Origin of the sequence: Massilia sp. W12 (genome assembly GCF_037300705.1) — a bacterium.
GTDB lineage: Bacteria > Pseudomonadota > Gammaproteobacteria > Burkholderiales > Burkholderiaceae_D > JACPVY01.
Genome location: NZ_CP147776.1, coordinates 4262328 through 4377670 on the forward strand (window position 1 = coordinate 4262328; position 115343 = coordinate 4377670).

The window sequence follows — 115343 nt, forward strand, 5'->3', positions numbered from 1 at the left end:
TGCATGGCATGCTTTTTTGGCAGGTGAATAATGGCGTTTTCTGATTCGCTGCGGCGTTTGTCCGCCAGCGTCCTGGGTTTGCTCAGCAACCGGCTGGAATTGGCCGCGCTGGAGCTGGAAGAAGAATGGCAGCAGTTTTTAGCGGTCTTGTTGGCCGCCCTGGCCGCCCTGTTCTTCCTTGGCATGGCCTGCACCCTGCTGGTGGTGCTGGTGCTGGTGTTGAGCTGGGAAAACCACCGGGTGTTAGCGATTTGCGTGATGGCCGGCTTGTTTGGCGCGCTGGGTTTGCGCATTGCGCTGGTGGCGCTGGCGAATTACCGCAGCCGCCCGCGTCTGTTTTCCGCCACCATGGGCGAATTGCAAAAAGATTTGCAAGGTTTGCGCGGCCAGCCTGAGACAGCACAGGAGAAGCAGCATGGCGGATGATTACCAACAAAGACAGCAGCGCCGCGCCGCGCTGCTTGAACAAAGCACGCAAAGGCGCGCCGAATTGCTGCAAGAGTGGGGCGCATGGCGCGGCAATCTGCAACGCATCGACGCCAGCTTCAGCCTGCTCAAATCGCTCAGCCGGCAACCCATGGTGATGCTGGGCCTCAGCGCGCTGATCGTCTGGCTCAAACCGCAGCGCGCCCTGCATCAAGTCAAAGCCGGTCTTTCCCTGTTTGAAAGCGCAAATAAAGTACTGCCGCTGTTGCTGCCTTTGCTGCAAAGTTTGCTGGCGGGTTTGCGCAAACGTTAAGTCAAGCCTATGCAACCCTGCTTACCAGAACAAATCGAATCCGAACGTTTGCTCATCCGTGTCGCCCGCCCTGGCGATGGACAGATTTTCAACCAGGCGATTCACGCTTCCGCCGCCAAACTGGCGCCCTGGCTGGGCTGGGTCACGCCGCTGCCGACGCTGGAACAATCGGAACAAAACTGCCGGCGCGCCTATGCCCGTTTTTTGTTGCAGGAAGATTTGATGGTGTTTTTCCTGTTAAAAGAAAATGGCCGCCTGATTGGCGGCAGCGGCTTGCACAAAGCGGATTGGAAGCTGGGGATTTTTGAAATGGGTTACTGGGGCCATGCCGAATTCGGCGGCGCCGGTTTGATGAGCGAAGGGGTGCGCGCCTTGAGCGATCATGCCTTGCAGGCAATGGGCGCAAACCGGGTCTTTCTGACCACAGATGAAAAGAATGAAGCCAGTTGGCGCCTGGCCGAGCGCGCCGGTTTCACTCTGGAAGGCGTCTTGCGCCTTGACCGGCTGGATATTCAAGGCCGCTTGCGCAATACCCGGGTGTATGCGCGCGTGAGCCAGCGTCTGGGACAGACGCCGGAGTAAGCCCGCTTACCCCGGTTTTCTGTCCGCAACAGGACTCAAGCCGCGCGCCACAGCTCCGGCTGTACGCGCTGCATCAGATCCTGAATGCCATCCAGCCATTCGGTGAAGATCGCAAAGGTCTGTTCAACCGCATGACAGCACTGGGCAAATTGTTCCTGACTCAAGTTCAGATCACGGAAGGCGGCGTCGGCTTCGCAGGCGCACGCAATCGTCTGTTGAATTTGCGCCGTGTCCTGATTCACCAGATGGCCGGTTTCCAAGGCCAGATGATAATCGCCAAAATAACGCATCGCGCCCGGCTGCTGCGGATACGCTTCCTGCGCCAGGGCCGCTGTTGCGCCAAACATCACCAAACCGGTCGCCTCACCCGCTTCGATGATGGCGAAACGCACCACAGCATCCTGTCCCAGCACATGAACCAGGCGGGCATAGCTGTGCAACAGTTTGCGGTTATGGCGGTTGGCGGCGTCGCCCCACAGGAAAGACAGGGTGCGGGTCGAGATTGAAGGCAAGGCGCGCCTGGCGGCTTGCAAGCTGGCCATGGTGTCCGCGCTTTCTTCGCGCTGATCCGCGCCCGGCAGGGCGGGAATCTGGCTGGCGTAGAGATCCAGCAAAGCGTCGCCACCCAGTTTTTCCCATTCTTCGATAAAGAGACGGAAATGGCTGGCGTCTTCGATTGCGTGTTGATTAATCGCCATTTCCAGCGCGCTTTGCGGTGCGGCATAGGGCGCGACAAAATCATTGAAATCACGGAAACCCAGGATGAAATGGCTGATCGCGGGAGCAAAACAACGCAGTTTTTGCAAAGCGCTTTGCGCCCCCTGGCCGGCTTGCAAATGCTGCCAAAGCGGGTGACGCTGGTAACTGTCTGTGCATGCCTCGATGCGGGCAAACACTTGTTGCATGCTGATGCTGTCGTATAAAGCCATGGGGGATCTCCTGCGTTGCACATAAGAAAGAATGGCTGCGCAGAATATCACAATGAAATCAAAAAGCAATGATTATTTGTCTTATGGAAACTGTATTGTATTTAAAATCAGTACAGAAGCACTTTAATCGCCCCTGAACAATGTCAGCAGAACAGTTCAGTCGAACGCCGGCTTGCTGCTTCGCTCAAGCGGGCCTGCGTTTGTGGCTGCTGCAAATGGGGATGGGCAGGCTTACAAGCCTGGCGGCAGTTTGCGGCTGGCGTCTTTGAGCTGTTCGCGCGCGGCTTTGTATGCCGGGAAATAGGTCCCGACCACGGCCCAGAAACGCGGGCTGTGGTTCATTTCCTGGCGGTGCGCCAGCTCATGCACCAAGACATAATCCACCAACGCCGGATCAAAATGAATCAGGCGCCAGTTCAAGGCGATCACGCCTTGCGCGCTGCAGGAACCCCATTGGGTGCGCGCAGCATTCAAGCGCATGCCGGCATAGCCGATTTGCATTTGCTGCGCCCAGTGCGCCAGGCGCTTTTCCAAATAGTCGCCAGCCTGTGCTTGCAGCCAGGTGTGCACGCGCCGTTTGAGTTTTTCCGGGCTGGCCTCGCCGGGCAGTTGCAAGCGTAAAACATCGCCTTCCAGATGCGCCGGCTGGGCCGCGCCGCGCGCCGCTTGCAAGCGCAATGTCCGTCCCAAATATGGAAAACTGACGCCATCAGCCCAGACAAATTCCTGTTGCGGGGTATGCGCGGCGCGTTGCGCCAGTTTATCGACAATCCAATCCTGTTTGCTGCGCAAGGCCGCTTCCACTGTCGGCAGCGGCATGCCATTCGGCGCGGTCACAGTCAGTCCGTCTGCGCCGATGGTGAAGCCCACTGTTTTACGCCCGGAAAATTTCAGCTGATAAGCAACCGTCTGTCCCAGCAGGCTGATGCTGTGCGCGGCAGGCGTGTTTGCGGGGGGCGGCGTGAGCTGCAAATGGCGCAGAATCCAGGCGCTTTTTTGCTGTAAAAAAGCATCCAAATCGGCTTGCGGATACATCAAGGGGACAGTCACGCGCAGCAGCCCGGCGCGGATGCGCAGGCTGATGCCTTGCACCAGAGCGTGCTTGAGTTGATAGGGAATCGCATGGCCGCCGAGTTCAATTTGCATGAGACGCGAATTATCCTCCAGCTCGCTTTGCAAGCGGCGCTTGGTATAGGGACGCGAACGCGGCGCGCTGTCGGCGGGCGCGGGCGGCGCAGCGGCAGGCTTGGCGGCGGACGCAGCCGCCTCCAGTTCGCGCAATTTGGCCAGAATACGCGGCCCCTGCTCCTGCAACATGGCCTCGATTTCGGCCACGCCGGCCCCAAGCGGGGCCACCACTTCCAAATTGCGCCCTTGCAAGTTGAGCGCATAGTTCAAGCGCAGGCGACGCTTGACCTGATACTCCAGCACCGTCCCTTGCAAATTAATCTGCGGCAAAGCGGCGCTCCTTATGCCTGACGCGCCTGATTTTGCGACAACGCCTTCTCATGTGCATAGACGTGTGGCGAAATCACGCGCATTTCGGCTTCGATCCAGCCCTCCACTTCTTTCATCAGCTGGTCAGCCGTTTTTCCTTGCGAAGCAATCGGTTTGCCAATCGAAACCGTGATCTTGCCGGGATATTTGAGGAAGGAATTTTTCGGCCAGCATTCGCCCGAATTGACGGCGATGGGCAACACTTCGACCCCGTTTTCAATTGCAAAACGGGTGCCGCCGGTTTTGTATTTGCCGGCTTTGCCGACCGGAATGCGGGTGCCTTCCGGGAACATAATCACCCATTGACCGCTGTTTAAACGCTCTTTGCCGATTTCCACCACCATCTTGAAGGCGTCCGCCCCCTTGCTGCGGTTAATCGGAATCATGCGCAGCAGACCTAAGCCCCAGCCGAAAAACGGCACTAAAATCAATTCGCGTTTGAACACAAACACCAGCGGACGGCGCAAGGCCATCAGATAAAAAATGGTTTCCCAGGCCGATTGGTGCTTGGAGAGCACGATGATGGGACGATCCGGCTGATTTTCCTCGCCACGGATTTCATATTCAATGCCGCAGACATATTTGGCGGTGGCGATCACCGCCACATTCCAGCGCGAAGTAACCCAGTAGCGGATTTTGTAGGGAAAAGGCGCGGCCAGCATACACACAAAGCACCAGAAAAAGGCGCCTAAGGCCATCACCAGAAACAGGATCAGGGAACGCACAAACAAACTGACTTTTTTCAACTCAAACTCCCTGTGGACAGCTTCAGGCTTGCGGCTGGGACAACAGATGTTCCACCACGTCAGCCAGATGATTAAACTGTTGCGTGCCGGGCGGCAGGCCGCCGATATCGCGTGTTTTACGCCCTTTGCCGGTCAGCACCAGATAGGGCGCGCAACCGACGGCAAAGCCGGCTTGCAAGTCGCGCAGCGAATCGCCCACCGTGGGCACGCCGCGCAAACTGATGTTGTAGCGTTTGGCGATGGCGTGAAACAGGCCGGGCTTGGGCTTGCGGCAATCGCAATTGTCTTCCGCCTGATGCGGGCAAAAGAACACGGCGTCAATCGAGGCCCCGACCAGTTGCGCCGCTTCATGCATTTTGTGATTGATGGCGTTCAATGTGCCCATGTCGAACAAACCGCGCGCCACACCGGATTGATTGGTCGCCACCACCACCCGGTATTGCGCCTGGTTCAAGCGCGCAATCGCTTCCAGCGAACCGGGCAGCGGTTTCCATTCATCCGGCGATTTGATAAAGGCGTCTGAATCTTGATTGATCACGCCATCGCGGTCGAGAATGATGAGTTTCATCCACTGCCCTTTCGCTAGTCAGGTGTTACGCTGAGAGGCGGGAAATATCCGCCACCAGGTTCATGAGCTGATGCAATTGCTGCAACAGCGCGAGGCGATTATTGCGCAGCTGCAGGTTTTCGTCCATCACCATCACATCGTTGAAAAAGGCGTCCACGCCTTCGCGCAAAGCCGCCAGTTGCAGCAGCGCGGCGCGGAAGTCGCCCTTGGCGGCAGCCTCCATCACCTGCGGCTGGCAGGCGCGCAGCGCTTCAAATAACTGCTGCTCTGCCGCCAGGCCGAGCAGACCGGCGTCCACCGCGCCGGCCGGGGCCGCCGTCTTTTTCAGAATATTGCTGATGCGCTTGTTAGCGGCGGCCAGGCTGGCGGCTTGCGGCAGCGCGGCGAAGGCTTGCACCGCTTCCAGGCGTTGGGTAATGGTGTCGAGTTGGTCCGGCTCCGGCGCTACCACGGCTTCGACTTCGTTTTGCGCGAAGCCGCGTTCTTTGAGCTGACCGCGCAGGCGTTCATACAAAAAGGTTTTGACTTCGGCGCGCGCGTCTTTGTATTGGGCGCAAGCGTCGAAACCGGCATGCGCCGCGTCCAGCAGGAAGGAGAGCGGCAGGGCCAATTGTTTTTCCACCAGCATGCGCAAAATCCCCAGCGCATGGCGGCGCAGCGCAAACGGGTCTTTGTCGCCGGTCGGCTGCAGGCCGATGCCCCAGATGCCGACCAAGGTTTCCAGCTTGTCGGCCAGCGCCACCGCTGTGCCGGTGTGGCTGGCCGGCAGCGCGTCGCCGGCAAAGCGCGGTTGATAGTGTTCGGCGGCGGCGGCGGCCACTTCTTCATGCTCGCCGTCGTGGCGCGCGTAATAACGCCCCATAATGCCTTGCAGTTCCGGGAATTCGCCCACCATATCGGTCAGCAAATCGGCCTTGGCCAGCTCAGCGCCGCGCGCCGCCAGCTTGACATCCCAGCCCATGCGGGCGGCGATTTTTTCCGCCAGCGCCACCACGCGCGCAGTGCGCGCGCCCTGGCTGCCGAGTTTATTGTGATACACCACCTGCTCCAAACCGGCGATGCGGGCGGCCAGCGGCTTTTTCTTGTCCTGCTCAAAGAAGAATTTGGCGTCCGACAGACGCGGCCGCACCACGCGCTCATTGCCGTCGATGATGGAATGCGGGTTGGCGGTTTGCAGATTCGAGACAATCAAAAAGCGCGAGCGCAATTTGCCATTGCGGTCGGTTAAGGCGAAGTATTTTTGATTGGTTTGCATGGTCAGAATCAGGCATTCCTGCGGCACCGCCAGGAATTCTTCTTCAAACTTGCAGGCGTACACCACCGGCCATTCGACCAGGGCGGCGACTTCCTCCAGCAGCGCTTCCGGCATCAAGACCAGATCTTCGCCGGCTTGCGCGAACAGGGCTTCGCGAATTGCTTCTTTGCGCTCGGCAAAGGAGGCGATCACCTTGCCCTCTTCCTGCAAGCGGCTGGCGTATTCGTTTGCATGCTGAATTTGCAGCATGCCAGAAGAGAGGAAGCGATGGCCGCCGGTCTCACGCCCGGCTTGCAAACCCAGCGCTTGCAGCGGCAGCACGGCATCATCCAGCAGGGCCAGCAGGCGATGCGCCGGGCGCACGAATTGCACTGATTCGCCATTCGGCAATTGATACGTCATCAGCTTGGGGATGGGCAGCTTGCCCAGGGTTTCATCGAGCGCGGCTTGCAAGCCTTGCGCCAAGGCGATGCCGGCGGCGGTGTAGGTGGTGAAAAAACTTTCGGCTTTGCCATCCGGGGCGCGTTCGAGCTGTTCCACGCTTAAATCAGGAAAACCCATCGCCGCCAGTTTTTTCTTCAAGGGCGCCGTCGGCTGGCCATTGGCGTCCAGCGCCACGCTGACCGGCAGCACTTTTTCGCGGATTTGCTTATCCGGCGAGTTGGCCAGCACGCCAGCGATGCGCACCGCCAGGCGGCGCGGGGTGGCAAAGCTTTCCACTTGCGCATCCGCCTGCAGCAGATCGCGGGCGGCCAGGCCTTGTTGTATGCCTTGCGCAAAGGCGGCGCCGAGTTTGGCCAGCGCTTTCGGCGGCAGTTCTTCAGTAAACAGTTCGACTAACAGTGTGTGGTTCATTTTCTGCAATCCATGAAAGCGCCGCTTATGCCGGCTGTTGCTGTGCCTGCGCCAAAATCGGGAAGCCCAGCCGTTCGCGCGAATCGTAATAGGCTTGCGCCACCATGCGCGACAGGGTGCGCACGCGGCCGATGTAGGCGGCGCGCTCGGTGACGGAAATCGCGCCGCGCGCGTCGAGCAGATTGAAGCTGTGCGAGGCTTTCATGATCATTTCATACGCCGGCAGGGTCAATTCCAGGCCCATCAGCCGCTTGGCTTCGGCTTCGTAGTGGCTGAAATGCGCAAACAGCGCGTCCACATTTGCGTGTTCAAAGTTGTAGGTGGATTGTTCGACTTCGTTTTGATGGAACACATCGCGGTACAACAGGCGTTTTTGCACGCCGTTTTCTTCCCACTGCGTCCACACCAGGTCGTACACGTTTTCCACGCCTTGCAGATACATCGCCAGCCGTTCCAGGCCGTAGGTGATTTCCCCCAGCACCGGCTTGCAATCCAGCCCGCCGACTTGCTGGAAGTAGGTGAATTGGGTCACTTCCATGCCGTTTAACCAGACTTCCCAGCCCAGGCCCCAGGCGCCCAGCGTCGGGCTTTCCCAGTCGTCTTCCACAAAGCGCACATCGTTTTCCTGCAGATTCAGGCCGAGTGCGGCAAGCGAGCCGAGATACAGTTCGAGGATGTTTTGCGGGGCCGGTTTCATCACCACCTGATATTGGTAGTAGTGTTGCAGGCGGTTCGGGTTTTCGCCGTAGCGCCCGTCTTTCGGACGGCGCGACGGTTGCACATAGGCGGCGCGCCAGGGTTCCGGGCCGACTGCGCGCAGGAAGGTGGCGGTATGGAAGGTGCCGGCCCCGACTTCCATATCATATGGTTGCAACAGGGCGCAGCCATGGCTGTCCCAATACTCTTGCAATTTCAAAATCAGTTGTTGGAATGTGAGCATTGTTTTGTTCCATGCAGACGACAGTCCTGCCTTGGGCTGGTTTTCTTGCTCGAAATACAAGAAACACTGCGCTTTTGCTGGTTGGAAAGTCCAGTGCCGGCGGGCTTTGCGGGAAGGATGACGCCATCAAAAATTTTTCAGAATCGTGGATTTTAGCTTTTTTTAACAGGATTGGCGAAACCTGTTCGCTGATCATGGCGGCGCGCGGCCCCCGGCCCGCCTAAGCCGGCATTTTTGTGCCAGAATGGGGCGATGCGCCATTGCGGCGCCTTGCACTGCCTGCTGCACCTTGCGTTTTTGACCACAGGAACCCGGGTATGGATGCTTCGCTGTCGCAACATGCTGTCCGCAAACGGCTCTGGCTGCTGGCTGGCGCCGCCGGCCTTATGCTTTTGCTCGGCGCCTTGGCGCTGAGCGGCGCCGGCTGGCTAAGCATGGTCGGGATGCTGGCGACAGCCTTGTTTATTTGGCGCCAGCTGCACTTACTGGCGACGCAGTTGCAACAAACCCTGGCGCAACACGCCAGCAGCATGACGCAGCAGGAAGCTCACTTCAATCAGCGGCTGCAACAACAAGAAGCGGCCTGGCAGGAAGCTTTGCGCCAGCGCGAAAACGCATTACAGACCAGCGAGCAGCATTTACAGTCCTGCCGCCTTGATCCCTCCTCCCAAGCCGCCCGCCATGCCCCTTGCGGCTTGTTCGTGCTGCAACTTGATGCGCCGCAGCAGGCCAGTTTGCTGTGGCACAACCCTGGTTTCGCCAGCCTGTTCGATCTGCATTCCGAAGATCAACCCTTCAACGCATGGCTGCAAGGATTGCAGGCTGACAGCCGGAATGCGCTGTGGCGCATCATACAAAGCGACGCGGAAACCATTGAATGCCATTTGCAAATGCAAGAGGGACAAACTGCACGCTGGCGCTGCCTGCATGCGCGCGCGCTGCGACGTAATGGCCAGACTTTGTGGCATGGGGTCTGCCTGGATTCCAGCGCCACCCGGCAACGCCAGCAGGCGCTGGAAGAAGCCAACCAGGCCAAGAGCGCATGGCTGGCGCAGATGACGCATGAAATCCGCACGCCGATGAATATTATTCTGGGCATGAGTTATCTGGCGCTGGAGTCAGATCTGACGCCCGGACAGCGCGATTATCTGGAGAATATCCGCCTCTCGGCTGAGCATTTACTGTCCCTGATCAACGATATTCTGGATATGTCGAAAATCGAAGCCGGCCAGCTGACGGTGGAAGAAGCCGATTTCGATTTGCGCGAGACGCTGGACAAACTCAGCCGGCTGATGCTGAGCAAGGCCGAGGACAAGGGCTTGCGCTTTGAAATGGTGATGGGTGAGCAAATCCCGAGTTCTTTGCGCGGCGACGCCTTGCGCTTATCGCAGATTTTGATCAACTTCATCGCCAACGCCATCAAGTTCACGCATCATGGCTCAGTCAGTCTGCATATTCATTGCGAAGAGCAGCAGGCGGATTGTGTGCAGATCGGCTTTGCCGTGATCGACACCGGGATTGGCATGAGTCAGCAGCAAATGGCGCGCCTGTTTCAACGCTATCAGCAAGCGGAAGCCTCGACCAGCCGCAAATTCGGCGGCACCGGTTTGGGGCTGGCGATCAGCAAGGAATTGGTGGAATTAATGGGGGGCAAAGTCGGCGTGCACAGCGAGCAGGGCAAAGGCAGCCGATTCTGGTTTTCTGTGCGCTTTGCGCGCAATCTGGACGTCAGCCGGCGCGAACAGGATGCGCAGGCGGCGAAAGAGGCCGCCGAGCGCGCCAAGGAGGCCATGCGCGGCCATCGCATTTTATTGGTGGAAGATCAGCCTTTGAACCAGAAAGTGGCGCAGGCGATGCTGAAAAACGCCGGAGCTGAGGTGGTCATCGCAGAAAACGGCCAGGTCGCCCTTGATATCCTCAAACAGCAGCGCTTTGATTGTGTGTTGATGGATATGCAAATGCCGGTGATGGATGGGGTCACGGCGACACGCGCCATCCGCGCCAATGCCGCAATGGAAGATCAGTTGGTGATCGCCATGACCGCCAGCGCCTCGATGCACAACCAGGCTTTGTGCATGGCGGCCGGGATGAATGATTTCATCACCAAACCGATCAAGCCGGCCATGCTGTACGCGGCGCTGGCGAAATGGCTGCAACCACTGAGCGAGACTGAACCGCAAGGCGAGCCGCTCAATGCTGACAGCTTTAATCTGTCACGCTTGAGTCAATTGGTGGGCAATGATCCCGGCGTCTTGCGCCGCTTTGCGCAAATGTTTGCCGACACCCTGTCGCAGACCATGTTTGAGATGGAAGCCGCATGCGCGGATGGCAATTGGCAATTGCTGCAAACCCTGGCGCAGTCTTTGCGCAGTGAAGCGCTGTCAATGGATGCGCAGGAATTCGCGCAACTGTGTATGCAATTGGAACAGCAATGCGGCCAGCAGGCGCACCCCGAAATTGCGCAAATCCTGCGCAAAATGCAGCCGATGGCGGCCAATATTGACCGCCAAATCGCCAGTCTGCCGGAATAATCAGTCTTGCAAGCGCTGCGGCAGTTGCAGCACGGCCTCCGCATTTGACGGCGAAAAACACAAATCGGCCGCCTCGCGCCAGGGCAGCCAGCGATAGTCGCGATGCTCACGCGGGCTTAAACGCGGCGCCAGCGCTTGCGGCAACAGCAGGCCGAACACGCGCTCCGTATTGTGTGTCACGCCTTCCGGGTAGCGATGGCGCCAGACCGGGTAGATTTCATACACATTCTCCAAGGCCCAATCGTGCAAATTCTGCTGCGGCAGGTTTAACACCGCGTCAGCCTGCGCGGCGCCGACGCAAAACCCGGTTTCCTCGGCCACTTCGCGTTGCGCTGTGAGGCGCCAATCTTCGTCCCAGCTGTCTTTGGAACCTGTCACCGATTGCCAAAAGCCGGGACGGTCGGCGCGTTCGATCAAGAGCACTTGCAGATCTGCGGTGTAGATCACCACCAGCACCGATTGTGGAATTTTATTGCCCATGTGATTGCATTCCTGAAGTTGAGCGCGCCGCCAGCTGCGCCAGCGCGCCCAGGCAGTTTTGCATGCTGGATGGCGCGCTGGCCATGCGTGCGGCGATTTGCCGGCAGTGCGCCGGCGGCTGCGCCAGCAAAGCCAACAGACGTTTCGCGCTCAAGCGCCGCATCGGCAGGCTCCAGCCCACGCCCAGCGCTTGCAAGCGCGCGCCATTATCAAATTGATCGTAAGCGCAGGGAATCGCAATCTGCGGCACGCCAGCCGCCATGCCTTCGGCGCAAGTGCCGATGCCGCCATGGTGCAGCAGCCAGCTGACATGCGGCAACAACTGAGAAAGCGGGACAAAATCCTGCCAAAACACGCTTGGCGGCAAGGGCGGCAAATGGGCCTGACTGGCGGTGAGAAAAATGGCGCGCTGTTGATTGCGGCGCAAAACCTCAAGCGCGATGTCAAAATAGCGGCGGCCATGCCGATATGCGCTGCCCGGCGTAAATAAGAGCGGGGCAGCGCCCTGCTGCAAAAACGCCTGCAAGGCCGGCGGCAAAGCCGCTTGCGCATCCGGATTGTGCAGGGGAAAACCGGCATGCATGAAATGCGCCGGCCAGTCCGGCTTGGCCGGGCCGAACCAGTCGGGAAACATGCCCAAGGCCAGCTCCACCCCATCGGCAAAATGGCCGATTAAATCGGACAGCAGCGGCAAACCGAGCGCCGCTCTGGCTTGATTCAGATCCGCCAGCATCTGCGGAAAATGCACTTTCCGCTCACCGGCGCGCCATAACATGCGGCGCAGCCAGAACGGGAACCAGGCCGGAACCCGGTGTTCCCCCAACAGCAGCGGATCGTGCAGCGTGCGTAAATTACTGGGCGCTAAAAACAGTGCGGCGGCGCGCACCCCGGTTTGCCGCTCGCGCCATAAATTCATGGCCGGAACCAGAAATGGATGGCAAACCAGCAGCGTGTCCCGGTTTGCGGCCAATTGTTGCAACAGGGCCGGCAAGCGCTGCATCCAGGGCCAGCTGTATCGCCACAGACAATAAAAACCTTCGTGCACATCCCAGACTTGCGGCGCATCCAGCGCGGCTTGATAGTCCGCGTCCGGCATCAGGGCATGAAACGGCACGCCAAGCTGCGCCGCATGGGGCGCCATATTCGGGGTGGCGATGCACTGCACCTCATGCCCGGCCTGACGCAAGGCTTGCGCCAACGCCAGATAGGGGAAAATATCTCCCGCCGTGCCGTAACTGATCAATATATATTGCATGCCTTGCTTTCCATTTAATGACTGACCACCACGCATAAGCTGGCGGCGACGGCATGCAAGCGCTGTTGTCCGCTCAGGGTGGCCAGATCGTGCCGTTCTTGCAGCTGCAAATCAGCGCTGTGCACGCGGTCGCCAAACAGCATCAGGCACAGCGACGCGTCATGCTGGCGGCTGATCCAGCTCAAACCATGCAGTTGCGGGCAGGCGGCGTGAATCGCTTGCGCCCAGTGCTGCGTGTGCGCGTAGTGCGGCGGGCCGGGTTCGAGCAAAGCGCCACGGGTCAAGCCCAGGCGCAGCAACATGCTGCCGCTCAAGTCAGCCAGACGCAATTCGCGCCGGTTGTGCAGCAGGGCGTAGCTGTAACGCGCAGCGCGCCTGGCCGACAGTACGCGGCAGGCGCTCAAATTGCTATCCAGCGCGCGCAGCAGGGTTTCGCAATAGCTGCCGATTTCGGTTTGCGCCGCATAATACACCGGCACACTGCGGCCATGCGCATCGGTAAAAGGGTGGAAACGGCCCTGCCCCAGGCCGGGATTGAAGCTGGCCGGATCAAAACAGCTTTCGTGAATATGGTGCAAGGCGCTGCCGGGCGGCAAAATGCGCGGCGCACGCTGCACCCCGGCAGCTTCGATCAGGGCGGCGTCCGCTTGCGGCCAGATGCCGGCGCTCATGCGGCGAACGCCGCCATTTCCTCACGCGCGGCTTGCAACACCGCTGCGCGCTGTCCCTGCAGCCAGAAAGTGAGCGGCGCGGCCTGTTGCAGCCAGGCATGCGGCGTGATCAGCCACAAAGCCAGCTGCCAGCCGGCTTCATAATCACGTTCGAGGAGCCGAATCAATTCCGCCATTTCCGGCCAGACGCGTCCGGCTTGGGCGTCGAATTGGCAGGCTGGATACCAGTCCTGTCCATGCAGACGCAGGGCCAGCACGCGTTTGCTGTCTTTGAGTTGATTGGCCAGGGCGGCGCGGTTTTTGGCGCGCGAGCCTAGCAGGTCGGCCACTTGATGACTGCTTAACATGCCCTGACATTGTTCAACAAAACGCTGCCGCAGGGCGGCGTTTTGCTGCACTTGCCATTGCTGGGCGCTGTTGTGCAAAAGTTGACTTAAATCGGGGGTGGATTGCTGAATCGCCGCTTCCCACAGGCCGGCCCCGGCCTGTTCGCGCAACACGCCGAGGGCGGCGCGCAATTCCTGCACCAGATGGGCGCTGACGCGCTGTAATTGGCGCGCTTCGAGGGCTTGCCCGGCATACCGGTTTTGTATGCGGGCGGGCGGGGCCGCTTGTCCGTCTGCGAGAACCGCATCTGGCGGCGGCATGCTGTAACGACGCGCCAGCGAGCGCCGGAATTTATTGGAAACTTGAACCCTCATGACGCCCCCGAATGATTTATGTGATGCGATACAAATCACATTCATCATAGCATATTCAAGCAGGCGCCTGCGCCGGCAAGCCGGCTTCCCAATATGGCTGCGGGCCGAAATGTCCTTGCAAATAATGGATGAACGCCTCTGTCTTACCCGGCGCCAGTTTGCGCCCCGGATACACGGCCCAAATGAAGGAATCGCCGCTGATGCGCCAATCCGGCAAAATTTCCTGCAGCTGACCGCTGCGCAGCAAGGGTGCGGCGTCCCACAGCGCCTTGATCTGCACGCCCATGCCATCCAATGCGGCAGCGGACAGGATTTCATAGTTATCGCTGTTTAAGCGCCCGCTCACGCGCACCGCCTGTTCCGGGCCATCCTGCCAGCGCGGGGCAAAGCGCCAATCGCGCTGGGCATTCAAAATCAGGCATTCATGTTTGGCCAGATCCGCCGGCGTCTGCGGCGCGCCATGCGCGGCCAGATAAGCCGGACTTGCGCACAGTACGCGCCGGTTGGGCGCCAGTTGCCGCGCCACCAGATTGGAGTCGCGCAAGGCGCCAAGCCGGATCGCCACATCAATCCCCTCGGCGATCATATCCACCACGGCATCGGACAAACGCAAATCGAGGCTGATGGCGGGGTAAGCGCGCAAAAATCCCGGCAACAACGGCCCCAGATGCTGGCGGCCAAAAGAAGCGGAAACCGCGACCCGCAGCAAGCCTTGCGGCTGGCTGCCTTGAATCGCCATTTCCGCCGCATCCGCCGCCTCCAGCAAGGCCTGGGCCGCCGGTAAAAACTGCTCGCCCTCCTGGCTCAACATGATTTTGCGTGTGCTGCGCAGCAACAGGCGGGCATGCAATTGCTTTTCCAGCTGCGCCATGCGGGCGCTGGAGGCGGCGGGCGACAAGCCGAATTCGCGCCCGGCGGCAGACAGGTTGCGGGTGGCGGCGACCCGCACAAAAAGCGCCACATCGATCAAATCCAAGGCCATTATTCTGATTTCCAAAAAAATCTTTTAGCGATTATCCCAATTATCAAACAAATCCGCCTCACTTACACTGGCTTCATTCGATGCCTTGCAGCAACAAATTCCCGGCAAAGCATCTTTATTTCCGCTTTACGCCACTTTTTATGACTGGAGAAAATATGAAAGCCATCGCCATCCGTGAACATCTGCCGCTCGATCATGCCAACGCGCTGTTGGATATTGAGATGCCAAAGCCGCAAGCGACAGGCCGTGATTTGCTGGTGAAAATTGAAGCGATTGCAGTCAATCCGGTGGACGCCAAGGTGCGCGCCTCTGACGCCTTCCCCGGCCCGACTCCGGATGCGGATGGCCGTATGTTGCGCGTGCTGGGCTGGGACGCCGCCGGCGTGGTGGAAGCGGTCGGGCCGCAAGTGACGCAGTTCAAGCCGGGCGACCGTGTGTATTACGCCGGCGCACTGCAGCGCCAGGGCGCGTACAGCGAATATCAATTAGTGGATGAGCGCATCACCGGCCATATGCCGGCCTCGCTCGATTTCAGCCAGGCCGCCGCGCTGCCGCTGACCACCATCACCGCCTGGGAAGCGCTGTTTGAGCGTCTGCGCATTGCGCAAGACGGCGCGGCGCGCGGCAAACGGATCTTGATTATCGCCGGGGCCGGCGGCGTTGGCTCGATCGCAATTCAATTGGCGCGCCAAGTGGCGGGGCTGGAAGTGATCGCGACTGCCTCGCGTGAAGATTCCGCCGCCTGGTGCCGCAGCCTGGGCGCAAACCATGTGATCGACCACAGCGGGAATATGCCGGCGCAGTTGCAAGCGCTGGGGCTGCCGCAAGTTGATTATGTGCTGTGCGCCTCAGAACTGGAGCCGCATTTTGATGCGCTGGCGGAAATCATCGCGCCGCAAGGCTTGATCTGCGCCATTGTGGAAACCGCGCAAGCGCTGCCGATGGTCAAGCTGATGGCGAAAAGCGCCGGCCTGGTGTGGGAAATGATGTTCACCCGCTCGCTGTTCTCCACCAGCGATATGCAGCAGCAGCATGTTTTGCTGGAGCGCGCCGCCCAACTGATTGATCAGGGCGTGTTACGCAGCACCATGGGAGAAAATTATGGCCGCATCAACGCCGCCAATCTGCGCCGCGCACATGCCGCAATTGAGGGCAAACACACCCGTGGCAAGATCGTCTTGAGCGGTTTCTGATTGCAAGCCGCCGCCCGCCCGGGCGGCGGCTACCTGTCAAGCCTGACAGCTTAAAATCCGCTTGCAATCGCGGCGTAAATATCGAATAATGCAAATACGAATTGTTCTCATTTACGGAATGAACATCATGACCACCAATACTCCCGCCTTCAAGCCGCAAGCCGCCAAACCGGCTGTCACCCTGCCGCGCATCAAGAGCAGCGACCTGTTTCAAACCAACCGCGAGATCGAAATCGATCACGAGGGGCGCATCTACCGCATGCGCTTGACGAATCTGAACAAACTCATTCTGACCGCCTGAGCCGGACGCTCAGCCACCGACGCCAGCCGCCCGCCAGCCTGTCTATCAGCAAAGGGAGAACATCATGGCCGATATCACGCTGCAAGAATCCACGGCTGGCGCCGATACCCAAAGCGCGATTTTAATCAGCGCGACGCTGCACTTGATGTCGCATTACAGCGCGCAAGGCGGTTGCCTGAAGTTGGCCGCCGTGATTGAGCGGCATTTGAAGGCGTTGGCGCAGGCGCGGGATTTGACTCCTGTGCTGCGCGCCACCTGTGAACAGTTGGCGGAACAGTGGGCGCAAGTGGTGGAGCACACCATGCCGCGCCAACCCCGCCGCAGTTTGTTTGGCCGCCTGCTGGCGCCGGCTGTTTGAAAGAGGAAAGAAAATGATTGTCTGTGTTTGCAATAATGTGTCGGATCGCGAAATCACCCGCGCGGTGCAAATGGGCATGCAAAGCATGGCCGATTTGCGCCGCAATCTGGGGGTGGGCGACTGCTGCGGCAAATGCGGTTCCTGCGCCAAGCGCATCATGCGCGATGCGGCGGCGGCCTGTCCGCAGCAGCGCGGCATGAGCCTGGCCGCCGCCTGACTGCAAAAACCGGAGCCAAACCGGCAGCGCGGGCCTGGTTTCAGCGCCCGCCGGATTGCGCGCTGCGATTCTCTCAACCCCGCAGGCTGCGCGCCGGGTTACAATCGCGTTCAGCGTCATGCACAAAATGCGATAGAGAATGAAGCAACATACAAAATCCGCCCTGCCTTTTCATCTGCAAGACAAGCTGGATCAAATCCAAGCGCCGTCTGAACCCTCGCGCCTGCGCCGCTGGCTGGCGACGCTGGGTGTGATTGTGCTGTTGCACGCCGCGCTGTATGTGGTGTTGCGCATCACTATTTTTGACAAGCCGGTGGAGCGCCTGGTGTACGCCAAAGTGATTCCGCCCAAGCCGGCTTCCGCCAGCGCATCCGCTTCCGCCGCAGCTTCCGCATCCGCTGCCGCCAGCGCGAACGCCACGCCGCACCCGATGGAGCCGCCGCGTTAACAGTCAGCTTGACCGCACGCCGCCCTGCCTGCAAAATCATGTCAAAGCATGAACTCTGTAAGTCACCAGGACGGTCCCCATGAATTTCCAGAATGCCGAATCGCAACGCCCCGCCCTGCATCTCGTGACAGAAAAAGATGTCGAGCAAATGCAGCAGCGCAAACCTTCGCGCCGCGCACAGTTTTTACGCTGGCTGCGCGCCACCCATCTCTATCTCGGTCTGTGGGGGGCGGTACTCGGCCTGCTGTTCGGTTTCACCGGGATTTTGCTGAATCATCGCAGCGTGATGAAAATTCCGGTCGAGCGCCATGTGCAAAGCACGGCGCAGTTGCCGCTGCCCAATCCCATGTTCCAGGATCCGCAGCAAATGGCGGAGTGGTTGCAAAAACAGGTCAAGCTGGAATCCGTCAGCCCGCCCTCGGCGCGCCGCCAGGAAGCGCGCAAAGTATCGTGGGGCGAGCTGGAGGTGATGCAGCCGGAACGCTGGAATGTGTCGCTGCACACCCCCGGCAGCAGTATTTCCGCTGAATACATCGTTGGCAACCGCTTCATCAAAGTCGAGCGCTTCGACGCCACCCTGCTCGGCATGCTGACCCGCCTGCACACCGGCACCGGCGTCAACACTTTCTGGATTCTGCTGGCCGACAGCATCGCCGGCAGCCTGATATTGCTTTCTCTTTCGGGATTGTTGCTGTGGACGCAATTGCATACTGTGCGCACGCTGGGGGTGCTGACCGCCAGCGGCGCCTTATGCGGTCTGCTCGGATTTGTTTGGTTGACGTAAAACTGCGCAAGACCGGATTCGTCCTATAATGTCAAAACCGGCAAGCGCTGGACACACCAGCCCACCCACCTACAGGAGCTTCAGATGAAAGGCGACAAAAGCGTAATCAAATTGCTCAATGCGCAACTCACCAATGAGTTGACGGCAATCAACCAGTATTTTTTGCATGCCCGCATGTACAAAAACTGGGGCTTTGACAAGCTCGGCAAGAAGGAATATGACGAGTCCATCGGCGAAATGAAACACGCCGACCGCTTGATCGAACGCATTCTGATGCTCGAAGGCCTGCCGAATATCCAGGCTTTGCATAAAGTCATGATCGGCGAAAACACCGAAGAAATGCTGAACTGCGACTTGAAGTTGGAGCTGGGCGCGCAAAAAACGGTGAAAGAAGGCATCGTCGCCTGCGAACAGGCGGGCGATTATGTCTCGCGTGAAATCCTGCAGGATATTCTGGAAGACACCGAGGAACATATCGACTGGCTGGAAACCCAGCTGGAGTTGATTCAGAAAGTTGGCTTGCAAAATTATCTGCAAAGCCAGATGAGCGCAGCTTCCTGAGGCTGCCAACACGCAAAAACGGCCCCGAAATGGGGCCGTTTTGCTTATGCTGCCAGGCTTACGCCGGCGGCAAAACCGGAATAGTGTCTTTGAAAGACTGACGCTCCGACAGTTTATCGAACAGGCGCGCCAGATTCGGATACGGCGTGCGCCAATCGATTTGCTGAAAGCGGAAATTCAACCATCCCAGCGCACAGCCCACGGCGACATCGGCCAGGGTGTAGTGATTGCCGGCGCAAAACGGGGTTTCGCCCAGCATCTCCGACATGGTTTTCAAACCGGCTTCAATCTTGCCCATCTGGCGCTGCAGCCATTCTTCGTTTTGCTGTTCCACCGGACGTCTGGTGCGCTCCAGAAAAATCAGCACGCCGGCATCCAGCACGCCATCGGCCAGCGCTTCCCAGCATTTGATTTCAGCGCGTTCGCGCCCGCTGGACGGCAACAGCTTGCACACCGGGGTCAGAGTGTCGAGATATTCGACGATCACGCGCGAGTCATACAAGGCGAAGCCGTCTTCCATGATCAGGCATGGTATTTTGCCCAGCGGGTTGACAGCCTGGGTCTTGCTGTCAGCCGCCCAGACATTGTCCAATTCCATCTGGTAATCGAGCTTTTTCTCTGCCATGACGACGCGCACTTTGCGCACATAGGGGCTGGTGAGGGAAGCTATCAGTTTCATATATACATACCATATTGAGTGAATCTACAGTATAGCATTGCCGCCGCGCACAACTGTGGCGCGACAGCCGCACTGCCCGGCAAGTCGGCTTGCACTTCAAGCAAGTCGGGGGGGATGATAAAATGCGTGGTTGATCTCCACCCATTGAGTATGCCGACCATGTCCGATCTGACTTCTCTCTCGCCCTTGACCGCTCTCTCGCCCATGGACGGGCGCTACGCCGCCAAGACTGATGCCCTGCGCCCGCTGTTATCTGAAGCCGGTTTTATGCACCACCGCGTCAAAGTGGAAATTGCCTGGTTGCAAGCGCTGTCGCAAGCCGGCCTGGCGGAAATCCGCCCATTTTCCGCCGCAGCCAATGCGCGCCTGGAACAATTGGCGGCGAATTTCAATGCCGATGACGCCGCCCGCATCAAGGCCATCGAAGCCGTCACCAATCACGATGTGAAAGCGGTGGAATACTGGCTCAAGGAACGGGTGCAGGATTTGCCGGAACTGGCCGCTGCCGCCGAATTCATCCATTTCGCCTGCACCTCGGAAGACATCAATAACACCAGCCACGGCATGATGCTCAAAGCCGCACGCGATCAGGTGATGTTGCCGACGCTGCAAAAAGTCATCGACAAGCTGCGCGCCATGGCGCATCAACATGCGGCCCAACCCATGCTTTCGCGCACGCACGGCCAAACCGCCAGCCCGACCACGCTTGGCAAAGAAATGGCCAACGTTGTGGCGCGCCTGCAACGCGCGGCTGAGCGCATTGCTTCGGTGCAAATTCTGGGCAAGATGAATGGCGCAGTCGGCAATTACAATGCGCATCTGTCAGCCTATCCGGAAGTGGATTGGGAAAGTTTTTCGCGCAATGTGGTGGAACAAAGACTGGGCCTCGTTTTCAATCCCTACACCATCCAGATCGAGCCGCATGACTATATGGCGGAATTGTTTGACGCGGTGGCGCGCAGCAATACGATTTTGCTCGATCTCAACCGCGACATCTGGACTTATATTTCGCTGGGTTATTTCAAGCAAATCACCAAAGCCGGTGAAATCGGTTCTTCCACCATGCCGCACAAAGTCAATCCGATCGACTTTGAAAACTCGGAAGGCAATCTGGGTCTGGCCAATGCCGTGCTGAAACACATGGCGGAAAAACTGCCGGTCTCGCGCATGCAGCGCGATTTGACCGATTCCACGGTGCTGCGCAATATCGGCGTGGCCTTCGGCTACACCCTGCTGGCGCTGGAAGCCTGTCTGCGCGGCTTGAACAAGCTGGAAGTCAATCCGCAACGCTTGAATGATGATCTGGATCATTGCTGGGAAGTGCTGGCCGAACCGGTGCAAACCGTGATGCGCCGCTATGGCATCGCCAACCCGTATGAGCAGTTGAAAGAACTCACGCGCGGCAAGGGCATTTCACAACAGGCTTTGCAAGAATTTGTGCAAGGCTTGGCGATTCCGGATACGGCCAAGGCGCAATTGCTGGCCTTGACGCCGGCGGGCTATATTGGCCGCGCGCGTGAATTGGCGGAGAAGATTTGATTTTTTGGGACGGGCTGATTTTCAACTTCTGAAGGCGGCGCCTGCGTTCAGGCCGCTTGCAGCATGTTGGCGCTTTATCCGTGACAGGGCCGCGCTTCCACCCGGAGCGTGGCCCTGTGCTATATTTGCGGCTTATTTTGGCGAATACACAATAAAGGAGACCGCCATGACCCGCTACACCATGCCTGCCATCCTGCTGCATTGGTTGATGGCGCTGTTGATCATCGCCACTTTTCTCCTCGGTCTGCAAATGACCGGCATGCCCGGCATTTCTCCCACCAAACTCAAATATTTCAACTGGCACAAATGGATGGGCGTCGGCGTGCTGCTGCTGGCGACGCTGCGCTTGCTCTGGCGTTTGGGACATGCGGCGCCCGCCTACCCGGCCAGCATGCCAGCCTGGCAACAACGCGCGGCGCACAGTCTGCATCACCTGCTCTATCTCTTGTTTTTTGCTGTGCCGCTGGCCGGCTATTTTTACTCACTCGCGGCCGGCTATCCTATCGTCTGGTTTGGCGTGATTCCGCTGCCGGTGCTGATGGAACCCGATCCGGATCTCAAAGGTCTATTCCTGGAAGCGCATAAAGTGCTGGCATGGCTGATGATGCTGGTGGTGGTCGCACATATCGGCGCCGCCATTAAACACCGCATCGTAGATAAAGACGGCATCTTTGAGCGCATGCTGCCGTTTGGCAAAGACACCCACTGAAAAAGGAAGACATGATGCGCATTTTCGCATGCACCCTGTTGGCTGGCGGCCTGCTGGCCTTGCCTGCAGCCCAGGCCGCCGTACTCAAAACCGATAACGCAAAAAGCACGATTGCGGCCACGTTCAAACAAATGGGCGTGCCGGTTGACGCTAAATTCAAGCTGTTTTCCGCTGTGATTGATTTCGATCCGGCCAAGCCGGACACGGCCAAGGCCAGAGTCGATTTGGATGTCGCATCGATTGATCTGGGCGCAGCGGAATACAATGCCGAAGTCGGCAAACCGGAGTGGTTTAACAAGGCAAAATTCCCCAAAGCCACTTTCGTTTCCAGCACCATCAAGGCCAACAGCCCGACCCAATTGCAAGTCAGCGGCAAGCTCAGCATCAAGGGCAAAACCATGGATGTCAGCTTTCCCTTAAGCCTGAAAAAAGAAGGCAATGCGCACGTCTTTGATGGCAGCTTGCCGATCAAGCGCTTAGCCTTCAATATCGGCGAAGGTGAATGGAAGGACACCGGTATGGTCGCCGATGAAGTCATCATCAAGTTTCACATCACAGCCGCACCCTGAACCTGTGCGGCGCACTCCCCCTGGCGCGTCATGCTGGCGCGCCGTTTTCTTCATACAAGGACAGACCACAATGAAACTGCGTACCCTGATTTCCGCTGCCCTCCTGTGCGCCAGCGGCGCCGCCATGGCGCAAACCTACAATATTGAGCCGAACCACACCTTCCCCAGCTTTGAAGCTGACCACATGGGGATTTCTTTCTGGCGCGGCAAGTTCACCAAAACGTCCGGCAAGATCGTGCTGGATCGCGCCGCCAAAACCGGCACTGCGGATATCACCATCGATATCAACTCCATCGACTTCGGCCACGCCAAAATGAATGAACACGCCAAATCGGCGGATATGTTCAATACGGCGAAATTCCCGAACGCCACCTTCAAAGGCAAGAGCATGAAATTTGAGGGCGATAATGTGGTGGCGGTGGAAGGCGAATTCACCATGATGGGCGTGACCAAGCCGCTGACCCTGAATGTGAGCAAATTCAAGTGCATCGAACACCCGATGCTGAAGAAGGAAGTGTGCGGCGCGGATGCGCATGCGGAATTCAAGCGCACCGACTTTGGCCTGAACTATGCGACGCCGCGCTTTGCGCCGGAAGTCAAGTTGCAAATTCAGGTGGAAGCGATCAAGGCTAACTAAGCCCCTTGCGCCAACCGGCGCGCCGCCTGCCGTGCGGACGCCGGTTTTTTTATGCCAACGGCACGCTGCGCAGCCATTGCATCAGCGGCAGACCTTTGGCGAAACGCGCCGCCAGAAATTCCACCAACTGCGCGCCATTCACGATCTCAGCGGGGACCGGGCCTTGCTTCCAGATCATAAAATCCTTCAGCCGCAAATAGTCCGGGTGCGGGCTGTCAGCAGCAAAGCCTTTGGGCAGGCGCTGCAATTCATGTTCACGCTGTAAATCGCCGAATTCAGCACGCTGGGCGCGGTTTTTCAGCATCTTGCCGAAGTTTTCCGCATCCGCCACGATGGCTTGCCGCACTTTTTGCACGCGCGGCGGCGGCGGCATGTATTCGCCGCAGGCGAACAGCAATTGCCCATCCTGATCAATATGGAAGTAATACACCGGGCCGCCGCCCTCGCTCGGCTTTTTACGGTCGCTGGCTGAGAGCGCGGCGGAAAACGTGGTTTTATAGGGGCTTTTATCGGCTGAAAAGCGAACGTCGCGATTGATGCGGAAAATCGCTTTTTTCGGATCGCAGGCTGCCAGCGCGGGATCGAAGCGGCTGACCTGCGCCACCAGATCAGTCACCACTTGCAGAAATTCAGCACGCAAAATGTCATAGCGCGGCTTATTCATCACAAACCAGGCGCGGTTATTGTTTTGCGCCAGCTGCGCCAGAAAATCCATCAAATCGCGTACATGCATCGCCGCCTCCCCTGCCGCTTTTCAATCCTCTTCGCGCCGCAAATTCGGACGTTTGCCGATTTGCACTTCCAGCTCCAAACGCTGGCTGCGGCGCAACACACTGATTTTGGCCGGTTTGCCCGGCGTCAGTTGCGCAATCAGATTCAGCATTTCAGTAGTGTCCGACACCGGCTTGCCCTGCACCGCCAATAAGATATCGCCGGGACGCACGCCCGCTTTGTCTGCCGGGCCGTTTTTCAGCACGCCGGCGATAATCGCGCCGTTTTTCTGCGCCAGACCAAAGCTTTCCGCCAATTCCGGCGTAATATCCTGCGGCTCAACGCCGATCCAGCCGCGCACCACATGGCCATGCCGCAAAATCGATTCCATCACCATCTTCACGGTGCTCACCGGAATCGCAAAACCGATCCCCAGCGAACCGCCGCTGCGCGAATAAATCGCCGAATTGATGCCGAGCAAATTACCCTGCGCATCAATCAAGGCGCCGCCCGAATTACCGGGATTGATCGCCGCATCGGTCTGAATGAAGTTTTCAAAAGCGTTAATGCCCAGATGGTTGCGGCCAGTGGCGGAAATAATGCCCATGGTGACAGTCTGACCAACGCCGAAGGGATTGCCGATGGCCAGCACCACATCGCCCACCTTGGAGTGTTCCGGGTGGCCGAAGGTGATCGCCGGCAAATTATTCAAATTGACCTTGATCACTGCCAGATCAGTTTCAGGATCGGTGCCAACAATCGTGGCGCTGGCTTTGCGGCCATCGGCCAGCGCGACTTCGATTTCATCCGCCGCTTCCACCACATGGTTATTCGTCAGAATATAACCTTGCGCGCCGACAATCACGCCGGAACCCAGGCTGGCTTGCTTATCCTCCTCGCCGCGTTCGCCGAAAAAACGGCGGAACAACGGATCGCGCAAGAGCGGATTGGCGGCTTGCGGCGCTTCCTTGCTGGTGAAAATATTCACCACTGCAGGCATCGCCCGGCGCGCCGCTTCGGCATAGGTGGCATGCGCTGGCGCCGCACCGGGAACCGCTTCCTGCACAGCAAACGTATGCGCGCCAACTTTGCCGCCGCGCCCCAGCCAGCCGGGCTGCAGCGTGAATACGATAAACCACAGCGCCAGACCGACTGTCACCGTTTGTGCGAATAAAAGCCAGAGTCTTTGCATAATCTGTCGTCAATAATGAATCACGCCCGCATTACGGCTGCTTGCGCGCCTGCAAACTGTCGCGGATTTCTCGCAAAAGTTTGATGTCTTCCGCTTCTGGCGGCGGCGCTGCCGGGGCCGGGGCCGGCGGCGGCGTTTCCATGCTGCGGCGCAAGCGGTTCAAGCTGCGCACCATCATGAAAATCACGAAAGCGAGAATCAGGAAATTCAGCGAGACAGTGAGAAAATTGCCCCAGGCCAGCACTGCGCCGGCCTTTTTTGCCTCCAGCAAAGTCATATTGGCCGCCTGGCCATTGAGCGGCAGATAGTAGTTGGAAAAATCCAGTCCGCCGGTCAGCTTGCCGATCAGCGGCATCACCATATCCTGCACCAGAGAATCGACGATCTTGCCAAACGCGCCGCCGATGATCACACCGACCGCCAGATCGACCACATTGCCCTTGACCGCGAATTCGCGGAATTCTTGCATCATTCCCATGCGTCCCGATTCCTTTCCATTCAGTCATGCGCATGCGCGCGACGCCATCATACGCCAGTTTTATGCAAAATCAGCCAATCCGCGCGGTTCCAGCGCTAGAATAGAAAAATTCGTGTGCGATGGCTGCGCGGGCGCGCATTGTGGCACGGAAATGCAGCACAAGAGCGGATAAAGCGAAGCATTACTCACGTTTTTCTTTAAAACACGCCATGCCTCCGCTATAATTTAAGGTTGCTGGAAGTCAGGTTGACACTTGATGGCCCCGAAAAAGCGCCATGCGCATGCCGCAACAATCCGTTGCGCCGGCATGCAGGCGCATAAAAAAGACAGTCCGGCCTCCCGGCATGATGCTCTTTCGTGGCTTTTCTCTACGCACAGATTTCGCTTTTTGACTGATTGGGGTTGTTATGAGTAACGAAAAAGAGGTCGATTCCGGCCGTCGCGGCCTGCTCGTCGCCACGTGCGCCGCAGGCGGCGTGGCCGGTCTGGCCACTGCAGGAGCCTTTGTAGGCACTTTTCAACCGTCAGAGCGCGCCAAAGCCGCCGGCGCTCCTGTGGAAGCCGACATCGGCGATCTGGCCCCCGGCCAGATGAAAATCGTCGAATGGCGCGGCAAACCGGTCTGGATTTTGCGCCGCACGCCGGAAATGATGGCCAGCCTGTCCAAAACAGACGGCGAAGTGGCCGACCCGAAGTCGGAAAAAATCTACACGCTGGAAATGCCGGAATACTGCAAAAACCAGCACCGTTCCCGCCCCGAGCATAAAGAACTCCTGGTGACTGTGGGCATTTGCTCACACCTGGGCTGTTCGCCGACTGAAAAATTCCAAACCGGCGCGCAACCCTCTTTGCCCGACAATTGGCAAGGCGGCTTCCTCTGCCCCTGCCACGGCTCGACTTTCGACCTTGCAGGCCGCGTGTACAAAAACAAGCCGGCGCCGACCAATCTCGACGTGCCGCGCCACATGTTCCTGTCCGATACCAAGATTCTGATCGGCAAAGATGAAAAAGGTGAGGCTTAATCATGGCTTTCGTTGAAAAGAAACTGCCGGCCAATGCGCCCATGAGCGAAAAAGCGCTGGCCTGGGTCGATTCCCGCTTCCCGCTGACCAAGCTGTGGAATGATCAATGGGGTAAATACTATGCCCCGAAAAACTTCAACATGTGGTACATCTTCGGCTCGCTGGCGATGCTGGTGCTGGTGCTGCAGATCGTTACCGGCATCTTCCTGACCATGCACTACAAGCCGGATGCAAATCTGGCGTTCGCCTCGGTCGAATACATCATGCGTGAAGTGCCGAATGGCTGGATTGTGCGCTACATGCACTCGACCGGCGCTTCAGCCTTCTTCATCATCGTCTATCTGCACATGCTGCGCGGCCTGCTGTACGGCTCGTATCGCAAACCGCGCGAACTCATTTGGCTGTTCGGCTTTGCGATTTTCCTGTGTCTGATGGCGGAAGCTTTCTTCGGCTACCTGCTGCCATGGGGTCAGATGTCTTACTGGGGTGCGCAGGTGATTGTGAATCTGTTCGGCGCCATCCCCTTCATCGGCCCGGATCTGTCACTGTGGATTCGCGGCGATTATGTGGTGTCTGACGCTACGCTGAACCGCTTCTTCGCCTTCCATGTGATCGCCTTGCCGCTGGTCTTGCTGGGCCTGGTTGCGGCGCACTTGATCGCGCTGCACGAAGTCGGCTCCAACAACCCGGACGGCGTGGAAATCAAAGACAATATCGGCGCTGATGGCCACCCGGTGGATGGCATCCCGTCCCACCCTTATTACAGCACCAAGGATATCTTTGGCGCTTGCGCTTTCCTGACGCTGTTCTCCTGGGTGGTGTTCTTCGCTCCGGAAATGGGCGGTTACTTCCTGGAATACAACAACTTCATTCCGGCTGACTCGATGAAGACCCCGCCGCATATCGCGCCGACCTGGTACTTCACCCCGTTCTACTCCGTGCTGCGCGCCACCACCGATCAATTCCTGGTGTATGTGCAGGCCGGCATCGTGGCGTATGTGCTGCTGGTGTTCCTGAAGAGCAAGCTGGCTTCGATTTTCAAATTCCTGATTGCAGGCGCCGGTTTCGTGATGTTTGCCGGCATGTTTGTGCTGGATGCGAAATTCTGGGGCGTGGTGCTGTTCGGCGGCTCGGTGGTGATCCTGGCTTTCCTGCCATGGCTGGACAAATCGCCGGCCAAATCGATCCGCTATCGTCCGGGCTTCCACAAAACCCTGTACTGGATCTTTGGCGTGTGCTTCATCACCCTCGGCTACCTGGGCGTGCAAGCCCCGTCCCCGATCGGTGAAAAGGTTTCGCAAGTTTGCACCGCGCTGTACTTTGCTTTCTTCCTGCTGATGCCGTGGTGGAGCCAAATGGGTGAATTCAAACCTGTTCCCAAGCGCGTCACGTTTGTAGCGCATTGATCAGCCACCACAGAGACAAGGAAGGTAACAAATGAATTTTCTGAAAAAACTGTGTGCGGTCCTGGCGTTTGCGCCTGCGCTGGCAATGGCGGCAGGCAGCAATTTTCCGCTTGATACAGCGCCGGAACGGACTTCCCTGGCTTCGCTGCAAAACGGCGCCAAGCTGTTCGTCAACCACTGCCTGAATTGCCACGCAGCCAGCTCGATGCGCTACAACCGCCTCAAAGATCTGGGTTTGACGGAAGACCAGATCAAGCTGAATCTGCTGTTCTCCGCAGAAAAAGTGGGCGAATTGATGAATATCTCGATGAGCCCGAAAGACGCAAAAACCTGGTTTGGCGGCGTACCGCCGGATCTGTCGGTGATTGCGCGCGCCAAGTCTTCCCATGCGGGCACTGGCGCCGATTATCTGTACACCTATCTGCGCACTTTCTACAAAGACGACAGCCGCCCGACCGGCTGGAACAATATGGCCTTCCCGAACATCGGCATGCCCCACGTTCTGTGGGAATTGCAGGGTGTGCAAACCGCCAAATTCGTCGAAGTGGATGATGCCCACGAAAAAGACGAGAAAACCGGCAAACCCAAGAAAGTTCACAAGTTCGAGAAGTTTGAACAAGTAACCCCGGGCAAGATGAGCAAAGCTGAATTCGATGAAGCGATGGCTGATCTGGTCGGTTACTTGAACTGGATGGCGGAACCGGCGCAAGTCAAGCGCAAGGCGATCGGCCCCTGGGTCGTGATGTTCATGTCCCTGCTGACGCTGTTTGCCTGGGCGTTGAATGCCTCGTACTGGAAAGAAGTAAAATAAGTCCGTCCGGCGCCGTTTTCAGGCGCCGCAGGGCTTGATGGCGTCGCCCTCCATCCCAAGATAGAGAGCGACGCTTAACACAGGGTGGCGCCCGCCGTTGGCATTGCGCCGCCCTATTTTGTTTGCAAGGAAAATCATCATGATGGTTCTCTATTCGGGTACCACTTGCCCATTCTCCCAACGCTGCCGCTTGGTGCTGTTTGAAAAAGGCATGGATTTTGAAGTACGCGATGTTGATCTGTTCAACAAACCGGAAGACATCTCAACCATGAATCCCTACGGCCAGGTGCCGATTCTGGTTGAGCGCGATCTGATCCTGTACGAATCCAACATCATCAATGAATACATTGATGAGCGCTTCCCGCATCCGCAATTGATGCCGGCGGATCCTTTGATGCGTTCGCGCGCGCGCCTGATGCTGTTCAATTTCGAAAAGGAATTGTTCACCCATGTGCACTTGCTGGAAAATGAAAAGACCAAGGCGAATGACAAGAGTCATGAGCGGGCGCGCAATGAAATCCGCGACCGCCTGACCACGCTGGCGCCTTTATTCCAGAAGAACAAATACATGCTGGGTGAAGAATTCTCGATGCTGGACGTGGCGGTGGCCCCGCTGCTGTGGCGTCTGGATCACTATGGCATTGAACTGTCCAAAACCGCCGCCCCGCTGATGAAGTATGCCGAACGCATTTTCTCCCGTCCGGCGTATATCGAAGCATTGACGCCGTCTGAAAAGGTGATGCGCCGCTGATGACAGGGCCGGCTTGTCCGGCCCGCTGTCCAAGGGAAGATTTATGGCAGAAATTTCAACCAAACCCTATCTGCTGCGCGCGATCTACGAATGGTGCACTGATTCCGGTTTCACCCCGCATATCGCGGTCAAAGTGGATGCCGGCACCCGTGTGCCGATGGCGTATGTGCGCAATGGCGAGATCGTGCTGAACATCAGCTACGGCGCCACACATGGCTTATCGATCGACAACGATGCGATCAGCTTTGCCGCACGCTTTTCCGGCGTCTCGCGCGACATCTATATTCCAGTCGAATGTGTGGTGGCGATTTACGCCAATGAAACCGGGCAAGGCATGGCGTTTGAAGCCACCCCGTCGCAGCACAGCGAACCGGCGGCGGATGCGGATGTCAGCTCTGACAAAGCACAGGATGAGGAAAATCCGCCCCAAACCCTGGCCAGCGTCAGCGCGATTCAAAGCGATGTTAAAGCACGGGAAGATGACGATACGCCGCCCCCGCCGAAAAAAGGCGGGCGTCCGACATTGACGCGCATCAAATAAAGCAAAAATTATTCCGGGATTTGCCAGCGTGAATCAGAAAATCCCGGTATAATTTCAGCTTCAGTTATTTGCCGGCTTAGCTCATCAGGTAGAGCAGTTGATTTGTAATCATCAGGTGGCGGGTTCGAGTCCTGCAGCCGGCACCAAATTCAAAAGGCCTGTATGCGATGCATACAGGCCTTTTTCATTGGCTCAGCCCGCAGGCTGAACACAATCTTCACACAAAGCGCCCACCCTCCAGCGGAAACGCCTTGATGAATTCCGTCGCAGGCAGGCGCTTGCCGCCGGGACGCTGCAATTCCAGCAGACGCAATACGCCGCGCCCGCAAGCCACCAGCACGCCATCATGCGCATTCGCGACAATCACTTCGCCGGCAGCAAAACTGCTGGCTTGATCCAGCCATTCAGCGCGCCAGATTTTGACTTGGGTGTCTTTAAAGCCGGCATGCGCGCCAGGGAAGGGATTGAAGGCGCGGATGCGATGCCACAATAGCAAGGCATCCTGGCCGAAATCAAGTTGCGCCTCTTCCTTGCTGATCTTGGCAGCGTAGCTCACGCCCTCCGCCGGCTGTGGTTGCGCAGGCAGGGCGCCATGCGCCAGCTTGAACATGGTTTGCACAATCATTTCGCCGCCCAGCGCGGCCAATTTATCATGCAGGGAGCCGGTGCAATCGTCCGCCGCTATCGGCAATTTTTCCATCGCCAGCATGGCCCCGGTGTCCAGCCCCTCATCCATCTGCATAATGGTGATGCCGGTTTCCGCATCGCCGGCTTCAATCGCCCGGTGAATCGGGGCCGCTCCGCGCCAGCGCGGCAGCAGGGAAGCATGAATATTCACGCAACCCTGGGGCGGAATATCGAGCACAGAGCGCGGCAAAATCAAACCATATGCCGCCACCACCATCACATGATGCTCGGTGGCGCGCAGGATTTCATGCGCCTCCTCAGCCTGCCGCACTTTTTCCGGAAATTTGCCATCCAGGCGCAAGGAGACCGGTTGAATCACACGCATGCCATGTTCCAGCGCATATTGTTTGACCGGAGAGGCGTGCAACTGCATGCCGCGCCCGGCCGGGCGGTCGGGCTGGGTTAAAACCAGCGGTATTTCAAAGCCGGCCTGATGCAAAGCTTGCAAAGCGGTGGCGGCGAATTCCGGCGTTCCGGCGAAAACGATTTTCATGATGATCCCTGGCAGCGGCGGTTATCAAGCGCGCGCAAATTCGCGCGCGCACGGGCAAACACAGGCATATCCAATGCTAGGACAAAAACCTGTGCGGCGCAAACCGGGTATTAACGGCGACGCTTATCCGGGCCGCCTGGCCGCGCTTGCGCTTTTTCCTCTTTCAGCAATTTGGTCTTGATGCGATTGCGCTTCAAGGGGGAGAGGTATTCGACAAACACCTTGCCCATCAAGTGATCCATTTCATGCTGAATGCAGACCGCCAGCAAGCCGTCGGCATCGCGCTCAAAGAATTCGCCATTCACATCCTGCGCGCGCACCCGCACCCGCTCATGGCGTTCCACGCCGTCATAAATTCCGGGGACGGACAAACAACCCTCTTCCCAGATGATTTTTTCCTCACTTGCCCAGACCAATTCAGGATTGGCCAGCACCAGCAAATCAGAGCGATCCTCAGAAACGTCGATCACGATGAAGCGTTCATGTACGTCAATCTGGGTTGCCGCCAGACCAACACCGGGGGCGTCATACATGGTCTCAGCCATGTCCTGCGCCAATTGTTTCAAACGCGCATCAAATTGCGTCACTGGCTTGGCCAGTTTGTGCAAGCGCGGATCAGGATATCGAAGAATAGTTAGTAGAGCCATACGTCATTTTGCAACACACGTTCCGTAACAGAACGTGGATTTGCTTGCCAGTTCAAGGTTTTATCGGCAGAATCTGAGCAACTTGGCAAGCATTTCGAGGGCTTCCCCGCACAGCAGTGCCTGCAGTTACAACATGTGGCTGTCAGACCCGAGATGCCACATTCATCGGAAACCACAATGAAAAATTTTAACATAGTCGGCTTGGTTCTTGCCGTTGCCGGCGCCATCAGCACATTTTCCCCGGCCCAAGCCGCCGATCCGCGTTGCCAATTCAAAGCTGAAGCTCCCGACCAACACACTGTCGTGCGTGGCGACACCCTGTGGGGCATTTCCGGCAAATTCCTGCAACACCCCTGGTGCTGGCCCGAAGTATGGGGCATGAACCGCGAAGAAATCCGTAATCCGCATTGGATTTATCCCGGCCAGATCGTTTATCTGGATCGCGCCGCAGGCCGCTTGCGCCTCGGCAAAACCGGCCTGGCCACCGATCAAGGCGCCGGCTCCGGCATGCACCTGTCCCCGCAGGTGCGCATGGAAGGCTTGGGCAAAGACGCCATCCGCTCGATCCCGACGCAGGATATTGAGCCTTTCCTGAGCCACCCGCTGGTGGTGGATGAAACAGAACTCGCCAGCGCACCGCGCATTATCGCCGCCGACGAAGGCCGCGTGATCATGGGCAAAGATGACCGCACCTATGTGCGCGGCAATTTGCAAAACGGCACCAGCTTCCAGATTTTCCGCCCCGGTCAGCCGCTGCGCGACCCGGAAACCAAAGCAGTGATCGCCTATGAAGCCTACTATCTCGGCACCACCAAACTGACGCGCGAAGCAAGCGGCAACAGCGATGTGCACACCTTTAAAATCGCCAGCGCGAAAGAGGAAATCAGCGTAGGCGACCGCCTCAAGCCGGCCCCGCCCACTCCGCTGATCAACTATGTCCCGCATCAAGCCGAAACCCCGGTCAAAGCGCGCATCGTCTCGGTCTATGGCGGTGTGTCATATGCCGGGCAAAATCAGGTGGTCTCGATCAATCGCGGCAGTGCGCACGGGATTGACCTGGGCACGGTGCTGGATCTGTACCGCCACGGCCAAACGATTACCGATCGCACGGAAAAGAAAGGCATGCTGGGGTTTGGCGGCGGAACCCAGGTCAAGCTGCCGGATGAGCAATACGGCACGCTGTTCATTTTCCGCGTGTTTAAAAATATTTCCTATGGCTTGGTGATGCAAGTGACAGACACTGTGCGTGTCGGCGACGTCGCCAAATCTTCGGATTAAGGCATGGACGGCTTAAGCCCGGATGAACTGCACGACTGGCTGCGGCTGGAGCAAACCCCGGGCGTAGGCCGCGAAACGGCGCGCAAACTGCTGGCGGCCTGCGGGCTGCCGGCAAATATTTTCGCCTCTTCCCGCGCGCAGCTGGCGCGCATCGTACCTGAGAAAATCGCCAGCGCACTGCTGGCCCCGCCGTCAGATGCGACCCTGGTCTTGCTTGAGCGCACCGCACAATGGCTGGAACACAGCCATAATCAATTACTGACATTGGCCGATCCGCGCTATCCGCGCGCCCTGCTCGATATCCCCGATCCCCCTTTGCTTTTGTATGCGCGTGGCCGGCTTGAGCTGCTGGAGCAGCAAGGCATCGCGATTGTCGGCAGCCGCAACGCCAGCACGCAAGGCATGCTGGATGCAGAACGCTTTGCCGAAAGTCTGAGTCAGGCCGGGCTGTGCGTGGTGTCAGGTCTGGCCGGCGGGATCGACACGGCGGCGCATCGCGGCGGCTTGCGCGGCCCCGGCAGCTCGGTGGCGGTGGTCGGCACCGGCCTGGATATTGTGTACCCGGCCAAAAACCATGCGCTGGCGCAGCAGTTGGCGCAAGAAGGCTGCCTGTTGTCAGAATATGCGCTGGGAACGCCGGCGATCACGCACAATTTTCCGCGCCGCAACCGCATCATTTCCGGTCTTTCGCGCGGGGTGCTGGTGATTGAAGCCGCCTTGCAATCCGGCTCCCTGATCACGGCGCGCAGCGCTGCTGAACAGGGGCGCGAAGTATTCGCCCTGCCCGGCTCCATCCATGCGCCGCTGGCCAAAGGCTGTCACCAGCTGATCAAGCAAGGCGCGAAACTGGTGGAAAGCGCGCAAGACGTGTTGGAAGAACTGCGCTTTACCGGCATCAGCCGCAAAGCCCCGCAACATCATGCGGCGGCGCCGGAACAGGAAGATGCGTTGTTGCACAATCTTGGCCATAGCCCGGTTTCACTCGACGAATTGAGCGAGCGCAGCAAACTGGCCGCAGACGAACTGGCCGAGCAATTATTGGCCCTCGAACTCGACGGTAAAGTCGAACGCTTATTGGACGGGCGCTATCAGCGCCTGCAGGCATGAGGCGGCAAAGCCGGATTGTTGCATCGTCACAACGGGCGCATACTCATCTGCCCCTGGCAGCAAAACACGCCGCCAAATCCGCGCAACTTGCAGATTTCCCCGCATGCCGCTTATCATTGCCCGCTCTTTTTAAACAAGTTGCGCAACCTCAACTTGAGAACAATCCCGCCCCATCTCTTGCAAGCCTGGCCGATTGCACCTATATATATGCAGGCGCACAGCCCACAGCATGGGCGGCGGGGTTTCGAGAGGCCTTTAACAAACTGCTGTACTATTCTGGCGTTGCCAGACGAACATTAGCCGGGAAACAAATATGAGTAAAGCCCTCATCATTGCCGAAAAACCTTCAGTTGCGAACGATATCGCCAAATCGCTCGGCGGCTTCACCAAACACGATGAGTACTTTGAATCGGACGAATATGTCTTATCCTCCGCCGTCGGCCATCTGTTGGAAATCGCCGCACCGCCAGAACATGAAGTCAAACGCGGCAAATGGAGTTTCGCCAATCTTCCCGTGATCCCGCCCTATTTCGCCTTGTCGCCCATCGCCAAGACGGAAAGCCGGCTGAAATTACTGAATAAGCTGATCAAGCGCAAAGACGTAACCACGCTGATCAACGCCTGCGACGCGGGGCGCGAAGGGGAATTGATTTTCCGCCTGATCGCGCAAAACGCCAACGCCAAGCAACCGATCAAACGCCTGTGGCTGCAATCCATGACGCCGAATGCGATCCGCGACGGCTTCCAGCATCTGCGCAGCGACGCCGATATGCTGCCGCTGGCGCATGCGGCGCGCTGTCGCTCTGAAGCGGACTGGCTGATCGGCATCAATGGCACGCGCGCCATGACTGCATTCAACTCGAAAGACGGCGGCTTTTATCTGACCACCGTGGGCCGGGTGCAAACCCCAACCCTATCGATTGTGGTCGAGCGCGAAGAAAAGATTAAAAAATTCGTGCCGCGCGACTATTGGGAAGTGCGGGCCGATTTCGTCTGCGCCGCCGGGGTGTATCAAGGCCGCTGGCTGGATGACAAATTCAAGAAAGATGAAAACGACCCGGAAAAGAAGGCCGAGCGTTTATGGAGCCGCGCCGCCGCCGAATCCGTAGTCGCCGCCTGTCGCGGCAAACCGGGCAAGGTGCGCGAAGAATCCAAACCCACCACCTCGATGTCGCCCGGCTTGTTTGATCTGACCAGCTTGCAGCGCGAAGCCAACTCACGCTTTGGTTTTTCCGCCAAAAACACCCTGGCCTTAGCGCAGGCGCTGTATGAAAAGCATAAAGTGCTGACTTATCCGCGTACCGATTCGCGCCATTTGCCGGAAGATTATTTGCAGACCGTGCGCCAAACTCTGGACGTGGTGGCCGGCAATCCGGCTTACCAGCCGTATGCGCGTCAAATTCTGGACAAAGATTGGGTCAAGCCGAATAAGCGGATTTTCGATAACACCAAAATTTCCGATCACTTCGCCATCATCCCGACCCCGATTGCGCCGAAAAATCTGAGCGAGCCTGAGCAAAAACTGTATGAATTGGTGACACGCCGCTTCATGGCGGTGTTTTTCCCGGCAGCGGAATTTCTGGTCACCACCCGCTTTACCGAAGTCTCCGGCCATCAGTTCAAAACTGAGGGCAAGATCATGACCAACCCCGGTTGGCTGGCGATCTACGGCAAAGAAGCGCAAAGCGAGGATGACAAGGAAAGCAGCGGCAATCTGGTGCCGGTGGCCGCCGGCGAGCAGGTGCTGACAGACAAACTGAACATCAACGGCCTGACCACCAAACCGCCGGCGCGCTACACGGAAGCCACCTTGCTGTCGGCCATGGAAGGCGCCGGCAAGCTGGTGGAAGATGATGAATTGCGCGACGCCATGGCCGGCAAGGGGCTGGGCACGCCAGCCACGCGCGCCTCCATCATTGAAGGCTTGCTGACGGAAAAATATTTGCTGCGCGAAGGGCGCGAATTGATGCCAACCGCCAAGGCCTTCCAATTGATGACCTTGTTGCGCGGCCTGGGCGTCTCCGAACTGACCGCGCCGGAACTGACCGGCGAATGGGAGCACAAACTCTCGCAAATGGAGCGCGGCAATATCTCGCGTGAAGAATTTATGCGTGAAATTGCGCAGATGACGCAAGTCATCGTCAAGCGCGCGCGCGAATACGATAAAGACACCATTCCGGGCGAATACCACACCCTGGCCACGCCCTGCCCGCATTGCGGCGGCGAGGTGAAAGAAAACTATCGCCGCTTTGCCTGCACCAAGTGCGAATTTTCCATGACCAAGACGCCGGGCGGGCGCCAGTTTGAAATCGCCGAAGTCGAAGAGCTGCTGCAAAACCGCACCATCGGCCCGCTGCAAGGCTTCCGCTCCAAAATGGGCCGGCCTTTCGCCGCCATTTTGCGTATTGTCAAGGATGAGGAAAGCAATAACCACAAACTGGAATTTGATTTTGGCCAGAACCAGGAAGAAGGCGATGACAGCGAAGCACCGGACTTCAGCGAGCAGGCCGTATTGGGAAATTGTCCGAAGTGTGGTAAACATGTATACGAAATGGGTTTAGCCTATGTCTGCGAAGCCAGCGTGGCCAAACCCAAGGCATGCGATTTCCGCAGTGGCCGCATCATCCTGCAGCAGGAAATTCTGCCAGAGCAGATGAGCAAGCTGCTGCAGGATGGCAAAACCGATTTGCTGCCAGGCTTTATTTCGCAACGCACCCGGCGCCCGTTCAAGGCCTTTCTGGTGCGCGGCAAGGATGGCAAAATCAGTTTTGAATTCGAGGAGCGCAAAACTGCCAAAACCAGCAAAAGTACGGGAGAAAGCACAGCGAAAAGCAGCACCCCGAAAGAGGGTGTGAAAAAAGCCACCAGCCGCAGCAAAAAAGCGGCCTGATCCCTTTTTTGACAGGAATGCATCATGAGTGAAGTGATTATTGAAAGCGGCGCGCCGAGCAAAGAAGACTGCAATTTTGCAGTGGTCGCCCATTTGCTGGGGATGTTCACCAGTTTTTTAGCCCCAATCATCGTTTTTCTGATGACGCGCGACAAATCCAACTTTGTCTCGCGGCAAGCAACCGAAGCCTTGAATTTCCAGATCACATTCTTTCTGATCTACCTGGTTTGCGTGGTCTTGAAAGTGGTGTTAATCGGTTTTCTCCTGCTGCCCATCGCTGTGCTGGTGAACTGGGTGTTTTGCATTATTGCAGCGATTGCCGTATCCAAAGGCCAAGCCTATACCTACCCCTTCTCTTTACGCCTGTTCCAATAAGCACAACCGCCGCCCGCCCCGCGCGGCTGGCGGCATTTTCTGCTGAAAGGCAAGCATGAAAAAAGCAATTACCATCCTGCTCTCCCTGCTGATGCTGGGAGCAGTGGGTTTTGGCGTTTGGCGTTCCTACCACGCCAAGCAAAACCCCGGCGCCCAGAGCGCCGCGCCCTTAGGCGATTTGATTCCGCAAAAAGCGGTTCCGCAGCAAACCGTGAAGTTGCTCACCGGCAGCGCCAAATTCGCCCTGTTGCAAGACGCCGAACTCAGCGCCCTGCTGCGCAAAAACGGCATCACGCTGGAATTGAAAAAATCGGGCAATTTTGAGCAAGACAAAAGCCTGGTCGAACAACTCGATGCGGTCTGGCCAGCGGGGGCGAATCAAGCCGCTGACTGGCAGGAATTAATTGCCGGCAATAAAGCCTTCCTGGTCATGTCCAGCCCGCTGACCATCGCCAGCTGGCGCGCGCTTTTGCCGGTGCTGGAGAAAAACGGTCTGGCCAAATCCACCGGTAATGCGCATGGCGATTTTTACCTGGATAAAGCGCTGCCCCTGATGCTGGAGGGGAAACGCTGGAACCAGTTGCAAGACAATACCGTGTTTGCGGTCAACCGCAGCTTCTTGATCAACACCCCGGATATCCGCAAATCCAACACCGCCGCGCAATACATCGCCGCGCTGGCGTATATCCGGAATAACAGCGAAGTGCCGCAAAAACGTGAAAAGGCGCTCGAACTGGCCAAAGAATTGGCCCCCTTGATCACACGCCAGGGCTTTCAGGAGGGCACGCTGGCCGGCCCGTTTGAAGATTATCTGGGCCAGGGTATGGGCAAGGCGCCGATGGTGCTGGTGTATGAAAGCCAATTCCTGGAAGCGCGCCGGGCGCAAAAACTGCGCGACGCGCATTTGCTTTACTACCCGCAGCCGGGCATGGTGTTAAAACACATCCTGGTGGCCAAGACAGAAGGCGGGAAAAAGTTAGGCGAACTTCTCGCCAACAACATTGAAATCCAAAAAATCATCGCTAAATATGGTTTCCGCACCAACGATCCCGCGCTGTTTGCGGCGCAGGCAAAAGAATTGGGATTGGATGCGCCGGAAATTCTGAATCAAGCGGACGCACCCGGCAGCGCCATTCTGGATGCAATGGTGCAACATATCATCGATACCATGGAGAACCGATCATGACCACGCCCGTAATCACCCCGCCGGAAGAAGCACCGCTGGTTCTGCAAGCGCCCGAAGTCATTCAACCGGTGGCGGAAAGCCGGGTTGCCGGCGCGGTGCGCCTGCCGGACTTGATGAAAGAAAAAGTTGAAAACCAGCTCAATGCCTTCATGGAAACGCTGCTCAAAGGCGATCCTTCTTCCGATGAATTCAAGAGCAAGATGGATCAGGCGTTTTCGATTGGCCGCAAGGAAATTTCCGACTCCACCACGCTCTCCAACCGTTTCACCAAGATGGATTTCCGCGACGCCGCCGACACTCCGGCGTTCCAGGCCATCACCAGCATGCGCACCCTGTTTGACGAATTGAATCCGGCCAAACAGGGTGATTTATTCACCCCCACCAAAATCCTCGGCATTCCAGTGCCTTTCGGCAATAAGCTGGCGAATTATCTGCGCCGCTATGAAAGCGCGGAAACCCATCTGGGCAAATTGCAGGAACATCTGATGAAAGCCAAGGATGAATTGCAAAAGGATGTGGCGGAACTGGGCGTGGCGCGTCAGCAAATCTGGGCCTCACTGGAAAAACTGGAAGGCGCCTCTTACTTCATGCGCACCCTGGATCAACGCTTAGCCACCAGCATTGAGTCGATCAAGCAGCGCGAGCCAGACCGTGGCCGCGCGCTGGAACAGGAAGTGCTGTACTACGTGCGGCAAAATCTGGGCGATGTGCAAGCCGCACAAGCGCTGGCGATCAATGCCTACAATGTGATTTCCGAATTGCGTAAAACCGGGCGCGAAACCATCAATGGCTGCGACCGCGTCGCCACCCTCGGCATGGCCGCGCTCTCAGTGGCGGTAACGCTGGCGCGCGCCACCGGCAATCAAATCAAGACCCAGCAAATGCTGTCCGGGGCCAAAACCGACATCCAAAATCTGATCGCCGCCACCGGCGACGCGCTGAATTCACATGTGGATGCGACCAACCGCTTTTCCGCCGATCCCCTGCTTGGCGTGCAAGAGTTGCAAAACATGTTCGACAAGACTTTCTCGGCCATGGACAAGATGGAAAAATTCCGCAGCGAAGCACTAAGCAATATGCAAACCAATAACCAAATGCTGCGCGATCAAATCGTCAAGGCGCAGGATCGCATCAAAAACGACCGGCAGGCGAATACCCATTTGCAATCGGTGGAAGCGGCCAAGCCGATTCTGGAACTGTGAGGCGACCATGCTGCTGCGCCTGATGTTTTTGCTCAGTCTTGCGCTGGGTTTGAGCGCCTGTGACAAGGCCCAACAACTGGCGGACAAGGCCAAGGGCAGCGCCAATGCCAGCGCAACGGCCCCTCCGCCCGCCAGCGGCGGCGAATTTGTGATCCTGGCCGGCACCGAACTCAAAGACGTGGCCGCCATGACGCAGGAATTCGCGCGGCGCGAAAACATCAATCTGCGTTTTGAATACAGCGGCACGCTGGACGCGGTGGACAAGCTGAAAAGCCCGCACAACTATGACGCCGTGTGGATTTCCAACGGCAAATATCTGCAGCTGATTCCGCAAGTCGCCAGTCAGATCAAAGCCAGCGAAAAAACCATGTATGCGCCGGTGGTGCTGGGAGTCAAGCCGGAAGTCATGAAGCGGCTGGGCTGGCAGTCCGGACAAACCAGCTGGAAAGATGTGCAAGCGGCGGCCAAGGCCGGCAAATTCCGCTTCGGCATGACCAATCCAGCCGGCTCCAACACCGGCTTCACCGCCCTGCTTGGCCTGGCCGCTGAATTGTCCGGCAAGGGCGATGCGCTGGAAGAAAAAGATATTCCGGCCAAGGAGTTGCGCGAATTTTTCGCCGCGCAAGCCATGACTGCAGGCTCCTCCGGCACGCTGGCCGACATGTACGCCGCCAATCCGGGACGGGTGGATGGCATCATCAATTATGAAAACGTGATCCGCAAGTTGGCGCTGCAGGATAAAAGCCTGAACGTGCTCACTCCGAAAGAGGGCGTGATCACGGCGGACTATCCGCTGATGTTGATGGGCAACTCGAAGCAGGAAGGGTTTTACCGCAAGCTGGCCGCCTGGATTAAAAGCGATCAGGCGCAACAACGCATCGCCAGCGAAACCCTGCGCACGCCTTTGCGCGGCAGCGGCAGCGATGTGGTGGTGAATGAATTGCCCTTCCCCTCACGCCTGGCGGTGGTGGAAAGCGTGTTGCAAGGTTTTATGGACAGCTATTCGCGCCCCGCCACCTCCTACTTTGTGCTGGACGTATCCGGCTCGATGGCCGGCAAACGGATTGAGCAACTGCGCGAATCGATGCAGGCGCTGGCGTTTGGCGATGGCTCCACCAGTGGCCGCTTTGCGCTGTTGCGCGCGCGCGAGCAAATTCACCTGCTGCCGTTTAGTAACAAGCTGCAAACGCAAAACGACTTCAATCTGGGCGAAGACCGCGAAAAAAACCGTGAAATCCTGCAGCAATTAGGCAGCGCGGTGAATCAATTGGAGGCGCGCGGCGGTACGGCGATTTTCAGCTCGGTGGCGCAAGCCTATACCCAGGCGCAAAAAGAAGCCAAGTCGGAAGAGCGCAGCGTTTCCATCGTCTTGCTGACTGACGGCCAGAACACCGATGGCATGCGGCTGGAAGAATTCCGCCAGTTCATTGACTCGCGCGGCGTGCCGAAAGTGCCGGTGTTTGCCATTTTGTATGGCGACGCCAAACAAGAGGAAATGGATGCGCTGGCGCAAATCACCGGTGGCCGAGTGTTTGATGCGCGCAAGGTGAGCTTGCCGCAAGTGATGCGCGAGATCCGCACTTACCAGTAACTTTTTTCAGGACTTACGCAAAATTGTTCCGGCAAGGCGCACTGCCGCAGGCAGTACGCAAGTACGACAAGGCAGTGCAACGCCGCTGGGACGGTTTTTCGTATGTCCACCTTTCTTTGGCGTGTATATGTGGCGTTATCTGACCTCAAACAGCAATCTGGCCGGCAGCGCGGCTGCGCTGCTGGTGCTGATACTGTTTTTCCTCGGCCTGATCGGCAATGGCTGGCTGTTGCTGACCCTGGGCGCGTATGCCGGCGGCGCGCTGCTGCCGCTGGCCTTTACGCGCGAGCCGGAAGTGCTGCACATCGCTGATGGATTATCCACCCATGAAGCGCTGGAACAGCTGCGCAAACATATGTTGCCGCGCCTGCCTTTAGCCCCCAAGCAAGAGCTGCAAAAAATTCTGCAGACGGTGGACAATCTGATGCCGCGCTTAAAAGAAATGGAGCAGCAAGGCGCGATTGAAGCGCAAAGCCGCGCCATGTTAAAGCAGACTGTGACGCGCTTGCTGCCGGACGCGATTGAAACCTTTTTGCGCCTGCCCAAGCATTACCAGAATAAAGAAGTCATGCCCGGCAAAACCGCACAGCAATTACTGGTTGAACAATTGCAAATGCTGGGCGAACATGTGCACAGTCTGGAAGAAAATCTGCTCTCGCCGGATGTCAATGACTTGCTGGTCAACACCCGCTATCTGCAAGAAAAATTGCAAACCGGCCCCAAGCTGTTTGATTGAGGCCGCCGGGTTTATTTCTGTTCGCGCACCATCAAAGGCACATTGCACAGCTCGACATGGCCAGCCGGCGCTTTATACCAATCGCCGCCACGGTTGCGCAACGCTTCCACTGCTTTCTTAAAGCTGGCCGATTCGCTTTTCAGGACTTGCAATTTGACGCGCTGCTCCGGGGCCACATCCGCCGCCACCCGGACCGCATTGATCTTCACGAATTGCTCCGGTTTATCATAAAAACCCAGCGCTGCCGTACCGCGCGGCAAAGTTGTGAGCAAGGGCATGCCCTGCAAAACCCGGCCAAACAGCGTGACATTGCGATCCAGATGGCGCGGCGCATGGCCGATCACCACATACATTTCCGCGCCGCTGCCGGAATCCGCCGCCATATCGCGCCCGGCCCCCACCATGCCATAGCAATGCGCCAGCCAGGTTTGCCGGGTTTTCGGGTCATAGCCTGCCGGCATGCCATCCGCATGCCCGACCTGGGCCGCATACCCATCGCGATCCGGCAGCCGCACAAAGCGCTGCTCCGGCTTGGCGGCGACGCTGAATTCCGGCGCCAATTGGCGTTTGCCCTGCTTCATCTGACGCGGATTTTTTTCATCCGGGTCGCCCCATTGCACCACATAATTTTCCTGCACCCGCATCACCGACAAACCATCGAAATAACCCTCGCGCACCAGGGTTTTGACATTTTCCACATGACGCGGCGCAAACTGCGGGGCCAACTCAATCACCACCCGGCCCTTGTCCAATTCCAGATACAGGGTTTGTTCAGGATCGACCGTGCGCCACTCCGCATCCGCCGACTGCTGCAAGACTTCCGACATCGACAACTTCGACGGCGCCGCATGCGTCAGGCTGACGCACAGCATGGCGGCCAGGGCCAACAGAGATTTGTTCATCAAACACTCCAGAAAATGGGAAACGCCCGCAAGGATTCACAGGCACACTTGAGGCTGTACGCACCAGGGCCAAGCTGCGCTGGCGCGGCAGGTAGTGTATGATGCGCTCGCTGAATCGCCAAGCGTTTCAGATTTTGGAAGCCATGGAAAAGCCTTGCAGAGGCTGCAAATTTTCGGGACTTCCGTCAACCAGACGGCTGTGAAAATGCGGCTGCAAGGAGAGTTATGGATTTTATGCAATTGCTCGACATGCTGGTGCACGTCGATAAGACTTTAAAAATATTCGTCGATCAATACGGCCTGCTGGTGTACGCCTTGCTGTTTGCGATTGTGTTCGCAGAAACCGGCCTGGTCGTGTTTTTCTTCCTGCCTGGCGATTCGCTGCTGTTCGTGGCCGGCGCCATGTGCGCCACCGGCAGCATGAATGTCTGGGTTTTGATGCTGCTGCTGATCATTGCCGCAATTACCGGCAACACCTCGAATTACTATATCGGGCGCATGCTGGGGAACCGGGTATTCACCCACGATTACCGCTGGATCAACCGCGATGCGCTGCAGCGCACCCACTCCTTCTTTGAAAAGCATGGCGGCAAAACCATCATCATCGCCCGCTTCGTGCCTATCGTGCGCACCTTTGCCCCGTTTGTCGCCGGGGTGTCGCAAATGACTTTCGCGAAATTCCAGTTTTACAATTTCATCGGCGCCTTCGGTTGGGTGGTGTCGCTGGTTGGCGGCGGCTATCTGTTTGGCAACATCCCCTTCATCAAAGACAATCTGACCGCGATTGTGGTGGTCGGCATCAGCGCCGCCATCGTGCCGGTGATGCTGGGCGCGGTCTGGAAGTTCGGCCAGCGCTTATTGCAACGCGGGGACAAACAAAAGCAGGAAAACGCGGGGTAAAGTTTGCCGCCCCGCGAACCGTAAAAGGCTTGAGCAGGTTTTGCACTTCGTCTGATTTCCCTTACTCTTTTGGACAGGTATGCGTATCCTCAAAGCCTTGATCGCCGCTATCCTGTTTAGCGGCTATGCCTGGGCGGCAGACAGCGCCCCACCAGCCAGCGCGCCGGCGGCCAAACCCGCCGGCCTGCCCGCCCCCGGCGCGAAGAGCGCTTCGGCCCCGGCCTCCGCCGCCGCCACAGCGAAAGCCGGCAGCGCAAAAAGCGCCGCCAGTGCGCCAGGCGCAAGCCCGGCCCCTGCGCCGGCAGCGGAAAGTCCGCCTTCCGCCGCCGCCAAAGGGCGCGAGGAAATGAATGAAATCGAGCTTTCCACCAAAATCGCACAACGCTTAGCCGCATTGCGCGCACAGCAGGCGGAAAAAGCCGCGCACGCCGCCACTTCCAGCCGTCAGGCCAAACGTAAAGCCGCCAAAGTGGAAAAAGCCGCGCCGCCCATGATGCACAGCGAGCATTGGAGTTACGAAGGCGAACTCGGCCCGCGCAACTGGGGCAAGATCAATCCCGATTGGATCAAATGCGCCAGCGGCAACCGCCAATCGCCAATCGATATCCGCGACGGCATGAAGGTCGATCTGGAGCTGATCAATTTCGATTACCGTCCGTCCGGCTTTACCGTCGTGAACAATGGCCACACCATCCAGGTTGGCATCAGCGGCGGCAATTTCATCACCATCATGGGACGCACTTACGAACTCATGCAATTCCATTTCCACCGCCCCTCGGAAGAAAAAATCAACGGGCGCGGTTTTGAGATGGTGGCGCATCTGGTGCATAAAGATCCGGAAGGGCGGCTGGCCGTGGTGGCGGTGTTGATCGAGCGCGGACGCGCGCAACCGCTGATCCAAACCATCTGGAATAATCTGCCGCTGGAAAAAAATGATGTGGTTCAACCCTCCATCGTGATCGACATGAATGACCTGCTGCCGAACCGGCGCGATTATTTCACCTACATGGGTTCGCTCACCACACCGCCTTGCAGCGAGGGCGTATTGTGGATGGTGATGAAAGAGCCGGTACAGGCTTCCGGCGCACAATTAGCGCTGTTCTCGCGTCTGTATCCAATGAATGCGCGGCCTATCCAACCCAATGGGGGACGGGTCATTAAAGAATCGAATTGATCTGCGGCGGCGTGGCGCCAGACCACGCCGCCAGTCGCCCGGGGTTTAGACCGGCGCCTCTAGAAAAACTCCCCCCATTTGATTTCCCCCTCTAGTTTTTCTCTTTACACTGCAAAGCATTCCAAGGCCGCAGACTGATTCTGCAGCCAGTTTTCAAGGATCGCTCACAACCCGTTGCAGGCGCCAAACACAACCGGCGACAGGTAAAAGAGAAGACCATCACCGTTTATTTGATATGGAGCCCATCATGGCATACGCAACCCAAGCACTGAGCAAACTGAACGATCTGCAATACGTTGAAGCAATGCGTTCTTCCGCAGAAAAAATCTGGGAATCGGCCCAGGTTTCGCTGCAAAAAGCACAGAAAGACGGCAAGATCACCGTCACCCGTCTGGCGCACAAAAACCTGGTCGCAATGGCCAAGCGCGCTGAACAAGTGGCTGAAAAGCTGAACGAGCTGGCTGAAAAAATCGAGCCGCTGACCGTTGAAGTGAAAAAATCCAAGCTGGCCCCGAAAAAAGCCGCTGCACCGAAAGCCGCACCGAAAGCCGCCGCCAAGCCGGTCGCCAAAGCTGAAGTGAAGCCGGTCGCCAAGAAAGCCGCTGTCAAGCGCGCTGCCCCGAAAGCCAAAGCTGTCAAGACTGAAGCCGCCGTGAGCGCCCCGGCTGCCGTCGAAACCGCAGCAGCTGCCGAATAATAAACCTCCTCCATTGCAGTATCTGACAACGGCAAGCGCAAGCTTGCCGTTTTTTTGTCTGCAGCAAGACGCTGCAAACATGTTCATCCGGCTGCCAGCATGCTATTCTTGCATGCTTTTTTCCACAAACCACAGCCAAGCCGCACCCGGCTGAGACAGAGCCGCTTTCAAGCCATGTTGCCCCTTATTGATCTGAAGCCTTTGCTTGCGCATGCGCGCGATCCCGCCACCGTGGCGGCGCTTGACCACGCCTTGCAGGAATACGGCTGCTGCTATCTGCAAGGCCATGGCATTGCGCAAAGCTGCATCGACGCCGCGCAGGCCGCCGCCCGCGCCTTCTTCGCCCAAAGCGACAGCTATAAATTGCAATACGCCATCGCGCAGGCTCCGCGCCATGCCGGATATGTCCCGTTTTCAGAAAAAGGCTTATATCAGGACGAACAGGCGCGCATGTATGAAGCCTTTGATCTGGGCCTGGAGTTGACTGCGGATGACCCTGATTTTTTACGCGGGAATATTTTTTATGGCCCCAACACCTGGCCCGATCAACCCGGTTTTCGCGCTGCGGTGTATGGCTATTACGAGGCGCTGAGCCAACTCGCGCAGCGCCTGAGCGGCGCGCTCGAAGCCGCGCTCGGCCTGGCGCCAGGAAATTTGCAACATCTGATGCGCAAACCCTGTTCGCAATTGCGACTGATCCACTATCCGGCGCAAGCGCGCGCGGAAACGCAGCGCACAAATATGGGCGCGCACACGGATTATGAATTTTTCACGCTGCTGTATCAAAGCAGCACCGGCTTGCAAAGCATGGACCCGCACGGCGTCTGGCGTGACGCGCCGCCGCTGCCGGGCACGCTGGTGATGAATGTCGGCGATCTGGCGCAAGTAATTTCCGGCGCCCGCTACCGCTCCAATCCGCACCGCGTGCTGCACAGCGGCAAGACGCGCTATTCCATGCCCTACTTCGCCACCTTCGATTACGATACCGTGCTCAGCCCGCTGTGCGGGCCGCAAGCAGGCCAGGCCGATGCGCCGCGTCTGCACAGCGGTCAGCATCTGGAACAGCAAGTGGTGCGCGACTTTGCCTATTTGCGCGCCAAACGCCAACTGCTGGCCGACGCCAATCCCTTTTTGCAGGAAAAAATCGCATGCCCACAATAGAAACCATGCTGCAAGTGGCCCTGGCCGGCTTGCTGCTGTCCGCCTCGCCCGGGCCTTCCATGGCCTATGTGTTATCGCGCAGCGCGCAATACGGCCACAGCGCCGGCCTGATGTCTTCGCTGGGCCTGGCGGTTGGCGGCATTGGCCACGCCCTGCTGGCCGCCTGCGGTCTGGCGCTGCTGGCGGCGCAAGCGCCCTGGCTGATGCTGGGCATGAAATATCTGGGCGCTCTGTATCTGCTGTATCTGGGACAGGATGCAATCCGCGCCGCATTTCAAAGCGGCGCCGCCAGCGCGCCTGATGTCGACGCGCCAGGCGCGCCGGCCCCGCACCCCGGTTTATTGCGCCTGTTCGGGCAAGGCGTGTTGATTGAAATCTCGAATCCGAAGACCGTGCTGTTTTTTCTCTCTTTCATCACACCCTATGCCGCCAAGCACAGCATGGGCGGCATGTTTGTGTTGTCGTCCCTGATCCCGCTGACCGCAATTCCCGCCGATTTGCTGGCGATTTTCGCCGGCGGACTGATCGCCGCCTGGGCCACCCGCCATGGCTGGCTGCTGCGCGCCGTCAACCTGGCCGCAGGGCTGATGTTATGCGCCATCGCCGCTGTGCTGGCCTTCGCATGAAAGCCGGCCTTGTGCAGAACTCTGCCACCAGCGATAATCACGCCTCTGCCACCCGCTTTTAGATGCTGTCATGCAAGGTTTTTCCTCCCACGTCGCGTATTACCGTTTGTCTGACCCGCAACCATTGGCTGCAGCGCTCGACCGCATGCTGGAAGCAGCGGGGTGGCGCCGCTGCGCCAACGGGGCCGGCAGCCTGAAGCTGGGCATTGTCACCGGCGGCAAAGGCTGGCTGGCGCTGGTGGCGGATGATTTCGGCTGGCTGGCCAGACGCGGCGCCCAAGCACAGATTCATTTCACCGAAATCAGCAAAGCGCTGGCGCAACCCGGTTTTTTGCTGGCCACACACGCCGCCGCGCCCTATTTTGGTGCGGTCTTGCTGGAAGCGGATGGACGCGGCAAGGCCGTCGCCAGCGGCAATTGGCATGATCAAACCGCCGCCGCCGGGCAGGAAAGCGATTTTTTTGATTTGCCGCTGGAAGCCGGCAAACTCAATCCGCGCAGCAGCGCCCTGAAAACCCTGCGCGCGCAGGCGCCGCACGCCAGCAGTGAAGAATTCTGCCGCCACGTCGCGCGCACCCTGCTGGCGCTGGAAACGCCAGACCTCAGCCACGCCAGCCTGATGCTGGAATACGCCCCGCCGCTGCAGCCCAAATACGCCGATGGCCAATTGATGCAAGTCGGCGACGCCGTATTGTGGAACCGTGGTCTGTACCCGGCGCGCATCTGCAATATCATGCAGCAGGATGGCGATTTAATCGCGCTCTTGCTGCAAGACTGCCGCCAACCGCAGCCCTTCGCGCTCATGCTGCAAAACGACAGCCCGCTGCTGGTGGCGCGCAACAGCATCGACTTTGCCGCCGATTGCGTGCGCTGGCTGGAGCAACGCAGCGCCGCGCGCGACGCACGCGCGCTGACGATTCTGGCGAATCTGATGTTGCAGGGAATCGCGGTCGAAGCCGACACCGCGCGCGCTGAACAATTATTGCAAAGCGCCGCCGACATGGGCCTGGGCGATGCGCAATATTTGCTCGGCCTGCAATACAGCCTGGGCGAAACCCTGCCGCGCAATGACGCCAACGCCTACACCCTGCTGCGCAGCGCCGCGCGCAACGGCCATATGCCGGCCGCGCTGCTGTTTGGCAAACTGTATCTGGAAGGGCGCGGCGTATCGCGCGATATGCGCCAGGCGCTGCGCTGGATCAGCCAGGCGGCGCAAGCCGGCCTGCTCGAAGCCCAATCCACACTCGGCATTTTGTACAGCAACCCGCAATACGGCCTGCAAAACGGCGAACAAGCCATGTACTGGCTGCAATTGGCGGCGCAAGCCGGCGACGCCGCCGCCCAATATTCTCTGGGTCTGCAATATATGCGCGGCCAATTCACGGAGCAGGACTTCGCCCAGGCGCGCCACTGGTATGAACAGGCCGAGCAAGCCGGCATGGCGGAAGCCGCCTGCAATCTTGGGGCCATGGCCGAGCACGGCCAGGGCATGCCGCTCAACCATGCGCTGGCGGCGGAACTGTACCGCAGCGCCGCCGAACGCGGCGTCGCCGCCGCCATGTACAGCCTGGGCATGTTGTATCAACGCGGCTTGGGCGTGCCGGCGGATGAAGGACTGGCGCGCCAATGGATGGCGCAAGCCGCCGCCGGCGGCTACCGCAACACCTGAGCAACAGCGCGAGCGGCCCGGGCCGCGCCGCACACAAAGGACACAATATGAATCAGCCGGGCAAATTCGTCAGCGGCTCCACCATGCGTCATGTGATCAATATGACAGCCACCAGCACCATCGGGCTGCTGGCGATTTTTGTGGTGGACGCACTGAATCTGTTTTACATCGCCCGCTTAGGCCAGCGCGAATTAGCAGCGGCGGTCGGTTACGCCACCACTCTGCTGTTTTTTCACACCGCGCTGTCAATTGGCTTATCGATTGCCGCCAGCGCCATGTGCGCGCGCGCACTCGGGGCCGGCGAACGCCAGCAAGCGCAACGCATCGCCGGCTTCAGCTTGTGGCTGACCGCCGCCGTCGCCACCCTGATCTCGCTGCTGACCATCCCCTTGCTCTCGCCGCTGCTCAGTTTTTTAGGCGCCAAAGGTGAAACGCATCAGCTGGCGCTGCGCTTTGGCATGATCCTGCTGCCATCCACCCCAATCCTGACCGTGGGCATGAGCGTCGGCGCCCTGTTGCGCGCCGTCGGCGACGGCAAACGCGGCATGTACACCACCTTGAGCGCGGCGCTGACCACCGCAATTCTGGATCCGCTGTTTATTTTCGGCCTGGGTATGGGCCTGGATGGCGCCGCCCTGGCGAATATACTGGCGCGCTGCGCCTTGCTGGCGGTCGGCCTGCACGGCTTATTGCGCGTGCACCGACTGTATCAACATCCACAATGGCAGGATTTCCAGCAGAATCTGCGCCCCTTTCTGGCCATCGGCATCCCGGCCATTTTGACCCAGATCGCGACCCCGTTTGGCAACGCCGCCGTGACCAGCGCCATGGGCGCGTATGGCGACGAAGCCGTGGCTGGCTGGGCCGTGGTCAGCCGCTTGATTCCGGTTGCATTTTCCGCCCTGTTCGCCCTCTCCGGCGCGGTCGGCCCGATCCTCGGACAAAACCTGGGCGCGCGCCAATATGCGCGCCTGCGCTCCACCATGCGCGACAGCTTGCTGGTGACGCTGGTGTATGTGCTGGCGGTGTGGGCCGCCCTGGCGCTGGGACATAACATCATCGTCAAACTGTTCGGCGTGCAAGGGCCGGGCGCGCAAGTGGTGGACTTCTTTTGCTTGTTTGTCTCGGCCAGCTTCTTATTCAACGGCGCCTTATTCGTAGCGAATGCCGCCTTCAATAATCTGGGCTATCCCTTTTATTCCACCATGCTGAACTGGGGCCGCTCAACCCTGGGGGTGATTCCCTTTATCTGGCTGGGCGGCATCTGGTATGGGGTGGAAGGAATTATGGCCGGCTACGGCCTGGGCGTGGTACTGTTCGGCGTGCTGGGCGTGTGGCTGTGCTTTAAAGTCTTGCGCGAAATCGAAAGCCGGCACGCCGCCGGCGCCTGAATCAGCTCACTCCACCAGCAGACTGTGGCGGCCAATCCAGCTCTGTCCCGGCGGCAGGGCCACCGGGCTGATCTGGGCCGGCTCGATGCAAATGAAATCGCGCCACTCATCATCCGCCATATCCGGCAGCGCGGCGCAATCCGCCGGGCCGGGATTCCACACCGCCGCATCGGAAAAACCGCTTTGCGTCAAATGCAGGCGGCCCTGTCCCGTCTCCAAAGCCAGCGGGCGCAGCAAATGACGGTATAGGCGGTCATATTTATCGCTCAGCTGGAATTCGCTGCGCTCTTCCACCCCGTCCTGTTTGCTCACGCTATCGGTATAGCGCACCCCCTGCAAGCCATGCACCACCGCATCGCGCACTTCCAGCACACGCAAATAACTGTGCAGCGCGGCGGCGAAATGCAAAGGCTTGTCGCCCAGATTATCGACTTGCAACATCAGCTGCATTTCCTGCCCGCCGATGGTGACGCGATAACGCAGACGGCAGGGCCAGGCCGCCGCCAGCGCCGGCGGCAGCAGCTCCGGGGTCAAAACCATTTCCACATATTGCCGCCCGTCTTCCAACTCGCCGCATTCTTCCGCCTGCCAAACGGTGGTGCGGGCGAAGCCGTGGCGCTGGCCGGCGCCCTGGTCGGAAAACTGCGGAAAAATCACCGGAATCCCGCCGCGCACCGGGCGGCTGCCGTCCAGCGCCGCCTTGCCTGACAACAGCAAGCGCTCGCGCCCGTCCGCCGTCTGCCACGACAACACATGCGCGCCAAACAAGCTGATGGTGGCGCTTGCGCCATCCGCCGCCACCAATTCCAGCGCATCCAGATTTCCTGCTTTACACATGCTTGGGGTACTCATCTGCCCTCCCTCATGTCATACGGTTTTTCGCCAATGGCGGATTTTTCGCGAAATACTGCTTTACGCCTTTCAACACCGCATCCGCCAATTGCTCCTGATAAGCATTGTCATTCAGCTTCGCTTCTTCCTCGGGGTTGGAGATAAAAGCGGTTTCAATCAAAATCGAGGGGATATCCGGCGCTTTCAACACCGCGAAACCGGCCTGCTCCACCGAACCTTTGTGCAAACGGTTGATGCCGCCGATTTCTTTTAACACCGCACTGCCCAGTTTCATACTGTCTTTGATTTGCGCCGTGGTGGACATTTCCAACAGCACCCGCGCGAGTTGCGCGTCATGTCCCTTGATATTAACGCCGCCAATCAAATCCGCCGCATTTTCCTTATTCGCGAGCCAGCGCGCCGCCGTCGAACTGGCCCCTTTTTCAGACAACACAAAGACCGAAGAGCCGCGCGCGGTGGCCTCGACAAAGGCGTCGGCATGAATCGACATGAATAAATCAGCCTGCACCTTGCGCGCTTTTTGCACCCGCACCTGAAGCGGCACAAAATAATCATCGTCGCGCGTGAGCATGACGCGGAAATTCGGCAGCTCTTCCATTTTGCGCTTCAAGCGCTTGGCAATCGCCAGCACCACATCTTTTTCCCGGCTGCCGCCGCGCCCGATCGCACCCGGATCTTCGCCGCCGTGGCCGGGGTCAAGCGCAATCGTGATCATGCGCGTCACGCCGTCGCCCTTGCGCTTGAGGCTGTCTTCCGCGCCATCATCGCGCGCTTTGCTCTTTTCCGCGCCTTTCTCGGCAGTTTTCTCAGCGCCCTTTTCGCTGTTTTTCTCGGCATGTTTCTCTGCCGCCTTGTCCTGCCCTTTGTCTGCGCCGGCAGCCTTCTCCAAGCCTTTTTCCACCTTGTCCGGCAATTGTTTCAGAGCATCGGCGCCATTCAACGCTAACTGCCCCTCTTCACGCCGCGCATTTTCGCGCTCAATCAGGGCCGCAATCGGATCTGGCGGATTGACCGGGTATAAATCGAAAATCAAGCGGTGCTTGTAATTGCCGACCGGGGCCAGGGTGAACACCTGCGGCGCCACTTCTTCTTTCAAATCAAATACCAGGCGCACCACATTCGGCCGGTTTTGCCCGACCCGCACCTGTTTGATATAGGGATCATTCGCCTTGATCTTGGCGACCAAGGTTTTCAGCGTGGGATTGAGTTCCAGCCCCTCGATATCGACCACCATGCGTTCGGGGTCTTTGACGATAAAGTGGGTGGCCTTTAAATCGCTGTCATTTTCCAGCGTCACCCGGGTATAGTCTGCCGCAGGCCACACGCGCACCGCTAAAATCTGCGCCGCCCGCGCCGGCAGCGGCGCAAACACCGACAGCAACAAGGCGCCGCCGGCGCGCAATACGGTGCGACGGTGGCGGCCCGGCGTCACAGACGGGCGGCGAAATGAAATCGGTTCAGACATTGTGTGCCTCGTTCGCTGCATGCTTCCAGTGTAAAATCGCGCCCTTGCGCCAGATAAGTGAGAGTAATGCGCCAATCAGGCGCGGCCAACACGCCGGCGCCTTGCTCCGGCCATTCAACGATACAGATATTGCGGCCATCCACCTCGTCTTGCAAGCCGGCTTCAATGAATTCTTGCGGGCTTGACATACGGTATAAGTCAAAATGCAACAAACTCAAAGAACCGAGACGCGGATGCTGCACACGGTAAGGTTCCGCCAGGGCGTAAGTCGGGCTTTTCACACTGCCGGCATGGCCGGCGGCATGCAGCAGGGCGCGCGTGAGCGCGGTTTTACCGGCGCCCAGATCGCCATGCAGCCAGATCATCAAACCCGGCGTCAGACAATCGGCCAGTGCGGCGCCGCAAGCGGCAGTCGCATTTTCATCCGGCAGATGGTGGTGTATCTTAGTTAACATGCATAATCCTTCACAATCCACGCAGCGCCCCGGCGCAGATTCCGGGCTCCTCCTGCAGCAATTGGCGCAGGAATTGAAACAGCAGGCGCACATTCTCGGCTTTCACGGCGCGCGCATCGCCCCGGCCTGGCTGCCGCAAGCAGAGCAACCCTATCAAGACTGGTTAGCGCAAGGCTTTCATGGCGAAATGGATTATATGGCAAGCCATGGATTGAAACGCATCCACCCCGCGCTTTTACAAGCCGGCACGCAAGCGGTATTAAGCGTGCGCATCGATTATCTGCCGGGGCAGCAGGAAAACGGGGAAGACAAAGACTGGCGCGCGCGCGAATGGCGCCGCATCGCCGACCCGCGCGCCGCCCAGGTGGCGCTGTATGCGCGCGGGCGCGACTATCACAAAGTGGTGCGCAACCGTTTGCAGCAATTGGCGCAATGGCTGGAACAGCGCTGCTGCGAACTGGGACTGACGCCTGCGCTGGAAAGCCGCGCCTTTGCTGATTCGGCCCCGGTGCTGGAAGTCGAATTGGGCAAGCAAAGCGGGCTGGGCTGGCGCGGCAAGCACACGCTTTTGCTCACGCGCGAAGCCGGCTCTATGTTTTTCCTGGGCGAATTATTCGTCAACCTGGCCTTGCCGCCCGATCCGCCGCTCAGCAATCATTGCGGCCAGTGCCGCGCCTGCATCGATATCTGCCCGACCGGCGCCATCCTCGGCCCCGGCCAGCTGGATGCGCGCCGCTGCATTTCCTATCTGACGATTGAACTCAAAGGCAGCATACCGGAAGCACTCCGCCCCCTGCTGGGCAACCGCATCTACGGTTGCGACGACTGCCAACTGGCCTGCCCCTGGAATAAATTTGCGCAAAGCACCGCCCTGCCCGACTTCGCCCCGCGCCACCAATTAGACCAGGCCGATTTGCTGACCCTGTTTGCCTGGGACGAAGCGACTTTCCTGCAAAAAATGGAAGGCAGCGCAATCCGCCGCATCGGCCATGAACGCTGGCTGCGCAATCTGGCGGTGGGCCTGGGCAATGCCGCACGCAGCGTAAAAGGCAATCCGGCCATCGTCGCCGCCCTGCAAAGCCGCGCCCATCACCCGTCTGAACTGGTGCGCGAACATGTGGCCTGGGCCTTGCAACAGCATGGAGTGGCGCCTTGAGTTTGTTCTCCGCCCGCCCAAGGCGCGCAGCAGGACAAAGCGCAGGCCGCGATAAGGCATTTGACAGGCTCAGGGCGAACGGCCCGCAAGCGCGGGAACTCTTGCGAACCGTTCACCCTGATCATGCAAGCCAGGATCTTATTGCGGCAAGCCCCACTGCTGGAACATCCATGCCATTTCAAAAGCATATTCGCGCAAGGCGTCATAACGGCCCGAAGCGCCGCCGTGGCCGGCGTGCATATTCACTTTAAACAGCAATGGATTGTTATCCGTCTTGTGCGCGCGCAACTTGGCGACCCACTTGGCCGGCTCCCAATACATCACCTGGCTGTCATGAAAACCTGTGGTGACCAGCAGCGCCGGATAGTTTTGCTTTTTCACATTGTCATACGGCGAATAGCTCCGCATATAGTCATATGCCGCTTTTTGATTCGGATTGCCCCATTCCAGATACTCGCCGGCAGTCAGCGGCAAGCTGCTGTCCATCATGGTGTTCATCACATCCACAAATGGCACCGCCGCATGCGCCGCCTTGAACAAATCGGGACGCATATTCAACACCGCGCCGACCAGCAAGCCGCCGGCGGAACCGCCTTCAATGATCAGCTTATCCGGGCTGGTCCATTTTTCCTTGATCAAATGTTCCGCCGCGCTGATGAAATCGGTGAACGTGTTTTTCTTTTTCATCAACATGCCATCTTCATGCCATGCCTCGCCCAGATCATTGCCGCCGCGAATCTGCGCCGTCACCATCACCACGCCGCGATCCAGCATGCTCAAGCTTTGCGATGAAAAATAAGGATCAGACGGTATGCCATAACTGCCATAGCCATTCAAAAACAGCGGATTTTTGCCATCCAGCTTGATATCTTTGCGCGCCACCAGCCACAAAGGCACTTGCACGCCATCCGCCGCCGTGGCCCACAAGCGGCGGGTTTGATATTTGCCGGCGTCAAAACCGCCTAACACTTCCTGCTGCTTGAGCAAATATTGCTTGCCGCTGCCCATCTCCACTTCTTTCACCGCAGATGGCGATAAGGGAGACTGATAAGAAAAGCGCAAACGCTCGCTGTCATATTCCGGATTGGCGCCAAAACGCAGGGAATACACTTCTTCCTGCATGGCCAGGGTTTGCCATTGCTTGCTGTTGAAATCGTAAATGCGGATACGATGCTGCGCTTTTTCTTTTTCGCGCACCGCCAGCCGGCCCTTGAACACTTCCATATCCGTCAGCAGGATGCGGGCGTCATGCGCCACCAATTCCTGGCCGCCCTCAGTCTGTCCCACCGGCAGCATGTAGAGACGGAAATTTTTGGCCTCTTTAGCGCCTTGGCGATTGCTCTTGATCAGCCATTGACCTTCATAATGTTCGACCGAATAGCGATGCCCGTTCTTGCGTCCCAACACCGATTTGAAGGCCGCCTGCGGCTGCTGCGCTGGCGCATAAAATACTTCCTCCGTATCGGTTGAGTCTGCACTGAACATCAAATATTTATGGTCTTTGCTGGTGAACACCTGCAAGCCAAACTGCTCCACCGGCTCGTAATACACTTGTTCCGGCTTGGCGCCCAGGGTCAGGCGCAAAACCCGGTCAGAACGCTTGGTGGTCGCGTCTTCCTGCGTCAGCAACAACGTTTTGCTGTCCGCCGCCCAGGCAAAGGAAGTGGTGCGCTCCACGCTGTCGGGCAAGAGTTTGCCGCTTTGCAAATCCTTGATCTGCAGCTTGTATTGGCGGTAGCCGACATCATCCATCGCATACGCCAGATAGCGCCCGTCCGGGCTGACTTCATAGGTCATCACCGACATGAATTTTTTGCCTTCGGCCAGTTGATTCACATCCAGCAAGACCTCTTCCGCCGCTTTTTCATCATATTGCATCTTGTCGCCGGCGCGGCGGCGGCAATGAATCTGATATTGCTTACCGGCTTCGGTGCGCGCATAGTAATAAAACCCGCCGCGCCGCACCGGCACGGATAAATCGGTTTCCTTGATGCGGCTGCGCATTTCCTGGAACAGTTTTTCCGTCAAGGGCTTGAGCGATGCCGTCATTTGTTCGGCGTAAGCATTTTCTGCATCCAGATGGGCTTTCACTTGCGGGCTGTCTTTTTGCTGCAGCCAGCGATATTCATCTTTCACCGTCTCACCATGGCGCACTTCCTGCCAGTCGCCCTTGATCGCCTGCGGCGGGGTGGGATTGGCCGCCGCCGCAGCGCCCGCCTGCGCACCTGAAACACTCAACATTGCACAGCAAACCGCGCCCAACGTTTGTTTAAACATGAATCGTCCTCTTTGAATTGACTTCCTGATGTGTGATGCTGCCGCATTGCGCTGCGCTCACATTGATTGTATCGCTGGCGCCCGATCAGGCAGTGTGAAGCGGCGCAGCGCTGCATAGACAGGCTGCGCCGGAAAAGTTCCCGCCAGGAAGCGGAAAGCGCTGCGCCGCCAGGGCTTGCGGCGCAAAAGAGCGGTTCAGACCTCGCAATCCACCTTCGCAGCGCCGCACAAGGTGACGCCGGATTTCAGCTCGATGGGTTCAGAACTGGGGCGCTTATTGTGATATTGGCAAAACGGCACAATCCAGGGAATACGCCCATCCTCGCCCTCGATTTTGACATGCGCGCCGACTTCGACCTCATTGCGGCAGTACTTGGCGCAACACTTGTCGGGCAAATTTTCATTCGTGCCGCGCTCCCAATGTGACAGCCAGGTGCGCGGGCCGGTTTTACAAATGCATTTGCGGCCGGAAGTGCCGACCATGTTATACACAATCATTGCATGCTCCTCCTTATCAAAACGCGCAGACAGCATGCGCGGCAAGCCGGCCTTACTCGCCGGGCAACGCCAAATACTGCTTGATCAAAGCCTCGCCCTCCTGCTCGCGCAATTGCGCCACCGCCTGCCAAATCTGGCGCGCCATGGCTGGATATTTGCTGACAAAAGTCTGACTCAGCAAAACATAATAATCCTTGCCCGCCAGCGGTGCGGGATGTTTGAGGATATGCGGATAGGCGCCATCCTGCAGCAGCGCATCGCCGACGCGCTCCAGTAAAGCCACCGCCGCCACCCGCTGCAGGCTGAGTTTTTCCAGCAACTGTTGCGCGCTTTTGGACTCTTCCACCGCCAAACCCTGGTTTTTCAGGTCCTCGACAATCGAATACCCCAGCGGCGCGCCAATTGCGCCGTTGACGCCGCTGAACTGCCGGCCATTCCAGCTGATTTTGCTTTTCACATGGGAATACAGAAAATAGGCTTTGGTGTCGATGCGCAAAGCGGGATCAGGCGCCTCGCCCTTCATCGGATAGTGTCCGAGTGAGCGCCTTTCTTTATTGAAGCTGGCCACCACCGCATCGCTTTCACCGGATTGCAAGCTGCTCAGGCAGCGCTTCCAGGGCATGCGCTGCAACTGGACTTTCAAGCCGGGGATTTTTGTCTCCAGCAAGCGCATTAACTCCGGCGTCACGCCAGGCTTGGCCGGAATCTGCTCACCATCGCCGATGAAATACGGCGGCACATCCTTGGTTTCGTAAGCGAAACGCAGCAACACCGCCTCCGCCGCCTGCGCCAAAGGCGCGCCACACAGCAAGGCCAGCGCGCAAAACGCGACGCCAAAGCAGGGGAAATGAAAAATTGTGCGCATAGTGAAACGAACATGCCACAAGGCCATGCCGGGGTCAAGCGCGCATGAGCGCACAGACCAGCGCCAGGGTGTGTGCATGTTCTTGCAAATAAGGCGGGAATCATGCAGGCGGGGAAATTGATCCGTACGGAATCATGCCTGCCGCAGCGCAGCATCTGTTGCGTGAATCCGGCTGCCGCTCAATCCCCCCCCCCGCCACCATCGGCGTCAGCGGATGCGACATCGTCATACGCACCGCTGCCATCGCTGCCATCAGACCGTTTCTGTTTTCTGTGCAGCATGCGCCAAAGAGCATAAAACAAGCCGCCCAAGATGAGGCCGCCGGCAAGGGAAAGGAAAAGAAACGACATGCACGTCCTCTATTCGACTGCGCTGCTTTCTGCAGCTGTAAAAAAAGCCGCAGAACGCGGCTTTTTTCATCTTACTTGGCGGCTGATTTATCAACCAGCTGACTCATCAGTTTCAGCGTGGCCTGGAACAGCGCCGGCTCCGGCACACGCCCCATTACTTCACCCATCTTGGATGGCGAGGTGATATAACGGCCATTAATGACGATGGTCGGCACGCCGTCAATCCGATAGTCGCCTTGCAGACCGCTGGCGCGGCGGGCCTTGGTTTGCACCGAGAAGGAATTGAAGGCTTCCTGGAATTTGGCTTTGTCGATGCCGTTTTTCACCAGAAAATCAGTGAGTTGCGCTTCAGTATCAAGCTTTTGACGCTCTTTATGAATGGCGGCGAAAATCTTGCTGTGGTATTGCTCCAGCTTGCCCATGGCTTCCAGCGCATAGTAAGTTTTTTGCTGCGGGACAAAGCTTTCACGGAAATTGGCGGGAATACGTTTGAAAGCAATCTTATCGCCTTGCTTTTTCACCCAATCCTCAAGATAAGGATCGAAATCGTTACAGTGCGGGCAGCCATACCAGAAAAATTCAATGACTTCGACTTTCTTGCCCGATTCAGTCGGCAGCGGGTTTTGCAGGGTGGTGTAGCCCTCGTTGGCCTGAGCTTGCAGCTGGCTTGCGCCCAACGCTAACAAGGTGATGCCGACGAACTGCCAAAATTTTTGCAGAATACGCATATTTTTCCTCTTTCTCGTTTAAAACGCGCGTGCGGCGTCACTTTTGATTGCGGACTACGGAGACGTCCACACCATTCTCGGACAGCTTGGCGCGTGCCCGGTTCATTGCCTCAACTTGATTGAAGGGGCCAAGACGAACGCGATATAAGACGCCGTTATCGCTGTTTCGTTCACTGATAGCGGCTTCAAAACCCAATAATGCCAGATTGGCGCGGGTTTTTTCGGCATCCGCCTGGTCGCGGAAAGCCCCTGCCTGCAGATAGTAAATCCATTTTTCTTCCGGATTGGCCGCAGGCTGAGGCGTCGCGCCAGGGGCCGGACTGGCCGCGGCTTGCGGGGCCGGGGTCGGCGTGACCGCAGGCTTAGCCTTGTTCGGGTCTGCCGCAGCTTGCGGGGCCGGCGTGGCGGCCGGCGTGGCTTGCGCAGTTGGCGCTGGCGTCGGCGCGCTTTCCGGCGCAAACTCTTTCGCCGCTTCCTTGGCCGGCTCGCGGTTGCCATACAAAGGCTTGTTGGGGTCGATCAGCGGGGCGGATGCGCTTTCGCTGGCGCGCTCGGTTTTGCCCAGCTTATTGGTAAAAGGCGAATTGCCCTTGGTGATCACCAGCGCCACCACCACTGCAATCGCCAAACCGACGATCAAACCGATGATAATGCCCAGCAACGTGCTGCCGGTTTGCGCGGAGCGGCGCTGCTGTGTGTCGGATGAAGCTTTTTTCATGCTGCTGTCCTGTGTTACATGCGGTTAGGCGCGGAAACGCCAAGAATGCGCAATCCGTTTTGCAAGACCTGGCGCACGGCCAGGTACAGCGCCAGACGCGCGTCGCGCAGGGCGGTGTCGTCGATCAGCACTTTTTCGGCGAAATAGTAGCTGTGATACAAACCGGCCAGATCGCGCAGATAGAAGGCGACTTGATGCGGCCCCAATTCCGCCAGCGCTTTTTGCAACATGTCGGGGTATTGGGCAAGCAGGGCCATCAATTGCAATTCATGGCTGCTGCTCAACAGACTCAGATCAGCGCTGTGCAGGGTGTTGATGTCGCCGCCCCATTTTTCCAGCACCGAGCAAATCCGCGCATGCGCATACTGCACGTAAAGCACGGGATTTTCGTCGTTCTGCTTCAAAGCCAGATCAATATCGAACACAAATTCCGTGTCAGCTTTACGCGAAATCAGGAAGAAACGCACCGCATCGCGCCCCCGCACTTCATCGCCATTGCCGCACCATTCGATCAGATCGCGCAAAGTGACGTAAGAACCGGCGCGTTTTGAGAGTTTGACTTCTTCGCCGCCCTTCATCACCGTCACCATACGGTGCAACACATAGTCCGGGTAGCCTTGCGCGATGCCCTGATTCACCGCTTGCAGGCCGGCGCGCACCCGCGCCACCGTGCCATGGTGATCGGAACCTTGCACATTGATCGCCTTGACGAAGCCGCGCTCCCATTTATTGATGTGGTAAGCCACGTCCGGCAGGAAATAGGTGTAAGTGCCGTCGGATTTGCGCATCACGCGGTCTTTATCGTCGCCATATTCGCTGGTGGCCAGCCACAGCGCGCCATCTTTCTCATAGGTTTTGCCGGAATGCTCCAGCGCAGCCACGGTGGCGTCCACTTTTCCATCGGTGTAGAGCGAAGATTCGAGGTAGTAATTGTCGAATTTGACGTTAAACGCCTGCAAATCCATATCCTGCTCATGACGCAGATAGGTCACAGCAAAGGCGCGGATGTTTTCCACGTCTTCGATATCGGCGCTGCCGGTCACCGGCTGGCCGTCGGAAGCGGAAACAGTCTTTTTCGCCATGAAATCAGCGGCGATCTCAGCAATATAATCGCCGTTGTAAGCATCTGCCGGCCAATCGGCGTGGCCGGGCGCGAGTCCGCGCGCGCGCGCCTGGACTGAGCGGGTCAGATTGGCGATTTGCACCCCGGCATCGTTGTAATAAAACTCGCGCGTCACTTGCCAGGATTGGGTTTCCAGCAAAGCGCACAGGCTGTCGCCCAAAGCGCCCTGGCGGCCATGGCCGATATGCAGCGGGCCGGTCGGATTGGCGGAGACGAATTCAACAATCACCTTCTTGCCCTCGCCGGCGCGCGATTTGCCAAAATCAGCGCCTTGCGCCAAAGCCAGTTTCACCACTTCCTGCTTGGCTTTGGATGACAGGCGCAGATTGATAAAGCCGAGGCCGGCCACTTCCACGCCGGCCAGCAAACCGTCAGCGCTGCAATGCGCTTGCAGATGGCTGGCGATGGCCTGGCCCAGTTCACGCGGATTTTTCTTCAAGGCTTTCGCCAATTGCATCGCGATATTGCAGGCCAGGTCGCCCATGCCCGGGTCGCGCGGCACTTCCAGCAGAATCGTCGGTTGCAGATCGCTGCCCGCCAGATGCGGCGCCAGCGCTTCGGCGATCAACGCCGTGATGCGGTTTTTTTGTTCGGCTAACATGAGTGTCTCGGCAGGATGGGCCTGCCCGGAATATGCAAAATGCCCATTATAGCGGCAAGCCGGGCTGCGGCGGCAAAACGCAAACCCGGCTGTGGTTTGGCGGCGCGCGCCACAGGCGGCGTTGTTGCGCGGCTGTGGCGCCGGCTTTGGCCTTACAATGTGGGGCCGGCGGCGCATGTGGACGCCCCCGATTTTTCTTTCTGCCCGCTAACATGCAAAAACGCCCCCTGCTGACTCTGAATAAAAAGAAAACCGCCGCGCCGGCAGCTGCGCGCCGCAAGCCGGATGCGCGCCCGGCCCCGGGCGCGCGTGCAGCGCAGGGGCCGCGCCAGGCGCCGCCCGCGCCGGCCCCGGCGCAGGAAACGGCAGCGCCGCTGACGCCATTGCAACGCCTGCGCGAAGGCAATGTGCAGGCGGAATATCTGGCCTTGCCGGCCCTGCCGCAGCCGCTGCCGGCGCAAGAGTCGCTGGCCTTTCATTTATTCGGCGCCGCTGTCGCCTTGGCGCGGGTGCAGGCCGGCAGCGCCCTGCCGGAAGCCTTGCAGAGCGCGTTCAGCCTGACGCGGGCGGAAGCGCCGGCGCGCGGCGCCATGCAAGATCTGGCGCACCGCGCTTTGCGCCGCTTCGGCAGTGCGCAATGTCTGCTGGCGCAAATGACCAGCAAGCCGCCCGGCCCGGAACTTTTATACGCCCTGGCCACGCTCAGTCTGGCGCTGTTGCTGGAAGAGCCGGCGCCCTACTCCCCTTTCACCCTGGTCGATCAGGCGGTCAGCCTGGCCGGCGCGCAAGCTGAAATTGCGCACGGCAAAAATATGTTGAATGCGATTTTGCGGCGCTTTTTGCGCGAACGCGACAGCCTCTTGCAAGCGCAGCAAAACGATGTGCTGGCGCGTGAAAATTATCCCGATTGGTGGGTGCGTGATTTGCAAGCCGCCTGGGGCGATCAGGCGAAGGCGATTATGCAGGCCGGCAATTGCAATCCGCCGCTGGTGTTGCGCGTCAATGCGCGGCGCATGGAAACGGCGGCGGCGCAAGATTGGCTGGCGCAACATGGCGTCGGCGCGCAACGCTGCGGCCCGTATGCCTTGCGCCTGGATAAGCCGATGCCGGCGCCGCTGATTCCCGGCTTTAGCGACGGTCTGTTTTCGGTGCAGGATACGGCGGCGCAACTGGCCGCCCCGTTGCTGGCGGCCGAACACGGCATGCGCGTGCTGGACGCCTGCGCCGCGCCCGGCGGCAAGACCTGCCATGTCTTAGAGCTGGCCGATGTGCACATGACCGCCTTGGATATTGATGCGCAGCGCTTGACCAGGGTGCAAGAGAATCTGCAGCGTCTGCAGTTGAGCGGGGCGCAATTGCGTTGCGGCGATGCGAGCGCACGCACCTGGTGGGATGGCCTGCCGTATCAGCGCATCATGGCGGATCTGCCCTGCAGCGCCTCCGGCATTGTGCGCCGCCACCCGGATATCCGCTGGCTGCGTCAGGCCGAAGATGCGCAACGCCTGGCGCGCTTGTCGGCGCGCATTCTGGATAATTTATGGCATATGCTGGCCCCCGGTGGACGTTTGTTATTAGTCACCTGTTCACTCTGGCCGCAAGAATCAGAGTTGCAGGCGCAAGCCTTTGGCGCGCGCCATGGCGATGCGCAGCGTTTGCCGGCCCCGGGCCAGCTTTTACCCGGCGTGGCGCACCCGGCTGCAACAATCAGCGATCCGGATGGCCTGTTTTATGCGTTGTTTGAAAAAACTGCAGCATAATGCAGGGAGTTGATTCATCCACCCCATTTCTCATGCTCAGAATTCTCTTGCCTTTGCTGCTGGCGCTTGGCTTGCTGATGCAAGCCGGGGCGGTCTATGCACAAGACGGAATTGAAGTGCGCAATGCGCGCCTGGAATTGGCGGAAGATGGCTGGCGGCTGGCTGCGGCCTATGATCTGGATTTGAATCACGGCCTGGAAGACGCCTTGAACCGTGGCATTCCCCTGTATTTCACAACAGAAGTGGAAATCACCCGCCCGCGCTGGTATTGGCTGGATGAAAAAAACGCCAGCGCCAAACAAACTTTGCGCATCAGCTACAACGTCTTGACGCGCAAATACGCCGCTGGCGTGGTCGGCAATGTGCAGCAAAGTTTCAACACCCTGGAAGAAGCCCTGCTGGCCTTGCGCCGCCCTGCGCGCTGGACTATCGCCCCGCGCGCCAGCCTGAAAATGGGCGAAACCTATAATGTTTCCCTGCGCATCGGCCTGGATTTGCAGCTGATGTCCAAACCTTTACAGGTGAACGCCTTAAATAACAGCGATTGGCGGTTTGGCTCTGATCGCAAAAACTTCAGTTTCAAGGCGGAAGAAAAGTGAGCCGGCGTTTCCGATATGCCCTGGTGCTGGGTGGCGCGGTTTTGGTGATTTTGCTGTTTCTGCTCGCATCCGCCTCTGAAAATTCCGATTTCTTTGAAAAAAACTATCCCTGGCTGCTGGGCTTGAATGGCCTGGTCGCCTTCGTCCTGCTGTGCCTGGTCTCGCTGCTGCTGATCCGGCTCGGACGGCGCTACCGCCAGCAAAAATTCGGCTCGCGCCTGATGCTGCGCCTGGTCTTGCTGTTCGCCACCATGGGGATTGTGCCCGGCGCCTTGATTTACCTGGTCTCGGTGCAATTCGTCTCACGCTCGATTGAATCCTGGTTTGATGTGCGGGTGGAGTCAGCGATTGAATCCGGCTTGAATCTGGGCCGCGCCGCGCTGGACACCTCATTATCTGAATTGAGCACGCGCGCCCACCATATGGCGCTCGATCTGGCCGATTTGCCGCTATCCGCCCAAACCACCACCCTCTCGCGCCTGCAGGAACAGGGTCAGTTCTACGAAGCCACCGTATTCAACGCCAATGGGCGCGTATTGACCAGCGTTGGCGAAAAAATGAATTTAAAACCGGAGCAGCCCAGCAGCGCCATGTTGCGTGAGGCGCGCAGCTCGCGCGGCTTTGCCGCGATTGAAACCGGCAATGAAGTGGTGGATAAAGAAGCCAAGCCCGGCAGCCTGCGCTTGCGCGTGGTGGTGGCCCTGCCCGGCTCAACCAGCACCAGCAGCCTGCAAAATGAGCAACGATATCTGCAATTGCTGCAACATGTGCCCGGCGCGCTGGCCTCCAATGCGGAAGCGCTGCGCCTGGCCTCGAATGAATACCAGGTACGCTCACTGGGGCGCAGCGGTTTGCGCAAAATGTACCTGGGCACCCTGACTTTAACCTTATTGCTGGCGATTGTGGCGGCGATCGGCAGCGCGTTTTTAATCGCCAGCAATTTCGCCAAACCGCTGCTGCTGCTGGCGCAGGGCACGCGCGCAGTGGCCGATGGCGACTTTTCCCCGCGCCCGATTGTCGCCACCAATGATGAATTGGGCACCCTGACCAAATCCTTTAACGCCATGACCAGCCAATTGCAGGATGCGCGCATCGCGGTCGAAAACAACCGCGCCGAGCTGGAGCGCGCCAAGGCGCACTTGGAATCCGTGCTGGCGAATATGTCAGCCGGGGTGATGGTGCTGGATCGCCAATTTGTTCTGCTCAGCTGCAATGATTCAGTGTCGCGCATTTTGCAGCATGATTTTGTGCAGCATCTGGGCCAAACCCTGGACAGCATCGCCGGCCTGAATCCCTTTGCCGCAGAAGTGCAAAAAATGTTTATCGAGCAAAGCGCCGTGGCCGACGGGGCCGGGGTGCACTGGCAAAAGCAAATCGAGATTCCGCGCCAGATCGGCGACGACGAAACCGACCACGACATCACCCTGCTGACGCGCGGCTCACATTTGCCGGCCCCGGCAGGCTCGGGCTATATCCTGGTGTTTGACGATATTTCCGGCCTGATTTCAGCGGAACGCTCGATCGCCTGGGGCGAAGTGGCGCGCCGGCTCGCGCATGAAATCAAAAATCCGCTGACCCCGATTCAATTGTCGGCAGAACGCTTGCAAATGAAGCTGGAAGACAAGCTGATGCCGGCGGATGTCGATCTGCTCAAACGCGCCACGAATACCATTGTGAATCAGGTTTCCGCCATGAAACGGATGGTGGACGATTTCCGCAATTACGCCAAAACCCCGCCCGCCGTACTCATGCCGCTGGATTTGAACGAATTGGTGGCCGAAGTGCTGAATCTGTATAACGCCGGCGCCGAGCATGAGACCGTGCAAGTGAATCTGGCCCCGGCTTTGCCGCTGATCATGGGCGATGCGACCCAATTGCGGCAAGTTATCCATAATTTGCTGCAAAATGCGCAAGACGCCTTGAGCGATCTGAAAGACGGGCGGGAACATTTTGTCGCCATCGGCACCGAGGAAGTGCGCTACCACGCCACCAATGGCGAAGAGCGCAGCGCGGTGCGGCTGGAGGTGCGCGACAATGGCCCGGGCTTTCCGCCAAACATCCTGGCGCGCGCATTTGAGCCGTATGTCACCACCAAGGCGCGCGGCACCGGACTGGGCTTGGCCACAGTGAAAAAAATCGTGGATGAGCATGGCGGCCGCATCGAATTGCAGAACCGTCATGATAATGATGGAGAAACAGAAATCAGCGGCGCAAGAATCCTGATACTGCTGTTAAAATTGGCGCCGCAGTAAGACTGTCAACAGTAGAACATTTAGCCGGACGAACTGCAGTACAGGCCGGGAAATCATGTAGAATACGTGCTGCCTGTTGGTCACTGTGCAACAGTGGCCCGGTGGCTGCAACAAGAAGAAGCATGAAGATTGCCGCAACAGCAGCAATACGGCAGTCCTGATTCAAACGGGGAAGGCATACAGAGATGGCAAACATTCTGGTCGTTGATGATGAAATGGGTATTCGTGAATTGCTCTCGGAAATCTTGAGCGATGAAGGCCATGCGATTCAAACCGCCGAAAATGCGCAGCAGGCGCGCGATATCCGTGCGCAAGGCGCACCCGACCTGGTCTTATTGGACATCTGGATGCCAGATACCGATGGCGTGACACTGTTAAAAGAATGGCAGCGCGATGGCTTGCTGACCATGCCGGTGATCATGATGTCAGGCCACGCCACCATCGACACTGCGGTGGAAGCGACCCGCATCGGCGCCTTGAATTTCCTGGAAAAGCCGATTTCCATGCAAAAACTGCTCAAGGCAGTGCAGCAAGGCTTGACCAAGGCAGCGGAAAACCGCCCCGCCAATCCACGTCCGGCGGCGCAATTCGGCCCGGAAGTAATCCACGGCAATTATGTTCCCAACGGCATGCTGCGCGGCGCCAATCTGGCCGATCTGCATCAAATCAGCCTGTCTTTCGACCTGCCTTTGCGCGAAGCGCGCGATGCTTTCGAGCGCAAGTATTTTGAGCACCATTTGCAGCGTGAAGGCGGCAGTATGACGCGGGTTGCTGAAAAAACCGGCTTGGAACGCACCCACTTGTACCGCAAACTCAAGCAACTCGGGGTGGAGCCTGGCAAACTGGCGAAGAAAGTCGCCACCTGATTTCATCCGCCTTGCCGCATCCCACCCCTATTCCACTCTGGCTGTGCGCCGCCGCTGACAGCGCACAGCTGGAATCGCGCCTGCTGGCTTTTTTCACCGCCGCGCCATCGCCCTCGGCCCTCATGATTGAAGGCTGGCCCGGGCCACAAGCCCATCTGCTGGCTGAACTGCCGCATCTGCAAATCGTGCGCTTGGCCCCGGCCTGTCTGTGCTGCGCCGGCAATCTGAGCATGCGGGTGCAACTCAATCGCCTCTTGCGCAGCCGCCAACCCTTGGCGCGCCTGGTGCTGGCGCTGTCAGATCCCGGCCATTTACCGCAGTTGGCGGCCCAGCTGCAGGAGGCGCAATATACAAAGTGGTTAGCGCCGCCGCAAATGTTGTAATCTGCTTGCTGCCGGCAAAAAATCGATTCAGGATTTGCGCCATATTCAACAGAAAGGAAGCGCGATGTGTCAATTGCTTGGCATGAATTGCAATAACCCGACTGACATCGTGTTCAGCTTTTGCGGCTTGCTGCCGCGTTCAGGCAAAACCGACCACCATGGCGATGGCTGGGGCATTGCATTTTTTGAAGGGGCCGGCGTGCGTCATTTTGTTGACCGCGATCCCGCCATGTCTTCGCCCTTGGCGGATTTTGTCAAAAGCTGGCCGATCAAATCGCAAAACGTGATTGCCCACATCCGCAAAGCCACCCAGGGCGAAGTAACGCTGGAAAATTGCCATCCTTTTGTGCGCGAGTTGTGGGGACGGTATTGGGTGTTTGCGCACAATGGCTGCTTAAAAGATTTTCAGCCGGTATTTGACGGGCCATACCGCCCGGTCGGCACAACCGACAGCGAACGCGCGTTTTGCCTGCTGCTGCAAAACCTGCGTCGCGAGTTTGCCGACACCCGCCCGGCGCCTGCGGTGTTAAGCGCGTTTTTACGCGCACAATGCGCACAGTTAGCGCAATTTGGCGCTTTTAATATGATGCTCTCGGATGGCCAGTCGCTATATGTGCACTGTTCCACCAATTTGCATTACATCGTGCGCCGCCATCCTTTCAGCCGCGCCCAGTTGGCCGATGAAGATTTGCAAATCGATTTCGCCGCAGTGACGCAGGAAAGCGATCAGGTGGCAGTGATCGCAACCACGCCTTTGACCCGTGATGAAATCTGGTGTCAAATGTCGCCCGGTCAGTTTTTGCAATTTGTAGATGGGGCCCCGGTCATGTTACCGGCGGCTGATTCCAATTTTCCCGGGGAAACTCATGTTTGATGCTTTCAAATTGTCCGCGCTGGCCGTGCTGGCCAGCCTGAGTCTGGCCGCATGCGGCGATAAAAACACTGCGCCGGCTTCGACCTCCGCTGCAGCCGCCAGCGCAAGCGCACCGGCCAGCGCCGCCGCCGGCGCTCCGCTCAAAGTCGGCTTTGTGTATATCGGCCCGGTTGGCAGCGCAGGTTGGACCTATGCCCACGATCTCGGGCGCAAAGAAGTCGAAGAGAAGTTCGGCGCACAAGTCAAAACCACTTTTGTCGAAAGCATTCCCGAAGGCGCGGATGCCGAGCGCGTGTTCCGCGATCTGGCCGACAATGGCCACAAGCTGATTTTCGGCACGACTTTCGGCTATATGGAAGCGATGCAAAAAACCGCGAAAGCCTTCCCGGATGTTAAATTCGAGCACGCCACCGGTTATAAAACTGCGCCGAATATGAATTTCTACGATTCGCGCACCTATGAAGGCGCGTATCTGGCCGGGGTGATCGCCGGCAAAATGACCAAGAGCAAGAAACTCGGCGTGGTGGCCTCGATCCCGATTCCTGAAGTGATCCGCAACATCAATGCCTTCACCCTGGGCGCGCAAAGCGTGAATCCGGCCATCAGCACGCGCGCAGTGTGGGTAAATAAATGGTTTGATCCGGGCAAAGAGCGTGAAGCCGCGCTGACCCTGATCGGCCAGGGTGTGGATGTGCTGATTCAAAACACCGATTCGCCGGCGCCGATTCAAGCGGCGGAAGAAAAAGGCGTGTTTGCCTTTGGCTGGGACTCGGACATGTCGAAATTCGGCCCGCGCGCGCACCTGGCCTCAGCCGTAATCAACTGGGGGCCCTATTATAAGAAGACGGTTGGCGATGTGCTGGCCGGCACATGGCAGCCCGGCAAAGTCTGGTGGGGCTTGAAAGAAGGCGCGGTCGGCCTGGTCTCTTTCAATGCCGCCCTGCCGGCAGATCTGAAACAATTGGTCGAACAAAAGAGCACTGAGATCAAGAGCGACAAACTGCACCCCTTCCAAGGCCCGCTGCAAGATCAAAGCGGCGCGGAAAAAGTCGCCGCCGGCAAGCAAATGAACGACGAAGAATTGCGCGCCATGAATTGGTATGTGAAAGGCGTGGAAGGGGCGATTCCGAAGTAAGCGCGGCAAAGCGCCTGCGGGGCCGCCTTGTGGCGGCCTGGCGGGCAGCTCAGCCAAGATCAAGATCAATGGTGGATCAATGGGATCAATGGGGTCAGACTCGATTGATTTGCGTTCTTCAAAATCAATGGGGTCAGACTCGATTGATTCAAAATCAATGGGGTCAGACTCGATTGATTTACGTTCTTTGCAAAATCAATGGGGTCAGACTCGATTGATTTACGTTCTTTGAAGCTGAAATCAACGCTCATAAAGCATGGCGCCCAGAGGGCCACGCAAAGCAAGGCCGAAATGGCTAGGCCGATAAACCCACCCGGTAAAAATGGTGTGTTGCACTGTTGCAGGAAAAAGGCTGCCACGCCGTTCCGCCAATGTGGCCTGTGCGGTTTGTGAAATCAATCGAGTCTGACCCCATTGATTGAGTCTGACCCCATTGATTTCAGGAAAAAGGCTGCCACGCCATCCCTCCAATGTGACGTGTGCGGTTTGTGAAATCAATCGAGTCTGACCCCATTGATTTGCGAAATCAATCGAGTCTGACCCCATTGATTTGTGACCCCATTGATTTGCCTGCCCCCATTGATTGACCCCATTGATTTGCCCAAGCAGCGCGCGCCTGCGCCAAGCGGCCTGCGCTGCGCTTTGGCGTACAATGACTGCACCACAGTCTTTCCGAAACGCCCATGTCCAGCTCCCCTGAATTTGTCGCCGCCCGCCTCTGCTGGGATCAGTTATATCAGCGCTTGAATCAAGTCATTCTCGGACAGCCGCTTACCTTGCGCAAATTGCTGGCGGCGCTGGCGGCTGGCGGGCATGTTTTGCTGGAGGATGTGCCCGGCACCGGCAAGACCACGCTGGCCAAGGCGCTGGCGGCGGCGATCGGGGCCGATTTCAAGCGCGTCCAGTTCACGCCCGATCTGTTGCCGGCGGATATTCTCGGGATGTCGATTTTTGAGGCGGCCAAACAACAATTTGAATTCCACCCCGGCCCTATTTTCACGCAAATCCTGCTGGCCGATGAAATCAACCGCGCCACCCCGCGCACCCAGTCCGCCTTGCTGGAAGCGATGGCGGAAAACCAGGTCAGCCTGGATGGGCGGCAATATCAAATGGATGCGCTGTTTTTTGTGGTGGCGACGCAAAATCCGGTCGAGTTCCGTGGCGCGTACCCGCTGCCGGAAGCGCAAATGGACCGTTTTGCCCTCAAATTGGCGCTGGGTTATCTGGATGCGCAAAGCGAAACCGCGATGGTCGAAGCGCGCCATGCCGGCGAAGCCTGGAGCGTCTTGCCGCCTTGCGTCACACGCGAACAAATGCTGGGTTTGCGCCAGGCCGTGCAACAGGTGCATATTGCGCCCGAACTCACGCGCTATGCGGTGGAACTGGTGCGCGCCACCCGCACCATGCCCGAAATCCGGCTCGGCGCCGGGCCGCGCGCCAGTCTGGCCCTGGTGCGCTGCGCCAAGGCGCTGGCGCTGGGCAGCGGCAGTGATTTTGTCACGCCCGACCATGTGCAAGCGCTGGCCTGCGATGTGCTGGCGCACCGATTGGTGCTCAGTACCGAAGCGAAATACAGCGGGGCCGATGCGAGCGCCCTGGTGACGCGGATTTTGCATGAAACTCCGATCCCTGTTTAGGCGCCGCCTGCTGCGTCATTTTTCCCTGCTGTCCGGCTTTCAGCACAAAGTCCGGCTGCGCTTCACGCGCAGCGGCATGCTGCTGCTGGGGGCCGCGCTGACGTGCGCAGTGCTGGGCGTGAATACGCGTCAAGTCTTGATTTATCAATTGTTTGCTTTGTGCGTCGGCCTGCTGTTCTGCGCCTGGCTGTGGACTTTGCGCTGGCCCTGGCGCAAAGCGCTGTCTGAACAATTGCAGGTGCAACGCCACTTTCCGGCGCAAGCCAGCGTCGGCCATCTGGCCCATTTTCATTACGACATCCACTGGCGCGGCGCGCATACCCTGCATGATGTGCGCCTGCTGGAACAATGCCACGATCCGCGCCCCAGTCCGGCCCAATATGCGCATGCGATTGAGCCGGGCGCAGAGCGGCGCAACTGGTTTGACCGCGTGATCGGCTATTACCGCTGGGCTTGGCTGGTGCGCATGAACCGCATCGCCGATATCGCCGAAGTGCATCTGCCGCCGCTGGCCCCTGGCGCCAGTTTGTCGCTGGACCATACCTTTATCCCCTTTGCGCGCGGCCATTTGGTGCTGGTCGGGGTCTGGCTGGCGCAAACCGATCCGCTGGGATTGATGCGGCGCCTGTATTTTCTGGAATTGCGCAGCGAATGCCAGGTGTGGCCGGCGCCGCTGCTGCAAGCGCTGCCGGCGCTGCCGCAATCACGCCGCGCGCAAGCCGACAGCAGCCACGGCCTGACCGGCGATGGCGAAGAATTCAGCGGACTGCGCGACTACCGTGCCGGCGACAGCCTGCGCATGGTGCACTGGAAAAGTTTCGCCCGCCTCGGGCGCCCGGTGGTGAAAGAATTTGAGAGCGAATTCAGCACCCGCTTTCTGCTGGTGGCGGATAGTGTGGCGGCCCCTGCCGGCGTACTGTTTGAGCACGCCATCAGCCTGGCCGCCGGCGCCATCTTGCAATTTGATGTGGAGCGCGATTTGCTCGATTTGCTGTATATCGAGCAGCACTGCGCGCTGGCCTGCGCCGGGCCGGGGGCGATGTCGCGCCAGGCGCTGTTGCACATTCTGTCCGGCTTGCGCGCCAGCCGCGCGCCGCTGCTGCCGATGCTCAACGCCATGCTGATGTCGCGCGCCGCCGGCTACAGCGCCTGCCTGTATATCGCGCAAAGCTGGGATGAGGAAAGACGCCATATGCTGCACCGCCTGCAGCGCCAGGGTTTGTCCCTGCATGTGTGGCTGGTCAGCGCGCAGGCGCCGTCCGATTTGCCGGCCTGGGTCAGCTGGCGTCCCTGCGAACCGCTGGAGGCGGCATGAAGACCTTTCCCGGCCTCATGCTGGCCGCCACCCTGCTGTGGGGCTGGCAGGGCCATCACCTTTTGCTGGCGCTGCTGCTCGGCGCCCTGCAGGAAGGCGCGCAATGGCTGGGCCGGCGCGCGCCGCTGACTTTGCGCGCCGCCGCTTTGCAACAGGCGGCGCTGGTGGCCAGCGGGGCCGCGCTGCTGCTGCTGATCTGGTTATGGAGTAATGACAATCCGCGCGAAGGCTTGCCGCTGATCGCCTGGTCGCCCTTGGCCGCGCTGCCGCTGGCGCTGTATGTTTTACGCACGCAGGGCGACGGCATTGCGCGCAGCATGCTGGACGGTAAGCCACAGGCGCATGGCGCGCCGCCCTTGTATCCCGGCCCGCTGTGGCTGGGCTGGTGGCTGTTGGCCGCCGGCGCCAGCAGCCACCAGGGAGTCTGGTTTTACCCGGCGGCTTGCCTCATCAGCGCCTTTGCGCTGTGGCCGCGCCGCCCGGCGCGCGTGGCCCCTGCGCTGCTCATGCTGGCGCTGGCGGCGGCTTGCGGGCTGGGCGTGCAACTCGGTTTGCAGCGCTTGCAGGGACATGTTGAAGAATGGGCCATGCGCTGGATGATGCGCCAGCCGGAAGATGGTTTGCGCAGCCAGACCGCGCTTGGCCATATCGGCGCCTTGCATTTATCGGATGATGTGGTGCTGCTCTTGCGCGCCAAACGCTTGCCGGCGGGGCCTGTGCTGTTGCAGCAAGCCAGCTATAACGTGTACCAGGACACGGTATGGAAATTGAGCGGAAACAACAGTTATCGCGATGTGCCGGCGGGGCCGCAGCCTGGCGCCTGGCGCCTGCACAGCGCGACGCCGCAAAATGACTGGCAGATCCAGATGTGGAGCGGGACCGCGCAAGTGCTGCTGCCGCTGCCGCCGGCCAGCCAGGAAATCCGCTTGCTGGAGCAAAGCACGCCCTGGCTGCGCCTGTCGCGCAATCCGCTCGGTTCGCTGCAAGCCGTGCTGCCGCAAAACGGCTATCTGCATTACAGCGTGCAAAGCGGAATGCACGAACAGGGCGCGCTGGCGCCGGGGCCGAAAGATATGCAATTGCCGGAACGCGAACAAGCCTTATTGCGCCAGCTGGCGCAAGAGCTGGGACTGGCGCAACTGCCACCGGCGCAGCGGCTGGCGCATCTGCAAGCCTGGTTTGCGCGCCAGTTCCGTTACAGCACCTGGCGCAGCGATCAGCACGGCATGTCGCCGCTGGCCGATTTTCTGCAGCGCGCACGCACGGGACATTGTGAACACTTCGCCAGCGCCGGCGCCTTGCTGCTGCGCGCCAGCGGTTTGCCGGCGCGCTACATCACCGGCTATTCGGCGCAGGAAGAGGATTGGCTCGGCCAGGGCCTGTTGGTGCGGCAGCGCCACGCGCACGCCTGGGTCAAAGTATTTTATGACGGCCACTGGCGCGATTTCGACCCCACCCCGCCAGACTGGAATCAAGCCACCCCGCGCAGCAATTGGGAATGGTGGAACAGTTTCTGGTTCAGCCTGAAAAGCGCCTGGCAGGAATCGCATGTTCCGCTCTGGCTGTGGGCTGTGCTGCCGCTGCCTTTGCTGTGGCTGCTGTGGCGGCGGCGCGCTGGCGCCGGGCCGCAGCAAACAAGCGCCACACAGTGGCGCGCCAGCACTCCGCCCGCGCTGTTGCAAGCGCTGCAGACTTGTTTGCAGGATATCGGCCTGGGCCGTCCGCCGCATGAAAGCCTGCAAGCCTGGGGCGCGCGCATCGCCAGCGCGCTGCCGCCGGACTGCGCAGCCCAATTGCAAGCCCTGCTGCACAGCTACAGCCAGGCGCGCTACGGCGCAGCGCAAAACGCCGCCGGTGATTGGGAGCAAGCCTGCCAGGCGTGGCTGGCGCGCTGGCGCGAAGCGCTTTACGCCACCGCCGCCAACCAGGGATAACGCGCCAGCTCGGTTTCAATTTGCGCCAACACCTGCATGATGGTGGCGCATAAATCTCTGACTTGCTCTACGCTTTGCTGCTCACTCTGCTCCAGTTCCTGACACAGCTGGGCCAGCCCGAAGGCGCCGACGGTGCGCGCGGAAGATTTCATGCGATGCCCCAGCTCACGGCATAAGGCCAGATCCTGCGCCACCAGCGCGGCCTGCAATTCGCCGATCGTCGCTGTGCTGCTGTGCATGAAATGGCCGACAAAGGTGCGCAGCTTTTCCGGCTTGGCGCCGACCATGTTTTGCAACTGGCGCAAATCGATAATTTCGCTATCCTGCGGCAAGAGCATTTCCGGCATCATGGGCGGCGGCGCCGGGGCCGGCGTGGGCGAGGTTGGCGCACCCTGATCCAAAAACCGCAACAGGGTGTGGTACAGCAAACCCGGCTGCACCGGTTTGCTGACAAAATCATGCATGCCGGCGGCCAGACAGGCTTCACGGTCTTGCACGGTGGCGTTCGCGGTCAGCGCAATCACCGGCAGCGTGGCAAAGCGGGGGTCAGCGCGCAAGGCGCGGCAGGCGCTCAGGCCATCCATATGCGGCATTTGCATATCCATCAAAATCAAGCCGGGCAGTTTGCCGTTTTGCGCCGCCTGCTCCAATAATTCCAGGGCCTGCTCGCCATTTTCGGCCAGCATCACATCGATGCCGACCTGTTGCAGCATTTCAAGCGCCACTTGCTGATTAAAAGGATTATCTTCCGCCAGCAAAACCCGGCCACCCTGCAAGCGCTTGCGCAAAACTTGCAGATCGCAACCGACCGTCGCAGACAAGGGGCTGGACGTGAGCGGGGTGTCGTCCGCAGCTTGTTGGAAAATCACGGTAAACCAAAATGTGCTGCCAAGCCCGGGCGTGCTTTCGACATAAATTTCACCGCCCATCTTGCGCACCAGGCTGCGTGAAATCGCCAGCCCCAGCCCGGTGCCGCCGAATTCGCGGGTGATCGAAGAATCCGCCTGCTGAAAACTTTGGAACAGTTTTTGCACCCCATCGCGGCTGATGCCTATGCCCTGGTCGCGCACATCAAAGCGCAATTCACAGCTGTTCTGTTGACGGCTGAGCAAGGCGGCGCGCAATTCAAGCGTGCCGCGACTGCTGAATTTGAGCGCATTGCCGCACAAATTCAATAAAATCTGACGCAAGCGCACCGCATCGCCCAGCAAGATCCGGGGCAAGTCCGGCGCATATTGCAAGCGCAGCTGCAAACCTTTTTCTTCGGCCCGGGTGGCAATCAGCGACAGGACGTTTTGCAACAAATCTTCCAGTCTGAAGGGTTCGCTTTCCAACTCCAGCATGCCGGCCCCGATTTTGGAAAAATCCAAAATGTCATTGATGATGCCCATCAAATGCTGGCCGGCCATATGGATTTTTTCCAGATAGTCGCGCTGGCGCGCATCAAGCCGGGTCTGCAAGGCCAGATGGGCCATGCCAATCACCCCGTTCATCGGCGTGCGGATCTCATGACTCATATTGGCCAGGAATAAATCCTTGGCGCTGCTGGCTTCTTCCGCCACCCGTTGCGCCTGCAAAGCCTGGGCGGTGCGCTCGCCCACCAGTTTTTCCAGGTTTTCACTCCAGCTGCGCAAATCATTTTCGGCGCGCTTGTTTTCCGTCATATCCACCGCCACGCCAATCAGATAAGCCGGCTCGCCGCTGGTAAACACCGGGCGCAAATACATGCGCAAATACACCTCTTGCGCGCTTTGCGCATGCTCCATCACGATTTCCTGCTCCAGCAAAGCGCCGCTCTGCCAGGTGTGGCGCTGCAAGCTTTGCAAAATCTGGTATTGCTCGGCGCGCAGCGCGTCTTTGCCATCGCAGTTCTGCAAGCGCGCCAGTTTGCAACCGCTGAGCTGCTCAAACACGCGGTTGATGAGGGTGAAGCGGAATTGCGGATCGCAAATGAAAATCGCCACCGGACTGGCTTCGATGATGTGCAATAAGCGTTCTTCGCTATCGCGCAGCAAATCGGCGGCGCGCTTGCTTTCGGTGATGTCGGTGAAACTGCTGACCACTAAATGCGCGCGGCCAGACTGGTCGCGGATCGGCTCGGCGTTGACTGACAGCCAGCGCAAACCGCCGCCGCTGCGCTGCAAGCCCAGCACGCGCGCGCGCACCGGCAGCGAAGTGGCGAACACTTCGTCCGCCGGAAAATGCGCCACCCCGCCATCTTCTGCGCACAAGCGCTGGTTGGCTGGCAATTGGCGCAGCTCGCTTAATTCCAGCATATCCTGCGCCGCCATATTCGACTCCACAATCACGCCGCGCGCATCTTGCAAAATCACGCCATTGGTGATGGCGTTAAACAGGGAATCAAGCCGCTCTTTATGCGCACGCAAATCGAGCACCGCTTCATGCCGCTCTGTCACATCGGTCAGCATCGCCATCGCGCCATTCATATTTCCTTTGGCGTCCAACACCGGGGTGGCGGCCATAATCACCCACAAGACCGAACCGTCTTTGCGGCTGAATTTCAAGTCCATGCGCTCTTTGCTGCCCTCTTCCATCTGGGCCAGAAATTTGCGCGCGATTTGAATCCCCTCTTCGTCCATGAAATCGGTCAGCGGACGGCCACTGATCTCAATTTCGTCATAGCCCAGCATGCGGCACAAACGCTGATTGACAAAGGTGGTCTTGCCGCGCATATCAATCACCCACACGCCTTCGACTGCGGTTTCGACAATCCGCCGGTAGCGCTCTTCACTGCTGCGCAAATCACTTTCCGCACGCTCGCGTTCGCTGATGTCGCGCACCGTTGTCACCACCATCTTCTGGCCGCTGATTTCCAGCATGGAAAGCGTGATTTCAACCGGAATTTCACCGCCGCCCTTACGCGCCGCCATCACTTTGCGCTGCCCCGGGGCCATTTTGCGCGCCCCGCCTTCCGAGGTGAAATTGGCGCGCAATTTGACGTGCGCTTCGCGCTTTAACAAAGGCGCCAATAATTCCACCTGCTGGCCGCATAACTCACCCGATTCATAGCCGAATAATTGCAATGCGCTGCGGTTGGCGAATTGAATCTGGCCATGACCATCGACCATCAGCATGGCTTCCGGCGAAGCTTCCAGCAAGCGTTGCATCTGTTCCTGCTCCGCCTCTTTGCGCTGGGTGATGTTGGTCAGGGTGCCGTTCATCCGCTGCGGCTTGCCATCCGCGCCGCGCTGCGCGACTCTGCCGCGCGACATCATCCACAGCCAGCGCCCGTCTTTATGCTGCATCCGGTATTCGCTGACAAACACCGGCTCTTCGCCGTCCGGCATCGGGCGCGACAGAAAATACCGGCGCACCCCCTCCGCCATCTGCTGCCGATCTTCCGGGTGCACCAAGCGCTTCCATGCGTCGGGGTCATCCGGGAAATCGGCATCGCAATATCCCAGCATTGCTTTATAGCTGTCGGAATAGGTCACCTTGCCCGCCACATTGTCCCAGTCCCAAACCCCGTCGCCGGCGCTGGCCACCGCCATATGCAACCAATCAGCGCGCTTTCGGTGCGCTTCCAATTCCAGCTGTTGTTGCGCATTGCTGCGCTGGGTTTGCAGATGGCGGCGGCGGTAATACTGGCTCATCGCCAAACTCAGCGCCAATACCAGAATGGCCGCGCCGATGCTGGCGATACTTTGCCAGGACCAGGTTTGCGGCGCTTCTTCATATAAAAAACCATCCAGTGGAAAATCCTGGCGCAACATGCCAAGTTCGGCATACACATTCGCGATCTGCTTCCAGCGCAAATGATTGGAATAGCCCATTTCCACCAGGCGCGGTTGCAATAAGGCGTCCATTTGCTGCGCTTCATACATCAGCTGTTCGCGCGTCATGCGCTTGCTGTATTTTTGCAAAATCAGATCAACGATTTCATCCGGATGCGCCATCGCGTACTTCCAGCCGCGCATGCTGGCGGCGCGGAATTTGCGCACCAGCTCCGGTTTATCGCGCAACATTTTTTCGGTGGTAAACAGATTGTCGCCATAAAAATCAATCCCCACGCTGCGCGGGGAAAACATCAGATATGGCGTGGCCTGCTTGTCCAGCCAGTACATGGCGTCGGTGACATAGGCGCTCATCGCATCCACCCGGCCCGCTTTCAAATCCTGCACATTGAAGCTGTGTTCAACCCGCTGCAAACCATCCAGCGGCAGATTCATGCGTTTGAACAAGGCGTGAATTTCTTCATCATGCTGGCCCAGCATCACTTGCCGGCCCAGCAATTGCTCAATCCGTTTGACGCCGGAGGCTTGCCGCACCAGCAGGACATTGGGGGAATGTTGAAAGATAGAGGCCAGCAAAACCACCGGGCGGCCACGTCCGCGCTGTAATAAAAGACTGCTGTTGGCGACGCCAAACTGCGCGCGCCCGCTCAAGACTTCTTCTTGCTCATCGTAGCCGGGACGCGCCTCTTTCAGCGTTACATCCAAACCGGCTTCACGAAAAAAGCCTTTTTCCTGCGCCGCGTAATATCCGGCGAATTGAAATTGATGCAGCCATTTCAGCTGCAATACCACTTGCTCCGCCGCCAGCGCCGGAACAAGCGCGCACCACATGAGGCACGCTGCGCAAGACAGGCGCAGCAGGAAACGCCGGCGCACAGTAATCAGTGACAGGGATCTGGCGGCAAGCACACACACTCCTTTGGGTGAATGCAAAGCAAGCGCAAAGCGCGCCTTACGCCGCCTCCCATTCGCTGAGAATGGATTTCAACAGAGCATCCAGGCGGGTGCTGAGCTGGTCATCTTTGCACAAGGTATAGTCTGGCTGAATCAGTCCATTTTGCAAAGCGGGATTTGCAGTCATCAGCACCAGTTTGGGCAAACGCAACATATGATTGAGCTTGAGCGCGGCGATCAAGGCGCCGCCGTTAAGCATTCGGACTTCCTGCGCAGTCAGCAGCAAATCAAAGCGCTCGCTCAAGGCCCGCCCCAAGGCTTGATAACCATCGCCTTCGACTGAAATATGGAAATTATTGCGTTGCAAGACCTTGCTCGCGAGCTTGATGACCGTACTCGAATTTTCCACCAGCAAGACATGATAGGCCGCGCTTTGCGCCGGTTTGCGCACCCGCGCCAGCAGCGCATCGACATCGAATGCCATATCAGGCCGCTGCCGCAAACGCTCGGTGACATGGCGCATGATGTCAAGATATTCCAATGAGATATTGGCGAAATCGAGCGCCTGCAAATCCTGGTTTTCACTGGCCAGGCTCAAAAAATCCTCAAACGGGTGACAGATCGCGGTCAACACATGCAAGCCGTAGGTGCCGCCGCTGCCTTTCAGGCTGTGCACCTGACGATACAACTCGTGAAAGGTATCGGCATCAAAACCGCCGCGCTCCAGGCTTAACACCAGGCTTTCCAACTGCTCCAGACGATCCGGCATTTCAGCCAGATAATTGTCGCGCAGCTTTTGCAACATGGCCTGTATCTGATCCATGATGGTCTCTGCCTTATTTACCGAAACGCACGATTTCCGCTGCGATTTGATCCAGCGGCAATTCGACATCCGCTGCGCCGAGTTTGATCGCCTCACGCGGCATGCCAAACACCACGCAACTGGCTTCATCCTGCGCAATCGTGCGCGCGCCAGCCTCATGCATCTCGCGCAAACCGCGCGCGCCATCATCGCCCATGCCGGTCATGATGATGCCCAGCGCATTGCCGGCGGCGCATTGCGCAACCGACTTGAACAAGACATCGACCGAGGGTTTATGCCGGTTCACCGGCGGGCCGTCAATCACATCGACATGATAATACGCGCCGTTTCTGACCAGCCGCATATGCAAGCCGCCCGGCGCCACCAGGGCGCGGCCCGGAATCACACGGTCGCCATGCTTGGCCTCGCGCACCTCGATCTGACACAGGCCATCCAGGCGGGAAGCGAACATAGCGGTGAATTTTTCCGGCATATGCTGCACGATCACAATCCCGGGCGAGACGCGCGGCAAACCGGTCAGCACCACTTCCAGCGCCTGAGTGCCGCCGGTGGAAGTGCCGATGGCGACAATTTTTTCGGTGGTGCGCGAAAGACTGGGATGGCTGTCGGGCGCGCTGTGCGCTGCGGCGGACAAGGCCGCCACCCGGGTTGAGGCTTCCGGCAAGACTTCCGGCAAGCTTGGCGCGCGCATCGCGCGCGGGCGGGTTTGCGCCGCCATTTTGACATTGCGGATTAATTCCTGGCCGGAGGCCGAAATGAAATCTTTTAAACCGATCTTGGGTTTGGTGACATAGCCGACGGCGCCGGCGGCCAGCGCCTGCATGGTGGTTTCCGCGCCTTTTTCAGTCAGGGTCGAACAAATCACCACCGGAGTTGGCCGTTCGGCCATGATCTTGCGCAAAAAAGTGATGCCGTCCATACGCGGCATTTCCACGTCCAGCACAATCACATCCGGCCATTCATGCGCCATTTTTTCCTGCGCCAGAATCGGATCAGCGGCCACCCCGATCACGCGGATTTGCGCATCCTTTTCCAGCACCTGGCCCATCACCTGTCGCACCACCGCCGAATCATCGACGATCAATACACGGATCTGACCACTGGCGCCAGCGCCCTGAGTGGGTGGGCTCATCTTGTTCTCCAATTAAGTCCATGAAGCTGCGGGTCTGAGAAAAATACGATTCTCTGATCCCGACAGACTTCTAGCGACGGCGGTCGCGCCGATAAGCGCCGGGACCGACATTCACCAGACCATCAATCAAACCATTCAATGACTCAGCAAGGCCAATAAATAATACGCCTTCCGGCTTTAAATTGGCCAACAATTGGGCCACCACTTTGCGCTTGGTGTCATTATCAAAATAGATCATGACATTGCGCAGGAAAATGACATCAAACGGCACCAGCTCCGGCAAAGGGTCGATCAGATTGATTTGCGCAAACTCTGCCCGCTCGCGCAAAGGCCGCTCGACCAGAATCTTGCCCTCATATGGCCCGGTGCCATACAGAAAATAACGCTTTAATACTTCAGGCGGAATGCCCTCGGTGCGGTCCTGGCTGTACAAGCCGGCGCGCGCCACATCCAGCACCCGGGTCGAAATATCCGAGCCGCGCACTTCCCATGGAGCGCAGCGGCGTTTATTCGATGCCTCCTGCAAGGTGATGGCGATGGTGTACACCTCTTCACCAGTGGAACAGGCAGCGCTCCAGACACGGAAAGTTTCCTCGTGATGCGCTTTCAAAAACAATTCTTCCAGCATCGCAAAGTGCTTCGCTTCACGGAAGAAATAGGTCTCATTGGTGGTCAGCAGATTAATCGCAATCTGCAATTCCTCTGGAAATTTACCGCTGCTGATGCGCTCAAAGTATTCACCATAGGTGCGCAGTTGCAAGGTCTGCAAGCGTTTGAACAAACGTCCGGTAACCAGGGTTTTTTTGTTCGGCCCGAGTGAAATGCCTGCCAATTTATAGAGCAGTTCGCGGATGGTCCGGTATTCCAGTTCGGTCAGCGCCTCAATTTCCATAGTATCCAGTCAAGCTATGCTAAACGGTCAATTTCAAGCCACCATGGCGCCATCCATTCCGGCCAGCTCCTCCATGGCGAAGGTGCGATTAATATCCAGAATGATGATGAACTGCTGATCCAGCTTGCCTATGCCTTCGATGAAGTCAGCGCGCACGCTGGCGCCGAACATCGGCGCGTCTTCAATATTTTCCGGCCCGATCTCAATCACAGCGGAAACCCCGTCCACCATCACGCCGATATCCATGCGCTCGCCATCGGCCCAGGTTTCAAGAATCACGATGCAACTGCGTTTGCCCACTGCGGCCACGCCACGCCCGAGCCGCACCGACAGATCAATCACCGGCACCACTGAACCGCGCAGATTGATCACGCCCCGGATATAGCTTGGCATCAAGGGCACGGCGGTTAATTGGCCGTACTGAATGATTTCCTTGATTGCCAGAATGCCCACCGCAAACACCTCTTTACCCACCCAGAAACTGAGGTATTGACCGGCGTGCACACTGCCCCCGTCTTCCACATCCTGCCCGGCTGCTGTCACTTTCATCGCGTCTCTCCAGCCTTTTAAAAATGCTGCGACGGCTCAGGCAATGCCAATCTGCGCCCGCCGCTTTGCAGCGCTGCCTTGCCGGACGGCGCTGACAGGGCATGCCATCCTGTTGTGCGCGCCGTCTCATCCCCCAGCGTAAAGAAAGCCATCAGTTGTTGCAAGTTACTGGCTTGCGAACTCATTTCCTCCGCTGTCGCCGCCAATTGCTCAGAAGCCGCCGCGTTTTGCTGCGTACCCTCAGACAGATTTTGCATCGCATGGGTGATTTGATTCAAGCCATTGCTTTGCTCTTCTGAGGCCGCTGAGATTTCATGCACCAGATCGGAAGTTTTGCCGATTGAAGGGGCCATTTGCGCCAACAGACTGCCGGCCTGATCCGAGACTTTGAGCGATTTTTGCGCCAGTTCGCCAATATCGCGCGCCGCCACCTGACTGCGCTCGGCCAACTTGCGCACTTCCGCCGCCACCACCGCAAAGCCCTTGCCGTGCTCGCCGGCGCGTGCGGCTTCAATCGCAGCATTCAAGGCCAGCAAATTGGTCTGGTAGGCGATGTCATCGACAATCCCGATCTTGCCGGCGATCTCATGCATGGCTTTGGCGGTTTGCTGCACCGCATCACCGGTTTGTCTGGCCTGACTCACTGCTGCGCGCGCCATTTCATCGGTGAGTTTGGCGTTATCCGCATTTTGCTGCACCGATTCGCCCATATCGCCAATCGCGCCGAAGGTGCGGTCCACACTGTCGGCCTGGCTGCTGGCGGCGCCGGACAAGTCTTGCGCAGTGGAGGAAAGTTCGCGTGCGGCGTTCGCCAGCGCTTCGCCGGCGTCGCGCACCTGGGTAATCACTTCGCTGAGCTTATCGCCAACCTGATTCACATCGGCCTGCAATTGGCCAAAAATGCCTTGCCGCTCACCATCGATGCGCTGGCTCAAATCGCCGCGTGAGACCGCGCCCAGCACATCCGCCACTTGCTGCAAACCGCTCTCCGCATTTTCCAGCAGCATATTCATGCGTTCAGCCAGCAGCGCGAAAAAGCCTTGCTTGCCATCTTCTTGCAGGCGGGCGGAGAAATCGCCGTGCGCCGCGCTTTGCACCACTTCGGCGATTTCCGCTTCAATCGCCACCTCGCGCGTGCGGTCTTGCCATTCCAGCACCGTGCCCAGATGGCGGCCCTGGAAATGCACCGGGGTGCAGACTAAGCGCAATAAATATGCGCCGAATTGCAATTCCTGCGACTGCGCTGATTGCAGCTGCGCCAGCGCAGCCGGATGCAGATTGGCGCTGAATTCTGCCGCCGCCATACCGAGCAAGGCGGCGGCGTCAAACCTGCCGTTGACCTGGCGAATCTCGCTATGTGCTTCCTGCATCAGTTGTTGCCCGGCTTGATTCACATAGCGCAACACCGCCTGGGCATCGGCGATCATCACCGCCGAGGGCGAGCTGTCCAAGGCCTGACGCACACGCGCATTTTCCAGCGCTTGCGCTGCGGCTTGCTCCAGCTGGCTGCGCACTTGTTCCACGGTATCGGAAATCATGGCTTCCTGCCCCGGCAGGGCCGGCATTTTCTGGCTATAGTCGCCAGCGGCGTAGGCGGAAAAAACTTGCACCAGTTTTTGCTTGGTCTCGATATGGCCTTGCGCCAGCGCATTCATGCTGTCCGCCATTTGGCGCAACTGGCCTTGCATGGCGCTGCCGTCAATTCTGTAATCCGTCATGCCACGGGCATGCTCCTGCCCCATTTCCAGCTGGGCTGCGGCAAATTTTTTGAGCGTGCCGACCATGCCCTCCAGCGCGCGCATCAGTTGCGCGGTTTCATCCCGTCCCTCGCCATCAATATAGCAATCGAGATGGCCTTGCTCGACCTCTTGCGCCACATGCACGGCTTGCTGCAGCGGGCGCACAATGCTGCGGCCAATATAAATCCCGCCGCTCAACAGTAAAATCCCGGCGCCGACGGTGCCCCAGAGAATGAATTGCAGGGCTGCGCCAGTGTCATATTTTTTATTGGTTTCATCGTTGAGCGTATTGATGAAATCGCTCAACTCGCCCATTTCCTTTTCCAGAACTTCAAAGGATTTTTCAAATTCGGGATACCGTTTTTGCGCTTCCGGATAATTGTTCAGACCGAGTTTGGAGAATTCAACCGTTTTTCTGATGTAGTCTTCCATCGCCGGTTTGACCTTGGCCACAGCGACTTGGACTTTGTCATTTAAATGCAGTTTTTCGAGGTCTTCGATAGCGTCGCGAAAAATCTTGGTGTGCTCGGCAGACTCTTTGAGCAACTCTTCTTCTTTATCTTTTTCGCCAGCCGAACCGGCCAGCATGGCGCCCAGCACATCAGCGCGCATGCCGTCATGCATCATGTCGGCGGTCTGTTGGCTCGACAGTGCTTTACTGTTGCGTGCGATTTCCTCTTTCGCTGCGCCCAGTTGCCCGGCGGCCCAATATCCTGTGCCGCCGGCGATTGCGGTAAACAGCAAACCGCTAATGCTCAGCAACAGGAGCCGCACAGATATTTTCATGTTCTTTAGCATATCGCTCTTCCTACAGGCCTCGGTTAATCAATCCGGCGCAGCTCCAGGCATTGCTGGCCGGTGTTCAGGCAGGGGCTGGGCCTGTGCTCCATGACGATTCAGTTTGCCTCAGCGCTGAATTTACCATGCGCCAACATGGTGCGCCTCATTTCACGCGCCGCGACATCAGACTGAATCGCTGTCCAGCTCAAAATTTCTTGAAAAAACTTTCATCCGCCAACGCCGGCATGGCTTGCGCCGGCAGCTTGGGCCGCGCTTGCTTGCGGCCAAGCGCTGGCGCAGGCTTGGGCAGGGCGGCGGCGGCGGCTTGCCCTCCCGTCTGGAAGAAGCTCATCAGTTCCTGTAACTCGCTGGCATGCCCGCTCATTTCCTGTGCCGTCGCCGCCAACTCTTCAGAAGCGCTGGCGTTTTGCTGTGTGGTTTCGGACAAGCGCCCCATGGCCTGCGTCATTTGCTGCAAGCCGCTGCTTTGCTCTTCCGAGGCGGCGGAAATTTCGCGCACCAGATCCGAGGTTTTGCGAATCGCCGGAATCATCTCCCCCAACAGGCGGCCTGCGCCTTGGGACACTTGCACGGAAGCAGCCGCCAATTCGCCGATTTCACGCGCGGCGCCCTGGCTGCGCTCAGCCAATTTGCGCACCTCGCCCGCCACCACGGCAAAGCCTTTGCCATGTTCTCCAGCGCGTGCGGCTTCAATTGCGGCATTCAGCGCCAGTAAATTGGTTTGGTAGGCAATATCATCGACGATGCCGATTTTGGCGGCGATTTTTTGCATCGCATCCACCGTCTGGCGCACCGCTTCGCCCCCTTGGCTGGCTTTTTCCACTGCTTCCAGCGCATGGCTGTCTGTGACGCGCGCATTCTCCGCATTTTGTGAAACAGATGCCGACATTTCCTCAACCGAGGCAGTGGTGCGCACCACGCCATCAGCTTCCTGCCCGGCGGAACTGGAAATGCTGGCGGCAGTGGTGCTGACCTGCCCTGCTGCAGTATTGAGCGACTCTGCGGCAGCGCGCACGCGCGAGATGATGTCATGCAGGCGCTCGCCAGTCATATTCACATCCTGTTTGACGCGGCCAAACGTGCCCTCATAGTCATTACTGATGCGCTGACTCAAATCGCCGCGCGCAATCGCCGCCAGCACGCGCGCCACATCGTTTAAACCCGCATCGGCGGTTTCCATCAGGCGGTTGATATTGGTCGCCAGATTGGCGAAGAACAGATTGCTGTCGCTGAACTGCAGGCGCTGGTTAAAGTCGCCATGCGCCGCGCCTTGCACAATCTCGGTGACTTGACGCTCAATCGCTTTTTCCGCTGTGCGGTCATGCCATTCCACCACCGCGCCCAGGTTTTTCCCATGGCTCATGATTGGCGTCGCCGCCAGTGAGAAGTAGCGCTTGCCTATCGTGATTTCCGCGCGGTGAGTGTGATCCAGTCCGTTCAGTAATTGGCGTTGATGGGACGGCTGTTTGTGGAATTGATCAATATTCGCGCCCAGCACTTTGGCGGCGTCAAAGTTTGGCAATTGCTGCCGGATGTCGTTTTGCGCGTCGCCAAACATTTGCATCACCGCCTGATTGCCATAGCTGATCACGCCATCTGCGTCGGCAATCAAGACACAGGTGGAACAGGCGTCCAGCGCCTGGCGTATGCGCAGATTGATCACTGCTTGCTGCGCCGCATCCTGCAAATTGGCTTGCACCCGGTCTATCGCCTGGCTGATTTGCAATTCCTGTCCCGGCAAACGGATAAACTTGCCGCTGAAATCGCCATCGGCAAAAGCGCTCATGCTTTCGACAATCCGGTGCTTGGTTTGCAAATGCCCTTCCACCAATTGATTGATAGAGTCCGCCATGCGGCGATAGCTGCCGGAAAATTCCGCCAAGGGCATGCGCGCATCGACCTGACCCGCACTGTGCGCTGCCGCCATCTTTTGCTGCTCGTCTTCAAATAATTGCAGCTTGCCAGTCATGGCCTGCAGTGCGGACATCAGTTTGCCGATTTCATTTGAGGCGCGCACTTCAATCCCGGCTTGCAAATCGCCATCCGCGACTTGTTGCGCCACCCGCACGGCAAACAATAAAGGGCGGGTGATCGAGCGCACCACCATCACGGCGAACATGGCGGAGAAAAGAATAATCAAGAAAGCGGCCCCGCCCAACATCCACATGGCGCGCTGTTTCTCTTGCACGCGTTGTTTCAACAGCACATCCAGCTCGGTCAAAATCTGCGTATGCAAGGCGAATTGCAAATCCACCGCCTGCGTCACTTGCTCGAAATAGAGTTGCGGCTTATAGGAAAAATTATGCGCCTCCAGAATTTCACGCCGTGTCAATTCGACCGCCTGAATGGTGGCAGCATGCGCTGCTTTCTGCTTCTCCTTCAATGACTCGCGCAATTGGGCATTGGCGCGGAAAGCATGTTCGAGCGAACTCTCCAAGCTCAAACGGCGGCTCTCAGTCCGGTCTATCATGGCTTCCAGGCGGGTTTTTTGCTGCACCAGCGCCAGGGTTTCTTCCAGCATCCGGCTGCCGGCGCCGCGCATCATGGCCAGACTTTCCATCATCGGCGGCATTTGCGTCATCGCGGCGTCAATCAGGTAATAGGTGTCGGCATCCGGATCCAGCGCCAGCCCGTATTCATCCACTATTTCTGTATTGACTTTTTGCAGTATGGCAATCAGCTGGGTATGTGCGGCAAAGCTGTGATCGGCGTCAATTTTGTTCTCGCTGACTTTGCTTTGCAGGTCTTGCCACTGGCTCTGCGCCTGTTGCATCAGCTTACCCAGCACTTCATCGCCGGAGTCGCCATGCTGCATGGATTTGCTGAAGGCGGCCAGCTTCAAGCCGATATCCTGCGCCAGGGCGCTGCGCTTTTCTTTGACTGCCTGGTTCCCGCTCAAGGTGATGTTCGATAAACCGCGATGCTGTTGCGTCAAGCGCATCAATTCATACAGACGCGGAAAGTAGGGTGTGCCTTTCAACTCGGTCTTGGTGTAATCCACCAGTTTTTGCGCTTCATTCAAATACAGCGTGAGCGGAAACATGGTCATCACCAGCGCCAACACGCCCAACACCGCAAATTTCTGCCACAGCAACATCCGGTTTAATATTGCACGCACGATCTGCCCCCCTGGAGTCTGCGCGATTGCGCTTTAAGCTTCTTGTAATTGCATATTCGCCAGCGCGCTTAACTCTCCGCTGCTGAATATCTTGCTGATGTTGAGAATGATCACAAAACCGCTTTCCAGCTTGCCTATGCCTTCCATGAAGTCGGTCTGCAAACTGCCGCCCAGGGCCGGCGCGGCTTCGATTTGTCTGGCGTCGATATCAATCACCGCCGATACCGCGTCCACCATCACGCCGATATCCACCACCTGCCCGCCAAAGCGGACTTCCAGAATCACCACACAACTGCGCCGGCCTTCCTGACTCAAGCCGCGCCCGAGGCGGTAGGCCAGATCAATCACCGGCACCACCGCGCCGCGCAAATTGATGACGCCGCGCAGCCAGGGCGGCATCAAGGGCACTTCGGTCGGGCTGGCGAACTGCAAAATTTCCTTGATGCATAAAATATTCACGGCAAACGCATCTTTGCCCAGCACAAAGCTGAGATATTGCCGGATCTCTTCAGCATGTGCAGCCGGCTGGCCTTTGGTGGAGACTTTCATCACGCTCTCCAGGCATCAAAAGCGGCGGAACATGGATTCATCCGGCAAGGCCGCCGGCGCCGGGGCCGCGCTGGCGCGCTTGGGTTTGCTGGCGGCTGGCGGCGGCAGGGCGCGCTCTTCTTGCCGTTTTGCGCTGCCGTCAATCTGGAAGAAGCCGACCAGATCCTGCAATTGTTCCGCCTGCCCCGACATTTCTTCTGCGGTGGCCGCCAGCTCTTCCGAGGCCGAGGCGTTTTGCTGGGTGACTTGGTTCAATTGACTCATGGCTTGCGAGATTTGCCCCAAACCCAGCGATTGTTCTTCTGAGGCTGCACTGATTTCCTGCACCAGATCCGAGGTTTTGCGGATCGAGGGAATCATGGCTTGCAGCAGATTGCCGGCCTGGTCAGACACGGTGACGCTGGATGCGGCCAGTTCGCCGATTTCCTTGGCGGCGACCTGGCTGCGCTCGGCCAGTTTGCGCACTTCCGCCGCCACCACGGCAAAGCCTTTGCCGTGTTCACCGGCGCGCGCGGCTTCAATCGCGGCATTCAAGGCCAGCAAATTGGTTTGGTAGGCGATGTCGTCCACAATCCCGATCTTGGCGGCGATTTGTTTCATGGCGTCGGCGGTTTTTTGCACCGCTTCGCCGCCTTGCACTGCTTCTTGTGAAGATTGCGAGGCCATGCCGTCGGTAATCTTGGCGTTTTCACTGTTTTGCGCCACCGAGGCCGACATTTGCTCAACCGAAGCGCTGGTGCGCTCAACGCCGGAGGCTTGCTCTGATGCCGCTTGCGACAGGCTTTGCGCAGTGGCGCTGATCTGACCGGCGGCGCCGCTCAAGGCGTCAGCCGCCTGCCGTACTTCATACATCACCTCTGATAAGCGTTCACTGGTCAGATTGGCGTCGTCTTTCAAAGCGCCGAAGGTGCCGTGATAGTCGCCGTGGATGCGTTGCGACAAGTCGCCAGCGGCCAGCGCAGACAAGACGCGCGCCACATCGTTCAAGCCCTCTTCCGAGACTTGCAGCAATTGGTTCATTGCGCGCGCCATCACGCCGACAAAGCCGCTCTTACCGTTTTCATCAACGCGCTGGGAGAAATCGCCGGCGGCGGCGGCAGTCACCAGATCGGCCAATTCCGTTTCAGCCAGCACTTCGGCGGTGCGGTCGCCCCACTCCACCACGGTGCCGATGCGCTCGCCCTGGGCCGAGGTGATCGGGTTGGCGATCAGGGAGAAAATGCGCGGGCCGACTTTGATTTGCGCGCGGTGCGTGCTGCGCAGACTGCCCAGCAGATTGCGTTGATGGGATGGGTTTTTATGGAATTGGTCAAAACTGGAGCCGATCACCTTGCTCACATCAAAGCCTGGCAATTGGCTGCGGATATCATTTTGGGCAATGCTCAACATGCTGTGCACCGCCGCATTCATATACACGATTTCACCGTCTTTATTGGCGATCATGACATTGGTCGAGCAATTATCGAGCGCCTGCCGGATGCGTGAATTGGTGACGGCGGCGTCAGCCGACCATTGCAGCTGGCTGCGCACCTCATTCACCGCCTTGCTGATCATCGCTTTCTTGCCCGGCAAATCCTGCATCGGTTTGCTGAAATCGCAATTGGCGTAGGCGGTGACATGTTCAACTACCGACATCTTGACGTTGATATGGGCTTGCACCAGATCATTGATGCTGTGCGCCATGGCGGCGAATTCGCCGGCGAAATTGTCAGCTGGAATTTTTTCATCAATCCAGCCTTGCTCATGTTTTTCCGCCATTTTCTTTTGCTCAGCGCGGAAATTCTGGATGCTGGTGATCATGGTTTGCAAGGCGCGCATCAAGGAACCGATTTCATCGCGCGCGCTGGTGTCAAGACTGATGGCGAAGTCGCCTGCCGCCACGCTTTCAGCAGCGTCCACCGCGCGGTCTATCGGGCCGGTGATGGAGCGTGTGATAAAAAAAGCGCAGGCGGTGGCGAATCCGGCAATCGCCAACACCACCATCCAGATGGTGCGCAAACTGCTTTTGTATGCGGCGTCAAGTTGCTCTTTTCGTTGTTTGAGTTTCTTTTCCGCGCCTTCCACCAGCTCTTTGGTATGGGTGTTCAATTTATCCAGCGCCGGGCTGGCTGCGCTGAGCGCGATTTGCACCGCTTTCTCGCGCTCGCCGGCGTCCACTGCATCGATGACTTTTTTGAGTTCTGCGACAAACGCGTCACGCAGCTCTTCCGCTTTTTTCAGCGCGGCTTTTTCCGCCTCGGTTTCAGCGTGCAGATACAACTCTTTTAACGCGTCGTCGACGGTTTTTTTATTCGCTGCGATACGGTCTTTAATCTGTCCCTGCTTGTCTTTTTCAACCGCCAGCAATTCAAACAGGCGGCGGCCATTGGCGCGCACGCCGGCTTCCAATTCCACCATATCGGTTGCGCCATCGGAGATTTCGAGGAGCTTATTGAAGTCCTGATACTCTTCTTGCATGCTGGCCACGGCATACCAGGCCAAACCCACCATTAAGGCGACGATCAGGGCAAAACCACCGATCATCCTCTGGCGTATCGTGAAATTATCCAGTTTCATGAGAAACTCCCCCGCTCCTGTTATTTGCAATTAAACCTGCACACCTGCCATCGCTCTTTGCATCTCATCCTGCTCAGCACGTTCAACCGCCAAGCGGGTCAAGGCCACCACATCCAAAATCAATGCCACTTCGCCGGAACCGAGAACGGTGGAGCCGCTGATGCCGCGCAACTGACGGAACAATTTGCCCAGCGGTTTAATCACGGTCTGGTATTCGCCCAGCAATTGATCAACCACCAGCCCGGCCATCATCTCTCCGTTTCTGACCACCACCACACTGCGCCGCGCCGGGGCCGGCTCCTCCACTTCAAATACGCGGCGCATATCCAGGAAGGGCAGCACTTCGCCGCGCAAATCGAGCACGCCGGTCCAGGTGTTGCCCAGGCCGGCCAATTCGCTTTGTTCGGGGTTGATGCATTCGATCACGGAGTGCAGCGGTATGACATAGGAGTTGCGTCCGACTTTGACCAGGAAGCCATCAATGATGGCCAGGGTCAGCGGCAGCCGGATTTCGATGGTGGAGCCGGCCCCGACTTCAGAGCGCAGCACCACGCTGCCGCGCAGTGCTTCAATGTTTTTCTTCACCACGTCCATGCCGACGCCGCGCCCGGACAGATTGGTGACTTTTTCGGCGGTGGAAAAGCCCGGCTCGAAAATCAAATTCAATTTGTCCGATTCGGACAGGATTTGATTCGGCGCCACCAGGCCGCGTTCTTTGGCCTTGGCTAAAATCTTTTCGCCGTCCAGACCTTTGCCGTCGTCATCGACTTGAATCACGATGTGGCCGGAATCGTGGTGGGCCGAGAGTTTCAAGGTGCCATACGGGGCTTTGCCCAATTCTTTGCGCACTTCCGGCATTTCGATGCCATGGTCCATGGCGTTGCGCACCAGATGCATCAGGGGGTCGCCGATTTTTTCCACCACGGATTTATCCAGCTCGGTTTCAGCGCCTTCAATTTCGAGATGGATTTCTTTGCCCAGCTCTGCAGCGGTGTCGCGCACCACGCGGCGGAAGCGGGCGAAGGTTTCGCCGATCTGCACCATGCGCAAGCCCAGCGTGCCATTGCGGATTTCTTCCACCAGCCCGCTCATTTGCTGGGTGGTCTCAATCATTTGCGGGTCGCGCAGACGTTGCGCCAGCAGATTGGCGCTGGCGCCGCAAATCACCAATTCGCCTACCAGATTGATCAAGTCATCCAGTTTGTCTGCCGGCACCCGCACAAAGCGCGATTCTTCGCTCTTGCTTTCTTTGGGCCGGCCCTGCTTTTGCAAGGCAGCGTCGAGCACTTCTGGATGGACTTTCTTTTGCTCGACCAGAATTTCGCCCAGGGATTTGGCGCCGCGCCTGTCGTTTTCCGCTTGCTGTCCCTGTTGCGCCAGAGCGGCCTCAAGCGCACTCTTGGAGAGCGCGCCGCATTCGACCAGCAATTCGCCCAAATGCGCCTCATCCGGCAATTCGCGCAGCAGGGCGATGAAGTCGGAAGCGCGCCGGTTGGGCGGAAAAATATGCAGGATGCAGTCTTCGCGCAGAAATTCAAACGCACCGTCGATATCGGCTTTCGGCGCTTCTGTCAGCAGGCGCACTTCAAAGCCGAGATAGCAGGATTCGGCGTCAAGCGCATCAAGACCTGGCAGGTTTTGATCCACCATGATCACGGTTTTCAATTCGCCCAGCGTGCTCAAATAGGCGATCACGGAGAGCGGGTCAAAGCCGTTGCGGAAGGTGTTTTCGCCAAAGCGCATCGAGATGTGCCAAACGCCTGCGGCAGCGGCGCCGCCGCGCTGCGCTGCGCCCTCGTCAGCTTGCTGGGTGACCGCCATTTCGACTTTTTTGCCAAGGTAGCGTCCCAGTTTTTCGAGCGCGACATTGGCCAGGTTATCCACTTGCGCCAGATCTGCCGGGTCGCTGGTCTTGCTTTCCGCTTCACTCAGCAAGGCGGCGATCACATCGCTTGATTTGAGCAGGACATCGCTCATATCAATATCAATCATCAATTCGCCATTGCGCACTTTGTCGAGCACGCTTTCGACCTGATGCGTAAAAGCCACTACGCGATCCAGTCCGAACAAGCCTGCGGAACCTTTGATAGTGTGGGCGGCGCGGAACAGGGCGTTAATGTTTTCCCGGTCGCTCGGATCACTTTCCAGGGCCAGCAAAGTGTCTTCGATCTGGGTCAACATATCACGCGATTCGGCGTAAAACGTCGCCAGCGCGTCATCGTACAAACCCTCGTTATTACTCATTGCCTGCTCCCGTGACCACAAAGCGGTTGCTCACGCCATACAACTCCAGCATGTCGAGCAGCGTTTGCTGCAAGCCGCGCAAGTACACCGCGACGCCGAATTCGGACGCGCTTTTGGCCAAGGCCAAGAGTAATTGCATGCCTGCCCCATCGCACTCTGTCACCGCGCTCATATCCAGCTCCAGGGGTTTGCCATCGTTGCGCGACTCTTGCAATACCTGCAATAAGAGCGGCTTGAGTTCCGCCGCCTGATAAATCGTAAAGTCGCCTTCCAGACTCAACACAGCCATGATCTCTCCTGCTGACAAAAGAATGCGCCATTCCACCTGCTGCGGGTAGCGCTTACTTTTTACTGATTCGGGCAAGTCTGACGGATTCTGAGGCAAGGCTTGCGCCGCACAATCAGCCGCGCTGCAGCATGATTGCTGCAATCACAATACGCGGCCGGAGTGCTGCTGTTTTGCACTCCTTACATTTTGCGGCGTTCAGAGTCGGGGAACGCTGCGGGCGCCAGGCAAAAATCAGGGAAGAATCAATTTTTGCACGGCATTCAACATCTGGGTCGGGTTAAATGGTTTGACAATCCAGGCTTTGGCCCCGGCTTTGCGCCCCATGTCCTTCACCTCATCCTGCCCTTCTGTGGTGAGCATGATCACCGGCACGAATTTATAAGCGGGATCTTTTTTCACCTCGGTGACAAATTCAATCCCGTTCATATTCGGCATATTTACGTCACTGATGATCAAGTTGACTTTTTTGCCGCCCAAGCCTGCAAGTTTGCTCAGCGCATCGCGGCCGTCTGCGGCTTGAATCACCTCGTATCCCGCGCCGGTGAGCGCGATATCAACCACCCGCCGCAAGCTGGAAGAGTCATCAACGATCAGAATAGTCTTGGCCATTTTGTTTCACCTCTGGTTTTACACGTATGCGGCATGCCGCCGCCTGCTTCAAAAGAATGTCACTTCTGTTTCGGGTTGTGCGGCAGCCGAACTCTTGCGTGAGCCGGGTTCCGCAAAGTGGTTTTCACGTTCGTCATCCATGGTGTAATGCTGTCCCAAATGATGCAACCATTCTTCGGGCGTGGCAGAGAAAGCTTCACCGCCGCCGACGGATTCCAGCAAACGGTTCATATCGCCATCAATCACTTCCAGAATTTGCGAAACGCGATCCTGATATTGCAATGTCACCAGCAGATTTTCAACGTCGCGCCGGATCACCACGCCCTGTTCGCGCATGCGCTCAGCGGAAGCGCCCAGGTTGCGCACATGCATTAACACATCCTGCACCACATCGCCGGAAGCAACGATGGCGCGCTTATCCTGCTCGGCGGCGCGGGCGGCGGCGTTGAGTGTGACATCCATCATTTCTGAGATTTGCACCACGCGCTCGGCGATGCGTTTGCCGGTTTCGGCGGAGAGTTGGGACAGTTTGCGGACTTCGCCGGCGACCACGGCAAAGCCGCGCCCGGCGCTGCCGGCGCGCGCCGCTTCAATCGCGGCATTGATGGCCAGCAAATTGGTATGGGCGGCGATCAAGGTGACTTCGCCGGCCATTTCTTTTAAATCCAGGGTGACATTGGAGAGATTGCGCACCGATGAGAGCAATTCATCTTTGCTGTTGATGACTTTTTCCAGCACATGCACCACCGGCCCCAATTCACGTTCGGCCAGCGTGAGCAGGCTGATGGTCATGTCTTCGTGGCCGGCGTCTTCACGCCCGGACACGCCGCCAAAGCCGGCCATATCAAATTGCCTGACCATGGAAGAAAAGCTGGTGATTAATTGACTGACCGAGCCTTCGGTCTGGCTTTTCACGGAATCGAGATGGCGCAGCCAGACCGGCAGCACGGCTTGCAGCAAGGGCGCGAGCGCATCTTCGCTGTGCACGCTCTGCTGCGTCTCCTGTTTTTCCTCTTCGACCCGGGTCAGCTCTCTGCCGCCAAGCCATGCGGCGACAAAGGCCAGCGTCGTCGCCATCAGCCAGGCGCTGATGGTCCACCCGTTTACCACCGTAAAGAGGGGCAATGCAGCACATAGGGCAATCGCTGCAGCCAGCCCGTAGCGCTGGATGAGGAAGGCCTGCCGCCTTGATTCATGCACGGTACTCATCAACGGACTATCCCCAAAAAAGTGGAAACCGGTAAAAGCAGCCAGACAACAAGAATCCTGTGCGCAAGCAGAGCTGCCTCCCCTTGCCACACTGCCTTGCACGTCCTCAACAGGGATAGGGGGCAAGTGCAACACTGCTTCCTGGTCTTACTGCGATCCGGGTGCGCACTGATTTTTTGACGCACGTCGCAACAAGCCTTGCAGCTAATATAGCACTGGCATTGCAAAGTGTGGTCTTGAATGCTTATTTTTTTGCCTGCTGTGGGTACAGACAAACACTTTCTGTGTCTGCGCGCGAAATTCATTATCAGCTGTACAAGATTTGTCTTGCGCTTCCGGCGCGCGTTTAAAGTTTTGTGCCAAAGGTGAAAAATGGGGGTATCATGATTTATAGCGACCGCTTGCGGAATGCCTCCCGCTGGCCGGAACAAACATCCATAACAGGTGACTCATATGAGCGGAAATAAACCGATCCGGGTGTTGATCGTTGACGATAACGAATTGACCCGCTCGCTGCTGGGCGTGATTATGCGCAGCGGCGATTATCAAGTGGTAGGCGAAGCGACCACTGCCAAAGAAGGACTGGAGATGGCGCGCAAGCTGCATCCTGATGTGGTGTTGTTAGACCACAATATGCCGAATGGCTATGGGGTGGATATCGTGGCCCCTTTGCGCACTTCGCTGCCGAATGCCGTGATTTTGATGGTGACGACGCAAAACGAAAAGAAAATGATTGATCTCGCTTTGGAACGCGGGGCCAATGGTTTTGTGGTCAAACCATTCAACACCGCCTCAGTATTGGAAACCATGAGATCCTCTACCGGCAAGTTTGTGATTGCCGCAGCTGCCCGTCTGATCTGACCAACAGCACATTGCGGCCAAGCCCCCGCCGCGACCTTCCACTTTAATCCAACACATCAAGCAATTTGATGCTTTATGCAATTTGCTTGCGCACTAATTCCATCACCCGTTTATGCGCCAGCAGCAGTAGCGCCAGCACCGCTTTGCATTGTTCGCTGTCGGCTTCCTGCGCCGCCTGATTCATAGAGCGGGACAGGGTTTCAAGTTGTTCGGCGCCAACATTGGAGGCGGCCCCGGTCATTTCATGCGCCAATTTTTCGATCTGCTGTAAATCCATGGTGCTCAGGGCGGCTTTGATTTTATCCATCAAGGCGCTGCTGTTGCGCTGGAATTCCTGCAGCAATTCACGCTCGGCCTGTTTTTCGTCATCGCAGATTTCCTGCAGCCGCCCCAGATTCAAGACTTGATCTTGCCGCATGCGCGGGGCCGGGTGGGTATGCGCGCTCGCCGCTTCTTCCCTGACCTCGGCCCGGACTTCTTCGACGGCCTTGGGATTGGAAAGCCAGCGCGCCAGCGTCATTTCCATCACGACCGGATCGATCGGTTTGGGCAGGTAGTCATCCATGCCGCAGGCCAGGCAGCGCTCGCGGTCGCCTTGAATCACATTCGCTGTCATCGCCACCACAATGTGATGCCGCTCGGTGCCCTGCTCGCTGGCGCGCAACAGGGTGGTGGCTTCAAAGCCATCCATCACCGGCATCTGGCAATCCATCAGCACCAGGGCATATTTCTTTACTGTCAGCATTTCCAACGCTTCGCGGCCATTGCCGGCGACATCGCAGCGATAACCGAATTTGGAAAGCAAGGCCGCACCCAGTTTCTGATTCACGGTATTGTCATCCACCAGCAGAATCAGGGGACGCTCCTGGGTTGCCGCGCCGCTTTTCAGCACCACAGGCGGAGGCGCCGGCAGCGGGACCGGCGCGGGCGCGCTCAATTGGGCTGGAGGACTGCTCTTGGGCGGGTTGAGTTGCTGCACAATGGTTTCAAACAATTGCCCCTGGCGCAAAGGCAATTGGACTTTGGCGGGCGGCGCGTGCATATCGTCGGCGCTTTGCGCATCGCCGCCATCGAGCACCAGCAAAGCCATTTTCGGCGCGACGGCGCGCAAGGCGCCAACCAGGGCGCGCAATTTCATATCCGGGGTGTGGCTGGATAAAATCGCCAGCTCGTAATTGTTTTCGCTTTGCAAAACTTGCAGCGCTTCGATGCCGGACCGCGCCAAGGCGACAGTCATTTCCCAGGATTGCAAAATCTGCAGCAGATTCATGCGTTCCTGTTCATTGCCATCGACCAATAAGATGCGGCGTTGCGCCAGTTGGCGCGTATCCAGGCCGCCATCCTGCTTGCCGGGCAACATCGCCAGCTCAAACCAGAATAAGGAGCCGGCCCCTTCTTTGCTTTCGACGCCGATCATGCCGCCCATCAATTCGACCAGCCGCTTGCAAATCGACAGGCCCAGCCCGGTGCCGCCGTATTTGCGGCTGAAACTGCCGTCGGCCTGGGTGAAGGGACGGAATAAGCGCGCCAGCACTTCGTCTGACATGCCGATGCCGCTGTCTTTGACTTCAAAACGGAGCAAAAAGCGCTCCTGTTTCTTTTTCAGCAGCCGCACGCTGACGCGGATTTCACCGGCTTTGGTGAATTTGACGGCGTTGCCGATCAAATTGATCATGATCTGGCGCAAACGCCCGGGGTCGCCCATCAAATGCGCAGGAATTTCGGGATCGAGCTGCATTTCCAGGCGCAAGTCTTTTTCGCGCGCCCTGGCGGCCAGGATTTCCATGCTGGATTCAATCACTTTCGGCAATGACATATCGATTTCTTCGATATCCAGTTTGCCGGCTTCGATTTTGGAAAAATCCAGTATGTCGTTGACGATGGTCATCAAGGAGCGGGCGCAATCGCGGATGATTTGCGCATATTCGCGCTGCCCGCTTTCGAGCTGGGTGTCGAGCAATAAATCTGTCATGCCGATCACCCCGTTCATCGGGGTGCGGATTTCATGACTCATATTCGACAGGAATTCTGATTTGGCGCGGTTGGCCGCTTCCGCCGCTTCTTTGGCGTCGCGCAGGTCGGTAATATCGTAAAACCAGCCCATCAGCGCGGTCTGGCCTTCGTATTCAATTTTGGAGTATGACGCAAGCACCCAGAACGGTTTGCCTTCCAGGGTGGTCATGCACAGTTCGCGATTTTGCACTTTGCCATGCAACTCGATTTCGCGCATGGCTTGCTCATAGTCGGCCAGATTGCGGTAAAAGCAGGCCACATCAGCTTGCAATACCTGTTCCATCGTGCCTTGGAACATATCCAGAAAACATTGGTTGACGAACACCCGCCGACCATCGTGTAAATGTTTGATGGCGACGGCGATCGGGCTGATTTCGAGCAAATGCCGCATGCGCTGCTCGGATTTGAGCACGGTTTCCTGGGCTTTTTTACGCTCGGTGATGTCGGTGTGAATCGCCACGTATTGATAGGGCTGGCGGCTGGCGTCGAGGAAGGGCACGATGGTGGTGTCCATCCAATATTCGCTGCCGTCTTTGGCGCAGTTGCAGATCTCGCCTTGCCAGACCTGCCCACGGGCGATGGTTTGCCACAGCTTGGCGTAAAACTCAGGGGTTTGCCGGCCTGATTTCAGAATTCTGTGATTTTTGCCCTGCAGTTCCTCGTGGCTGTATTGCGACACTGCGCAAAACTTATCATTGGCGTAGATGATGTCGCCATACTGATCGGTAATCGCCACACTTGAGTGCTGATCCAAAGCCAGGGTCAGATTGCTGACTTTGCTTTGCGATTCCGATAGCGCAACCTGACTGTGCACCATCTGCACCAGATTTTCATAGGCGCGCAAAGAGGCAATCACTACGGTAAACAGTTTTTGTTTGGTGAGTTCTGTCTTGGCTTTGTAGTCGTTGATGTCGTAATCGACGATCACGCGTTGTTCCGGAGCCTGGCCCGGCTGGCCGGTGCGCAAGACCACGCGCACTAAGTGGTTATCCAATTCTTCGCGGATCTGGCGCGCCAGCACCAGGCCGGCGTCATCGGTTTCCATCACCACGTCGAGCAAGACCAGGGCGATATCGGGGGTTTCGCGCAAGACTTCGAGCGCCTGGCGCCGGCTGTAGGCGCTCAATAGCTGCAGACGGCGGCCTTTGAAGCTGACATTATCCAGCGCAAAGCCGGTCATCAAGTGCACATCCGGTTCGTCATCGACAATCAGAATGCGCCAAGGCGGCAAGTCTGAACCCGGCGCCTGGCCCGGGCCTTCGGCATCATCGTCGATCAGCCACTCTTCTTCAGTGGCGGCATCGCTGGATGCGATTAAATCCATACTTGCTCCTTTGACTTGGCGCTTGAAAGCGCCCCCCATTGCTGTGTCCTGCCAAACGAAAGCATGTTGCATATCACGCCATCATAACCGAAGCGCGGCGCAAGTGCGCACAGTTGATGCGCGCCGCCAACGTTTGGATCAATGGCGGCAGTCGTAAAAAAACCGCCATCGCTGGCGGTTTCTTCAGCTTGCGGACAAGCTTAACGCTTGCGCGCCGGCGGTAAGTCGGTGCAGACGCCTTCAAACACTTCCGCCGCCATGCCGATCGACTCGCCCAGGGTCGGATGCGGGTGGATGGTTTTGCCGATGTCCACCGCGTCCGCGCCCATTTCAATCGCCAGCGCGATTTCGCCAATCATGTCGCCGGCGTGTGTGCCGACGATGCCGCCGCCGACGATGCGGTGGGTTTCGGCGTCAAACAAGAGCTTGGTGAAGCCTTCTTCGCGCCCATTGGCCACTGCGCGCCCGGAGGCGGCCCAGGGGAATAAGCCTTTTTCGACTTTGATCCCCTTGGCTTTGGCCTCGTCTTCGGTCAGGCCAACCCAGGCCACTTCCGGATCCGTATAGGCCACGGATGGAATCACGCGGGCATCAAAAAATGCTTTGTGACCGGCGGCGGCTTCGGCGGCGACATGCGCTTCATGCACCGCTTTATGCGCCAACATCGGTTGGCCGACAATGTCGCCGATGGCGAAAATATGCGGCTGGTTGGTGCGCATTTGCTGATCCACCGGAATGAAGCCGCGCTCGCTCACCGCCACGCCGGCGGCTTCGGCGGCCAGCTTTTTGCCGTTGGGGCTGCGTCCGACCGCCACCAGCACCATGTCGTAGAGCTGAGGTTCGGGTGCGCTGCCGCCTTCCACGCCGGGCGCGAAGCTGACTTTAACGCCTTCCGGCAAGGCTTCCACCGCCACGGTTTTGGTCTTGAGCCAGATATTGTCGAAACGCTTTTCATTGAATTTTTGCCACACCCGCACCAGGTCGCGGTCAGCGCCTTGCATTAAACCGTCCATCATTTCCACCACGTCGATGCGCGCACCCAGGGTGGAATAAACGGTGGCCATTTCCAGGCCGATGATGCCGCCGCCGATCACCAGCATACGTTTCGGGGTGAAGCGCAGTTCGAGCGCGCCGGTGGAATCGACGATGCGCGGATCTTCCGGCACAAAGGGCAGTTTCACCACGGAGGAGCCGGCGGCGATGATGGCTTGTTTGAATTGAATCACTTGTTGCGCACCATCCGCCGCCGTGACTTGCAGTTGGTGGCTGCCGACAAACTGGCCGACGCCGCGCACCACATTCACTTTGCGCGCGCGCGCCATGCCGGCTAAGCCGCCGGTCATTTTGACTATGACTTTTTCTTTCCAGCCGCGCAAGCCGTCCAGATCAATTTCCGGTTTGCCAAAGCGGATGCCATGCGCCGCCATGGCCTGAGTTTCGTCGATCACCGCCGCCACATGCAGCAGGGCTTTAGAGGGAATGCAGCCGACGTTTAAACATACGCCGCCGAGTGTGCCGTAACGCTCGACCAGCACGGTTTGCATGCCCAGATCAGCCGCGCGGAAGGCGGCGGAATAGCCGCCGGGGCCGCCGCCCAAGACCAGCATGTCGCATTCGAGATCAATTTTGCCGCTGTAATTGCCGGCGGCGGGCGCAACGGCAGGGGCGGGGGTGGGCGCCGGAGCCGGAGCGGAGGCCGGAGCTGGCGCCGGCGCGGCTGCCGGCGCGGACGCGGCTGCGCCCTGCTCTTCCAGCAACAGCAGCAGACTGCCTTGCGATACTTTGTCGCCCAGCTTGACCTTGACTTCGCGCACCACGCCAGCGTGCGAAGAAGGAATTTCCATACTGGCTTTATCCGATTCGACGGTGATCAGCGATTGTTCCTGGCGGATCACATCGCCGGCTTTGACCATCACCTCGATCACTTCCACGCCTTTGAAATCGCCGATATCCGGCGTCAAGACTTCGATTATGCTCATCTTTACTCTTCTTTCGCTTCAGAAGCCGCGCCGGTTTCCGGCGCGGGTGGTGGATTGTTTGTCTGCGGCGCGGGCGGCGGGGCCGGTCGCCAATCGGGATTCCAGGGCAGCACATGGATGCGGCAGGGGCCGCCGCTGCTTTTATCGAATTCCGCACCTGCGGCGACGCCGATTTCGGCGATTTCGCGCGCGCTCAGATCGCGTTCATACACGGCATACATCGCGCCCAGGGCAAAGTTGCGGCCTGAGCCTATGCCCCAGAAGCGGTCAAAGGAAAACACTTCGCGGTAGGAATACACGCCGAAAATGCCGCCCGGGCTGGCGATCACAGCGGTGATTTGCGATGACTCATAAGGATCATCTTCTTCCTCCTTGGTATTGAGGAAAAATTTATCCTTGAGCAATTCATGCGCCTGTGAAAAGGTGTTGAACACGCTGTCGCGGTCGTACAACTGGCATTTGCCTTCAGCTTCCATCTGACGCAACAGTTTTTTCATCACCGGAAAATGCGCCGCCGAGCCGGACAGGCCGACAAATGCCTGACCGACCGGGAAAATTTTTTCATTTTCCTCGTAGCGGTGCGACAAGCGGGTATCGCCAAATGTCACCAGACTGTCTGACGCAATGGCGATTTCATTATTTTTTCTGACAACGACGCAAGTAGTCATGCAAACCTCATTCTGTTGACGCCCGCCGCCAGCGGGCGGGCTGATGCGTCAGCTTACCTCAACTCAGAGCAAGGTTCGGCGCATGTCCGCCAGCACTTCGGCCAGATACACGGCAAACCGTGCGCCCATCGCGCCGTCGATCACGCGGTGATCATAGGAGAGCGAGAGCGGCAGCATTAAGCGCGGCGCGAATTGCTTGCCGTCCCACACCGGTTTCATGGCAGAGCGCGAGAGGCCGAGAATCGCCACTTCCGGCGCATTCACGATAGGCGTGAAGGCGGTGCCGCCGATGCCGCCGAGCGAGGAAATAGTGAAGCTGGCGCCTTGCATATCGCCCGGTTTGAGTTTGCCATCGCGCGCGGCGGCGGACAGCTCCGCCATTTCCTGAGCGATTTGCAGCAAGCCTTTTTGATCTGCTTGCTTGATCACCGGCACCACCAGGCCTTGCGGGGTATCGGCGGCAAAGCCGATGTTGTAATAGCGCTTGAGGATTAAGTTTTCACCTTTTTCATCCAGCGAGGCATTGAAGGCCGGATATTTTTTGAGCGCCGCCACGCTGGCTTTGATGACAAAAGCCAGCATGGTCAGTTTCACGCCGGCCTTGGCCATGGCGGCGTTGGTTTGCTGACGGAATTCTTCCAGCTCGGTGATATCAGCGTCTTCAAATTGGGTGACATGCGGGATCATCACCCAGTTGCGATGCAGATTCGGGCCTGAAATTTTCTTGATGCGGGTCAAGGCTTGCAGCTCGGTTTCGCCGAATTTGGAGAAATCCAGCGATGGCCAGGCCAGCACTTGCAAGCCGGGGCCGCCGGCGCCGGCCACTGCCGCCGGCGCGGCCACGCCGCCAGCCAGTGCGCGTTTGACAAAGCCTTGCACGTCTTCCAGCACGATGCGGCCTTTCGGGCCGCTGCCTGCCACCAGGCGCAAGTCAACGCCCAGTTCACGCGCAAATTTGCGCACCGAAGGCGAGGCGTGCGGCAATTTGCCTGCGCTGCCGGCTTCCGCCTGCGCCACAGCTGGCGCGACAGCCGGCGCTGGCGCCGGGACAGGCGCCGGCGCGGGTGCTGCGGCCTGCGGGGCCGCCGGGGCCGGGGCTGGCGCTGCAGCAGCGGCCGGCGCAGACGCGGCGGCGGGGGCCGTCGCTGCGCCTTGCGCTTCCAGGCGCAGCAAGAGGCTGCCTTCGGATACTTTATCGCCCAGTTTGACCAGCACTTCGAGCACCTTGCCCGCATGCGAAGACGGGATTTCCATACTGGCCTTGTCCGATTCCACCGTCAGCAGCGATTGGTCCACCGCAATGGTATCGCCGGCTTTGACCATCACTTCGATCACTTCCACACTCTTGAAGTCGCCGATGTCCGGGACTTTCACTTCGACCATACTCATGTTGACTCCATATTCTGCGCGCGGCTGGCCGCCGCGCCTGATGTTATACGCTGACCGGGTTCGGCTTGTTCGGGTCGAGGCCGTATTTGGCCACCGCTTGCGCCACCACTGAGGGCGAGATGCTGCCTTCTTCCGCCAGGGTCTTCAAGGCGGCGACGGTGATGAAATAGCGGTTGACTTCAAAGAACTCGCGCAATTTTACCCGGCTGTCGGAGCGGCCAAAGCCATCCGTGCCCAGCACGCGGTAGCTGCGTCCCTTCGGCACATAGGCGCGGATCTGTTCGGCGAATGCGCGCATATAGTCGGTGGTGGCGACAATCGGGCCGGCGCTTTCGGCCAGCAGCTGCGTCACATACGGCACGCGCGCTTCAGCGGTCGGATTCAACAGATTCCAGCGCTCGCAGTCGTGGCCGTCGCGCGCCAGCAAGGTCAGGCTGGGCGCTGACCAGATATCGGCGGCAATGCCCCAATCGTTTTGCAGCAAGTCGGCGGCGGCAATCGATTCGCGCAAAATCGTGCCGCAACCGATCAACTGCACGCGCTGTTTGGCCTCGCCGCCGCGCTTGAGCAGATACATGCCTTTCAGGATGCCTTCTTCCTGGCCTGGAGTCAGGCCCGGGTGGGCATAATTTTCATTCATGATGGTGATGTAATAGAACACATCTTCCTGATTGCCGATCATGCGGCGCAGGCCGTCATGAATGATGACCGCCAATTCATGGCCGAAGCTGGGGTCATACGGAATGCAATTCGGAATCGTGGCCGCCATGATGTGGCTGTGGCCGTCTTCGTGTTGCAACCCTTCGCCGTTCAAGGTGGTGCGGCCAGCGGTGCCGCCCATCAGGAAGCCGCGTGCGCGCATATCGCCTGCGGCCCAGGCCAAATCGCCGATGCGCTGCAGGCCGAACATCGAGTAGAAGGTGTAGAACGGCAGCATGATGCGGTTGTTGCTGGAGTAGGAGGTGGCCGCCGCAATCCAGGAACTCATGCCGCCCGCTTCATTAATGCCTTCTTGCAAAATCTGACCGGCCTTGTCTTCGCGGTAGTACATGACTTGATCGCGATCCACCGGCTCGTACAGCTGGCCTTGCTGATTGAAGATGCCGATTTGGCGGAACAGCCCTTCCATGCCGAAGGTGCGCGATTCGTCCACCAGAATCGGCACAATGCGCTGGCCTAAATGCGGATCGCGCAGGAGTGCGGTGATGATGCGCACATAGGCTTGGGTGGTGGAGATTTCACGCCCTTCTGCAGTTGGCTCCAGCACGTTTTGGAAAGCAGACAAAGGCGGCACCGGCAGCACTTCATCCGCTTTTGGCCGGCGTTGCGGCAGATAGCCGCCCAGCGCTTTGCGGCGCTCGTGCAGATATTGCATTTCCGGCGAATTCAGCGGCGGTTTGAAGAAGGGAATCTCGGCCAGTTTTTCGTCAGCAATCGGCAGTGCGAAGCGGTCGCGCATTTCGCGCACGGCGTCATCATCGAGCTTTTTGGTCTGGTGCGCGGTATTGCGCGCCTCGCCCGATTTGCCCATGCCAAACCCTTTTACGGTTTTGATCAAGAGCACGGTCGGCTGACCTTTGTGTTCCTGGGCGCGTTTGAAGGCGGCGTAAATCTTGTGCGGATCATTGCCGCCACGGGTTAAGCGGAAGATGTCATCATCCGACATATTCGCCACCATTTCGAGCAGCTTGGGATGTTTACCGAAGAAGTGTTCGCGCACGTAAGCGCCGTCACGCGCTTTGTAGAGCTGATATTCACCGTCCACGGTTTCCATCATGACGCGCTGCAAAATGCCTTCTTTGTCTTTGGCCAGCAAGGTATCCCAGCCGGAACCCCAAATCACTTTCACCACATTCCAGCCGGCGCCACGGAAATCGGCTTCCAGTTCCTGGATGATTTTGCCATTGCCGCGCACCGGGCCATCCAGGCGCTGCAGATTGCAGTTGACCACCATCACCAGATTATCCAGACGTTCGCGGGCAGCCATGCCGATCGCGCCCATGGATTCCGGTTCATCCATTTCACCATCGCCGCAGAAGACCCAGACTTTGCGTTTTTCGGTGTCGGCGATGCCGCGCGCGTGCAGGTATTTCAAAAAGCGCGCCTGATAAATCGCCATCAAGGGGCCTAAACCCATGGAAACGGTGGGGAATTGCCAAAATTCCGGCATCAACTTGGGATGCGGGTAGGAGGACAGGCCTTTGCCATCGACTTCACGGCGGAAATTCAAGAGTTGATCTTCGCTCAAGCGCCCTTCGAGGAAGGCGCGCGCATACACGCCGGGGGAGGAATGGCCTTGCAGATAAATCAAGTCGCCGCCATGTTCTTCGGTCGGCGCGTGCCAGAAATGGTTAAAACCGATGCCCAGCATATTCGCCAGCGAGGCGAAAGATGAAATATGGCCGCCCAAATCGCCATCGACGCGGTTGGCCTTGACCACCATCGCCATGGCATTCCAGCGCATATACGAGCGCAGCCGCTCTTCATACTCCAGATTGCCGGGGCAATGCACTTCGAGGTGGGCCGGAATCGTGTTGACGTAGGCCGTGTTGGCGGAGAAAGGGATATGGGCGCCACGGCGGCGCGCCAGATCAAGCATGCGCTCCATCAAGTAGTGGGCGCGTTCCGGGCCTTCATTGTCGATCACCGCTTCCAACGCATCCAGCCATTCTCTGGTTTCGACGGTATCGGGATCGTTCGCGGCCTGAGCCAGCAATTGATCGAGTTGAGCAGACATACTTGCAATCTCCTGGTTGAGTTTCCACAGTCCAACGCGCACCGCACAGGCGCACGCCGGCCTTGCCGTTTTGATGGGTGAAATTCTAACAGGATTCCTCTATATTTTCCAAATTACGATACGTTGTTTCATAATGTGGAATTTTATTGCGCAGCAGCAAGGGTTTTTCATTTGCCTGGCAGATGTAAACGATGCCGGCGGCGGGCTTGTGCTGGTTTGAATTTGTTGCGACACAGCAATATTTTGCTAATAGGAAAGCCAGGTACTGTTGCTAATCGAGGGTAAGTTTTTTGTTTTTACTTCCCTGGGGCGTAAATGATTGCAAATGAAACATATAATCAATTACGCCCAGCAAGGCGGAAATATCAGTAGCAACCAACCTTCAATGGAGACATGATGATGAGTCGGATAACTGCAGCAATACTGGTGATTTCGGGAATAGCGCTGACGCCGCAAACTGCGAGCGCAGCACAGGCGACGATGCTCGGCGCAGGACATGTAAATTCCTGCGCACTGACAACAGCCGGCGGCGTACTGTGCTGGGGAGCAAATACTTATGGGCAACTGGGTGACGGCTCCAGAACCGACAGCAATGTGCCGGTTGCGGTGACAGGCTTGAGCAGCAACGTAAGCAGTATTGCAACGGGTCTGTACCATAGTTGCGCCTTACTCAATAATGGCGCCGTGCAATGCTGGGGGTATAACGGCGTAGGACAAATGGGTATTGGCAAGGTTTCCGATTACAGCCCGCCTGTGCAAGTCTCCAATCTGAGCGGCGTCGTAGCGATCGGTGTCGGCATGTATCATAGCTGCGCAGTGCTGGCCACCGGCCAAGTGAAGTGCTGGGGCAATGGCAGCGACGGACAATTGGGCAACGGCGGCGGCGGAAGCCTGATACCGGTTGACGTCTTGGGCGTGAGCGGAGCGAAATCGCTCGCACTTGGCAGCAACCATACTTGTGCAGCACTCAGTAACCGGAAGGTGCAGTGCTGGGGCAATAACCAATATGGCCAACTGGGCAATGGCACAACGACCGGCAGCAGAACCCGGGTCGATGTCACCGGCTTGACCGATGCCACCGCGATCACTGCGGGGCTGTTTCACACTTGCGTCAGAACAAGCGCCGGCACAGCCAAGTGTTGGGGGATGAACAGCTCAGGCCAGCTCGGCAATGGCGCCACTACCAATGCAACAAGCCCTGTTGCGGTCACCGGCTTGAGCGGCGTTACACAAATTCACTCATCGTCCTACGCTGCAGCTACCTGCGCCGTGGCCAGCGGCGGCGCAAAATGCTGGGGTGCAAACGACAACTACCAGCTTGGCAATGGAAACAATGTCAACCAAGCGCTACCATCTGCGGTGACAGGGCTGGCTGGCGCAGCCAGTGCAATTGCAATTGGCACAAACCACGCCTGCGCCATTGTCAAGGGCGGGGTACAGTGCTGGGGCAACAATACTTACGGCCAACATGGCGCTGGCAACTTGATCACGCCGCCATTCCCGCAAAATACGGTTAATTTGTTCGGCAGCGCCCCCGCCGTCACCCCGCAAGCCATCAGCCCGGTCACGTCCAATACACCGGTGTATACCTGGAAAGCCGTACCCGGTGCAACCTCCTACAATCTGCGTATCAATGGCATGATCACCAACTACACTGCAGCGCAAGCCAACTGCCCGGACGGGGTCGGCCTGTGCACCCGAACCGATGCCACACTGGCGCCAGGCTCTCATTCATGGCAAGTGCAGCCGGTCAACAGCTACGGCAACGGTAACTGGAGCGCCTTGCTTCAATTCACCTTGTGACGCAAATCCGAAATACTCCCGGCTGTATCGTCGCGCACTCTGAGCAATGAGTGCGCGACTCAGCGGATCAATGGGGTCAGACTGCGGATCAATGGGGTCAGACTGGATTGATTTTTCAAGCCGCTCCCGCCACATTCGCTGGGCGGGGTCGTTGTTTCTTATCGAAAATGCCATTTCCGCAGCTGCACAGCACATCATTCTTAACGTCTTGACTTATCAGCATGCCCCCCCCGGGCTTTGCATGGTGCTCTGCATGGCACAATGTATAAGCGAACAATGCAAATCAATCGAGTCTGACCACATTGATCTTGATCGATCTCCATTGATCTGCGGAACAGCAAGGATTCATCCAACGCCAACCCGCATGCGCTTCTTGCTTTTTCTGCGCTGGACACAGAAAACCTGCATAGCCCCGGCAATATCTTGTCCAGCTTGCGCCAACCTCCGGGTCTTTGCGGCAGATGCGGTTTTGCCTGCGCCGGGTCGTGATCCAGTAAGTGAAAATATTGTCCCCAGGCGAAGGCCCAGCCGGGAGCGCGTGTTAGACTTCTTTCGACTGAGCAAATCCCCGGCGGCAAGCCGGGGGCGCAGGGCTGCTTTCAATCCGCCTGACATTGACGCCGGAGCACGCCGATGAGAACCTTTGCCTCACTATCCAAATCTTCTTCCAAGCAGACTTCTGAGCAAGCAAACGCTTCGCCTCAAGCCAACAGCAAATCCGGCGGCATATTCCAATCAGGCGCAGAACTCAGCGCAACCCCACAGCAACTTGCATTCAGTGCACCCAACGATGCGCTGGAACAACAGGCTGAACAGATTGCTGCGCAAGTGATGCGGCCTGTGCAGCCGACACCATCAGCGCCTGCATTGCCAACCGGAGCACACCCTTTGCAAGCTCGCGCGCCTGAAAGTGGACATGCGCACATGGCCTGGCTGGGCAGCGGACAAGCGCTTTCCCCCACAACCCGCACCTTCATGGAAGCGCGCTTTGGCCGCGATTTCAGCAATATCCGCGTACACACTGACGCCCGGGCGTCCAGCTCTGCGCAAAGCGTGAGTGCGCTTGCATACACGGTTGGGCGCAATATCATTTTTAAAAGCGGGCAATACCAGCCAGACACACATGCAGGACGGCGCTTACTGGCGCATGAGCTGGCGCATACCTTGCAGGCCGGCAGCGCCATGCGGCTTGCGCGCCAGCCGGATGAGACTGAGGAAGAAATAAAGCGCCGCGCTGCGACGGATATCGCCAAGGCGGCGGACAGCGCCAACCCAGGCGCGCAAGCGCAGGCAAACGATGCACCGCCAGCAGCTGCTTCTGCACCCACAACAGCAGCGACTGCGGCGGCTGCGCCTGGTGCGAAGGCGCCTGCAAACGACGCGACTGCAGCCCCCTCGACAACGCCAGCTGAAGATGGCGTGACGCTTAGCGTCTCGGGTATCCGGCAGACCGTGGGGGGCCACACGCCGGCCCCGCCAAGCTTGGCCGCCTACCCCGATGCGCCGCTGAGAAAAACCATCATTCCCGAGTACAACCCCGCACCGGCCAAACGTTTACCTGAAAAAGAAACCGCCACCCTGCCACCGCTCGACTTCAGCCATTTCCGGAACGATGCTGAACTGGCGCAATTCGCCAAACAACTGGCATTGGCCCGTGCTAAGCGCGACGTGGCCGGCGTTGTGCAATCACGCTACGAGAAGGCGCTCAACACGGCCTTAAGCCAGGCCCAAAATGAAAATAAAGCCAATGCCGCCGCCGCCCTGGCGGCGGCGATTGAGGGCATCAATCCGAAAGATGCCGCCGCCCTCAAACGCGCCAAAGCCAGCGCCACACTTGCGGCCAGTCTGGCGGCCAAGAGCCACACGGAACAGGCGCGCGCCAGTGTGCAAAAACAGGATATCGCTCTGGTGACAAGTGAGCTTGCCAAGGAGCATGAGGACAGCCTGGAATTGGATTATAAAAAAACGCTGGAAGCGGTCGTCAAATCAAGGCGCGCAGGCTGGCTGTCAAGAATGCAAACGGAACTGAACGCCAAGCGTAATGCATTGCTCAAAGCCAAGAGCGCCACTCCCAAGGTGAAAAAGGGAGAAACGCCGCCACCGGCCAAGACAGCCGACGCAATTGAAGCTGAAGTGGAAGCCGCCATGGACAAGTTGCGCTTTGATTTGCGCGCGAATATTCTGAAGCAGATCGAAGCTGTCAGCTTTGCCTGGGCGGTCGGGCGGCGCGAGCAGTATGATTTTGCGACGATAGCTGTCAAATCCGCACCAGTGGGGCAAATTATCCCCGGCTATGTGGTCGCCCTGGAAGATCGGGTTCCGATTCCTGCGCATCTGCAACGCGGCAGCGAATCAGAAAAAGCAAACATGCCCGGCGTAGCGCCTGAACTGGCCGAATTTCTCGACAATATATCCAAAATCCCGAACACCCCGCTTTTCCAGGCGGATAACCGGAATAATCATGGCGGCGGCAAAGACGCCAATCCCAGAGCTTTCAGCAATAAATGGTTTTCCGTGGATATTTATTTACGTCAGAGAAGTGACAATCCCGGAAAAAGGGATTCGCTCGGAACCGAGGCAGCAGGCACCGATCAGCGCGGCTTTTGGCAAGTTGAACAAGCCGTGGCGTTTTTAAAGTCGATGGATCAAGTCGCCGTCGCCATGAATGCAAAGTGGAATATCCTGTACAACGATTTTGTCGTCGCCAAAGCCGTCAATTCCCAAGCAAAAAACGGCTATGTCAGCTTTACCGGTCATTTGGATAGCGGAGGCAATCCGAATTGGCATGGGCCGGAAAATTTGTTACTGCACTTCCACCTGGATTTGCAGATTGCAAAAAAACAGCCTCAAAGGATCAATGGGGTCAGACTGGATTGATTTTTCAAGCCGCTCCCGCCTCATTGGCGGGGCGGGGTCGTTGCTTATCGGAAATGCCATTTCCACAACCGCACAGCACATCATTCTTAACGTCCTGACTTATCAGCATGCCCCCCCGGCTTTGCATGGCGCTCTGCACGGCACAATGTGTAAGCAAACAATGCAAATCAATCGAGTCTGACCCCATTGATTTCAGACCCCATTGATTTCAGCGCACCAAATCAATTGTTGTAAGCGCCTTTATCTGACGGCGACAGCCGAATTTTTACAAAGTGTATTTAATTATGCAAAAAACTTCGTTTTGCAACGCAAAAAAATCCGTTTAAATCGAATACGCTCAGTTCCCGGTTTTTCACAAGATCTGGCATTCACATGCTTGTCATCTTGCGCTGGAACAATACTGCGTTGACGCAATTGTTGCGGACAAGTGTTTTTACCCAAATCTATCTATTGAATCATGAAAAAAATCCTGTTCTCCTCCCTCGCCCTGGCCTTGGCTGCCGGCGCGCACGCGCAGCAAAGCAATGTCACCGTGTACGGCACAATTGACGCCGGCTTTGCCAAAGTGACGGACAAAACCACAGCGATCGCCAAGGGCGATTCCAACCGTCTCGGCGTGCGCGGCGTGGAAGACCTGGGCGGCGGTTTGAAAGCTGTGTTCCAAATGGAAATGCGCTTTGAACCGGATACCGGCACGGTGGAATCCGGCTCACGTCCGCTGTTTCAGGGACAAACCCGGGTCGGCCTGCAAGGCGATTTCGGCCAGATCCGCATCGGGCGCGGCGTGACTGCCTATCTGGATGCAAAAGACGCCTTCGATCCCTGGAACGGGGTCTCCAGCACCGCCGGCTTCAAGGGCGATTTGCAGGTGGCGGGCTATAACGCGCAACCGCTTGATCCGGCTGGCAGCAGCAATGACCGCTTCAATAATGGCCTGTGGTACAACTCGCCCACTGTCCAGGGCTTCCAATTCTCGGCGGCCATTGCCAGCAAAGAAAGCAATGGCGGCGCAGCCATCGTCGGACGCGGCACTGCCGCTGCGCCGCAATTCCCGGCCAACTCGCAAGCCTCGGCCTTGCCGTTCTCTCTGGCAGCCGGCTGGAAATCGGGCGATTTCAGCGCCTTGCTGGGCTATGAACGGAATGCGATTCAAACCAAAGTCTGGGGTCTGCATCTGGGCTGGCAGGCTTTGCCTGAATTGAAGCTGACCGCCAACTACGCCAAACAAGACCAGAATCACAGCAAGGCGCTCAATTCCGTCACCACCGCCTGGGTGCTGGGCGCAAATTACAGCGTGGGCGCCGGCAAGATTCTGTTTGGTTATGGTCAGAAAAAGCCGGATGGCGCGGTGAGCACCAAGCAAACCTCGCTGGGCTACCACCACAGCCTGTCCAAACGCACCTATGTGTATGTGGAAGCATCGAATAAAGCCGCAGCGACCAGCGTGCGCTTTTTCGGCGCTGGCGTGAACCATAAATTCTGATGTATGACGGCGCGCCGCCGCGCTTGCGGCGCGCCGGATTCAGCGCGCGCATCCTTTATTCTTGTTACCATAGCAAGCAGTTTTTCTGCGTTTTGACGCATAACGGATAAAGGCGCCCCGATGAATCAAGCCAACAGCAATACCAAATTCCATTCTTGTTTCTGCCCCTGCCCGCGCGGCCTGGAGGCGGCGCTGGCGGAAGAAATGGGCGAAATCGCCCAACAGCCGGGCAGCAGCCTGCGCGTATTTCAACAAGTGCCGGGCGGCGTGCATTGCTCCGGCAGCATGGCCGATATTTACCGCCTGAATCTGCATTCACGCATCGCCTCGCGCGTCTTGCTGCGCTTAAATCAGGGCGGTTACAAAAACGAAAATGATATCTATGACATCACGCTCGACACGCGCTGGGAAGACTGGTTTGAAGTCGATAACAATTTGCGCGTGGATGTGACGGCGATCAAGGCCCCGATCAAGAGCCTGGAATACATCACGCTCAAGATTAAAGATGCGGTGTGCGACCGTTTCCGCGATCAATGCGGGCGCCGTCCTTCGGTGGATACGCGCAACCCGGATGTGCGCATCGCCGCCTTTCTCGACGCCACCAGCTACACCCTGTATTTAGACACCTCCGGCGAAGCGCTGTTCAAACGCGGCTGGCGCGAGCAAAAAGGCGATGCGCCGCTGCGCGAAAATCTGGCCGCCGGCTTGCTGCGCACTTCCGGCTGGAAGCCGGACATGCCTTTGTTTGACCCGATGTGCGGCTCCGGCACGATTTTGATCGAAGCGGCGCAAATCCAGGCCGGCATCCCGCCCGGCGCCAGACGCCGTTTCGGTTTTGAAAAATTGCGCAATTTCTCCGCCAGTCAATGGCAGGAAATCAAGGGCAGCGTAAAGCCCCGTCCCTTGCCGGCGCAGCCGGTGATTTTCGGCTCGGATATTTCCGGCGATATGGTGGAGATGACGCGCCACAATCTGCGTCAGGCCGGGATTCCTTTTGAGGTTCCGCTCAAGCAGATTGAGGCGCAGGAAGTCAAAGCGCCATGCGATGCGCCCGGCATCATCCTGACCAACCCGCCGTATGGCGAGCGGATCGGCGTGCGCGGCGATGCGCGCCTGGAAAGCGATGATCTGGCGCAGCAGTTTTACAACAGTTTCGGCAGCACGCTCAAGCAACGCTTTGCCGGTTGGCAAATCTTTTTGTTCACCGCAGATCTGGGTTTGCCCAAGATGCTGCGCTTGAAAGAATCACGCAAAACGCCTTTCTTCAATGGCGCGCTGGAATGCCGTTTATTCCGCTTTGACATGGTGGCCGGCTCCAACCGTAAAACTCCGCCGCCCGCCGCAGCGCAATAAGCGCTCCGTCCCGCGTGGCGGAAGCAGACGGGCGCAGCGGCGCAACAGTTCGCGCAAAACAGCCGACAGCCGCCGCCTTTTCTGCTACGCTAGGCGCACATGCTGAATATGTGCCGGCGCGACACCGCGCCATGATGTTTGCGCAAATGACCACGGGCAAATGCCCACAAAGGGAGTGGAGCAATGGATCAGGAAACCAGGCAGTCTGAAGTAAAAGCACATCGTTTTTTCATCGGTTTGTTAGGCGGCATGTTCCTGCTGGCCCTGGCCTTGGCCAGTATGCGCAGCACATGGGGCGCGGCATTTGCCTACGGCCTGCCGCTCTTTCTTATTCCCCTGGCTTTAACCACTTTGCGGCCGAATGATCTGCTGACGCGGATCGCGGTCGGGGTGTCGCTGATGTTTTTCTGTGCTTTGCACATCCATCAATCAGGCGGCATGACCGAATTGCATTTCGGCATTTTCGTCGGCCTGTCCTTTCTGCTGCTGTATAAAGACTGGCGCGTCATTGCGGCGGCGGCGGTAGCGGCGGCGCTGCATCACATCTGGTTCAATTATTTGCAATCCAGCGGCTATGACGCAATCTGCTTCACCCAGCCTTCCTGGAGTATGGTGGCGCTGCATGCAAGCTATGTGGTAGTGGCCGCCGGCGTGCTGTGCTATATCGCCACCACCATCAAGCAGGAAATCGTGCAGGAAAGCGGAGTGGACAACAGCACAAGACATTCTTATGAAGCCTTGCGCAACGCCATGTCGGAAGCGCGCAGCGGGGTGGATGTGATCAATACTGCGGCGCAGGAAATCGCCAGCGGCAATGCCGATTTGTCTGCGCGCACAGAATCGCAAGCCAGCTCCCTGGAAGAAACCTCAAGCACGATGGAAGAACTGACTTCCACTGTGAAGCAAAACGCAGACAATGCGCGCCAGGCCAATCAGCTGGTGCTGTCCGCCTCGGCGGTGGCGGCCAAGGGCGGCGAGCTGGTCGGCCAGGTGGTGGACACCATGGGCTCGATCAAGGAAAGCTCACGCAAAGTGGTGGATATCATCAGCGTGATTGACGGCATCGCCTTCCAGACCAATATCCTGGCCTTGAATGCGGCAGTGGAAGCGGCGCGCGCCGGTGAACAGGGGCGCGGTTTTGCAGTGGTGGCGACTGAGGTGCGCAATCTGGCGCAACGCTCAGCATCCGCCGCCAAAGAAATCAAACATTTGATCAGCGACTCGGTGGAAAAGGTCGATGCCGGCGGCAAGCTGGTGGATGAAGCCGGGCAAACCATGGAATTGATTGTGACTTCGGTGCGTCAGGTGGCCGACATCATGGGTGAAATCACCGCCGCCAGCCAGGAACAAAGCGCAGGGATTGAGCAAGTCAATGACGCCATTGCGCAAATGGACGAAATGACGCAGCAAAACGCCGCACTGGTGGAAGAAGCCTCCGCCGCCGCCGAGAGCATGCAGGAGCACGCAGCACAATTGATGGAAATCATGCAAAATCTGGACTTGGGCA

The 115343-nt window shown here is 58.2% G+C and carries 100 protein-coding genes and 1 tRNA gene (1 of these 101 only partly in view); 54 read left to right on the forward strand and 47 right to left on the reverse strand.

What is annotated here, in order from left to right:
* Positions 1-30: 30 nt before the first annotated feature.
* The 3 genes from V8J88_RS17145 to V8J88_RS17155 are packed head-to-tail and all read left to right on the forward strand — an operon-like array spanning position 31 to position 1321.
* On the forward strand, positions 31-426 hold the full coding sequence (locus tag V8J88_RS17145) for a phage holin family protein (RefSeq protein ID WP_338845445.1): 396 nt from the start codon (positions 31-33) through the stop codon (positions 424-426).
* Entirely contained in the window at positions 416-739 is a 324-nt protein-coding gene (locus tag V8J88_RS17150) for a YqjK family protein (protein WP_338845447.1), read from the forward strand. The genes V8J88_RS17145 and V8J88_RS17150 overlap by 11 nt, the downstream gene beginning before the upstream one ends.
* 9 nt (positions 740-748) lie before the next feature.
* On the forward strand, positions 749-1321 hold the full coding sequence (locus V8J88_RS17155; RefSeq protein ID WP_338845448.1) for a GNAT family protein: 573 nt from the start codon (positions 749-751) through the stop codon (positions 1319-1321).
* Positions 1322-1356: 35 nt separating this feature from the next.
* Here the strand turns inward: V8J88_RS17155 and V8J88_RS17160 are convergent, their stop codons facing one another.
* The 7 genes from V8J88_RS17160 to V8J88_RS17190 all read right to left on the reverse strand — a co-directional run bounded on the left by V8J88_RS17160 (position 1357) and on the right by V8J88_RS17190 (position 8307).
* Positions 1357-2250, reverse strand: coding sequence for a hypothetical protein (locus V8J88_RS17160; RefSeq protein WP_338845449.1), 894 nt, complete (start codon positions 2248-2250; stop codon positions 1357-1359).
* Between the two features lie 231 nt (positions 2251-2481).
* Positions 2482-3708 (reverse strand): SprT family zinc-dependent metalloprotease, encoded by a 1227-nt coding sequence (locus V8J88_RS17165; protein ID WP_338845450.1) that lies wholly within the window; start codon positions 3706-3708, stop codon positions 2482-2484.
* A gap of 11 nt (positions 3709-3719) precedes the next feature.
* Positions 3720-4493 carry a lysophospholipid acyltransferase family protein gene (locus V8J88_RS17170; protein WP_338845451.1) on the reverse strand — a complete coding sequence of 258 codons (774 nt, stop codon included), beginning with the start codon at positions 4491-4493 and terminating at the stop codon, positions 3720-3722.
* Between the two features lie 22 nt (positions 4494-4515).
* Entirely contained in the window at positions 4516-5061 is a 546-nt protein-coding gene (gene gmhB / locus V8J88_RS17175) for a D-glycero-beta-D-manno-heptose 1,7-bisphosphate 7-phosphatase (protein ID WP_338845452.1), read from the reverse strand.
* Between the two features lie 25 nt (positions 5062-5086).
* Positions 5087-7171, reverse strand: a complete 2085-nt coding sequence (gene glyS, locus V8J88_RS17180) for a glycine--tRNA ligase subunit beta (RefSeq protein WP_338845453.1) — start codon at positions 7169-7171, stop codon at positions 5087-5089.
* Between the two features lie 25 nt (positions 7172-7196).
* Positions 7197-8111 carry a glycine--tRNA ligase subunit alpha gene (gene glyQ, locus V8J88_RS17185; protein WP_338845454.1) on the reverse strand — a complete coding sequence of 305 codons (915 nt, stop codon included), beginning with the start codon at positions 8109-8111 and terminating at the stop codon, positions 7197-7199.
* Positions 8032-8307: a hypothetical protein gene (locus tag V8J88_RS17190; RefSeq protein WP_338845455.1), complete on the reverse strand. Its 276-nt coding sequence runs from the start codon at positions 8305-8307 to the stop codon at positions 8032-8034. The genes glyQ and V8J88_RS17190 overlap by 80 nt, the downstream gene beginning before the upstream one ends.
* Before the next feature lie 121 nt (positions 8308-8428).
* Here V8J88_RS17190 and V8J88_RS17195 point away from each other — a divergent pair, with 121 nt between their 5' ends.
* Positions 8429-10642 carry an ATP-binding protein gene (locus tag V8J88_RS17195; RefSeq protein WP_338845456.1) on the forward strand — a complete coding sequence of 738 codons (2214 nt, stop codon included), beginning with the start codon at positions 8429-8431 and terminating at the stop codon, positions 10640-10642.
* Here V8J88_RS17195 and nudB read toward each other — a convergent pair whose 3' ends face one another.
* From nudB to V8J88_RS17220, 5 genes are read right to left on the reverse strand one after another with little or no spacing between them, the layout of a single operon-like run.
* Positions 10643-11122, reverse strand: a complete 480-nt coding sequence (gene nudB, locus V8J88_RS17200; protein ID WP_338845457.1) for a dihydroneopterin triphosphate diphosphatase — start codon at positions 11120-11122, stop codon at positions 10643-10645. It abuts the gene before it with no gap.
* Positions 11112-12377 (reverse strand): glycosyltransferase, encoded by a 1266-nt coding sequence (locus tag V8J88_RS17205; RefSeq protein ID WP_338845458.1) that lies wholly within the window; start codon positions 12375-12377, stop codon positions 11112-11114. The genes nudB and V8J88_RS17205 overlap by 11 nt, the downstream gene beginning before the upstream one ends.
* A 14-nt stretch (positions 12378-12391) precedes the next feature.
* Positions 12392-13048 (reverse strand): RES family NAD+ phosphorylase, encoded by a 657-nt coding sequence (locus V8J88_RS17210; RefSeq protein ID WP_338845459.1) that lies wholly within the window; start codon positions 13046-13048, stop codon positions 12392-12394.
* Positions 13045-13749: a hypothetical protein gene (locus tag V8J88_RS17215; protein ID WP_338845460.1), complete on the reverse strand. Its 705-nt coding sequence runs from the start codon at positions 13747-13749 to the stop codon at positions 13045-13047. Before V8J88_RS17215 ends, V8J88_RS17210 begins: the two co-directional genes overlap by 4 nt.
* Positions 13750-13804: 55 nt before the next feature.
* Positions 13805-14731, reverse strand: coding sequence for a LysR family transcriptional regulator (locus V8J88_RS17220; RefSeq protein WP_338845461.1), 927 nt, complete (start codon positions 14729-14731; stop codon positions 13805-13807).
* A 155-nt stretch (positions 14732-14886) separates the two neighbouring features.
* Between V8J88_RS17220 and V8J88_RS17225 the strand changes: the two genes are divergently transcribed.
* The 7 genes from V8J88_RS17225 to bfr all read left to right on the forward strand — a co-directional run bounded on the left by V8J88_RS17225 (position 14887) and on the right by bfr (position 18593).
* The gene (locus V8J88_RS17225) at positions 14887-15924 is read left to right on the forward strand and encodes a zinc-binding alcohol dehydrogenase family protein (RefSeq protein ID WP_338845462.1); all 1038 of its coding nucleotides are present in this window, start codon (positions 14887-14889) and stop codon (positions 15922-15924) included.
* Positions 15925-16051: 127 nt separating this feature from the next.
* The gene (locus V8J88_RS17230) at positions 16052-16225 is read left to right on the forward strand and encodes a hemin uptake protein HemP (protein ID WP_338845463.1); all 174 of its coding nucleotides are present in this window, start codon (positions 16052-16054) and stop codon (positions 16223-16225) included.
* 64 nt (positions 16226-16289) lie between these two features.
* On the forward strand, positions 16290-16583 hold the full coding sequence (locus V8J88_RS17235; protein ID WP_338845464.1) for a hypothetical protein: 294 nt from the start codon (positions 16290-16292) through the stop codon (positions 16581-16583).
* Between the two features lie 13 nt (positions 16584-16596).
* The gene (locus V8J88_RS17240; protein WP_338845465.1) at positions 16597-16800 is read left to right on the forward strand and encodes a (2Fe-2S)-binding protein; all 204 of its coding nucleotides are present in this window, start codon (positions 16597-16599) and stop codon (positions 16798-16800) included.
* Positions 16801-16939: 139 nt separating this feature from the next.
* Positions 16940-17248: a hypothetical protein gene (locus tag V8J88_RS17245; RefSeq protein ID WP_338845466.1), complete on the forward strand. Its 309-nt coding sequence runs from the start codon at positions 16940-16942 to the stop codon at positions 17246-17248.
* A 79-nt stretch (positions 17249-17327) separates the two neighbouring features.
* A complete protein-coding gene (locus V8J88_RS17250) occupies positions 17328-18032 on the forward strand; it encodes a PepSY-associated TM helix domain-containing protein (protein ID WP_338845467.1) in 705 nt (234 codons plus the stop codon).
* An 84-nt stretch (positions 18033-18116) separates the two neighbouring features.
* Positions 18117-18593, forward strand: coding sequence for a bacterioferritin (gene bfr / locus V8J88_RS17255; RefSeq protein ID WP_338845468.1), 477 nt, complete (start codon positions 18117-18119; stop codon positions 18591-18593).
* A 58-nt stretch (positions 18594-18651) separates the two neighbouring features.
* Here the strand turns inward: bfr and V8J88_RS17260 are convergent, their stop codons facing one another.
* Positions 18652-19272 carry a glutathione S-transferase C-terminal domain-containing protein gene (locus V8J88_RS17260; RefSeq protein ID WP_338845469.1) on the reverse strand — a complete coding sequence of 207 codons (621 nt, stop codon included), beginning with the start codon at positions 19270-19272 and terminating at the stop codon, positions 18652-18654.
* Positions 19273-19431: 159 nt separating this feature from the next.
* On the opposite strand from V8J88_RS17260, the gene purB reads away from it, so the two are divergent.
* The 4 genes from purB to V8J88_RS17280 all read left to right on the forward strand — a co-directional run bounded on the left by purB (position 19432) and on the right by V8J88_RS17280 (position 22726).
* A complete protein-coding gene (gene purB / locus V8J88_RS17265; protein WP_338845470.1) occupies positions 19432-20811 on the forward strand; it encodes an adenylosuccinate lyase in 1380 nt (459 codons plus the stop codon).
* Between the two features lie 166 nt (positions 20812-20977).
* Positions 20978-21520 carry a cytochrome b gene (locus V8J88_RS17270; protein ID WP_338845471.1) on the forward strand — a complete coding sequence of 181 codons (543 nt, stop codon included), beginning with the start codon at positions 20978-20980 and terminating at the stop codon, positions 21518-21520.
* 14 nt (positions 21521-21534) lie between these two features.
* The gene (locus tag V8J88_RS17275; protein ID WP_338849916.1) at positions 21535-22089 is read left to right on the forward strand and encodes a YceI family protein; all 555 of its coding nucleotides are present in this window, start codon (positions 21535-21537) and stop codon (positions 22087-22089) included.
* A 70-nt stretch (positions 22090-22159) separates the two neighbouring features.
* Positions 22160-22726 carry a YceI family protein gene (locus V8J88_RS17280; RefSeq protein WP_338845472.1) on the forward strand — a complete coding sequence of 189 codons (567 nt, stop codon included), beginning with the start codon at positions 22160-22162 and terminating at the stop codon, positions 22724-22726.
* A 49-nt stretch (positions 22727-22775) separates the two neighbouring features.
* Here V8J88_RS17280 and V8J88_RS17285 read toward each other — a convergent pair whose 3' ends face one another.
* From V8J88_RS17285 to mscL, 3 genes are read right to left on the reverse strand one after another with little or no spacing between them, the layout of a single operon-like run.
* On the reverse strand, positions 22776-23459 hold the full coding sequence (locus tag V8J88_RS17285) for a DUF2461 domain-containing protein (RefSeq protein ID WP_338845473.1): 684 nt from the start codon (positions 23457-23459) through the stop codon (positions 22776-22778).
* A gap of 21 nt (positions 23460-23480) precedes the next feature.
* Positions 23481-24632, reverse strand: coding sequence for a trypsin-like peptidase domain-containing protein (locus V8J88_RS17290; RefSeq protein WP_338849917.1), 1152 nt, complete (start codon positions 24630-24632; stop codon positions 23481-23483).
* 28 nt (positions 24633-24660) lie between these two features.
* Positions 24661-25107, reverse strand: a complete 447-nt coding sequence (gene mscL, locus V8J88_RS17295) for a large conductance mechanosensitive channel protein MscL (RefSeq protein ID WP_338845474.1) — start codon at positions 25105-25107, stop codon at positions 24661-24663.
* Positions 25108-25514: 407 nt separating this feature from the next.
* Between mscL and petA the strand changes: the two genes are divergently transcribed.
* The 6 genes from petA to V8J88_RS17325 all read left to right on the forward strand — a co-directional run bounded on the left by petA (position 25515) and on the right by V8J88_RS17325 (position 29784).
* Positions 25515-26129: a ubiquinol-cytochrome c reductase iron-sulfur subunit gene (gene petA / locus V8J88_RS17300; protein WP_338845475.1), complete on the forward strand. Its 615-nt coding sequence runs from the start codon at positions 25515-25517 to the stop codon at positions 26127-26129.
* Positions 26129-27535 (forward strand): cytochrome bc complex cytochrome b subunit, encoded by a 1407-nt coding sequence (locus V8J88_RS17305; protein ID WP_338849919.1) that lies wholly within the window; start codon positions 26129-26131, stop codon positions 27533-27535. The genes petA and V8J88_RS17305 overlap by 1 nt, the downstream gene beginning before the upstream one ends.
* Before the next feature lie 31 nt (positions 27536-27566).
* Complete coding sequence (locus tag V8J88_RS17310) at positions 27567-28346, forward strand: cytochrome c1 (protein ID WP_338845476.1); 780 nt, start codon at positions 27567-27569, stop codon at positions 28344-28346.
* A 139-nt stretch (positions 28347-28485) separates the two neighbouring features.
* A complete protein-coding gene (locus V8J88_RS17315; RefSeq protein WP_338845477.1) occupies positions 28486-29097 on the forward strand; it encodes a glutathione S-transferase N-terminal domain-containing protein in 612 nt (203 codons plus the stop codon).
* A gap of 43 nt (positions 29098-29140) precedes the next feature.
* Positions 29141-29638 carry a ClpXP protease specificity-enhancing factor gene (locus V8J88_RS17320; protein ID WP_338845478.1) on the forward strand — a complete coding sequence of 166 codons (498 nt, stop codon included), beginning with the start codon at positions 29141-29143 and terminating at the stop codon, positions 29636-29638.
* Between the two features lie 70 nt (positions 29639-29708).
* Positions 29709-29784 (forward strand) — tRNA-Thr (locus V8J88_RS17325).
* A 71-nt stretch (positions 29785-29855) separates the two neighbouring features.
* Here V8J88_RS17325 and fmt read toward each other — a convergent pair.
* Positions 29856-30818 carry a methionyl-tRNA formyltransferase gene (fmt, locus tag V8J88_RS17330; RefSeq protein ID WP_338845479.1) on the reverse strand — a complete coding sequence of 321 codons (963 nt, stop codon included), beginning with the start codon at positions 30816-30818 and terminating at the stop codon, positions 29856-29858.
* A gap of 110 nt (positions 30819-30928) precedes the next feature.
* The gene (def, locus tag V8J88_RS17335; protein ID WP_338845480.1) at positions 30929-31465 is read right to left on the reverse strand and encodes a peptide deformylase; all 537 of its coding nucleotides are present in this window, start codon (positions 31463-31465) and stop codon (positions 30929-30931) included.
* Between the two features lie 177 nt (positions 31466-31642).
* Between def and V8J88_RS17340 the strand changes: the two genes are divergently transcribed.
* From V8J88_RS17340 to V8J88_RS17375, 8 genes are all read left to right on the forward strand, one after another.
* Positions 31643-32743 carry a LysM peptidoglycan-binding domain-containing protein gene (locus V8J88_RS17340; protein ID WP_338845481.1) on the forward strand — a complete coding sequence of 367 codons (1101 nt, stop codon included), beginning with the start codon at positions 31643-31645 and terminating at the stop codon, positions 32741-32743.
* Between the two features lie 3 nt (positions 32744-32746).
* Positions 32747-33850 carry a DNA-processing protein DprA gene (gene dprA, locus V8J88_RS17345; protein ID WP_338845482.1) on the forward strand — a complete coding sequence of 368 codons (1104 nt, stop codon included), beginning with the start codon at positions 32747-32749 and terminating at the stop codon, positions 33848-33850.
* A gap of 313 nt (positions 33851-34163) precedes the next feature.
* Positions 34164-36740, forward strand: a complete 2577-nt coding sequence (locus V8J88_RS17350; protein WP_338845483.1) for a DNA topoisomerase III — start codon at positions 34164-34166, stop codon at positions 36738-36740.
* Between the two features lie 24 nt (positions 36741-36764).
* Positions 36765-37115, forward strand: coding sequence for a DUF4870 domain-containing protein (locus V8J88_RS17355; protein ID WP_338845484.1), 351 nt, complete (start codon positions 36765-36767; stop codon positions 37113-37115).
* 55 nt (positions 37116-37170) lie between these two features.
* Positions 37171-38301, forward strand: coding sequence for a hypothetical protein (locus V8J88_RS17360; protein WP_338845485.1), 1131 nt, complete (start codon positions 37171-37173; stop codon positions 38299-38301).
* The gene (locus V8J88_RS17365) at positions 38298-39503 is read left to right on the forward strand and encodes a toxic anion resistance protein (protein WP_338845486.1); all 1206 of its coding nucleotides are present in this window, start codon (positions 38298-38300) and stop codon (positions 39501-39503) included. The genes V8J88_RS17360 and V8J88_RS17365 overlap by 4 nt, the downstream gene beginning before the upstream one ends.
* Before the next feature lie 7 nt (positions 39504-39510).
* Positions 39511-41094 carry a VWA domain-containing protein gene (locus V8J88_RS17370; RefSeq protein WP_338845487.1) on the forward strand — a complete coding sequence of 528 codons (1584 nt, stop codon included), beginning with the start codon at positions 39511-39513 and terminating at the stop codon, positions 41092-41094.
* A 127-nt stretch (positions 41095-41221) separates the two neighbouring features.
* Complete coding sequence (locus tag V8J88_RS17375) at positions 41222-41830, forward strand: hypothetical protein (RefSeq protein ID WP_338845488.1); 609 nt, start codon at positions 41222-41224, stop codon at positions 41828-41830.
* An 11-nt stretch (positions 41831-41841) separates the two neighbouring features.
* Here V8J88_RS17375 and V8J88_RS17380 read toward each other — a convergent pair whose 3' ends face one another.
* Positions 41842-42732: a peptidylprolyl isomerase gene (locus V8J88_RS17380; RefSeq protein ID WP_338845489.1), complete on the reverse strand. Its 891-nt coding sequence runs from the start codon at positions 42730-42732 to the stop codon at positions 41842-41844.
* Positions 42733-42957: 225 nt separating this feature from the next.
* On the opposite strand from V8J88_RS17380, the gene V8J88_RS17385 reads away from it, so the two are divergent.
* From V8J88_RS17385 to V8J88_RS17415, 7 genes are all read left to right on the forward strand, one after another.
* Positions 42958-43632: a VTT domain-containing protein gene (locus V8J88_RS17385; RefSeq protein WP_338845490.1), complete on the forward strand. Its 675-nt coding sequence runs from the start codon at positions 42958-42960 to the stop codon at positions 43630-43632.
* A 79-nt stretch (positions 43633-43711) separates the two neighbouring features.
* The gene (locus V8J88_RS17390; protein ID WP_338845491.1) at positions 43712-44806 is read left to right on the forward strand and encodes a carbonic anhydrase family protein; all 1095 of its coding nucleotides are present in this window, start codon (positions 43712-43714) and stop codon (positions 44804-44806) included.
* Between the two features lie 247 nt (positions 44807-45053).
* A complete protein-coding gene (locus V8J88_RS17395; protein WP_338845492.1) occupies positions 45054-45503 on the forward strand; it encodes a hypothetical protein in 450 nt (149 codons plus the stop codon).
* Positions 45504-45677: 174 nt separating this feature from the next.
* Positions 45678-46664: a 2-oxoglutarate and iron-dependent oxygenase domain-containing protein gene (locus V8J88_RS17400; protein ID WP_338845493.1), complete on the forward strand. Its 987-nt coding sequence runs from the start codon at positions 45678-45680 to the stop codon at positions 46662-46664.
* Positions 46652-47290 (forward strand): LysE family translocator, encoded by a 639-nt coding sequence (locus V8J88_RS17405; RefSeq protein ID WP_338845494.1) that lies wholly within the window; start codon positions 46652-46654, stop codon positions 47288-47290. The genes V8J88_RS17400 and V8J88_RS17405 overlap by 13 nt, the downstream gene beginning before the upstream one ends.
* Positions 47291-47360: 70 nt before the next feature.
* Complete coding sequence (locus tag V8J88_RS17410) at positions 47361-48959, forward strand: tetratricopeptide repeat protein (protein ID WP_338845495.1); 1599 nt, start codon at positions 47361-47363, stop codon at positions 48957-48959.
* A 47-nt stretch (positions 48960-49006) separates the two neighbouring features.
* Positions 49007-50350 carry an MATE family efflux transporter gene (locus tag V8J88_RS17415; RefSeq protein ID WP_338845496.1) on the forward strand — a complete coding sequence of 448 codons (1344 nt, stop codon included), beginning with the start codon at positions 49007-49009 and terminating at the stop codon, positions 50348-50350.
* A gap of 6 nt (positions 50351-50356) precedes the next feature.
* Here the strand turns inward: V8J88_RS17415 and V8J88_RS17420 are convergent, their stop codons facing one another.
* From V8J88_RS17420 to tsaE, 3 genes are read right to left on the reverse strand one after another with little or no spacing between them, the layout of a single operon-like run.
* Complete coding sequence (locus V8J88_RS17420) at positions 50357-51202, reverse strand: D-hexose-6-phosphate mutarotase (protein WP_338845497.1); 846 nt, start codon at positions 51200-51202, stop codon at positions 50357-50359.
* Between the two features lie 10 nt (positions 51203-51212).
* Positions 51213-52667 carry an N-acetylmuramoyl-L-alanine amidase gene (locus V8J88_RS17425; protein WP_338845498.1) on the reverse strand — a complete coding sequence of 485 codons (1455 nt, stop codon included), beginning with the start codon at positions 52665-52667 and terminating at the stop codon, positions 51213-51215.
* Positions 52631-53122, reverse strand: a complete 492-nt coding sequence (gene tsaE, locus V8J88_RS17430; protein ID WP_338845499.1) for a tRNA (adenosine(37)-N6)-threonylcarbamoyltransferase complex ATPase subunit type 1 TsaE — start codon at positions 53120-53122, stop codon at positions 52631-52633. The genes V8J88_RS17425 and tsaE overlap by 37 nt, the downstream gene beginning before the upstream one ends.
* Between tsaE and queG the strand changes: the two genes are divergently transcribed.
* Positions 53121-54278 (forward strand): tRNA epoxyqueuosine(34) reductase QueG, encoded by a 1158-nt coding sequence (queG, locus tag V8J88_RS17435; RefSeq protein ID WP_338845500.1) that lies wholly within the window; start codon positions 53121-53123, stop codon positions 54276-54278. The genes tsaE and queG overlap by 2 nt on opposite strands.
* 138 nt (positions 54279-54416) lie before the next feature.
* Here the strand turns inward: queG and V8J88_RS17440 are convergent, their stop codons facing one another.
* The 6 genes from V8J88_RS17440 to argS form a co-directional block, all read right to left on the reverse strand.
* A complete protein-coding gene (locus tag V8J88_RS17440) occupies positions 54417-56555 on the reverse strand; it encodes a S9 family peptidase (protein ID WP_338845501.1) in 2139 nt (712 codons plus the stop codon).
* 195 nt (positions 56556-56750) lie between these two features.
* Entirely contained in the window at positions 56751-57053 is a 303-nt protein-coding gene (locus tag V8J88_RS17445) for a hypothetical protein (RefSeq protein ID WP_338845502.1), read from the reverse strand.
* Between the two features lie 52 nt (positions 57054-57105).
* Positions 57106-57918, reverse strand: coding sequence for a transporter substrate-binding domain-containing protein (locus tag V8J88_RS17450; protein WP_338845503.1), 813 nt, complete (start codon positions 57916-57918; stop codon positions 57106-57108).
* Positions 57919-58339: 421 nt separating this feature from the next.
* Positions 58340-58996: a thiol:disulfide interchange protein DsbA/DsbL gene (locus V8J88_RS17455; RefSeq protein ID WP_338845504.1), complete on the reverse strand. Its 657-nt coding sequence runs from the start codon at positions 58994-58996 to the stop codon at positions 58340-58342.
* Positions 58997-59033: 37 nt separating this feature from the next.
* On the reverse strand, positions 59034-59714 hold the full coding sequence (locus V8J88_RS17460; RefSeq protein WP_338845505.1) for an SPOR domain-containing protein: 681 nt from the start codon (positions 59712-59714) through the stop codon (positions 59034-59036).
* Between the two features lie 14 nt (positions 59715-59728).
* Complete coding sequence (gene argS / locus V8J88_RS17465) at positions 59729-61438, reverse strand: arginine--tRNA ligase (protein WP_338845506.1); 1710 nt, start codon at positions 61436-61438, stop codon at positions 59729-59731.
* 212 nt (positions 61439-61650) lie between these two features.
* On the opposite strand from argS, the gene rsmB reads away from it, so the two are divergent.
* The 7 genes from rsmB to V8J88_RS17500 all read left to right on the forward strand — a co-directional run bounded on the left by rsmB (position 61651) and on the right by V8J88_RS17500 (position 69304).
* Complete coding sequence (gene rsmB / locus V8J88_RS17470) at positions 61651-63195, forward strand: 16S rRNA (cytosine(967)-C(5))-methyltransferase RsmB (protein ID WP_338845508.1); 1545 nt, start codon at positions 61651-61653, stop codon at positions 63193-63195.
* Positions 63196-63227: 32 nt separating this feature from the next.
* Positions 63228-63794 carry a DUF4390 domain-containing protein gene (locus V8J88_RS17475; protein WP_338845509.1) on the forward strand — a complete coding sequence of 189 codons (567 nt, stop codon included), beginning with the start codon at positions 63228-63230 and terminating at the stop codon, positions 63792-63794.
* Positions 63791-66046: an ATP-binding protein gene (locus tag V8J88_RS17480; protein WP_338845510.1), complete on the forward strand. Its 2256-nt coding sequence runs from the start codon at positions 63791-63793 to the stop codon at positions 66044-66046. Before V8J88_RS17475 ends, V8J88_RS17480 begins: the two co-directional genes overlap by 4 nt.
* Before the next feature lie 185 nt (positions 66047-66231).
* Positions 66232-66912 carry a response regulator gene (locus tag V8J88_RS17485; RefSeq protein WP_338845511.1) on the forward strand — a complete coding sequence of 227 codons (681 nt, stop codon included), beginning with the start codon at positions 66232-66234 and terminating at the stop codon, positions 66910-66912.
* 11 nt (positions 66913-66923) lie between these two features.
* A complete protein-coding gene (locus V8J88_RS17490) occupies positions 66924-67295 on the forward strand; it encodes a GTPase (protein WP_338845512.1) in 372 nt (123 codons plus the stop codon).
* A gap of 64 nt (positions 67296-67359) precedes the next feature.
* Positions 67360-68169 carry a class II glutamine amidotransferase gene (locus V8J88_RS17495; protein ID WP_338845513.1) on the forward strand — a complete coding sequence of 270 codons (810 nt, stop codon included), beginning with the start codon at positions 67360-67362 and terminating at the stop codon, positions 68167-68169.
* Complete coding sequence (locus V8J88_RS17500; protein WP_338845514.1) at positions 68162-69304, forward strand: BMP family ABC transporter substrate-binding protein; 1143 nt, start codon at positions 68162-68164, stop codon at positions 69302-69304. Before V8J88_RS17495 ends, V8J88_RS17500 begins: the two co-directional genes overlap by 8 nt.
* 65 nt (positions 69305-69369) lie before the next feature.
* Here the strand turns inward: V8J88_RS17500 and V8J88_RS17505 are convergent, their stop codons facing one another.
* Positions 69370-69663, reverse strand: coding sequence for a hypothetical protein (locus tag V8J88_RS17505; RefSeq protein ID WP_338845515.1), 294 nt, complete (start codon positions 69661-69663; stop codon positions 69370-69372).
* 324 nt (positions 69664-69987) lie between these two features.
* Here V8J88_RS17505 and V8J88_RS17510 point away from each other — a divergent pair, with 324 nt between their 5' ends.
* Genes V8J88_RS17510 through V8J88_RS17520 form a run of 3 tightly spaced genes read left to right on the forward strand, consistent with a single transcriptional unit; the run spans position 69988 to position 74190 of the window.
* Complete coding sequence (locus tag V8J88_RS17510) at positions 69988-70941, forward strand: MoxR family ATPase (protein ID WP_338845516.1); 954 nt, start codon at positions 69988-69990, stop codon at positions 70939-70941.
* Entirely contained in the window at positions 70919-72256 is a 1338-nt protein-coding gene (locus V8J88_RS17515; protein WP_338845517.1) for a DUF58 domain-containing protein, read from the forward strand. Before V8J88_RS17510 ends, V8J88_RS17515 begins: the two co-directional genes overlap by 23 nt.
* On the forward strand, positions 72253-74190 hold the full coding sequence (locus V8J88_RS17520) for a DUF4129 domain-containing transglutaminase family protein (RefSeq protein ID WP_338845518.1): 1938 nt from the start codon (positions 72253-72255) through the stop codon (positions 74188-74190). The genes V8J88_RS17515 and V8J88_RS17520 overlap by 4 nt, the downstream gene beginning before the upstream one ends.
* Here V8J88_RS17520 and V8J88_RS17525 read toward each other — a convergent pair.
* From V8J88_RS17525 to V8J88_RS17585, 13 genes are all read right to left on the reverse strand, one after another.
* Complete coding sequence (locus V8J88_RS17525; RefSeq protein WP_338845519.1) at positions 74163-78776, reverse strand: PAS domain S-box protein; 4614 nt, start codon at positions 78774-78776, stop codon at positions 74163-74165. The genes V8J88_RS17520 and V8J88_RS17525 overlap by 28 nt on opposite strands.
* A 121-nt stretch (positions 78777-78897) precedes the next feature.
* Entirely contained in the window at positions 78898-79662 is a 765-nt protein-coding gene (locus V8J88_RS17530) for an Hpt domain-containing protein (protein ID WP_338845520.1), read from the reverse strand.
* Between the two features lie 13 nt (positions 79663-79675).
* Entirely contained in the window at positions 79676-80794 is a 1119-nt protein-coding gene (locus tag V8J88_RS17535; RefSeq protein ID WP_338845521.1) for a chemotaxis response regulator protein-glutamate methylesterase, read from the reverse strand.
* 70 nt (positions 80795-80864) lie between these two features.
* Positions 80865-81686 carry a CheR family methyltransferase gene (locus tag V8J88_RS17540; RefSeq protein WP_338845522.1) on the reverse strand — a complete coding sequence of 274 codons (822 nt, stop codon included), beginning with the start codon at positions 81684-81686 and terminating at the stop codon, positions 80865-80867.
* 33 nt (positions 81687-81719) lie between these two features.
* Positions 81720-82235, reverse strand: coding sequence for a chemotaxis protein CheW (locus V8J88_RS17545; protein ID WP_338845523.1), 516 nt, complete (start codon positions 82233-82235; stop codon positions 81720-81722).
* A 17-nt stretch (positions 82236-82252) separates the two neighbouring features.
* Complete coding sequence (locus tag V8J88_RS17550; protein ID WP_338845524.1) at positions 82253-84760, reverse strand: methyl-accepting chemotaxis protein; 2508 nt, start codon at positions 84758-84760, stop codon at positions 82253-82255.
* 199 nt (positions 84761-84959) lie between these two features.
* A complete protein-coding gene (locus tag V8J88_RS17555) occupies positions 84960-87893 on the reverse strand; it encodes a methyl-accepting chemotaxis protein (RefSeq protein ID WP_338845525.1) in 2934 nt (977 codons plus the stop codon).
* 33 nt (positions 87894-87926) lie between these two features.
* Positions 87927-88442, reverse strand: a complete 516-nt coding sequence (locus V8J88_RS17560; RefSeq protein ID WP_338845526.1) for a chemotaxis protein CheW — start codon at positions 88440-88442, stop codon at positions 87927-87929.
* Between the two features lie 15 nt (positions 88443-88457).
* On the reverse strand, positions 88458-90998 hold the full coding sequence (locus V8J88_RS17565; protein WP_338845527.1) for a methyl-accepting chemotaxis protein: 2541 nt from the start codon (positions 90996-90998) through the stop codon (positions 88458-88460).
* A 30-nt stretch (positions 90999-91028) separates the two neighbouring features.
* Entirely contained in the window at positions 91029-93242 is a 2214-nt protein-coding gene (locus V8J88_RS17570) for a chemotaxis protein CheA (protein WP_338845528.1), read from the reverse strand.
* The gene (locus V8J88_RS17575; protein WP_338845529.1) at positions 93235-93531 is read right to left on the reverse strand and encodes an STAS domain-containing protein; all 297 of its coding nucleotides are present in this window, start codon (positions 93529-93531) and stop codon (positions 93235-93237) included. The genes V8J88_RS17570 and V8J88_RS17575 overlap by 8 nt, the downstream gene beginning before the upstream one ends.
* 231 nt (positions 93532-93762) lie before the next feature.
* Positions 93763-94140 (reverse strand): response regulator, encoded by a 378-nt coding sequence (locus tag V8J88_RS17580; RefSeq protein ID WP_338845530.1) that lies wholly within the window; start codon positions 94138-94140, stop codon positions 93763-93765.
* Between the two features lie 48 nt (positions 94141-94188).
* The gene (locus V8J88_RS17585; RefSeq protein ID WP_338845531.1) at positions 94189-95349 is read right to left on the reverse strand and encodes a methyl-accepting chemotaxis protein; all 1161 of its coding nucleotides are present in this window, start codon (positions 95347-95349) and stop codon (positions 94189-94191) included.
* Positions 95350-95802: 453 nt separating this feature from the next.
* On the opposite strand from V8J88_RS17585, the gene V8J88_RS17590 reads away from it, so the two are divergent.
* Positions 95803-96210, forward strand: coding sequence for a response regulator (locus V8J88_RS17590; protein ID WP_338845532.1), 408 nt, complete (start codon positions 95803-95805; stop codon positions 96208-96210).
* Between the two features lie 73 nt (positions 96211-96283).
* On the opposite strand, the gene V8J88_RS17595 is transcribed toward V8J88_RS17590, so the two are convergent.
* From V8J88_RS17595 to aceE, 5 genes are all read right to left on the reverse strand, one after another.
* Positions 96284-99547: a response regulator gene (locus tag V8J88_RS17595; protein ID WP_338845533.1), complete on the reverse strand. Its 3264-nt coding sequence runs from the start codon at positions 99545-99547 to the stop codon at positions 96284-96286.
* A 200-nt stretch (positions 99548-99747) separates the two neighbouring features.
* Positions 99748-101526 (reverse strand): dihydrolipoyl dehydrogenase, encoded by a 1779-nt coding sequence (gene lpdA, locus V8J88_RS17600; protein ID WP_338845534.1) that lies wholly within the window; start codon positions 101524-101526, stop codon positions 99748-99750.
* A gap of 2 nt (positions 101527-101528) precedes the next feature.
* The gene (locus V8J88_RS17605) at positions 101529-102194 is read right to left on the reverse strand and encodes an MFS transporter (protein WP_338845535.1); all 666 of its coding nucleotides are present in this window, start codon (positions 102192-102194) and stop codon (positions 101529-101531) included.
* Positions 102195-102257: 63 nt separating this feature from the next.
* Complete coding sequence (gene aceF / locus V8J88_RS17610; protein ID WP_338845536.1) at positions 102258-103583, reverse strand: dihydrolipoyllysine-residue acetyltransferase; 1326 nt, start codon at positions 103581-103583, stop codon at positions 102258-102260.
* A gap of 43 nt (positions 103584-103626) precedes the next feature.
* Positions 103627-106320 carry a pyruvate dehydrogenase (acetyl-transferring), homodimeric type gene (gene aceE, locus V8J88_RS17615; RefSeq protein ID WP_338845537.1) on the reverse strand — a complete coding sequence of 898 codons (2694 nt, stop codon included), beginning with the start codon at positions 106318-106320 and terminating at the stop codon, positions 103627-103629.
* A 16-nt stretch (positions 106321-106336) separates the two neighbouring features.
* Here aceE and V8J88_RS17620 point away from each other — a divergent pair, with 16 nt between their 5' ends.
* From V8J88_RS17620 to V8J88_RS17645, 6 genes are all read left to right on the forward strand, one after another.
* The gene (locus V8J88_RS17620; RefSeq protein WP_338845538.1) at positions 106337-106540 is read left to right on the forward strand and encodes a hypothetical protein; all 204 of its coding nucleotides are present in this window, start codon (positions 106337-106339) and stop codon (positions 106538-106540) included.
* A gap of 173 nt (positions 106541-106713) precedes the next feature.
* Complete coding sequence (locus tag V8J88_RS17625) at positions 106714-108123, forward strand: hypothetical protein (protein ID WP_338845539.1); 1410 nt, start codon at positions 106714-106716, stop codon at positions 108121-108123.
* A gap of 924 nt (positions 108124-109047) precedes the next feature.
* The gene (locus tag V8J88_RS17630) at positions 109048-111000 is read left to right on the forward strand and encodes a DUF4157 domain-containing protein (RefSeq protein WP_338845540.1); all 1953 of its coding nucleotides are present in this window, start codon (positions 109048-109050) and stop codon (positions 110998-111000) included.
* Positions 111001-111457: 457 nt separating this feature from the next.
* Positions 111458-112483, forward strand: a complete 1026-nt coding sequence (locus V8J88_RS17635; RefSeq protein WP_338845541.1) for a porin — start codon at positions 111458-111460, stop codon at positions 112481-112483.
* 120 nt (positions 112484-112603) lie between these two features.
* Complete coding sequence (locus V8J88_RS17640) at positions 112604-113836, forward strand: class I SAM-dependent RNA methyltransferase (RefSeq protein ID WP_338845542.1); 1233 nt, start codon at positions 112604-112606, stop codon at positions 113834-113836.
* A 183-nt stretch (positions 113837-114019) separates the two neighbouring features.
* Positions 114020-115343 carry the 5' portion of a methyl-accepting chemotaxis protein gene (locus V8J88_RS17645; protein ID WP_338845543.1) on the forward strand. The gene runs 191 nt beyond the window's last position, so 1324 of the gene's 1515 nt are visible here — the first part of the coding sequence; the start codon lies at positions 114020-114022; the stop codon falls past the right edge of the window.

Coding starts and splice junctions, on each gene's coding strand:
- V8J88_RS17145 (WP_338845445.1), top strand. CDS start 31: ATGGCGTTTTCTGATTCGCTGCGGCGTTTGTCCGCCAGCGTCCTGGGT.
- V8J88_RS17150 (WP_338845447.1), top strand. CDS start 416: ATGGCGGATGATTACCAACAAAGACAGCAGCGCCGCGCCGCGCTGCTT.
- V8J88_RS17155 (WP_338845448.1), top strand. CDS start 749: ATGCAACCCTGCTTACCAGAACAAATCGAATCCGAACGTTTGCTCATC.
- V8J88_RS17160 (WP_338845449.1), bottom strand. CDS start 2,250: ATGGCTTTATACGACAGCATCAGCATGCAACAAGTGTTTGCCCGCATC.
- gmhB (WP_338845452.1), bottom strand. CDS start 5,061: ATGAAACTCATCATTCTCGACCGCGATGGCGTGATCAATCAAGATTCA.
- glyS (WP_338845453.1), bottom strand. CDS start 7,171: ATGAACCACACACTGTTAGTCGAACTGTTTACTGAAGAACTGCCGCCG.
- glyQ (WP_338845454.1), bottom strand. CDS start 8,111: ATGCTCACATTCCAACAACTGATTTTGAAATTGCAAGAGTATTGGGAC.
- V8J88_RS17190 (WP_338845455.1), bottom strand. CDS start 8,307: ATGATCAGCGAACAGGTTTCGCCAATCCTGTTAAAAAAAGCTAAAATC.
- V8J88_RS17195 (WP_338845456.1), top strand. CDS start 8,429: ATGGATGCTTCGCTGTCGCAACATGCTGTCCGCAAACGGCTCTGGCTG.
- nudB (WP_338845457.1), bottom strand. CDS start 11,122: ATGGGCAATAAAATTCCACAATCGGTGCTGGTGGTGATCTACACCGCA.
- V8J88_RS17205 (WP_338845458.1), bottom strand. CDS start 12,377: ATGCAATATATATTGATCAGTTACGGCACGGCGGGAGATATTTTCCCC.
- V8J88_RS17210 (WP_338845459.1), bottom strand. CDS start 13,048: ATGAGCGCCGGCATCTGGCCGCAAGCGGACGCCGCCCTGATCGAAGCT.
- V8J88_RS17215 (WP_338845460.1), bottom strand. CDS start 13,749: ATGAGGGTTCAAGTTTCCAATAAATTCCGGCGCTCGCTGGCGCGTCGT.
- V8J88_RS17220 (WP_338845461.1), bottom strand. CDS start 14,731: ATGGCCTTGGATTTGATCGATGTGGCGCTTTTTGTGCGGGTCGCCGCC.
- V8J88_RS17225 (WP_338845462.1), top strand. CDS start 14,887: ATGAAAGCCATCGCCATCCGTGAACATCTGCCGCTCGATCATGCCAAC.
- V8J88_RS17230 (WP_338845463.1), top strand. CDS start 16,052: ATGACCACCAATACTCCCGCCTTCAAGCCGCAAGCCGCCAAACCGGCT.
- V8J88_RS17235 (WP_338845464.1), top strand. CDS start 16,290: ATGGCCGATATCACGCTGCAAGAATCCACGGCTGGCGCCGATACCCAA.
- V8J88_RS17240 (WP_338845465.1), top strand. CDS start 16,597: ATGATTGTCTGTGTTTGCAATAATGTGTCGGATCGCGAAATCACCCGC.
- V8J88_RS17245 (WP_338845466.1), top strand. CDS start 16,940: ATGAAGCAACATACAAAATCCGCCCTGCCTTTTCATCTGCAAGACAAG.
- V8J88_RS17250 (WP_338845467.1), top strand. CDS start 17,328: ATGAATTTCCAGAATGCCGAATCGCAACGCCCCGCCCTGCATCTCGTG.
- bfr (WP_338845468.1), top strand. CDS start 18,117: ATGAAAGGCGACAAAAGCGTAATCAAATTGCTCAATGCGCAACTCACC.
- V8J88_RS17260 (WP_338845469.1), bottom strand. CDS start 19,272: ATGAAACTGATAGCTTCCCTCACCAGCCCCTATGTGCGCAAAGTGCGC.
- purB (WP_338845470.1), top strand. CDS start 19,432: ATGTCCGATCTGACTTCTCTCTCGCCCTTGACCGCTCTCTCGCCCATG.
- V8J88_RS17270 (WP_338845471.1), top strand. CDS start 20,978: ATGACCCGCTACACCATGCCTGCCATCCTGCTGCATTGGTTGATGGCG.
- V8J88_RS17275 (WP_338849916.1), top strand. CDS start 21,535: ATGCGCATTTTCGCATGCACCCTGTTGGCTGGCGGCCTGCTGGCCTTG.
- V8J88_RS17280 (WP_338845472.1), top strand. CDS start 22,160: ATGAAACTGCGTACCCTGATTTCCGCTGCCCTCCTGTGCGCCAGCGGC.
- V8J88_RS17285 (WP_338845473.1), bottom strand. CDS start 23,459: ATGCATGTACGCGATTTGATGGATTTTCTGGCGCAGCTGGCGCAAAAC.
- mscL (WP_338845474.1), bottom strand. CDS start 25,107: ATGGGAATGATGCAAGAATTCCGCGAATTCGCGGTCAAGGGCAATGTG.
- petA (WP_338845475.1), top strand. CDS start 25,515: ATGAGTAACGAAAAAGAGGTCGATTCCGGCCGTCGCGGCCTGCTCGTC.
- V8J88_RS17310 (WP_338845476.1), top strand. CDS start 27,567: ATGAATTTTCTGAAAAAACTGTGTGCGGTCCTGGCGTTTGCGCCTGCG.
- V8J88_RS17315 (WP_338845477.1), top strand. CDS start 28,486: ATGATGGTTCTCTATTCGGGTACCACTTGCCCATTCTCCCAACGCTGC.
- V8J88_RS17320 (WP_338845478.1), top strand. CDS start 29,141: ATGGCAGAAATTTCAACCAAACCCTATCTGCTGCGCGCGATCTACGAA.
- fmt (WP_338845479.1), bottom strand. CDS start 30,818: ATGAAAATCGTTTTCGCCGGAACGCCGGAATTCGCCGCCACCGCTTTG.
- def (WP_338845480.1), bottom strand. CDS start 31,465: ATGGCTCTACTAACTATTCTTCGATATCCTGATCCGCGCTTGCACAAA.
- V8J88_RS17340 (WP_338845481.1), top strand. CDS start 31,643: ATGAAAAATTTTAACATAGTCGGCTTGGTTCTTGCCGTTGCCGGCGCC.
- dprA (WP_338845482.1), top strand. CDS start 32,747: ATGGACGGCTTAAGCCCGGATGAACTGCACGACTGGCTGCGGCTGGAG.
- V8J88_RS17350 (WP_338845483.1), top strand. CDS start 34,164: ATGAGTAAAGCCCTCATCATTGCCGAAAAACCTTCAGTTGCGAACGAT.
- V8J88_RS17355 (WP_338845484.1), top strand. CDS start 36,765: ATGAGTGAAGTGATTATTGAAAGCGGCGCGCCGAGCAAAGAAGACTGC.
- V8J88_RS17360 (WP_338845485.1), top strand. CDS start 37,171: ATGAAAAAAGCAATTACCATCCTGCTCTCCCTGCTGATGCTGGGAGCA.
- V8J88_RS17365 (WP_338845486.1), top strand. CDS start 38,298: ATGACCACGCCCGTAATCACCCCGCCGGAAGAAGCACCGCTGGTTCTG.
- V8J88_RS17370 (WP_338845487.1), top strand. CDS start 39,511: ATGCTGCTGCGCCTGATGTTTTTGCTCAGTCTTGCGCTGGGTTTGAGC.
- V8J88_RS17375 (WP_338845488.1), top strand. CDS start 41,222: ATGTGGCGTTATCTGACCTCAAACAGCAATCTGGCCGGCAGCGCGGCT.
- V8J88_RS17380 (WP_338845489.1), bottom strand. CDS start 42,732: ATGAACAAATCTCTGTTGGCCCTGGCCGCCATGCTGTGCGTCAGCCTG.
- V8J88_RS17385 (WP_338845490.1), top strand. CDS start 42,958: ATGGATTTTATGCAATTGCTCGACATGCTGGTGCACGTCGATAAGACT.
- V8J88_RS17390 (WP_338845491.1), top strand. CDS start 43,712: ATGCGTATCCTCAAAGCCTTGATCGCCGCTATCCTGTTTAGCGGCTAT.
- V8J88_RS17395 (WP_338845492.1), top strand. CDS start 45,054: ATGGCATACGCAACCCAAGCACTGAGCAAACTGAACGATCTGCAATAC.
- V8J88_RS17400 (WP_338845493.1), top strand. CDS start 45,678: ATGTTGCCCCTTATTGATCTGAAGCCTTTGCTTGCGCATGCGCGCGAT.
- V8J88_RS17405 (WP_338845494.1), top strand. CDS start 46,652: ATGCCCACAATAGAAACCATGCTGCAAGTGGCCCTGGCCGGCTTGCTG.
- V8J88_RS17410 (WP_338845495.1), top strand. CDS start 47,361: ATGCAAGGTTTTTCCTCCCACGTCGCGTATTACCGTTTGTCTGACCCG.
- V8J88_RS17415 (WP_338845496.1), top strand. CDS start 49,007: ATGAATCAGCCGGGCAAATTCGTCAGCGGCTCCACCATGCGTCATGTG.
- V8J88_RS17420 (WP_338845497.1), bottom strand. CDS start 51,202: ATGAGTACCCCAAGCATGTGTAAAGCAGGAAATCTGGATGCGCTGGAA.
- V8J88_RS17425 (WP_338845498.1), bottom strand. CDS start 52,667: ATGTCTGAACCGATTTCATTTCGCCGCCCGTCTGTGACGCCGGGCCGC.
- queG (WP_338845500.1), top strand. CDS start 53,121: ATGCATAATCCTTCACAATCCACGCAGCGCCCCGGCGCAGATTCCGGG.
- tsaE (WP_338845499.1), bottom strand. CDS start 53,122: ATGTTAACTAAGATACACCACCATCTGCCGGATGAAAATGCGACTGCC.
- V8J88_RS17440 (WP_338845501.1), bottom strand. CDS start 56,555: ATGTTTAAACAAACGTTGGGCGCGGTTTGCTGTGCAATGTTGAGTGTT.
- V8J88_RS17445 (WP_338845502.1), bottom strand. CDS start 57,053: ATGATTGTGTATAACATGGTCGGCACTTCCGGCCGCAAATGCATTTGT.
- V8J88_RS17450 (WP_338845503.1), bottom strand. CDS start 57,918: ATGCGCACAATTTTTCATTTCCCCTGCTTTGGCGTCGCGTTTTGCGCG.
- V8J88_RS17455 (WP_338845504.1), bottom strand. CDS start 58,996: ATGCGTATTCTGCAAAAATTTTGGCAGTTCGTCGGCATCACCTTGTTA.
- V8J88_RS17460 (WP_338845505.1), bottom strand. CDS start 59,714: ATGAAAAAAGCTTCATCCGACACACAGCAGCGCCGCTCCGCGCAAACC.
- argS (WP_338845506.1), bottom strand. CDS start 61,438: ATGTTAGCCGAACAAAAAAACCGCATCACGGCGTTGATCGCCGAAGCG.
- rsmB (WP_338845508.1), top strand. CDS start 61,651: ATGCAAAAACGCCCCCTGCTGACTCTGAATAAAAAGAAAACCGCCGCG.
- V8J88_RS17475 (WP_338845509.1), top strand. CDS start 63,228: ATGCTCAGAATTCTCTTGCCTTTGCTGCTGGCGCTTGGCTTGCTGATG.
- V8J88_RS17485 (WP_338845511.1), top strand. CDS start 66,232: ATGGCAAACATTCTGGTCGTTGATGATGAAATGGGTATTCGTGAATTG.
- V8J88_RS17495 (WP_338845513.1), top strand. CDS start 67,360: ATGTGTCAATTGCTTGGCATGAATTGCAATAACCCGACTGACATCGTG.
- V8J88_RS17500 (WP_338845514.1), top strand. CDS start 68,162: ATGTTTGATGCTTTCAAATTGTCCGCGCTGGCCGTGCTGGCCAGCCTG.
- V8J88_RS17510 (WP_338845516.1), top strand. CDS start 69,988: ATGTCCAGCTCCCCTGAATTTGTCGCCGCCCGCCTCTGCTGGGATCAG.
- V8J88_RS17515 (WP_338845517.1), top strand. CDS start 70,919: ATGAAACTCCGATCCCTGTTTAGGCGCCGCCTGCTGCGTCATTTTTCC.
- V8J88_RS17520 (WP_338845518.1), top strand. CDS start 72,253: ATGAAGACCTTTCCCGGCCTCATGCTGGCCGCCACCCTGCTGTGGGGC.
- V8J88_RS17525 (WP_338845519.1), bottom strand. CDS start 78,776: ATGTGGTGCGCGCTTGTTCCGGCGCTGGCGGCGGAGCAAGTGGTATTG.
- V8J88_RS17530 (WP_338845520.1), bottom strand. CDS start 79,662: ATGGATCAGATACAGGCCATGTTGCAAAAGCTGCGCGACAATTATCTG.
- V8J88_RS17535 (WP_338845521.1), bottom strand. CDS start 80,794: ATGAGCCCACCCACTCAGGGCGCTGGCGCCAGTGGTCAGATCCGTGTA.
- V8J88_RS17540 (WP_338845522.1), bottom strand. CDS start 81,686: ATGGAAATTGAGGCGCTGACCGAACTGGAATACCGGACCATCCGCGAA.
- V8J88_RS17545 (WP_338845523.1), bottom strand. CDS start 82,235: ATGAAAGTGACAGCAGCCGGGCAGGATGTGGAAGACGGGGGCAGTGTG.
- V8J88_RS17550 (WP_338845524.1), bottom strand. CDS start 84,760: ATGAAAATATCTGTGCGGCTCCTGTTGCTGAGCATTAGCGGTTTGCTG.
- V8J88_RS17560 (WP_338845526.1), bottom strand. CDS start 88,442: ATGAAAGTCTCCACCAAAGGCCAGCCGGCTGCACATGCTGAAGAGATC.
- V8J88_RS17565 (WP_338845527.1), bottom strand. CDS start 90,998: ATGAAACTGGATAATTTCACGATACGCCAGAGGATGATCGGTGGTTTT.
- V8J88_RS17570 (WP_338845528.1), bottom strand. CDS start 93,242: ATGAGTAATAACGAGGGTTTGTACGATGACGCGCTGGCGACGTTTTAC.
- V8J88_RS17575 (WP_338845529.1), bottom strand. CDS start 93,531: ATGGCTGTGTTGAGTCTGGAAGGCGACTTTACGATTTATCAGGCGGCG.
- V8J88_RS17580 (WP_338845530.1), bottom strand. CDS start 94,140: ATGGCCAAGACTATTCTGATCGTTGATGACTCTTCCAGCTTGCGGCGG.
- V8J88_RS17585 (WP_338845531.1), bottom strand. CDS start 95,349: ATGAGTACCGTGCATGAATCAAGGCGGCAGGCCTTCCTCATCCAGCGC.
- V8J88_RS17590 (WP_338845532.1), top strand. CDS start 95,803: ATGAGCGGAAATAAACCGATCCGGGTGTTGATCGTTGACGATAACGAA.
- V8J88_RS17595 (WP_338845533.1), bottom strand. CDS start 99,547: ATGGATTTAATCGCATCCAGCGATGCCGCCACTGAAGAAGAGTGGCTG.
- lpdA (WP_338845534.1), bottom strand. CDS start 101,526: ATGAGCATAATCGAAGTCTTGACGCCGGATATCGGCGATTTCAAAGGC.
- V8J88_RS17605 (WP_338845535.1), bottom strand. CDS start 102,194: ATGACTACTTGCGTCGTTGTCAGAAAAAATAATGAAATCGCCATTGCG.
- aceF (WP_338845536.1), bottom strand. CDS start 103,583: ATGAGTATGGTCGAAGTGAAAGTCCCGGACATCGGCGACTTCAAGAGT.
- aceE (WP_338845537.1), bottom strand. CDS start 106,320: ATGTCTGCTCAACTCGATCAATTGCTGGCTCAGGCCGCGAACGATCCC.
- V8J88_RS17625 (WP_338845539.1), top strand. CDS start 106,714: ATGATGATGAGTCGGATAACTGCAGCAATACTGGTGATTTCGGGAATA.
- V8J88_RS17630 (WP_338845540.1), top strand. CDS start 109,048: ATGGCCTGGCTGGGCAGCGGACAAGCGCTTTCCCCCACAACCCGCACC.
- V8J88_RS17635 (WP_338845541.1), top strand. CDS start 111,458: ATGAAAAAAATCCTGTTCTCCTCCCTCGCCCTGGCCTTGGCTGCCGGC.
- V8J88_RS17640 (WP_338845542.1), top strand. CDS start 112,604: ATGAATCAAGCCAACAGCAATACCAAATTCCATTCTTGTTTCTGCCCC.